This is a genomic window from Comamonas sp. wu1-DMT (assembly GCF_040187805.1).
Taxonomy (GTDB): Bacteria; Pseudomonadota; Gammaproteobacteria; order Burkholderiales; family Burkholderiaceae_C; genus Comamonas; species Comamonas thiooxydans.
In genome coordinates this window covers 1-106,193 of sequence record NZ_JBANEM010000017.1, presented here as the reverse complement: position 1 = coordinate 106,193, position 106,193 = coordinate 1, and the positions used below count along the sequence as shown (strand labels likewise).

Annotated in this window: 90 protein-coding genes and 6 pseudogenes; 53 read left to right on the top strand and 43 right to left on the bottom strand. The window is 59.7% G+C overall.

Annotated elements, in window-relative coordinates; genetic code table 11:
• Both ltrA and alaS read left to right on the top strand, forming a co-directional pair.
• Nucleotides 1–1,567, top strand: a 1,567-nt coding sequence (gene ltrA / locus V8Z78_RS21130) for a group II intron reverse transcriptase/maturase (RefSeq protein ID WP_349732069.1), incomplete at its 5' end; no start/stop codon positions are given.
• A 238-nt stretch (nt 1,568–1,805) separates the two neighbouring features.
• Complete coding sequence (gene alaS / locus V8Z78_RS21125; RefSeq protein WP_349732068.1) at nt 1,806–4,430, top strand: alanine--tRNA ligase; 2,625 nt, start codon at nt 1,806–1,808, stop codon at nt 4,428–4,430.
• 236 nt (nt 4,431–4,666) lie between these two features.
• Here alaS and trmB read toward each other — a convergent pair whose 3' ends face one another.
• The 4 genes from trmB to V8Z78_RS21105 form a co-directional block, all read right to left on the bottom strand.
• A complete protein-coding gene (gene trmB / locus V8Z78_RS21120) occupies nt 4,667–5,401 on the bottom strand; it encodes a tRNA (guanosine(46)-N7)-methyltransferase TrmB (RefSeq protein WP_280009086.1) in 735 nt (244 codons plus the stop codon).
• Between the two features lie 29 nt (nt 5,402–5,430).
• Nucleotides 5,431–6,489, bottom strand: a complete 1,059-nt coding sequence (gluQRS, locus tag V8Z78_RS21115; RefSeq protein ID WP_349732067.1) for a tRNA glutamyl-Q(34) synthetase GluQRS — start codon at nt 6,487–6,489, stop codon at nt 5,431–5,433.
• A gap of 41 nt (nt 6,490–6,530) precedes the next feature.
• Nucleotides 6,531–7,646, bottom strand: coding sequence for an NAD(P)/FAD-dependent oxidoreductase (locus V8Z78_RS21110; protein ID WP_349732066.1), 1,116 nt, complete (start codon nt 7,644–7,646; stop codon nt 6,531–6,533).
• A gap of 134 nt (nt 7,647–7,780) precedes the next feature.
• Nucleotides 7,781–8,719: a LysR family transcriptional regulator gene (locus V8Z78_RS21105; RefSeq protein WP_003064879.1), complete on the bottom strand. Its 939-nt coding sequence runs from the start codon at nt 8,717–8,719 to the stop codon at nt 7,781–7,783.
• 121 nt (nt 8,720–8,840) lie between these two features.
• On the opposite strand from V8Z78_RS21105, the gene V8Z78_RS21100 reads away from it, so the two are divergent.
• The 3 genes from V8Z78_RS21100 to V8Z78_RS21090 all read left to right on the top strand — a co-directional run bounded on the left by V8Z78_RS21100 (nt 8,841) and on the right by V8Z78_RS21090 (nt 10,744).
• On the top strand, nt 8,841–9,542 hold the full coding sequence (locus V8Z78_RS21100) for a pirin family protein (RefSeq protein ID WP_003064881.1): 702 nt from the start codon (nt 8,841–8,843) through the stop codon (nt 9,540–9,542).
• A gap of 69 nt (nt 9,543–9,611) precedes the next feature.
• Nucleotides 9,612–10,019 carry a DoxX family protein gene (locus V8Z78_RS21095; RefSeq protein WP_349732065.1) on the top strand — a complete coding sequence of 136 codons (408 nt, stop codon included), beginning with the start codon at nt 9,612–9,614 and terminating at the stop codon, nt 10,017–10,019.
• 170 nt (nt 10,020–10,189) lie between these two features.
• On the top strand, nt 10,190–10,744 hold the full coding sequence (locus tag V8Z78_RS21090) for a flavodoxin family protein (RefSeq protein WP_034410164.1): 555 nt from the start codon (nt 10,190–10,192) through the stop codon (nt 10,742–10,744).
• Between the two features lie 149 nt (nt 10,745–10,893).
• Here V8Z78_RS21090 and V8Z78_RS21085 read toward each other — a convergent pair whose 3' ends face one another.
• The 11 genes from V8Z78_RS21085 to V8Z78_RS21035 all read right to left on the bottom strand — a co-directional run bounded on the left by V8Z78_RS21085 (nt 10,894) and on the right by V8Z78_RS21035 (nt 24,219).
• Nucleotides 10,894–11,679, bottom strand: a complete 786-nt coding sequence (locus V8Z78_RS21085) for a sulfurtransferase (protein WP_012838440.1) — start codon at nt 11,677–11,679, stop codon at nt 10,894–10,896.
• A gap of 50 nt (nt 11,680–11,729) precedes the next feature.
• A complete protein-coding gene (locus tag V8Z78_RS21080; RefSeq protein WP_042438298.1) occupies nt 11,730–12,581 on the bottom strand; it encodes a MinD/ParA family protein in 852 nt (283 codons plus the stop codon).
• 4 nt (nt 12,582–12,585) lie between these two features.
• Nucleotides 12,586–13,380, bottom strand: coding sequence for a GGDEF domain-containing protein (locus V8Z78_RS21075; RefSeq protein WP_052057607.1), 795 nt, complete (start codon nt 13,378–13,380; stop codon nt 12,586–12,588).
• Nucleotides 13,381–13,420: 40 nt separating this feature from the next.
• Nucleotides 13,421–15,136: a SulP family inorganic anion transporter gene (locus tag V8Z78_RS21070; protein WP_034362034.1), complete on the bottom strand. Its 1,716-nt coding sequence runs from the start codon at nt 15,134–15,136 to the stop codon at nt 13,421–13,423.
• Between the two features lie 478 nt (nt 15,137–15,614).
• A complete protein-coding gene (locus V8Z78_RS21065) occupies nt 15,615–16,991 on the bottom strand; it encodes a DUF1329 domain-containing protein (protein WP_349732064.1) in 1,377 nt (458 codons plus the stop codon).
• A 185-nt stretch (nt 16,992–17,176) separates the two neighbouring features.
• Nucleotides 17,177–18,589 carry an amino acid permease gene (locus V8Z78_RS21060; protein WP_003064899.1) on the bottom strand — a complete coding sequence of 471 codons (1,413 nt, stop codon included), beginning with the start codon at nt 18,587–18,589 and terminating at the stop codon, nt 17,177–17,179.
• A gap of 599 nt (nt 18,590–19,188) precedes the next feature.
• Complete coding sequence (locus V8Z78_RS21055; protein ID WP_003064901.1) at nt 19,189–19,983, bottom strand: ABC transporter ATP-binding protein; 795 nt, start codon at nt 19,981–19,983, stop codon at nt 19,189–19,191.
• A gap of 23 nt (nt 19,984–20,006) precedes the next feature.
• A complete protein-coding gene (locus tag V8Z78_RS21050; protein WP_003054767.1) occupies nt 20,007–20,891 on the bottom strand; it encodes an ABC transporter permease in 885 nt (294 codons plus the stop codon).
• Between the two features lie 116 nt (nt 20,892–21,007).
• Nucleotides 21,008–21,976 (bottom strand): ABC transporter substrate-binding protein, encoded by a 969-nt coding sequence (locus V8Z78_RS21045; protein ID WP_003064908.1) that lies wholly within the window; start codon nt 21,974–21,976, stop codon nt 21,008–21,010.
• Nucleotides 21,977–22,149: 173 nt separating this feature from the next.
• Complete coding sequence (locus tag V8Z78_RS21040; RefSeq protein WP_280041963.1) at nt 22,150–22,479, bottom strand: hypothetical protein; 330 nt, start codon at nt 22,477–22,479, stop codon at nt 22,150–22,152.
• Between the two features lie 36 nt (nt 22,480–22,515).
• Nucleotides 22,516–24,219, bottom strand: coding sequence for an electron transfer flavoprotein-ubiquinone oxidoreductase (locus V8Z78_RS21035; protein ID WP_003064910.1), 1,704 nt, complete (start codon nt 24,217–24,219; stop codon nt 22,516–22,518).
• 257 nt (nt 24,220–24,476) lie between these two features.
• On the opposite strand from V8Z78_RS21035, the gene V8Z78_RS21030 reads away from it, so the two are divergent.
• The 7 genes from V8Z78_RS21030 to V8Z78_RS21000 all read left to right on the top strand — a co-directional run bounded on the left by V8Z78_RS21030 (nt 24,477) and on the right by V8Z78_RS21000 (nt 31,903).
• Complete coding sequence (locus V8Z78_RS21030) at nt 24,477–24,899, top strand: acyl-CoA thioesterase (protein ID WP_012838431.1); 423 nt, start codon at nt 24,477–24,479, stop codon at nt 24,897–24,899.
• 309 nt (nt 24,900–25,208) lie between these two features.
• Complete coding sequence (locus V8Z78_RS21025; RefSeq protein WP_039050781.1) at nt 25,209–26,504, top strand: dicarboxylate/amino acid:cation symporter; 1,296 nt, start codon at nt 25,209–25,211, stop codon at nt 26,502–26,504.
• A gap of 62 nt (nt 26,505–26,566) precedes the next feature.
• A complete protein-coding gene (locus tag V8Z78_RS21020) occupies nt 26,567–28,429 on the top strand; it encodes a sensor histidine kinase (RefSeq protein WP_349732063.1) in 1,863 nt (620 codons plus the stop codon).
• Nucleotides 28,430–28,442: 13 nt separating this feature from the next.
• Nucleotides 28,443–29,765, top strand: coding sequence for a sigma-54-dependent transcriptional regulator (locus tag V8Z78_RS21015; RefSeq protein ID WP_280009063.1), 1,323 nt, complete (start codon nt 28,443–28,445; stop codon nt 29,763–29,765).
• A 94-nt stretch (nt 29,766–29,859) separates the two neighbouring features.
• Complete coding sequence (locus tag V8Z78_RS21010; protein ID WP_349732062.1) at nt 29,860–30,972, top strand: saccharopine dehydrogenase family protein; 1,113 nt, start codon at nt 29,860–29,862, stop codon at nt 30,970–30,972.
• The gene (locus V8Z78_RS21005) at nt 30,972–31,517 is read left to right on the top strand and encodes a DUF4166 domain-containing protein (protein WP_179626195.1); all 546 of its coding nucleotides are present in this window, start codon (nt 30,972–30,974) and stop codon (nt 31,515–31,517) included. Before V8Z78_RS21010 ends, V8Z78_RS21005 begins: the two co-directional genes overlap by 1 nt.
• Nucleotides 31,514–31,903, top strand: coding sequence for a thiol-disulfide oxidoreductase DCC family protein (locus V8Z78_RS21000; RefSeq protein ID WP_046461506.1), 390 nt, complete (start codon nt 31,514–31,516; stop codon nt 31,901–31,903). Before V8Z78_RS21005 ends, V8Z78_RS21000 begins: the two co-directional genes overlap by 4 nt.
• A 64-nt stretch (nt 31,904–31,967) precedes the next feature.
• Here V8Z78_RS21000 and V8Z78_RS20995 read toward each other — a convergent pair whose 3' ends face one another.
• Nucleotides 31,968–32,540 carry a hypothetical protein gene (locus V8Z78_RS20995; protein WP_046461505.1) on the bottom strand — a complete coding sequence of 191 codons (573 nt, stop codon included), beginning with the start codon at nt 32,538–32,540 and terminating at the stop codon, nt 31,968–31,970.
• Nucleotides 32,541–32,615: 75 nt separating this feature from the next.
• On the opposite strand from V8Z78_RS20995, the gene V8Z78_RS20990 reads away from it, so the two are divergent.
• Together V8Z78_RS20990 and V8Z78_RS20985 are read left to right on the top strand one after the other, a co-directional pair.
• Complete coding sequence (locus V8Z78_RS20990; protein ID WP_349732061.1) at nt 32,616–34,094, top strand: RtcB family protein; 1,479 nt, start codon at nt 32,616–32,618, stop codon at nt 34,092–34,094.
• A 388-nt stretch (nt 34,095–34,482) separates the two neighbouring features.
• Nucleotides 34,483–35,013 carry a YcxB family protein gene (locus V8Z78_RS20985; RefSeq protein WP_349732060.1) on the top strand — a complete coding sequence of 177 codons (531 nt, stop codon included), beginning with the start codon at nt 34,483–34,485 and terminating at the stop codon, nt 35,011–35,013.
• A 104-nt stretch (nt 35,014–35,117) separates the two neighbouring features.
• On the opposite strand, the gene V8Z78_RS20980 is transcribed toward V8Z78_RS20985, so the two are convergent.
• The 5 genes from V8Z78_RS20980 to V8Z78_RS20960 all read right to left on the bottom strand — a co-directional run bounded on the left by V8Z78_RS20980 (nt 35,118) and on the right by V8Z78_RS20960 (nt 38,497).
• Complete coding sequence (locus V8Z78_RS20980) at nt 35,118–35,705, bottom strand: SRPBCC family protein (protein ID WP_003064936.1); 588 nt, start codon at nt 35,703–35,705, stop codon at nt 35,118–35,120.
• Nucleotides 35,702–36,424 (bottom strand): YceI family protein, encoded by a 723-nt coding sequence (locus V8Z78_RS20975; RefSeq protein ID WP_349732059.1) that lies wholly within the window; start codon nt 36,422–36,424, stop codon nt 35,702–35,704. Before V8Z78_RS20975 ends, V8Z78_RS20980 begins: the two co-directional genes overlap by 4 nt.
• A complete protein-coding gene (locus V8Z78_RS20970; protein WP_349732058.1) occupies nt 36,421–36,984 on the bottom strand; it encodes a YceI family protein in 564 nt (187 codons plus the stop codon). Before V8Z78_RS20970 ends, V8Z78_RS20975 begins: the two co-directional genes overlap by 4 nt.
• A gap of 116 nt (nt 36,985–37,100) precedes the next feature.
• Entirely contained in the window at nt 37,101–37,682 is a 582-nt protein-coding gene (locus V8Z78_RS20965; RefSeq protein WP_046461501.1) for a peroxidase-related enzyme, read from the bottom strand.
• Between the two features lie 131 nt (nt 37,683–37,813).
• Complete coding sequence (locus V8Z78_RS20960) at nt 37,814–38,497, bottom strand: LysE family translocator (RefSeq protein WP_057092327.1); 684 nt, start codon at nt 38,495–38,497, stop codon at nt 37,814–37,816.
• 176 nt (nt 38,498–38,673) lie between these two features.
• Here V8Z78_RS20960 and V8Z78_RS20955 point away from each other — a divergent pair, with 176 nt between their 5' ends.
• The 3 genes from V8Z78_RS20955 (at nt 38,674) to V8Z78_RS20945 (ending at nt 40,387) form a co-directional block, all read left to right on the top strand.
• The gene (locus tag V8Z78_RS20955) at nt 38,674–39,573 is read left to right on the top strand and encodes a LysR substrate-binding domain-containing protein (protein WP_349732057.1); all 900 of its coding nucleotides are present in this window, start codon (nt 38,674–38,676) and stop codon (nt 39,571–39,573) included.
• A gap of 90 nt (nt 39,574–39,663) precedes the next feature.
• Nucleotides 39,664–40,155 (top strand): DUF6882 domain-containing protein, encoded by a 492-nt coding sequence (locus V8Z78_RS20950; RefSeq protein WP_057092325.1) that lies wholly within the window; start codon nt 39,664–39,666, stop codon nt 40,153–40,155.
• Between the two features lie 82 nt (nt 40,156–40,237).
• Nucleotides 40,238–40,387, top strand: coding sequence for a hypothetical protein (locus V8Z78_RS20945; RefSeq protein ID WP_003064948.1), 150 nt, complete (start codon nt 40,238–40,240; stop codon nt 40,385–40,387).
• 46 nt (nt 40,388–40,433) lie between these two features.
• On the opposite strand, the gene V8Z78_RS20940 is transcribed toward V8Z78_RS20945, so the two are convergent.
• Nucleotides 40,434–41,030 (bottom strand): IMPACT family protein, encoded by a 597-nt coding sequence (locus V8Z78_RS20940; RefSeq protein ID WP_003064949.1) that lies wholly within the window; start codon nt 41,028–41,030, stop codon nt 40,434–40,436.
• Between the two features lie 187 nt (nt 41,031–41,217).
• Here V8Z78_RS20940 and V8Z78_RS20935 point away from each other — a divergent pair, with 187 nt between their 5' ends.
• The 6 genes from V8Z78_RS20935 (at nt 41,218) to V8Z78_RS20910 (ending at nt 47,936) form a co-directional block, all read left to right on the top strand.
• The gene (locus tag V8Z78_RS20935) at nt 41,218–41,385 is read left to right on the top strand and encodes a hypothetical protein (RefSeq protein WP_003064951.1); all 168 of its coding nucleotides are present in this window, start codon (nt 41,218–41,220) and stop codon (nt 41,383–41,385) included.
• A 102-nt stretch (nt 41,386–41,487) separates the two neighbouring features.
• Nucleotides 41,488–42,372 (top strand): helix-turn-helix transcriptional regulator, encoded by an 885-nt coding sequence (locus V8Z78_RS20930; RefSeq protein WP_057092324.1) that lies wholly within the window; start codon nt 41,488–41,490, stop codon nt 42,370–42,372.
• Nucleotides 42,373–42,559: 187 nt separating this feature from the next.
• Nucleotides 42,560–44,257: an FAD-dependent monooxygenase gene (locus V8Z78_RS20925; protein ID WP_349732056.1), complete on the top strand. Its 1,698-nt coding sequence runs from the start codon at nt 42,560–42,562 to the stop codon at nt 44,255–44,257.
• A gap of 12 nt (nt 44,258–44,269) precedes the next feature.
• Nucleotides 44,270–44,458 carry a DUF2783 domain-containing protein gene (locus V8Z78_RS20920; RefSeq protein WP_003064957.1) on the top strand — a complete coding sequence of 63 codons (189 nt, stop codon included), beginning with the start codon at nt 44,270–44,272 and terminating at the stop codon, nt 44,456–44,458.
• A gap of 215 nt (nt 44,459–44,673) precedes the next feature.
• On the top strand, nt 44,674–45,213 hold the full coding sequence (locus tag V8Z78_RS20915; RefSeq protein WP_012838411.1) for a PepSY domain-containing protein: 540 nt from the start codon (nt 44,674–44,676) through the stop codon (nt 45,211–45,213).
• A 236-nt stretch (nt 45,214–45,449) separates the two neighbouring features.
• Entirely contained in the window at nt 45,450–47,936 is a 2,487-nt protein-coding gene (locus tag V8Z78_RS20910; RefSeq protein WP_349732055.1) for a YgiQ family radical SAM protein, read from the top strand.
• 75 nt (nt 47,937–48,011) lie between these two features.
• Here the strand turns inward: V8Z78_RS20910 and V8Z78_RS20905 are convergent.
• The 3 genes and pseudogenes from V8Z78_RS20905 to V8Z78_RS20895 all read right to left on the bottom strand — a co-directional run bounded on the left by V8Z78_RS20905 (nt 48,012) and on the right by V8Z78_RS20895 (nt 52,176).
• Nucleotides 48,012–50,487: pseudogene (locus V8Z78_RS20905) on the bottom strand (putative bifunctional diguanylate cyclase/phosphodiesterase).
• A gap of 297 nt (nt 50,488–50,784) precedes the next feature.
• Nucleotides 50,785–51,345, bottom strand: a complete 561-nt coding sequence (locus V8Z78_RS20900) for an NUDIX hydrolase (protein ID WP_349732054.1) — start codon at nt 51,343–51,345, stop codon at nt 50,785–50,787.
• 135 nt (nt 51,346–51,480) lie between these two features.
• Nucleotides 51,481–52,176 (bottom strand): fumarylacetoacetate hydrolase family protein, encoded by a 696-nt coding sequence (locus tag V8Z78_RS20895; protein ID WP_046461521.1) that lies wholly within the window; start codon nt 52,174–52,176, stop codon nt 51,481–51,483.
• A gap of 162 nt (nt 52,177–52,338) precedes the next feature.
• Between V8Z78_RS20895 and maiA the strand changes: the two genes are divergently transcribed.
• Together maiA and V8Z78_RS20885 are read left to right on the top strand one after the other, a co-directional pair.
• Nucleotides 52,339–53,004 (top strand): maleylacetoacetate isomerase, encoded by a 666-nt coding sequence (maiA, locus tag V8Z78_RS20890; protein WP_349732071.1) that lies wholly within the window; start codon nt 52,339–52,341, stop codon nt 53,002–53,004.
• Between the two features lie 10 nt (nt 53,005–53,014).
• Nucleotides 53,015–53,932, top strand: coding sequence for a purine nucleoside phosphorylase YfiH/LACC1 family protein (locus V8Z78_RS20885; protein ID WP_349732053.1), 918 nt, complete (start codon nt 53,015–53,017; stop codon nt 53,930–53,932).
• On the opposite strand, the pseudogene V8Z78_RS20880 reads toward V8Z78_RS20885, so the two are convergent.
• A pseudogene (locus V8Z78_RS20880) lies at nt 53,849–54,162 on the bottom strand (hypothetical protein). The gene V8Z78_RS20885 and the pseudogene V8Z78_RS20880 sit on opposite strands and share 84 nt — an antisense overlap.
• A gap of 204 nt (nt 54,163–54,366) precedes the next feature.
• Here V8Z78_RS20880 and V8Z78_RS20875 point away from each other — a divergent pair.
• From V8Z78_RS20875 to V8Z78_RS20860, 4 genes and pseudogenes are all read left to right on the top strand, one after another.
• Nucleotides 54,367–56,259 (top strand): PHA/PHB synthase family protein, encoded by a 1,893-nt coding sequence (locus V8Z78_RS20875; protein WP_349732052.1) that lies wholly within the window; start codon nt 54,367–54,369, stop codon nt 56,257–56,259.
• 145 nt (nt 56,260–56,404) lie between these two features.
• Complete coding sequence (locus V8Z78_RS20870; RefSeq protein WP_003064978.1) at nt 56,405–57,586, top strand: acetyl-CoA C-acetyltransferase; 1,182 nt, start codon at nt 56,405–56,407, stop codon at nt 57,584–57,586.
• A gap of 260 nt (nt 57,587–57,846) precedes the next feature.
• A pseudogene (phbB, locus tag V8Z78_RS20865) lies at nt 57,847–58,585 on the top strand (acetoacetyl-CoA reductase).
• A gap of 386 nt (nt 58,586–58,971) precedes the next feature.
• The gene (locus V8Z78_RS20860) at nt 58,972–59,277 is read left to right on the top strand and encodes a hypothetical protein (protein ID WP_179626184.1); all 306 of its coding nucleotides are present in this window, start codon (nt 58,972–58,974) and stop codon (nt 59,275–59,277) included.
• A 58-nt stretch (nt 59,278–59,335) separates the two neighbouring features.
• Here the strand turns inward: V8Z78_RS20860 and V8Z78_RS20855 are convergent, their stop codons facing one another.
• A complete protein-coding gene (locus V8Z78_RS20855) occupies nt 59,336–61,381 on the bottom strand; it encodes an ABC-F family ATP-binding cassette domain-containing protein (RefSeq protein ID WP_280032485.1) in 2,046 nt (681 codons plus the stop codon).
• Between the two features lie 407 nt (nt 61,382–61,788).
• Between V8Z78_RS20855 and V8Z78_RS20850 the strand changes: the two genes are divergently transcribed.
• Both V8Z78_RS20850 and V8Z78_RS20845 read left to right on the top strand, forming a co-directional pair.
• Entirely contained in the window at nt 61,789–62,649 is an 861-nt protein-coding gene (locus tag V8Z78_RS20850; protein WP_279089352.1) for a ferritin-like domain-containing protein, read from the top strand.
• A 3-nt stretch (nt 62,650–62,652) separates the two neighbouring features.
• Nucleotides 62,653–62,829: a hypothetical protein gene (locus tag V8Z78_RS20845; RefSeq protein WP_280009045.1), complete on the top strand. Its 177-nt coding sequence runs from the start codon at nt 62,653–62,655 to the stop codon at nt 62,827–62,829.
• A gap of 78 nt (nt 62,830–62,907) precedes the next feature.
• Here the strand turns inward: V8Z78_RS20845 and prmB are convergent, their stop codons facing one another.
• The 5 genes from prmB to dapC form a co-directional block, all read right to left on the bottom strand.
• The gene (gene prmB / locus V8Z78_RS20840; RefSeq protein WP_179626181.1) at nt 62,908–63,855 is read right to left on the bottom strand and encodes a 50S ribosomal protein L3 N(5)-glutamine methyltransferase; all 948 of its coding nucleotides are present in this window, start codon (nt 63,853–63,855) and stop codon (nt 62,908–62,910) included.
• Complete coding sequence (gene dapE / locus V8Z78_RS20835) at nt 63,852–65,051, bottom strand: succinyl-diaminopimelate desuccinylase (protein WP_349732051.1); 1,200 nt, start codon at nt 65,049–65,051, stop codon at nt 63,852–63,854. The genes prmB and dapE overlap by 4 nt, the downstream gene beginning before the upstream one ends.
• Nucleotides 65,052–65,101: 50 nt before the next feature.
• Nucleotides 65,102–66,271 carry a PilT/PilU family type 4a pilus ATPase gene (locus tag V8Z78_RS20830; protein ID WP_349732050.1) on the bottom strand — a complete coding sequence of 390 codons (1,170 nt, stop codon included), beginning with the start codon at nt 66,269–66,271 and terminating at the stop codon, nt 65,102–65,104.
• Nucleotides 66,272–66,468: 197 nt separating this feature from the next.
• Nucleotides 66,469–67,302, bottom strand: coding sequence for a 2,3,4,5-tetrahydropyridine-2,6-dicarboxylate N-succinyltransferase (dapD, locus tag V8Z78_RS20825; protein ID WP_003065004.1), 834 nt, complete (start codon nt 67,300–67,302; stop codon nt 66,469–66,471).
• A gap of 81 nt (nt 67,303–67,383) precedes the next feature.
• Nucleotides 67,384–68,589 (bottom strand): succinyldiaminopimelate transaminase, encoded by a 1,206-nt coding sequence (gene dapC, locus V8Z78_RS20820; protein WP_046461490.1) that lies wholly within the window; start codon nt 68,587–68,589, stop codon nt 67,384–67,386.
• A 232-nt stretch (nt 68,590–68,821) separates the two neighbouring features.
• On the opposite strand from dapC, the pseudogene V8Z78_RS27195 reads away from it, so the two are divergent.
• Nucleotides 68,822–69,712, top strand: a pseudogene (locus tag V8Z78_RS27195) (methyl-accepting chemotaxis protein); the annotation flags it as partial.
• Nucleotides 69,686–70,273, top strand: a complete 588-nt coding sequence (locus tag V8Z78_RS27190) for a cache domain-containing protein (RefSeq protein ID WP_414835881.1) — start codon at nt 69,686–69,688, stop codon at nt 70,271–70,273. The pseudogene V8Z78_RS27195 and the gene V8Z78_RS27190, both read left to right, overlap by 27 nt.
• Before the next feature lie 93 nt (nt 70,274–70,366).
• On the opposite strand, the gene rsxB is transcribed toward V8Z78_RS27190, so the two are convergent.
• The 3 genes from rsxB to dusA form a co-directional block, all read right to left on the bottom strand.
• Nucleotides 70,367–71,029, bottom strand: coding sequence for an electron transport complex subunit RsxB (gene rsxB / locus V8Z78_RS20810; protein WP_171832511.1), 663 nt, complete (start codon nt 71,027–71,029; stop codon nt 70,367–70,369).
• A 29-nt stretch (nt 71,030–71,058) separates the two neighbouring features.
• Complete coding sequence (locus tag V8Z78_RS20805; RefSeq protein WP_057092314.1) at nt 71,059–72,492, bottom strand: polyhydroxyalkanoate depolymerase; 1,434 nt, start codon at nt 72,490–72,492, stop codon at nt 71,059–71,061.
• A 170-nt stretch (nt 72,493–72,662) separates the two neighbouring features.
• Nucleotides 72,663–73,697, bottom strand: a complete 1,035-nt coding sequence (gene dusA / locus V8Z78_RS20800) for a tRNA dihydrouridine(20/20a) synthase DusA (protein WP_349732048.1) — start codon at nt 73,695–73,697, stop codon at nt 72,663–72,665.
• A 347-nt stretch (nt 73,698–74,044) separates the two neighbouring features.
• Between dusA and V8Z78_RS20795 the strand changes: the two genes are divergently transcribed.
• Entirely contained in the window at nt 74,045–74,428 is a 384-nt protein-coding gene (locus V8Z78_RS20795) for a hypothetical protein (RefSeq protein ID WP_349732047.1), read from the top strand.
• A gap of 101 nt (nt 74,429–74,529) precedes the next feature.
• On the opposite strand, the gene V8Z78_RS20790 is transcribed toward V8Z78_RS20795, so the two are convergent.
• A complete protein-coding gene (locus tag V8Z78_RS20790; RefSeq protein WP_349732046.1) occupies nt 74,530–76,134 on the bottom strand; it encodes a sensor domain-containing diguanylate cyclase in 1,605 nt (534 codons plus the stop codon).
• A 574-nt stretch (nt 76,135–76,708) separates the two neighbouring features.
• On the opposite strand from V8Z78_RS20790, the pseudogene V8Z78_RS20785 reads away from it, so the two are divergent.
• Nucleotides 76,709–77,234: pseudogene (locus V8Z78_RS20785) on the top strand (integrase core domain-containing protein); the annotation flags it as partial.
• Nucleotides 77,235–77,577: 343 nt separating this feature from the next.
• Nucleotides 77,578–78,252 carry an alpha/beta fold hydrolase gene (locus V8Z78_RS20780; protein WP_349732045.1) on the top strand — a complete coding sequence of 225 codons (675 nt, stop codon included), beginning with the start codon at nt 77,578–77,580 and terminating at the stop codon, nt 78,250–78,252.
• A gap of 93 nt (nt 78,253–78,345) precedes the next feature.
• On the opposite strand, the gene V8Z78_RS20775 is transcribed toward V8Z78_RS20780, so the two are convergent.
• The 3 genes from V8Z78_RS20775 to V8Z78_RS20765 all read right to left on the bottom strand — a co-directional run bounded on the left by V8Z78_RS20775 (nt 78,346) and on the right by V8Z78_RS20765 (nt 82,672).
• Complete coding sequence (locus tag V8Z78_RS20775; RefSeq protein ID WP_280042472.1) at nt 78,346–80,295, bottom strand: AMP-dependent synthetase/ligase; 1,950 nt, start codon at nt 80,293–80,295, stop codon at nt 78,346–78,348.
• A gap of 76 nt (nt 80,296–80,371) precedes the next feature.
• Complete coding sequence (locus V8Z78_RS20770; RefSeq protein WP_179626175.1) at nt 80,372–81,916, bottom strand: MHYT domain-containing protein; 1,545 nt, start codon at nt 81,914–81,916, stop codon at nt 80,372–80,374.
• A gap of 120 nt (nt 81,917–82,036) precedes the next feature.
• On the bottom strand, nt 82,037–82,672 hold the full coding sequence (locus V8Z78_RS20765; protein WP_003065031.1) for a GntR family transcriptional regulator: 636 nt from the start codon (nt 82,670–82,672) through the stop codon (nt 82,037–82,039).
• Between the two features lie 122 nt (nt 82,673–82,794).
• Between V8Z78_RS20765 and scpA the strand changes: the two genes are divergently transcribed.
• The 6 genes from scpA (at nt 82,795) to V8Z78_RS20735 (ending at nt 91,195) form a co-directional block, all read left to right on the top strand.
• On the top strand, nt 82,795–84,969 hold the full coding sequence (gene scpA, locus V8Z78_RS20760; protein ID WP_054075895.1) for a methylmalonyl-CoA mutase: 2,175 nt from the start codon (nt 82,795–82,797) through the stop codon (nt 84,967–84,969).
• A 37-nt stretch (nt 84,970–85,006) separates the two neighbouring features.
• Nucleotides 85,007–86,011, top strand: a complete 1,005-nt coding sequence (gene meaB / locus V8Z78_RS20755; RefSeq protein WP_003065034.1) for a methylmalonyl Co-A mutase-associated GTPase MeaB — start codon at nt 85,007–85,009, stop codon at nt 86,009–86,011.
• A gap of 80 nt (nt 86,012–86,091) precedes the next feature.
• A complete protein-coding gene (locus tag V8Z78_RS20750) occupies nt 86,092–87,627 on the top strand; it encodes an acyl-CoA carboxylase subunit beta (protein ID WP_349732044.1) in 1,536 nt (511 codons plus the stop codon).
• Between the two features lie 27 nt (nt 87,628–87,654).
• Nucleotides 87,655–89,703: an acetyl-CoA carboxylase biotin carboxylase subunit gene (locus V8Z78_RS20745; protein ID WP_349732043.1), complete on the top strand. Its 2,049-nt coding sequence runs from the start codon at nt 87,655–87,657 to the stop codon at nt 89,701–89,703.
• A gap of 145 nt (nt 89,704–89,848) precedes the next feature.
• A complete protein-coding gene (locus V8Z78_RS20740; protein ID WP_280009630.1) occupies nt 89,849–90,661 on the top strand; it encodes a YdcF family protein in 813 nt (270 codons plus the stop codon).
• Between the two features lie 69 nt (nt 90,662–90,730).
• Nucleotides 90,731–91,195: a VOC family protein gene (locus tag V8Z78_RS20735; RefSeq protein WP_349732042.1), complete on the top strand. Its 465-nt coding sequence runs from the start codon at nt 90,731–90,733 to the stop codon at nt 91,193–91,195.
• Between the two features lie 53 nt (nt 91,196–91,248).
• On the opposite strand, the gene V8Z78_RS20730 is transcribed toward V8Z78_RS20735, so the two are convergent.
• Nucleotides 91,249–91,863, bottom strand: coding sequence for a hypothetical protein (locus tag V8Z78_RS20730; RefSeq protein ID WP_349732041.1), 615 nt, complete (start codon nt 91,861–91,863; stop codon nt 91,249–91,251).
• Nucleotides 91,811–92,185, bottom strand: coding sequence for a hypothetical protein (locus tag V8Z78_RS20725; RefSeq protein WP_349732040.1), 375 nt, complete (start codon nt 92,183–92,185; stop codon nt 91,811–91,813). Before V8Z78_RS20725 ends, V8Z78_RS20730 begins: the two co-directional genes overlap by 53 nt.
• A 351-nt stretch (nt 92,186–92,536) precedes the next feature.
• Between V8Z78_RS20725 and V8Z78_RS20720 the strand changes: the two genes are divergently transcribed.
• Nucleotides 92,537–93,457 carry an alpha/beta hydrolase gene (locus V8Z78_RS20720; RefSeq protein WP_057092305.1) on the top strand — a complete coding sequence of 307 codons (921 nt, stop codon included), beginning with the start codon at nt 92,537–92,539 and terminating at the stop codon, nt 93,455–93,457.
• Here V8Z78_RS20720 and V8Z78_RS20715 read toward each other — a convergent pair.
• Nucleotides 93,427–94,533, bottom strand: coding sequence for a site-specific integrase (locus V8Z78_RS20715; RefSeq protein WP_349732039.1), 1,107 nt, complete (start codon nt 94,531–94,533; stop codon nt 93,427–93,429). The two genes, V8Z78_RS20720 and V8Z78_RS20715, sit on opposite strands and share 31 nt — an antisense overlap.
• Before the next feature lie 392 nt (nt 94,534–94,925).
• On the opposite strand from V8Z78_RS20715, the gene V8Z78_RS20710 reads away from it, so the two are divergent.
• Both V8Z78_RS20710 and V8Z78_RS20705 read left to right on the top strand, forming a co-directional pair.
• The gene (locus V8Z78_RS20710) at nt 94,926–95,909 is read left to right on the top strand and encodes a DNA-binding protein (protein WP_349732038.1); all 984 of its coding nucleotides are present in this window, start codon (nt 94,926–94,928) and stop codon (nt 95,907–95,909) included.
• A gap of 383 nt (nt 95,910–96,292) precedes the next feature.
• Nucleotides 96,293–96,676: pseudogene (locus V8Z78_RS20705) on the top strand (aspartate-alanine antiporter-like transporter); the annotation flags it as partial.
• A gap of 79 nt (nt 96,677–96,755) precedes the next feature.
• Here V8Z78_RS20705 and V8Z78_RS20700 read toward each other — a convergent pair.
• Nucleotides 96,756–97,646: a LysR family transcriptional regulator gene (locus tag V8Z78_RS20700; RefSeq protein WP_057092301.1), complete on the bottom strand. Its 891-nt coding sequence runs from the start codon at nt 97,644–97,646 to the stop codon at nt 96,756–96,758.
• 80 nt (nt 97,647–97,726) lie between these two features.
• On the opposite strand from V8Z78_RS20700, the gene V8Z78_RS20695 reads away from it, so the two are divergent.
• The 8 genes from V8Z78_RS20695 to V8Z78_RS20660 form a co-directional block, all read left to right on the top strand.
• Nucleotides 97,727–99,106, top strand: a complete 1,380-nt coding sequence (locus V8Z78_RS20695) for an acyclic terpene utilization AtuA family protein (RefSeq protein ID WP_349732037.1) — start codon at nt 97,727–97,729, stop codon at nt 99,104–99,106.
• 3 nt (nt 99,107–99,109) lie between these two features.
• The gene (locus V8Z78_RS20690; RefSeq protein WP_003065056.1) at nt 99,110–99,472 is read left to right on the top strand and encodes an AtuA-related protein; all 363 of its coding nucleotides are present in this window, start codon (nt 99,110–99,112) and stop codon (nt 99,470–99,472) included.
• A 31-nt stretch (nt 99,473–99,503) separates the two neighbouring features.
• Complete coding sequence (locus V8Z78_RS20685) at nt 99,504–100,475, top strand: Bug family tripartite tricarboxylate transporter substrate binding protein (protein WP_349732070.1); 972 nt, start codon at nt 99,504–99,506, stop codon at nt 100,473–100,475.
• A 472-nt stretch (nt 100,476–100,947) separates the two neighbouring features.
• Nucleotides 100,948–101,841 carry a ParA family protein gene (locus V8Z78_RS20680; RefSeq protein ID WP_349732036.1) on the top strand — a complete coding sequence of 298 codons (894 nt, stop codon included), beginning with the start codon at nt 100,948–100,950 and terminating at the stop codon, nt 101,839–101,841.
• Nucleotides 101,842–101,856: 15 nt separating this feature from the next.
• Nucleotides 101,857–103,545 (top strand): hypothetical protein, encoded by a 1,689-nt coding sequence (locus tag V8Z78_RS20675; RefSeq protein ID WP_230630075.1) that lies wholly within the window; start codon nt 101,857–101,859, stop codon nt 103,543–103,545.
• Nucleotides 103,546–103,561: 16 nt separating this feature from the next.
• On the top strand, nt 103,562–104,185 hold the full coding sequence (locus tag V8Z78_RS20670) for an STY4526/YPO1902 family pathogenicity island replication protein (protein WP_003054944.1): 624 nt from the start codon (nt 103,562–103,564) through the stop codon (nt 104,183–104,185).
• 49 nt (nt 104,186–104,234) lie between these two features.
• Entirely contained in the window at nt 104,235–104,681 is a 447-nt protein-coding gene (locus tag V8Z78_RS20665) for a hypothetical protein (protein WP_043005125.1), read from the top strand.
• 12 nt (nt 104,682–104,693) lie between these two features.
• Nucleotides 104,694–106,193 (top strand): hypothetical protein (locus V8Z78_RS20660; RefSeq protein WP_349732035.1); only part of this gene is annotated, 1,500 nt, incomplete at its 3' end.

Below are 106,193 nucleotides of genomic sequence, written 5' to 3'. Positions count from 1 at the left end.
GGACAAGGACTGGCGCAGGGTGAAAGCTCTGCAACGGTCTTTAAACCACTCGTTTTCCGCCAGGGCTCTGGCGGTAAGACGTGTAACTGAAAACCAAGGTAAGCGAACGGCGGGAGTCGATCGCCAGCTTTGGGATTCTCCTGCCCTGAAACGGGCGGCGATTGGAAGGTTGAAGCAGCAGCGGGGATACAAACCCAAGCCATTGCGGCGGGTCTACATCCCCAAAGCCAACGGGAAAGAGCGTCCTCTGGGCATTCCAACCATGTTGGATCGGGCCATGCAGGCGCTACACCTGCTTGGACTGGAACCGGTGGCGGAAACCACGAGCGATCCGAATAGCTACGGCTTCAGGAGAAATCGTTCGACGGCAGACGCCATGGGCCAGATATTCGTCACGACTTCCCAGAAGACGGCGTCTTCTTGGGTGTTAGAAGCGGATATCCGAGGTTGCTTTGACCATATCAACCACGAATGGCTGGTGCGCCACGTTCCTATGAACAAGGCAATCTTGCTGAAATGGCTGAAAGCCGGGGTAGTCCATAGAGGGCACCTATCGCCGACTGTAGAAGGGACGCCGCAAGGCGGCATCATCTCGCCAACTTTGGCGAATATGTGTTTGAACGGGCTGGAAACCGACCTGAAAGCGCACTTGGTTGCGAAATACGGGAAGACAAAAGCCAAGGGACTCAAAGTCCATGTGATCCGGTACGCCGACGATTTTGTGGTGACTGGCATCTCGCGAGAGGTGCTGGAAACACAAATCAAGCCGTGGATAGAAGCCTTCCTCGCACAACGAGGTCTGCAACTGTCGCCGGAGAAGACCAAGGTCGTTCACATAGACGAGGGTTTCGATTTCCTGGGATGGAACTTCCGCAAATACAAAGGGAAGCTCTTGATCAAACCGAGCAAGAAGAACGCGCAAGCGTTCTATCGCAAGGTCAGTGAAATCGTGAAAACACACCTATCGACGAAGCAGGAGGATCTCATTGCCAAACTGAACCCAATCCTTCGAGGCTGGGCGAGGTATCACCAACCGGTGGTGGCGAAGGAAACCTTCAGTCGGATGGACAGCCTGATCTACTGGCGCCTGGTGCGCTGGACGAGACGGCGACATCCGAATAAGTCCCACCCCTGGTGCAAAAGCCGTTACTGGCAGCGCATCAAGGACAGGGATGAGTTTGCTGCAACCGTGAAAACGGCGGACGGCCCGCTTACGACCAAACTGTTGAAGCTTGCAGATACAGAGATCGTGAGGCACGAAAAGATCAAGGGGGAATACAACCCCTTTGACCCGGTATGGGAGGTGTACGGAGAGGAGTTGAGAACGAAACGCATGTTGAAAAACATGGCGTACCAGTACGAAACTTCGATGCTGTACATCAGCCAAAACGGGCGTTGCGCACTTTGTGCGGAGCCGCTGGAGGAAGGGGAACGCTGGCACGACCACCACATTGTTTACAAGGTGATGGGCGGGTCGGACAACCTCTCCAATCGGGTGCTGCTGCATCCGGTCTGTCATAGACGACTGCATGCCTTGGGTTTGCAGGTAGCGAAACCGGCCTCTTAAAGGCTTCGGGTTCATCTCGAAAAAGCCTCTCCGAAGTAGAATGGGGTGCTTTAGACGGGACTGAATCTTGTTGTGCTTGAGCCGGATGCGGTGAAAGTCGCAAGTCCGGTTCTTAGGGGGGAATGGTTCAGCAATGAACTGTTCCTACCCGCCTTTGCCTGTCTGCGCAGCTCCTGAAAAAGCAGCGCCGGGCCGTACTGATCGCAGGCGTCATGCAGGCGTCTTCATACCAAACACCATGAGTACACCCACTTTTTCCGTTGCGGACATCCGCAAGACGTTCCTGGATTTCTACGCTTCCAAGGGCCACACGGTTGTCGCGTCCAGCTCGCTGGTTCCCGGCAACGATCCGACGCTGATGTTCACCAACTCCGGCATGGTGCAGTTCAAGGACGTGTTCCTGGGCACGGACAAGCGCCCCTACAACCGCGCAACTTCGGTGCAGGCCTGCCTGCGCGCCGGCGGCAAGCACAACGACCTGGAAAACGTGGGCTACACCGCGCGCCACCACACGTTCTTCGAAATGCTGGGCAACTGGTCCTTCGGCGACTACTTCAAGAAGGAGTCCATCGAGTGGGGCTGGGAGCTGCTGACCAAGGTTTTCGGCCTGCCCGCCGAGAAGCTGCTGGCCACGGTCTATCACGAAGACGACGAAGCCTATGACATCTGGAAGAACGTCATCGGCCTGCCTGCTGAGCGCATCATCCGCATCGGCGACAACAAGGGCGGCAAGTACAAGAGCGACAACTTCTGGATGATGGCCGACACAGGCCCCTGCGGCCCCTGCTCGGAAATCTTCTACGACCACGGCGAGCACATTGCCGGCGGCCCTCCTGGCAGCCCGGAAGAAGACGGCGACCGCTTCATCGAGATCTGGAACCACGTGTTCATGCAGTTCGACATGAAGGAAGACGGCTCCGTGGTGAGGCTGCCCGCACCTTGCGTGGATACCGGCATGGGTCTGGAGCGCCTGGCGGCCATCCTGCAGCATGTGCACAGCAACTACGAGATCGACCTGTTCCAGGCATTGATCAAGGCTGCCGGCCGTGAAACCCACACCGAAGATCTGGGCACTCCTTCGCTGAAGGTGATTGCCGACCATATCCGTGCCACCTCCTTCCTGGTGTCCGACGGCGTGATCCCTTCCAACGAAGGTCGTGGCTATGTGCAGCGCCGCATCATCCGCCGCGCCATCCGTCACGGCTACAAGCTGGGCCAGAAGACTCCCTTCTTCCACAAGCTGGTGGCCGACCTGGTGGTGCAGATGGGCGATGCCTATCCCAAGCTCAAGGAGCAGGAAGCGCATATCACCAGCGTGCTCAAGGCCGAGGAAGAGCGTTTCTTCGAGACCCTGGCCAACGGTATGGAAATCCTGGACAGCGCACTGGCCGGTGACGTCAAGGTGCTGCCCGGCGATGTGGCCTTCAAGCTGCATGACACTTACGGCTTCCCGCTGGACCTGTCCAACGACGTGGCGCGCGAGCGTGGCGTGACGGTGGACGAGGCCGGCTTCAACGCCGCCATGCAGCACCAGAAGGAAACTGCGCGCGCAGCCGGCAAGTTCAAGATGGACCGTGCGCTGGAATACACGGGGGACGCCAATGTGTTCACCGGCTACGACAAGCTGGCCGAGGCTGCCAAGATCGTCGCGCTGTACGCCGATGGCGTGAGCGTGAACGAGCTCCAGGCCGGCCAAAACGGTGTCGTGGTGCTGGATACGACCCCCTTCTATGCCGAATCCGGCGGCCAGGTCGGTGACCAGGGCGTGATTGCCGCAGGCGGCAACCGCTTTGCCGTGGAAGACACGCTCAAGATCAAGGCCGATGTATTCGGTCACCACGGCGTGCTGGAAGCCGGCAGCCTGAAGGTGGGCGATGCCGTTGAAGCACAGGTGGATACCGCCGTGCGCGCTGCGACCATGCGCAACCACTCGGTCACACACATCATGCACAAGGCCTTGCGCGAAGTGCTGGGCGGCCATGTGCAGCAAAAGGGCTCGCTGGTCAATGCCGAGCGCACCCGCTTCGACTTTGCGCACAACGCCCCGGTGACTGCCGAGCAGATCCGCGAGATCGAAGCACGCGTCAATGCCGAGGTGCTGGCCAACACAGCCACCGACGCCCGCGTGATGGATATCGAGTCGGCTCAGAAGACCGGCGCGATGATGCTGTTCGGCGAGAAGTACGGCGAAACCGTGCGCGTGCTGGACATCGGCTCCAGCCGCGAGCTGTGCGGCGGCACTCACGTCAGCCGTACCGGCGACATCGGCCTGTTCAAGGTGGTGGGCGAATCCGGCGTGGCCGCTGGCGTGCGCCGTATCGAAGGTATTACCGGCGAGAACGCGCTGGCCTATCTGCAGTCGCTGGAGTCCACCGTGGACCAGGCCGCGGCCGCTTTCAAGGCCCCTGTGGCCGAGCTGACCAACCGCATCGGCGGTGCGCTGGATCAGATCAAGGCACTGGAAAAGGAAATCGCTGCGCTCAAGGGCAAGCTGGCTTCCAGCCAGGGCGACGAGCTGGCCACGCAGGCTGCCGACGTCAATGGCGTCAAGGTGCTGGCAGCCAAGCTCGAAGGCGCCGATGCCAAGACCTTGCGCGACACCATGGACAAGCTCAAGGACAAGCTGGGCGCAGCCGTGATCGTGCTGGCTGCCGTGGACGGCGACAAGGTGCAACTGGCTGCGGGCGTGACCAAGGCTGAAACCGCCAAGGTCAAGGCCGGCGAGCTGGTGAACTTTGTGGCCCAGCAAGTGGGCGGCAAGGGCGGTGGCAAGCCCGATATGGCCATGGCCGGTGGCACCGATGCCGCAGCCGTGCCCGCAGCGCTGGCCAGCGTCCAGGCCTGGGCGGCCGAGCGTCTGTAAGCGCATCGGAAAAGGCAGCTGGGGCTGCCTTGCCCAAAAACAAAACGCTCCTCAATGAGGAGCGTTTTTTATGGCTTGGAGCCAAGTCCTTGCAACTGGCGCTATCCAAATAGCTGGCGCTGACTCAAATCAGAGACAGCAAGCAAGGGCCGCCCCGCAGCGAGGCTGTCGTCCCCCTCCGCGAAGCAGAGAGGGGGAAGCGGCGGGGCCGCCTAGGCAAAGCCGCTCAGGGGGTGTTACTTTTTCCTGAACACCAGATCCCAGACGCCATGACCGAGGCGAATGCCGCGGTTCTCGAATTTGGTCAGCGGACGGTAGTCGGGCTTTTCGGCGTAGTTCTCGGCCGTGTTCTGCAGCATGGGTTCTGCGTTCAGTACTTCCAGAATCTGCACCGCATAGGGCTCCCAGTCGGTGGCGCAGTGGATGTAGCCGCCGGGCTTGATGCGAGCAGCCAGCTTGGCGATCAGCGGGCTCTGGATCAGGCGGCGCTTGTTGTGCTTTTTCTTGTGCCAGGGGTCGGGGAAGAAGATGTGCACGCCGTCGATCGAGGCTTCGGGCAGCATGTTGTCGATGACTTCCACGGCATCGTGCTGCAGGATGCGGATGTTCTCGATCTCCTGCTCGCCAATGCGCTTGAGCAGCGCGCCCACGCCGGGCTCGTGCACTTCGCAGCACAGAAAATTATCGTCGGGGCGCACGCGGGCGATATGGGCGGTGGCTTCACCCATGCCGAAGCCGATTTCCAGAATCAGCTTGCCGTCGCGGCCATAGGCGGCAGCGGCGTCCAGAGTAGCCTTCTGGTATTGCAGCAGGAAGCGCGGACCCAGTTCTTCAAAAGCCTTGGCCTGGCCCGTGGTGGTGCGGCCGGCGCGGCGTACATAGCTTTTGATGGTCTTGGGATAGGCCACGCCTTCGGGCGCCTGGCCTTGGGATGCTGCGGATGCGTCAGCGGCTGGCACGTTTTCGGCCATATCGGTGGTAGGTGTTGGATTTGAAGAAGTCACGGGGCGATATTGTAGGTTTGGCGCCAGCACCGGACCCAGAAGTCCAGCGCCAAAGGCAAGGCGCTTGCGGGGCTTTCGCTGCTGCAGGATGCGGCTGCGGGCGCTTGTGGCAGGCCGAGCTGCTGCGCGGCGCCAGAAAGCACGGTCAGCGGCTGGCTGACATCCACGGCGGGTGCGCCGTGCTGTTTGGAGAGCTTTTCTCCGTTTTCCATGCAGACCAGGGGCGTGTGCAGATAGCGCGGCTGGGTCAGGCCCAGGGCGTGTTGCAGCACGATCTGGCGAGGGGTGTTGTCGGCCAGGTCTTCGCCGCGCACCACGTCGGTGATGGCTTGCTCGGCATCGTCGACGACCACGGCCAGCTGGTAGGCCCAGAGTCCGTCCGCTCGGCGCAGCACAAAGTCGCCAACGCTGGCGAGCAGGTCTTGCTGCTGCGCGCCCAGACGCCGATCCTGCCAGTGCAGCACGGGGCGCTTGCTTTCGAGGCAAGAGTGCCCGATTGCTATGCTTTGCGTAGCTGTTTGCGCTTGTTGGTAGGGTGTTTCGGGTTGATGCTCTTGTAAGTCATGTACCTGCTGCTCCAGCGCAAAGCGCCAGGCTCTGGCAGGCTTGCCTCGCAGGCCATGACGGCAGGTTCCGGGGTAGGGTCGCTCCACATGGCGTTCGTGAGTCAGTCCCTGTGCCAGCCAGGCGGCTTCGATGTCCTTGCGCGTGCAGCCGCAGGGGTAGGCCATTTTTTGCGCCTGTAGTTGCTGCAGCGCCTTTTCATAGAGTGCATGACGCTGCGACTGCCAGACCACGGGGGCATCGGAGTGCAGGCCGCAGGCGGCCAGTTGGCGCAGGATTTCCTGGTCGGCGCCAGCCTGGCAGCGTGGCGGATCGATGTCTTCGATGCGAATCAGCCAGCGTCCGTGGTGGGCGCGTGCATCCAGCCAGCTGGCCAGCGCCGCGACCAGAGAGCCGGCATGCAGCGGCCCTGTGGGAGAGGGCGCAAAGCGCCCGATATATGGCCCCGTGCAGGGAGCGCTGGAGGAGGAACAGGAAAGGGCCGCAGTCATGAGGGACGCCATCTTACGCCCCTTGACTGCGCGCAGTTGGCTCAGACCAGGGCCAGCCCCATTTCCAGACCCGAGACAAAAGCGTCTTCCACCCGCATGCCTATGCACCAGTCTCCGCACAGGCCCAGGCCGACCGAGGGGTCGTGGCTGAACGGCCTGCCCAGGGGCGCCAGCGTCTGGGCATGCTGCCAGAGGTAGACGCTGGCATGGCGCGGCGCAACGCGGATGCCCGTGATCTCGCCAAAGGCCTTTTGCAGCTTGGCAAGCACGCGCGTGGCGTCGTCGTGGCGGTGCTCGTTGGACCACAGCGGGTTGGCATGGATCGTCCAGCGCTCGGTCTGGGCGCGGCCGGGTTTGGAGGACTCGCGGGCCACCCAGGCAACGCGCTCATGCGTGCTGCGTGCGGCATTCCACTGCGGGCCCAGTGTGGTCAGTCCGGCCTGCGCAGCCATGGGGTAGGACAGCGTCATGGCCCAGCAGGGGGCCATTTCCACAGGGGCCAGGGTCCTGGCCAGGGCCGCACCCTGAGGCGCGGTCTGCAGCAGTTGCGCGGCCACGGGCGCCGGCACGGCCAGCACCACGGCATCGAAGTCGGCAGCAATCTGCGGGCCGTGGTCTTCGGTATCCAGCATCAGGGACCATTGGTGGCGGCTGTGGCTGCTGCCGCTGGCAATGTGGTGGCTCATGGCGCGCAGGGACTGGCCCAGATGCAGGCGCCCGGCATCCCATAGCGGCGCTGCCCAGGCCAGTGGCAGGGATTGCATATCGGGCATGCCGACCCAGTGGGTCTCGCGCACCGGCGTGTGCTTGTCGACTCTGCGGCCCTGGGCGTTGCGGGTCTGCACGCTGTTCAGGCTCCAGGCGCGCAGATTGCCGGGCGTGGTGTCCAGCACTTGCTGAAAGCGCGGATCGCGTACGGTGAAGAACTGGGCGCCGATGTCAAAGCTGCCGTAGGGGCCGCTGACCGAGCGCATACGTCCGCCGGCCTGGGTCAGGCGCTCATAGACATGGACGTCGTGCCCGGCCTGCATCAGCGTGCGGGCACAGGCCAGACCGGCAATGCCTGCGCCGATGACGGCAATGCGCTTGCCACCGGTATGCGGGGAAGGGGAAGAAGCGGAGGCAGTTGCGGACGCGCGAGTGCGGGAAGCATTCATGAAAAAGCCTTTTCGACACCGTTTGAGTTCTAGCGTAGCCAGCTATCCAAAAGATAGCAAGTGCTGCTTGTGCTGAATTGTTGCAGCGCAACTCACTCTACACCTCCCGCGTGGCGGCTGCGACGCGCAGCAGCTTATTGACGGTGATGGTTTTCCATAAGCGCCTTGCGCGTGGCGGGGCTTTCCAGTTGCGTCAGCCACCACTGAAGGGCGCGTCCAGGCGTGCGGTGGGCGGGGCCGGGCCATGCATAGTGCAGGCGCAGATTGCGACTGGCGCGCTGCACCTGTTTTGTGACCAGCAGGCCGGCATCGAGATAGGCCTGCACCATGCCGCGTGGCAGAAAGCCGGCTCCAATTCCGCGTATCTGGGCCTCGAGCTTGGCCTGCATGCTGTCCACGGTGAGCACGTCCTGGCCGTTGACCAGGCCAAAGCTGGTGTTGCTGCGCACGCCCGAGTCGGCCACGGCCACCATGCGATGGCGCAGCAGCAACTCGTCGGAAAGCGGCTCATCGAGTCCGGCCAGTGGGTGGTGCGGCGCGACGGCGAAGACGAAATCCATCTCCCCAATTTCGCGCGTCTGCAGCTCGGAGACATTGCTGGTGTTGACCGCCACGCCAATGGCCAGATCGGCATGGCCGCTGGTCAGCACTTCCAGTGTGCCGTTGAGAATGCCGTCGCGCAGCTTGAGTGTGGTGGGCGGGGTCAGCGCATAAAAGGCTTCGACCAGCTCGAAGATGGGCGTGCGGGCCACGGCCCCGTCGATGACGATGGTCAGCTGCGGCTCCCAGCCCGTGGCCACACGCTTGACGCGGTGCGCGACGGCATCGATCTCCTGCAGCAGGCGGGCGCCTTCGTGCAGCAGGGCCTGACCTGCCTCAGTGGCCTGGGCGTGGCGCGAGCTGCGGTCAAACAGCAGCACATCGAGCGCATCTTCGATCTGGCGCACGCGGTAGGTCAGCGCACTGGGCACCAGGCCCAGGGAGCGCGCAGCGGCGGCAAAGCTGCCGGTTTCGGCAATGGCCTGCAGCATGGCCAGGCTGTCGGGGGTGAGCACATCGCGGGAGCTGGGCATGGTGAGATTGATGATTCAAACAGTTTGAATGATGCCATCAACGCCGTTCAGCCACAGCCTGGCAGGTGACTTCTACAGTAGAGCCCATAGAGACAGTCACTTGAACGAAAGGAAGCACACCATGATGACTCTGCGCAAATCCCAGGAACGCGGCTACGCCGACCACGGCTGGCTCAAGTCCTATCACAGCTTTTCGTTTGCCGGTTATTACGACCCGCGCCATATGGGGTTCGGTAATCTGCGCGTGATCAACGAAGACCGGATTGCCCCTGGCACAGGCTTTGGCTCGCACGGCCACCGCGATATGGAAATCATCAGCTATGTGCTCGAAGGTGCGCTCTCGCACAAGGACAGCATGGGCAATGAAACCCCCATCCTGCCTGGAGAGGTGCAGCGCATGAGTGCGGGCTCGGGGGTGGTGCACAGCGAGCAGAACTACGCCAAGGAGCAGACCACACACTTTCTGCAGATCTGGCTGCTGCCCGCACGGACAGGTATCGAGCCAGGCTATGCCCAGAAGACATTCAGCGAGGCGCAAAAGCGTGGACGTCTGTGTCTGGTGGCTTCACCTGACGGTGCCGAGGGCTCGGTTCCCATGAATGCCGATGCACGCCTGTATGCCGGTCTGTTCGATGCAGAAGAGGCTGCCGATGTGGCCCTGCCAGCCGGTCGCAAGACCTATGTGCACCTGGTGCGTGGCGAGCTGGACGTGAATGGACAAAAGCTGACAAGCGGCGACGCTGCACTTATTGAAAATGAGGAGCGCCTGCGCCTTGCCAATGGCCGGGCTGCGGAAGTTCTGGTGTTTGACCTGGAACCTTGAGTCTGACGATTTCAAGGCTTGTGCTGATATGAACCAACGCGGCCCTGGGTCGCAATGACTGGAGTTTAAATGTTGAATCAATTGCGAAATCCTCTGGACCTGGTGGGCCGTGTGCTGATTGCCCTGCTGTTTCTGCCAGCAGGCATTCAGAAAATCAATGGCTTTGCGGGTACCGTGGGTTATGCCGCATCGGCGGGCATGCCCATGCCCCAGGTGGCGGTGGCGGTGGGCCTGGTGATCGAGATCGTGGGCGGTCTGGCCATATTGCTGGGCTGGCATACGCGCTGCGCAGCCTTGATCCTGGGATTTTTCACGCTGATCGCCAGCTTCTTCTTCCATAACTTCTGGGGCGTGCCCGCAGAGGCAGCCATGATGCAGCAGTTGCTGTTCTGGAAGAACATCGCCGTGGTCGGGGGCCTGCTTGGCTACGCCGCCCATGGGGCAGGCGCCTGGAGCATGGACGGCCGCAAAGGCTGAAGCATGAGGCAGCGCAGGCTGAAAGTGCGCAAGCGGTCATAGCTTTGTTAAGCTAGCGCGCTCTCGAAAGACAAGGCCCGCCGGGTGTCAATCCGGCGGGCCTTTATTTGGCACAGATACAGGATGGTGCGGCGGATGGCCGCGCCGATGCAAGCAGGAAAGAAGAAATCATGAGCAATATCGTTGTGGTCTACCACTCAGGCTACGGCCATACCCAGCGCATGGCGCAATCCGTGGCCCAGGGCGCGGGCGCACAGTTGCTGGCCATCGACGCCGATGGCAATTTGCCCGAGGGCGGCTGGGAGCAACTGGCCGCGGCCGATGCCATCGTCTTCGGCGCGCCGACCTATATGGCTGCTCCGAGCTGGCAATTCAAGAAATTTGCCGACGCCTCGTCCAAGGCCTGGTTTGCCCAGGCCTGGAAGGACAAGCTGTTTGCCGGCTTCACCAACAGCGCGAGCGTGCAGGGCGACAAGCAGGTCACGCTCGATTATTTCTACCACCTGGCCATGCAGCATGGCGGCGTGTGGGTGGGACTGGGCCTGCTGCCTTCGAATACCAAGGCCGCCCAGCGCAACGATGTGAACTGGATGGGCAGTTTCTGCGGTGCCATGGCGCAGTCGCCCTCTGACTCATCGGCCGGCGAGATGGCCGGCGGTGATCTGGAAACCGCACGCCAGTTTGGCGAGCGTGTGGCCAAGGCCGCAGCACGCTGGGTCAGATAAGCGTTCAGCTAAATTGGGTGCTATCCAATTCAAAGCGGATAGCGCTGGCCCTGCATGTGTTTCAGAGATGAATGCTTCTGAAACTTAGCTTGAGTCAGCGCTAGCCGCTTAGTTTTTGATAGTGGCGTTGAGCGCCATCTTGGCGCTTCTTACTCCGCGTCCTGTTCCATCAGATGCTTTTTGATGGGGCGGGGGTGAACCAGCTCGGTGCGCGACAGATCGGTGCCCAGCGAGTCGCGGCCGTCAAAGACGAAGCAGCCGCCGTCGTAGAACTTGCCGTCGGTCTCCTCGAAATATTTGAGGATGCCGCCTTCGAGCTGGTAGACGTTTTCGATGCCTTCGTCCTGCATGAGGATGGCGGCCTTTTCGCAGCGGATGCCGCCAGTGCAATAGCTGACCACGGTCTTGCCGGCGAATTCGTCCTTGTGCTGGCGCAGTGCGGGCGGGAATTCGGTGAACTTGCTCAGGCGCCAGTCGATCGTGCCGGCAAACGCGCCTTCGTCCACTTCGTAGTCGTTGCGCGTGTCCAGCGTCACCACCTCGCGGCCCTCGTCGTCATGGCCTTGCTCCAGCCAGCGGCGCAGCGTGGCCGGGCTGACCGATGGCGCACGGCCATGGGCGGGTCGAATGGCGGGATGATCCATGCGGATGATCTCGTTCTTGACCTTGACCAGCATTTTGCGAAAGGGTACGGTCTCGGACCAACTTTCCTTGGGAGCCAGGTCGGCAAAACGCGGGTCTTGCTTCAGCTGGTCCACAAAGCTGCGCACGGCCTCGGCAGGGCCGGCCAGGAAAAAGTTGATGCCTTCTTCGGCCAGCAGCACCGTGCCCTTGAGGCTCAGGTCATGCGCACGCTCCAGCAGCGTCTGGCGCAGCTGGTCGGCGTCGGGCAGGGGCGTGAATTTGTAGCAGGAGATGTTGAGTATGTCGGCCACGTCGATATCCGGGGGCGGCCGCGCGGCTGCTGCATCGACGGTGATGCAGCTCAGACCGGGGCCGTCAGCTCTGCCTTGATTTTATTGGACAGCTGTGCCACTGCGAGGGATGCGGGTGCTCCGGGCATGGCCTGCAGCAGCAACTGGCGGCGCATCACGGCCTCGCGCACGGCGGAGTCGACCGGAATATCGCCCCAGTGGGTCAGCTGCAGCGGCTGGCCGGACTCGGTGGTCACGAAGCGGTTGAGCACCTGCTGCAACTGGCCCGTGATGGCGCGGCCATCGCCGGGGCGTTGCGCCTGGTTGATGACCAGACGGATCTGCTGGCGCTTTTGCTGCAGGGCCAGTACCTTGATGGCGGCGTAGGCATCGGTCAGCGAAGTGGGCTCGGGCGTGGCCACGACCAGCACTTCGGTTGCCAGAGAGACGGAGAACAGCACCACATCCGAGATGCCGGCGCCGGTGTCGAGCAGGATGATGTCGTAGCGCGGGCGCAGCAACTCCACCGTGCGCATGAACTGGGAACGAATCTCGGGGGTGAGGCGCGAGTACTCGATCATGCCCGAGCCTGCCAGCAGCACGGAATAGCCGCCCGGCGTGGTCAGAATGGCATCTTCCAGCGTGGAGCGACCCGTGAACACATCGTGTAGCGTGACCTTGGGGTAGAGGTTGAGCACCACATCCAGATTGGCCAGGCCCAGGTCCGCGTCCAATACCAGCACGTTGAAGCCATGGCGCGTCAGCGCAGCAGCCAGATTGGCAGAGACGAAAGTCTTGCCGACACCGCCTTTGCCGCTGGTGACGGCAATGATGTGGGCCTGCTTGTTGCGGCCAGGCGCACGCAGGGCATCTTCCATGGATATATGAGCGGGCAAAGTAGGGTGAGGGGCCAAGGTGTCCATCGTCTCAAGGCGTTATGACCTGGCTTGCGGCGTCGGTGTTTACGTCTGGTGCTGTATTGTCAGAGACATTTTCCTCTAACGAAGCGGCAGGCAAAGGGCTGAAAAGCAGGCTTTTTTCCTCGGCACTCACCGTACTGTCGGGCGGATCCTCCACGCAGACGCAGTTGCGGCCTGCCGATTTGGCCAGATAGAGTTGGCGATCGGCACGCTCGGTCCACAGTTGCGCCGTGCTGCGAATCCATTGCTGGGCGTAGACCCCGCCGATACTCACAGTGATCTTCAGCGACTGGCCCGAGGACAAAGCGATGGAGTTGCTTTCGATGGCCTGGCGCAGGCGCTCGGCGACCGCGCGGCCCTGATGCGCAGGGCACACCGGAAGCACTATGGCGAATTCTTCACCACCGAAGCGCGCCAGGGTGTCCATGGGGCGAATGATTTCGGACAGGGTCTGTGCCACGGATTGCAGCACCATATCGCCAGCAATATGACCGTGCTCGTCGTTGATCTGCTTGAAATGGTCAATGTCCAGCATCAGCAGCAGTGCGGTTTCTCCGGAGCGGGCCACGCGGTCGATTTCGCGCTCGATCACGGAGCGGAAATGGCGTCGGTTGGCCAGCCCCGTGAGGGGGTCGCGCAAAGACAGTGCGCACAAGCCATCAATCAGTGCTTGCAGGTAATGGGTGGGAGTGTCAGTGGGCAGACGGTTATCGCTACCGCCCGCGCGAGTCACCAGATTGTGTGCGGTGGCAAGGCGCAGATCGCGCAAAAACACGGATTGGTGGGGGGCGGATGAAGTCACGACAAACTATCAATGATGACCGTCAGTGTAGCAGCGACCCCTAGCTTTTTGTGGATGTAGGCTTTTCGTCAGCGTTGATCCGGGTCAGTTCTGTGGGGAAATTGCCAAGCGTTCGCAGAAAGTCGGCATCCGTTCGATAGAGCCTGATGGGGCTGCCTTCCTTGTGCAGCAGTCCGGCGCGTTCCAGCCTTTGCTCGGCCGGCAACTTCAATCCCACCACGTGCAGCAGACCGCCGCGCAATGCGACCAGGCGTTCCAGTCGGGCAAATGTTTCGACTCCGGTGATGTCTATGCTGTTGATGGACTGCATCAGCAGTGCCAGGTCTTTGGCCTGGGGCGTTTGCTGCAGGGCATCGGCCGCGTAGCGCTCAAGTGCCGTGGCCGTGGCAAAGTCAAGGTCTGCATCCATGCGCAGAGCCACGACTTCAGGTGCCAGGGGCGGCAATTGCCAAAGCAGGCGGCTGCGCAGGCTGCCGTCGGGATGCTCGCCGACCTCGATGATGCGCGGGTGCAGGTGGTGATAGAGGTAGTAAGCCTGGCTGAGCATGATGCCCGCGAACACACCCCAGTACATGCGCGGGGCGGTGACGATGGTCAGCACCAGCGTGGCGACGCTGATGCTGGCTTCGACCTTGGAGATCCTGAAAAGCTTGAGAATCGCGCTGGGCTTGACCAGGTTGAGCACGGCGGTGATCACGATGGCAGCCAGCGTTGCCTGCGGCACATGGTAGAGCCAGGGAATGAACCAGAGCACGACCACGACCACCAGCAAAATGGAAAACACGTTGGCATAGCCGGTCCTGGCACCTGCGAGCAGATTGACGGCAGAGCGTGAGAAAGATGCGCTGGTGGCAAAGCTGCCGAACAGGCCGGCGCTGATCTTGGACAGGCCCTGGGCGATCAAATCCTGGTTCTCGTTCCAGCGCGTGCCGGCCTGCTGATGCTCGACCTGGGCGCTCGAGGCAGTTTCCAGAAAGCTGACCAGGGATATGACCAGCACGGGCATGACCAGGGCGCCGAACTGCTCCCAGTCCAGCATGCCGGGCCATTGGAAGCTGGGCAGCCCCGCAGGCAGGTGGCCGATCACGGCGCCGCCCGCATCGGCGAAGCCCGTGAGCCAGCTGATGAAGCCGCTCAAGCCGATGATGAAAATGGCCGAGGGAAAAGCAGGACGCCATTTCTTGGCCAACATCAGCAAGCCCATGCTGACCAGGCCGTAGGCGATGGATTGGATGCTGAACAGATAGATGGACGGAGAATGCCAGACGGTGGACCAGTCAGCGCGCATGCCCAGCAGGGTGGGCAGCTGCGAAGCCAGAATCAGCAGCGCAGCAGCCTGGGTAAAACCTGCCAGTACAGGAGAGGTGACCAGATTGAGCAGCCAACCCGCGCGTACCACGCCCAGACTCCATTGAACCAGGCCCGACAGAATGGCCATCCATGCAGCGAGCACAACCCACTGGGCCGAGCCCGGTTCGGCCATGCCGGTCAGAGAGGCGCCGATCAGCAAGGCGCTCAGCGCCGTCGGCCCCACGCCCAGGCGGGGCGACGGACTGAAGAGGATGGCCACCGCAGCAGGAATGATGGAGGCATAGATGCCGGTAATCAGCGGCATGCCCGCCAGCGCGGCGTAAGCCACGCCCTGGGGCAGCAACATCAGGCCCACGGTCAAGCCGGCCCAGAACTCGCCGCGCAGCAGGCCGAAAGTCGGTTTGGGCCAATTAAGAAAGGGCAGCCATCGGGCCAGTGATTGCATGGAAGTCATGATTGCGGCGAACTAAATCGTCTGCAAGCTTAGTCGGGCTTTGTTGTGCAGGGATTAAAACAGGACGAGGCTGCGACCTTGGCCGAGTGGGACGCCTTGCTCCAAAGTGACTCGAGGCGTTGTCCGAACCGGGCCCGCATGGCAGCGATGGCGGCAAGGGTGTCGGCGGATGGCCGATGAGTCCGGAAGGGGGCGCCCGCCAGATCCGCGCCCTGCCATGCGACCGGGTGGGTCGTTGGCTGCTTGTGAATGATGTTCACGTTGAAATCGACTCGAAGACAGAAAAAAACGACGCCAGCTGCTATGGTTTTCAATGCTGGCACCGTGTTTCATCCTAGCACGCAGCCCGCGCATATGCTGGGGTGCGCACCAGTTTCGGAGCGGCAGCGGCCATAAAAAAGAGAGGCTCATGGCCTCTCTTTGCACCTTGCGGTGCGGTGCGCGCGGTGGCTGAGCCACCTGTTGTCTATCAGTTGCCCAGGTTGCGAATCGCCTCGGGAGTGTACTGGCTGGGCTTGAGGTTGTCCTTGCCCAGAATTGGTGCCTTGGGGCGCTCCTGGACCAGATTCATGCTCACATAGGAGCCGGCATTCAGGTCATAGTAGAACGATGTGCCCGCGTGCCATTTCTTGATGTCGTAGGCATAGTAGTAATTGATTTCACCGTGCTGCCACAACTGGCCGCGTGCGTCGTAGAAGTCGCCCGAGACGGCGTGACCGGTGTCTTCGTCGATGAACATCACACGCTTGGAGTACAGGTGACGGAAGCCGGGCTTGAGCTTGCCCTCCAGCACCCAGACGCGGCGCAGTTCATAGCGGGTGTAGGCCGGGTTGGGATGACCTGGCTTGAGCAGATCGGCGTATTTCATCTGCTGGTTGATACGAAAGGTGTTCGCAGGAATGAACATCTCGCGCTTGCCGTGCATGGTCCACTCGTAGCGCTCGGAGCCGCCGTTGAACAGGCGCTCGGAGTCGATGGTTGCCTTGCCGCTGGTGCCGGGGGAGGGCTGGTCATAGCCGAACTCGGGCAGTTGGCGCACGCGGCGAGTGCCGGGATCGTAATTCCAGGCCAGACGCTTGTCCGTGCCGAAGTTCATGGGCTCGATGGACAGAATCACGCCGCCTTTTTCTCGCTCGGGCAGGATGGAGAAATTGGTCACATAGGCGTATTTGCCTTCGTTGGGCTTGCCCAGATTTTCCTTGGAGTCATAACGACTGAGCTGAATATAGCTGGTGCGGCCCCAGGCGATATCGCCGCTTGCGCCCACCAGTGCCATGTCGCGTTCCACCTCTTCGGTGCTGGCGCGGCTGGGCATGAGGTTGTTCCATAGCAGTTCCAGGCCGGTCTTTGGAATGGGGAAGGGCAGAGCACCCATGAAGCCCTTGACTCCATTGCCGTCGTTGACTACCTCGGCTTCCAGTGCATTGCGCTTGATGACGGCGCAGATGTCGTCGTCATAACGGAAGTCGCGGTGGCCCGGATAGACGGGAATGCGCATGGTGGTGGGGAACTTGGCGAGTAGCGCCTTCTGGCCGGCGCTGAGCTTGTCGCCATATTGCGCCATGTTGGCGGCCGTGATTTCGAACAGCGGCTTTTCGTTGGCGTAGATATCGGGCTGGAACTGTCCCACTGACTTGGTGAACTTCACGCCGGGAGGAACGCCCAGGATCTTGCCCGTGAATGGCGGGATGCTGCCGTCGGCATTGCCGGCTTTGATGGCGCCGGTGCAAGTCAGCTCCTTGCCCAGCTTGTCGGCTTCCGTGGCGGGAACCTTGGCACAGGCGGCTCCTGCGCTCAGCAAACCTATGCACAGCATCAGTGCTGTGCTCATCGTCTTTTGTTGCATTGCTCTTGTTTTCCTAGTGAAAAAACCTTGCAGGCCGTTGCCTGTGAGCATTTATTCTTCAGATATTTGTCATGACATGAATCGTCTGTTGGGACTAATCGACGGCATTCGAGGCAGTCCCAGGACGCAAAAAAGGCAGCGCCGTTGCCGGCGCTGCCTTGGGCGGGATCAAAAATGACTAGGTATTAACGCGAGCCGTTCAGATCCATTTCCGAGTATTTGACGATCTTGGTGCCCTTGACCCATTTGTAGCCAAACCAGATGACCAGGAAGAGAGGCAGGCCGATATAGGTGGCGATGGCACCGACCCAGTCGATCTGGTCCTTGATCAGGTTCTCATAGTTCTGACCCAAGGTGATGATCAGGCACAGCACAAAGGCGAAGATGGGGCCGAAGGGGAAGGCCGCTGCCTTGTAAGGCAGCTGGTTCATATCGTAGTTCTGCACCTCGCAGCCCTTGCGGAAACGGTAGTGGCTGATGGCAATGCCCAGCCAGGCGACGAAGCCGCACATGCCGGACAGATTCAGCAGCCAGATGTAGACCACTTCGGGGCTGAAGATATTGGTCAGAAAGCACAGGGCGGCAATCACGGTGGTGGCGATCAATGCCAGCACGGGCACGCCGCGCGTGTTGACCTGGGCAAACAGCTTGGGCGCCATGCCCTGCTTGGCCAGCGCATACAGCATACGGGTGGAGGCATACATGCCGGAGTTGCCGGCCGACAGCACGGAGGTCAGCACCACGGCGTTCATCACGGCAGCGGCACCCAGCAGGCCGGCACGTTCGAACACCAGTGTGAAGGGGCTGACAGCGATATCGCCCAGATCGTTGCGCAGCAACTTGGGATCGGTATAGGGAATCAGCAGACCGATGATGAGGATGGCAAAGACGTAGAACAGCAAAATGCGCCAGAACACCTTGCGCACGGCCTTGGGCACATTCTTGGCGGGATCTTCGGATTCGCCGGCAGCGATGCCGATCAGCTCCGTGCCCTGGAAGGAAAAGCCCACCACCATTGCCACGCCGATCAAGGCTGCAAAACCACCCGCAAACGGCGCGTCGCCTGTGCTCAGGTTGGCAATATTGCCCCAGATACCGTCGGGCGCGCCACCTTGCAAAATACCGAAGATCATCAGCACGCCGATGGCGATGAAGACCAGCACCGTTGTGACCTTGATGGCAGCAAACCAGAACTCGGATTCGCCAAAGCCCTTGGCGGACAGTGCGTTCAGGCCGAACATCAGTGCCAGAAACAGAGCGCTCCACAGCACGCCGTTGGTGCCGGGGAACCAGTAGGCCATCACCAGCTGCGCCGCAACCAGGTCCACGGCAATGGTCACGGCCCAGTTGTACCAGTAGTTCCAGCCCAGGGCGAAGCCAAAGCCTTCATCCACGTACTTGGCGCCATAGGTGGCAAAAGAGCCGGAGACTGGCATGTGTGCAGCCATCTCGCCCAGACTGGTCATCAGGAAATAGACCATCAGGCCCACAATCATGTAGGCCAGCAATGCACCGCCGGGGCCTGCTTGCGAGATGGTTGCGCCAGAGGCGACAAAAAGGCCGGTGCCGATGGAGCCGCCGATGGCGATCATCGACATATGTCGGGCCTTGAGGGAACGGTGCAAGCCACCGTTGTCAGTTTTTGCTTGGCTATCGCTCATGAGAGATATTGGTTTTTTGCGGATCATGAAGCCTTGGCGGTCCTGGCTGGTAAAAGCCTGGGCCCCATGCCCGTTTGTTGCGCCCTGATATCAGGAGTCCCCGGGTATCAACGCGGTCAGCGTGAACGGCGATGACATGCATCGTGCTCAGTGGCTTCCGATAGGGTGCAGATTGTGAGCGATTTGCGCATGAGCCGTACAGCGTGAGCTGTGGATTAAGGCAGCCATGGCTTGAATCGATATCTAAGTGTTTGATATTTCAGAATTAATGACTGGATCAGAGATTCAAAAAAATATCCTTAAATCTTCGTCAAATCGTCGACGAGAGCGGCTTCATACTTGGCTTGCATTCGGCAGGGCTCTGTCTATTTGATTGTTTATTTGTCAATTTCGTCAAAAATAAATGCCGAAATGTCAATGTTGATTGTCGATAGTTTCTATCTTGAGATGAAAAAAGCCGCCAGCCAATGGTTATCAAGGACTGGCAGCTTCTTTTTTGATAGTGAACTGTGTGCGGTCAGGCCGTCCGGCCTCAATCAGCTCAGCAGCAAGGCGTCATCCGCGAGCTTCTCGCCACGCACCTTCTCGAACATATGCAGCAGGTCGGGGACGTCCATTTTGGAGCGCTCTTCGCCGCTGACGTCCAGCACCACATTGCCCTGGTGCAGCATGACGGTACGCGTGCCCACATCCAGCGCCTGGCGCATGCTGTGGGTCACCATCATGGTGGTCAGATTGGCTTCCTGCACGATGCGTGCCGTCAGCTGCAGCACAAAGTCCGCGGTGCGCGGGTCAAGAGCGGCAGTGTGTTCGTCTAGCAGCAGAATGCGCGAAGGCTGCAGCGCCGCCATCAGCAGGCTCACGGCCTGGCGCTGTCCGCCCGAGAGCAGACCGATGCGGTCGGTCAGGCGATTTTCCAGACCCAGGCCCAGCGTGGCCAGACGGTCGCGGTACAGCTCGCGATTGCTGGCCTTCACTGCCTTGGACAGGCCGCGGAGGTTGCCGCGCTCGTGCGCCAGCGCCATGTTCTCTTCGATGGAAAGGTCTTCACAGGTACCGGCCATGGGGTCCTGAAACACGCGGGCCACCTGCTTGGAGCGAGACCATACCGGCATGCGCGTCATGTCGATGCCGGCAATTTCGATCTTGCCCTTGTCCACACTCTGGTCGCCCGAGACGCAGTTCAGAAATGTGGACTTGCCTGCGCCGTTGGAGCCGATGACGGTCACGAACTGACCGTCGGGGATGGACAGCGACAGCCCGCGCAGGGCACGGGTTTCGATCGGCGTGCCGGGATTGAAGGTGAGTTCGAGGTTTTGTGCGTTCAGCATGGTGTTCTCCGCCGTCCTTCTTCTTACTTGCGCTTGCTCAGCTTTTTCTTGATTTGCGGAATCACCAGTGCGATGGTCACCAGCACTGCCGTCACCAGATTCAAGTCCTGTGCCTTCAGGCCAATGGCATCGATATTGAGGGCCGCTGCGATGAAGAAGCGGTAGACCACGGCGCCAAGCACCACGGCCAGCGTGGCCCAGATGATTTTGCGCGAGGGCAGGATGGTCTCGCCCACGATCACGGCGGCCAGACCGATGACGATGGTGCCGATACCCATGGAGATGTCGGAGCCGCCCTGCGTCTGCACGAACAGCGCTCCGGCCAGACCGACCAGGCCATTGGAAATTGCCATGCCCAGCAGAATCATGGCGCCGGTATTGACGCCCTGAGCGCGGGCCATGCGGGCGTTGGAGCCCGTGGAGCGGATGGCCAGACCGCGTTCGGTGGCAAAGAACCAGTCCAGAGCCAGCTTGGCCACGATGACGAAGCCCAGCATGATCAGCGGACGCATCACATAGTCGTCAATGTTCGCCGGCTGCAGCATGGTGAACAGCGTGGGTTCGTTGATCAGCGGCACATTGGGGCCGCCCATGATGCGCAGATTGACCGAGTACAGGCCGATCATCATCAGGATGGAGGCCAGCAGGTCCATGATCTTGAGCTTGACGTTGAGCCAGCCTGTGATGAAGCCCGCCACGGCACCGGCTGCCGTGCCGGCCAGCGTGGCCAGCCAGGGATTGGTGCCCGTAGAAATCAGAATGGCGCAGACCGCACCGCCAAGGGGGAAGCTGCCGTCGACCGTCAGATCGGGAAAACGCAGCAAGCGAAAGGAGATGAAGACGCCCAGCGCCACCAGGCTGAAGATCAGGCCAATTTCAATGGCACCGAGGATGGAAAATAGAGACATAGAGAGAGCGACAGGCGCGGCAAACGTCTAAAAAAATCGGCAGGGCCATGTTGCCACGGCACCTGCCGCTGTGCTGGCACCGCCTGAGAGCGGCAGTGCTGGCGACAGGGAGTGGATTACTTGACCACGGTAGCGGCGGACTTGATCAGCGCGTCGGACAGCTTCACGCCTTGCTTTTCAGCGGCGCCGGGGTTCACGAACAGCTCCATCTTGGTAGAGACTTCGGGCTTGATGTCGCCGGGCTTCTCGCCCTTGAGAATGCGCACAACCATGCGGCCGGTCTGCTCGCCCAGATCGCGGTAGTTGATGCCGTAGGCGGCCACGGCGCCGCGCTTGACGGAGTCGGTGTCAGACGCCACCAGAGGAATCTTGGCGTCCTGGCCAACCTTGACCAGCGATTCATAGGCCGACACCACGTTGTTGTCGGTGTTGGTGTAGATCACGTCCACCTTGCCTACCAGCGAGCGTGCGGCGCTGGAGACGTCCACCGAGCGGGGAGCCGCAGCCGTCACCAGAGTCCAGCCCATCTTGGGCAGCAGGGCCTGCAGTTCCTTCACGACCACGGCGGAGTTGGCTTCACCGGGGTTGTAGACCATGCCGATGCGCTTGGCATTGGGCACGACCTGCTTGACCAGATCCATCTGCTTGTCCAGGGCCAGCAGGTCGGAAACGCCGGTCACATTGTTCTTGGAGGGTTCCCAGCTGGCGACCAGCTTGGCGGCAACGGGGTCGGTCACGGCAGAGAACACGACAGGCACGCTCTTGGTCGACGCGATCACGGCCTGGGCGGAAGGCGTGGCGATGGCGACGATGGCATCGGGCTTGTCACCCACGAACTTGCGCGCGATCTGGGCAGCCGTACCGGTATTGCCCTGTGCACTCTGGTACTGCCACTTCAGGGACTTGCCTTCTTCGTAGCCGGCTGCCTTCAGGGCATCCTTGACGCCGTCGCGCACCGCATCCAGGGCGGGGTGTTCAACAATGGCGGTCACGGCCACGGACTTGGTATCGGCGGCATAGGCACCCGACATGGCGGAAATTGCCAGGGCCAGTGCGCCCATGCGGGCCAAGGACAGCTGCTTCATGTGTATCTCCAGCGTTTGTTGTGTGTTGCAGGTGAATTAAGACGGCAGTGCGTGATGCGCGTCGCCTCGCGGCAAAGTCTACTGCACCGATCTGGCTGTCTTCGCGATTGAGATAACCTTGTTTATCCCTATACGATGATCGCGAAAAAATGGCATGAAAGCTGCGCAAAGCGCTAATTGGCAGGAGTTAGTGTGTGTGGAAGCAGGTCTATGGCGCGCAATATTGCGTTGAGTGGTGTCTGATTTTGGTTTTGTGCCGCATTTTTCCTGCGCTTGATGCGATATGGGCAGGCATATTGATGCAATTGCCTGTTTTTTGAACATTGCTCTTTCTGCGCTGGCAAGCGATCTTCAATGAGTGATTTGCGGCGATTGCGGTGGCATGCGTTTTTTCTGTGATGCTGCAAATTTGTGGGCATTTGGCGGCCTGCGTTGCTAAAAACATTCAGCCCATGAAAAAAGCCTGCCCAGCAATGGCTGGCGCAGGCTTTGTGGCACAGCATCCGGAGCAACTGCTGCCGAATGCAATCGCGGACGGATTACATGCCTGAGTAGTTGGGGCCGCCGCCGCCTTCGGGTGTCACCCAGACGATGTTCTGTGTCGGGTCCTTGATGTCGCAGGTCTTGCAGTGCACGCAGTTCTGTGCATTGATCTGCAGGCGCTGCTTGCCGGCATTGGCTTCGTCCTCGACGAATTCATAGACGCCTGCGGGGCAGTAGCGCTGCTCGGGACCGGCGAACTTGGTCAGGTTCACGTCGACAGGAACGCTGGCGTCCTTGAGCGTCAGGTGAGCTGGTTGGTTCTCTGCATGATTGGTGCTGCTGATGAACACGCTGGAGAGACGGTCGAAGGTCAGCTTGCCATCGGGCTTGGGATACTCGATGGGCGTGCAATCGGCCGCAGGCTTCAGATAGGCATGGTCGGGCTTGTTGCGATGCAGCGTCCAGGGGATGTTGCCGCGCAGAACGAACTGCTCCAGGCCGTTCATGATCGAGGCGGTGGTCAGGCCCTTCTTGAACCAGGCCTTGAAGTTGCGTGCCTTCCACAGCTCCTCATACAGCCAGCTGTTCTCGAACGCATAGGTGTAGGCGGTCAGTTCGTCGCTCTGGCGACCCGCGACGATGGCGGCGTAGGCAGCTTCTGCGGCCAGCATGCCGGTCTTGATCGCGGCATGGCTGCCCTTGATGCGGCTGACGTTGAGGAAGCCGGCTTCGCAGCCCACCAGCGCGCCGCCGGGGAAGACAAAGCGGGGCAGGCTGGAGATGCCGCCGGCCGTGATGGCACGGGCACCGTAGGAGATACGCTTGCCGGGCTTGATGCCATTGGCTTCGTCGCCTTCCAGGTAGTAGCGGATATTGGGATGGGTCTTCCAGCGCTGCATCTCCTCGAATGGAGACAGATAGGGGTTGGAGTAATCCAGGCCGGTGATGAAGCCCAGCGTGACCAGATTGTCTTCCAGGTGATAGAGGAAGGCACCGCCGTAGGTGTCGCTCTTCATGGGCCAGCCTGCGGTGTGCAGCACCATGCCGGGCTTGTGACGCTGGGGGTCGATTTCCCAGAGTTCCTTGATGCCCAAACCGTAAGTCTGCGGGTCGCGGTTGGCGTCCAGGGAGTACTTGGCGATGATCTGCTTGCCGAGGTGGCCGCGCGCACCTTCGGCAAAGATGGTGTACTTGCCGTGCAGCTCCATGCCCAGCTGGAAGTCGCCCGTGGGCTCGCCTTCCTTGCTGATGCCCATATTGCCGGTGGCCACGCCCTTGACGGAGCCGTCTTCGTTGTAGAGCACTTCGGCCGCGGTGAAGCCGGGGAAGATTTCCACGCCCAGGGCTTCGGCCTGCTCTGCCAGCCACTTGGTGACAAAGCCCAGGCGAACGATGTAGTTGCCTTCGTTATGGAAGCACTTGGGCAGCAGCCAGTTGGGCGTGCGCAAGGAGCTCTTCTCGCCGAGGAAGACCATGGCGTCTTCGGTCACCGGCTGGTTCAGGGGGGCACCCTTTTCCTTCCAGTCGGGGATCAGCTCGGTCAGCGCGCGAGGATCCATGATGGCGCCAGACAGCGTGTGTGCGCCGGGCTCGGAGCCTTTTTCCAGCACGACTACGGAGACATCCTGACCTTTTTCGGCCGCCAGTTGCTTGAGGCGAATGGCAGTGGCCAGGCCACCGGGGCCACCGCCCACCACCACCACGTCATATTCCATGGCCTCTCGCGGGCCGTACTGGGCCAGGATCTCTTCGTTTGTCATCGGGAAAGTCTCGCTTGATATTGGATTGGGAAAACTGGCGTGCGCGGCCTTGGCAGGTGCGTCTGCAAAAACCGCGATGCGGGCGATTCTATGCTGACAGCCCGGCACGACCGTGCAGATTTGGCGACAGCGCATCAATCGGTGTTGCGGCAAAGTCCATAGGCTAGTGATCGCCCCAGGGCGTGCCATCCCTCAAAGAAACTAGAACAAGGTGGTGATGCAGTTGCAAATCTCGTTCAATCAGGAGACATACCGGCATGAAAATCGAGCTGCCAGAGCTGAAGAAGCAGGTCTATGAAACGCGCTTTCCCGTACGCTGGGGCGATATGGACGCCATGGGGCATGTGAACAACGCCCAGTACTTTCGCTATCTGGAAACTGCGCGTATCGACTGGATGCGCGGCATGGGCCTGAATCCGGACCCCGCAGGGCAGGGGCCGGTCATCGTCAACGCCTTTTGCAATTTCTATCAGCAGCTTGCCTATCCCGACGAGGTGCTGCTCAAGATGTTTGTCAGCGATCCCGCACGCACCACCTTTGAGACCTGGGCCACCATGGAGCGTGTGGCACAGCCGGGAGTCATCTGCGCCGCTGGCGGAGGCACGGTGATCTGGGTGGATTTCCCCCGGCAGAAAGCCGCTGCGCTGCCGGACTGGATACGTTCAGCAGTAACGGCCTGATTCCCGTTCGGAATTCCGTACATCAATCCTGGTGATGTCCGGAAATCCGATTGCAGTTATGCAAAAAAGTATTTTGAATATAAGCAAATCAAAGACTTGGACGTGATTTTTTGGTTGGCACGGTATGTGCTTAAAGGACGGCACGCCGCTTTACTGCGGCTGACCAAGTGAGACTGGGGCTGGACCTGGCTGACGAAACCTCGGTTCCGTCAGCGGTCCGTCTCGGTTTGTTGTCTCTGCCGAAACCCGGTGCCTGCATGGCCTGGATTCCGGCAGCGGCTCAAACAACGCATACCAAGATTCAAAAAAATGAAATCCAACCGCCTGACCATCATGGTTCTGCTGGCCATGGTTCTGGGTGTGGTTGTGGGCTATCTCGTCCACGCCAACGCCGCGACACCGGAGACAGCCAAAGACATCGCCGGCTATTTCGGCATTCTCACCGACGTATTTCTGCGCATGATCAAGATGATCATCGCGCCCCTGGTGTTTGCCACGCTGGTGGCGGGGCTGGCCAATATGGGCGATGCCGGCTCTGTGGGCCGAGTGGGTGGTCGTGCGCTGGGCTGGTTTATCGCGGCATCGTTCTGCTCGCTGTTTCTGGGTCTGGTTTTTGCCAATGTGTTGCAGCCCGGCCATGGCCTGACGGTGGAGCTTCCCACGAATGCCGAGAGCCTGGGTCTGAAGACCGGTGCGCTGAATTTCAAGGATTTCATCACCCACGTCTTCCCCAAGAACATCTTCGAGGCCATGGCCACCAATGAGGTGTTGCAGATCCTGGTGTTTGCGCTGTTCTTCGGTATCGCTCTGGGCTACCTGAACCACCAGAAAAAGCACATGCTGGTCGATCTGATGGAAGAGACCTCGCATGTCATGCTGCGCGTGACCGAGTACGTGATGCGCTTTGCGCCCGTGGGCGTGTTCGGCTCTGTCGCCGGCACCATTGCCACCCACGGACTGGGCATGCTGCTGGTGTTCGGCAAATTCCTGCTGGGCTTCTATATTGCGCTGGCCGCGCTGTGGGTGCTGCTCATCGGTGCCGGCTATCTGGTGCTGGGCAAGGATGTCTTCCGTCTGCTGTCGCTGATTCGCGGCCCGGTGCTGGTGGGCTTTTTCACGGCCAGCAGCGAATCCACGCTGCCCAAGCTCATGGAGCAGCTGGAAAAATTCGGCATCAAGCCGCGTATCACAGGCTTTGTGCTGCCTCTGGGTTACTCGTTCAACCTCGATGGCTCCATGATCTACACCACCTTCCTGGCCATCTTCATCTCTCAGGCCTATGGCATCGAGATGTCGCTGACCGCGCAGCTGACCATGCTGCTGGTGCTGATGATCTCCAGCAAGGGCATTGCCGGCGTGCCTCGTGCCTCGCTCGTGGTGGTTGCCGCCGTGCTGCCCATGTTCGGTTTGCCGGAAGCGGGCATCCTGCTGATTCTGGGTATCGACCATTTCCTGGACATGGGCCGTACATTGACCAATGTGCTGGGTAATGCCATTGCCACGGCCGTGGTTGCCAAATGGGAAGGCGACGAAGAGCAGGAGTCGTGCGCAGATCTGGCTGTCGAGCCACAGCTGATGCCCGAGCCCATTCGCGCCCGAGCCTGATCGTCCCCTTGCCCGGATTCCTGTCCCCTGCGATGCCGGGCGCTGCTACCATGGTTCGCACCATGTTAGCTTTTCTGCCCCCGCGCCTGCGTGCTGCTTTGCTGATCCTGCTCTGGCTGGCTGCAAGCAGCCTGGGGGGCTGGCTGGGCTATCAGGGCTTTGTCAAGATCGGTCTCGAGACCGTGGTGGCTGCCGGCAACAACCGCCTCGATCTCTATGCTGCCAGCCTGCGGCGCGAGATCGACAAATTTGCCTTTCTCCCCGATGTAGTGGCCCTGCAGCCCGAGATCCTGTCGCTGCTGCAATCGCCGGACGACGAAAGACTGCAGTCTCGCGCCAATCTCTATCTGGAGGAGTTGAGCCGTCGTGCGGGCACCCTCAGCGTCTACATGCTCGATCACGACGGTCATGTGCTGGCTGCCAGCAATTGGCGTCGTGCCGACAGTTTTGTGGGCGAGAACCTCGGTTTCAGGCCCTATGTCCAGCAGGCATTGCGAGAAGGGCGCGGGCGTTACTTCGGCGTGGGCACCACGCGCGGCGAGCCCGGCTATTACCTGACCACTACCCTGGGGCAGGGCGAGATGTATGGCGTGGTGGTGGTCAAGGTCGGGCTGGCGCAGCTCGAGCAATCCTGGGCCAGCGCAGAGTCTCCGGTACTGGTCAGCGATGAAAATACCGTGGTCATTCTCAGCAACATGCCGGCCTGGCGCTTTGCCACCTTGCTGCCGCTGGATGAGGCAAGGCGTGCCGAGCTGGAAGCTTCGCAGAAATACAACCGCCTGAACTTGCGGCCTCTGGGCTGGCGTGGCATGAGCAGTGTCACGGGCGTCAGGCAGGTGAGCATTCCCGATGTCAAGGACGCTGCGGCAGACCAGAGCGCTGGCCGCTTTCTGGCCCAGTCCAGACCCATGGCCGGCACGCCCTGGCAGATTACCGTGCTCTCCCCCTTGAGCGTTGCACTGCAGTTGGCGGCCAGTCGCGCCTGGGTGACGGGGGCGTTGATTGCGTTGATGCTTTTGCTGGGAGCTTTGCTGTACCTGCGGCGCAGACATGTGCGTGAGCAACTGGCGGCCCAGCAAGCTCTGAAGCAGGCCAACGAGGTGCTGGAAAACAAGGTGCAGCAGCGCACAGCCGATCTGCAGAGTGCCAATGTGGCGCTGCAGCAGGAGGTGATGGAGCGCATGCAGGCCGAGACCACGCTGCGCGCGGCGCAGGACGAGTTGGTACAGGCAGGCAAACTGGCCGTCATCGGTCAGCTCTCCACGGAAGTGGCCCATGAGCTGAATCAGCCCCTGGCGGCCTTGCGGGCGCTGGCCGGCAACAGTCAGCGCTTTCTGGAACGTGGTCAGAGCGAGATGGTGCAAAGCAATCTGCAGCGCATGGCCGAGCTGACCGAGCGCATGGGGCGTATTACCGGACAGTTGCGCAACTTTGCCCGCAAGTCCGCAGGCCAGCCCGAGCAGGTTGAACTGGCCAAGGTGGTCGATGGCGCCCTGTCCCTCATGGAGCCGCGCATTGCCCAAAGCGGCGTCATGATCGTGCGACAGCCCTCGGATCTTGAGCTGAGCGCCTGGTGCGATGCCAATCGCGTACAGCAGGTGTTGATCAATCTCTTGAGCAATGCGCTGGACGCCGTGCAGGGCGGCAATACGCGGTGCGTGGAAATTGCCTGCAACCGTTGCGGTGCCTGGGCGCAGATCACGGTGCGCGATCATGGCCCCGGACTCAGTGATCAGGCGCAAGCGCGACTGTTCGAGCCTTTCTTCACGACCAAGCCCGAGGGACTGGGCCTGGGTCTGGGCCTGCCTTTGTCGGCCGAGATCGCCCAGGCCGCAGGCGGCAGCCTGACGGGCGGCAACCATCCGGAAGGCGGGGCCATCTTCACGCTGAGCCTGCCCTTGGTGGATACTCGGCCGCTGTCCTGATTGCCTGCAGCCCATGAACCCTTCCCTCAAAGTCCTGATCGTTGAAGACGATGCCGATGTTGCCATGGCCTGCGAGCAGACCATGCGCCTCGAAGGTCTGGACTGCATCTGCGTGAGCAGTGCCGAGCAGGCGCAAAAGCACCTGTCCCCGGATTTTGCCGGCATCGTGGTCAGCGACATCCGCTTGCCGCAGATGAGCGGCCTTGGGCTGCTGGCCGCCGCGCGCGTGCTGGACGCCGAACTGCCTGTGATTCTCATTACCGGGCACGGCGATATCTCCATGGCCGTGCAAGCCATGAAGGATGGCGCCGCCGATTTTCTGGAAAAGCCGTTTGCGCCCGAGCGCCTTGTGGAAGCCGTGCGCCGAGCGCTGGAGCGCCGTCGCCTGGTGCTGGAGGTGCGCAGCCTGCGCCAGCAGCTACAAAGTCGGGATGTGTTGCAGCACCAGTTGCTGGGGCGCTCGCTTCCCATGCAGCAGCTGCGCAGCACATTGCAAAGCCTTGCGGCCAGCGAGGCCGATGTGCTGATCTGGGGGGAAACCGGCACCGGCAAGGAAAGAGTCGCGCGCAGCCTGCATGAATCCAGCCGGCGCAAGAGCGGCAATTTTGTCGCCGTCAACTGCGGCGGCCTGCCGGAGACGCTGTTTGACAGCGAAATGTTCGGCAGCGAGGCCGGGGCCTTTACCGGCGCGGGCAAAAAGCGCATCGGCAAGATCGAACATGCCAGCGGCGGCACCTTGTTTCTCGACGAGATCGAAAGCATGCCCTTGCCCATGCAGGCCAAGCTGCTGCGCGTGCTGCAGGAAAGAGTGCTGGAGCGCCTGGGCTCGAATACGCTCATTGCCGTCGACTGCCGTGTGATTGCCGCAACCAAGGTCGATTTGCTGGAACTCAGCCGTCAGGGCCTGTTTCGCTCCGATCTTTACTACCGTCTCAACGTGGTCACCGTGAATTTGCCCCCGCTGCGCGAGCGCCGCGAGGATGTTGCGCTGCTGTTCGAGCATTTCGCGTTGCAGGCCGCCGCCCGCCACCAGCGCCCCGTGGCAGAGCTGACGCCGCAGCGTCTGCAAGCGCTGCTTGCCCACGACTGGCCAGGCAATGTGCGCGAGCTGCGCAACACGGCCGAGCGCATCACGCTGGGGCTGGATGCCGGCCTGTCCCCGTCCGGTAAGGCGCCCGAGGCAGCGGCTTCGCTGGCGGCAACCATGGAGTCCATAGAGCGCTCCCTGATTTCCGAAGCCTTGCGCAACAACGAAGGCAGCCTGACGCGCACGGCCCAGGCGCTGCACACCCCCAAGACAACGCTGCACGACAAGATTCGCAAGTACGGGCTGTGACCGGGCTTTGACCGAGCCATGAGCGCGGCAGAGCAGGCTCGCCGTTGCCAGGCTTGCGCTCCGGAGCGAAACCCGCGTCCCGCTACACTGAGGCATGCGTGAATTCAAGGTCATGGTCGTCGGTGCTTATGGCTTCTTTGGCAGCCGGCTGGTTGCCAGGCTGGCCAGGCAAAGCGGTTTGCACATCGTGGTAGCAGGGCGCTCGGCCTCTGCGGCGCAGGCGCTGGTTGAAAGTCTGGCCCCGGGCGCTTGCTCAAGCCTGAGCCACGCAGTTCTGGACGTGATGGCGCAGGGTCTGGAGGACAGGCTCAAGATGCTGGAGGTGGATGCGCTCATTCACACTTCGGGTCCGTTTCAGGGGCAGGACTACCGCGTGGCGCTAGCCTGCGCCCGTGCCGGCGTCCACTATGTGGATCTGGCCGACGGGCGTGACTTTGTCTGCGGCATCGATGTGCTCGATCCGCGGGCCAAAGCTGCGGGCGTGCTGTTGCTCAGCGGTGCCAGCTCGGTGCCTGCGCTGTCCTCGGCGGTCGTGGATGAGCTGGCTTCGGCCATGGCTCGCGTCAGCCGTATCGACATAGGCATCAGCCCAGGCAATCGTACGGATAGAGGCCTGTCCACCGTCGCTGCCATCCTCAGCTATTGTGGCAAGCCGCTGCCTGGCTCCGGGCAGCAAGCCGTGATTGGCTGGCTGCGCAGCTATGGGCATGACTATCCGGCCCCTGTTGGGCGGCGGCTGCTGTCGGCCTGCGATGTGCCGGATCTCGCACTGCTACCGCTTCGCTATGAAGGCAGTCCGTCCATCAGCTTCGGTGCCGGGCTTGAGCTGTCGTTCTTGCAGCGCGGGATGAATGCCATGGCCTGGCTGGCTCACAGAGGGCTGGTGCAGGACTGGTCTGCACATGCGCGCAGGCTCAAGCGCATGGCGGACTGGTTCAGGAACTGGGGCAGCGATGCAGGGGCCATGCATGTCACGGTCGATGGCCTGAATGCAAAGATGCAAGCCTGCCAGCGCTGCTGGGTGCTTATGGCGGGCTCGGGCGACGGGCCCTATGTTCCCACGCTGGCCGCCAGTGCGCTGGTACGCAAGCTGGCTGCGGGCGTACCGCTGGAGCCCGGCGCCAGGTCTTGCATGGGGCTGCTGACGCTGCAGGACTTTGCAGCCGAAGCGCAAGGACTGGATATTCAGATGTGGGAGCTTGCCTGATGATGCAGAGTGCTTCTTTGTTTCAGCAGGCCATGGGCGATGAGTTCTGCAAGCTCGATGTCGCCCTGCAGCGCTTTCACGGCCTGCAGGGTGAGCATGAGCTTCAGGGCAGGGTGCAGACCGGCGCCCCCCGGACTCTGGCGGCCAAGCTGCTGGCGCTGGCGCTGGGCACGCCACGCGCGGCCAGCGAGGGGACGATTCATTTCGAACTGCAGGCCAGTCCCGAGGTGGAAACCTGGATTCGCATCTTCCCCTCTCAGCTCATGCGCTCAACCATGCAGTTGCACAATGGTCGCCTGATCGAGCGCCTTGGCCTGGCGCGATTGTGCTTTGCCTTGCAGGCGGTGGATGGACGGCTTCTCATGCGACTGCAGCGTCTGTATTTTCTGGGCTTCCCATGCCCGGGCTGGCTGGCTCCGCGCATCGTGGCCGAAGAAACCGGAGCCGGGGAACATATGCAATTTCATGTCGAAGCGGCCGTCCCCCTGATTGGCGTAGTGGCCAGTTATCGTGGCTATCTATTGCTGCCCGAGGAAAAAGCATGATTGTGGTCTTTGACGCGCAATGTCTGTTGTGCAACGGCTGGGTGCAGTTCTTGCTCAAGCACGACAAGCAGGGCATTTTTCAGTTCGCTGCCATACAGGGCGAGGTCGGCGGCAAGCTGTTGGCCGATGCAGGCTTGCGCATGGAAGGTCTGCAGACCCTGCTGCTGGTGGACGGCCAGCGCTCCTGGCAGCACACGGAGGCCATCCTGCGCGTGCTGCACGCACTGGGCTGGCCGTGGCGACTGACGGCAGTGATCAGGTTGATACCCGCTGCATTGCGCGATGCGCTCTACCGCATGATTGCCAGAAACCGCTATCACTGGTTTGGCAAAAGCGAGCAGTGCATGATGCCGGACCCTGCTGTGGCAGCCCGCTTTCTGGACTGAATTTCGGATGAAAACCGGTATCGCTCAGCGAATATGGAGATCAATGCGATTGATGGATACGCAATCAGGCATGCTCTGGCGGCATGGGCGGAATATTCAATAGGGCTTGGTACTTTTGCTGCAGCTCGCCAAAGCGTTTCAGCGTCGGCAGCACAGCTTGCATATTCAACGCCTTGTGCAGCAGCGGCAGCTGCTGCATGCCGAGATGGTTCAATGACTGGCTTGGCTCGTGAAAGCAGGCTTCGCCTTTTTCATCTTCGTAGTACAACTGCTCCAGTTCGCGCCAGCCCACGTAGTAGCCGTAGTCAAAGAACTCCTGAAAGTTCTCGGCAATCACCCAGCTCAATTCGTTCACGCAGGGCAGTGTCATGACGATGGGGCTGACGTTACCGGGCAGGCGCTCATCGACCAGATAGCTGTAATGAACGCTGTCGCAGCCCGTGGTCGCAAACGTCATCACATTGCGCGGCGTGCACCAACCGATGTAGCTGGGTACGGGGGGTATCTCCAGCCACAAGCCGCAGTCCCCAAAAACGGCGTCGGGCGACAGGCCGAACTGCGGGCCTATGGCCGCGGCTGCGTCATACAAAGTCTGCAGCGGTGCGGGAATCTGAAAGGACCGAATTGCATTGCGCATTGCAGCATATTAGCAACGCCGGTTAGGCGGCCCGGCGCTTACTCATTAGAATAGACCGCTTATCAGTCCTTCTTGATGCTGCTGCTCGAAGGTGCGTTGCATCTCCCAGATTCGGAGATGTGCTGTTGCGTACCTGTTTTTCTCAGCGTCATGTCGCACTTTTCCGGGAAGCTTTCCCGACTGCAAAAAGCTCTGTCACGTCAGGGCATCCAGGTCTCCTACCGAGACAATATCTATCAAATCCATAACGAGCAGGCAGCAGCCACCATTTTGCTGCCCGACAGCCTGCCCCTGGAGCACAAAGCCGTCAGTCAATTGCTGGACTTCGCCTCGGTTGCCGACCCGCAAGGCCATGGCGCGGTCTGCAAAGCCTGTGCCACGCCGGACTTTCACCCCGGCAGCATTGCTCCCGTGGGGGCGGTGGTGGCCACGTCGCCAGACTTCGTGATTCCTGCTGCCATCGGCACGGACATCAACTGCGGCATACGCCTGCTGAGCACGGGCCTGACGCAGGCGCAGGCCGAGCTGCACAAAAGCACCATCGTGCAGCGGCTGACCCGCGTCATCTTGCAGAACGGGCGCGATGTACCCGTGCGCAGCGCAGGCTTCAAGGCACTGTTTGATGAGGGCCCCCAGGCCTTTATTGAACAGTTGCCTGACGTGGGTCTATGGCAGGGCGTGAACCGCGACCGGCTGCAGGCCGAACTGGCCGAGTGCGTGGGCCTGCAAGGCTTTGCGGGACAGAGTCGCTACGCGCCTGAAGCCCTGTTGCAGGCGCGCGAGCTGCTGCGCCCGCCATCTGCTGCCGACCTGGGAAGCGGCAACCACTTTCTGGAGTTCTGCGTGGTCGAGGAAGTCTACGATCGTCATGCCGCCTATGCCGCGGGGCTCAAGAAGGGCGATGTCACGGTGATGATCCACACCGGCTCGCGCGATGTCGGCTTTTATGTCGGTCGCCGCTGGATGGACCTGGCCAGGCAGCAATGGCCGCAAGGTATCAAACACCCTCAGCATGGTCTGTATGGCCTGAGTGGCGCGCTGGCGCAGGACTATCTGCAAGCGATGGGCGTGGCTGCGCGCTATGCGTGGTTCAACCGCATGGCGCTGGCGGAGCTGGTGCGCAAAGAGCTGGCAGGCATTGCCGCGCCCGATGCATCGCGCCTGATTGTGGATGTGCCCCACAACGTGGTGATGACCGAGGGCGAGTTCAACGTGCACCGCAAGGGCTCCACTCCCGCGCATGACGGCCAGTGGGCGCTGATTCCGGGCTCGATGGGCGACTACTCCTTTCTCGTCAAAGGTCTGGGCCATGAAGACTGGCTGCGGTCCTGCAGCCACGGCGCGGGCCGCCAGGTGCGCAGACAGGACACGCGGCGCATGAAGCAGCCGCTGGTCGAGTCCGTCTGGCAATGCATCACCTTGCGTGAAGAGCGACTGATCGAAGAAGCTCCCAGCGCCTACAAACCCGTAGGGCCGGTGCTGCAGGCGCAGGAAGAGGCGGGGCTGATCCGTGCGAGTGTGCGGTTGAAGCCTTGGCTGACTTTCAAGGCTTGAGGTTGAAGTTGCTGCCAGCGCCTGAGGGCCAAGTGCTGGCAGCAAGACTGTTTGACTATTCGCGAGTTCGAGGAAGGTGGAGCGAAATTGATGGGTGGGAGACAATCAGATCAATGCATCGAGCCCGTCACGCCATTGCAACGGCTGTCTCGATTTGCTGCAATCTCACATCTTGCGGGCTGCATGGGTCGGGCTTGCATCGCATGCACAGGTCTGATCGCACCCTGTAATGCCCTGTGCGCCGGCTTATAGTGCAGGCTGCAGTGCCGGTAATGAAATCGTTCACGAACCAGAGCCAGCGACCGTGTGAGATGCCGCAGTCACCTTTCGATCAATACTCGCTGCTGCAGGTCGCTCATACCTGTTGCCACATGAGCCAACCATTAACATGACCGCCAGCTTTACTCTCATTCCCGCCGACTTCGTTCGCCTGCAGAAAATGGTTGCGCGGCGCTGGCATCAGAAGGCAGGGATGCTTTCCTGGCCGTTCCTCTTGCGGGTTGTGGTGTGGCTCTGCATTGGCCTCGCTGGCGCAGCCTACGCGCGACTGATGCGTGAGTTTCCCGAGATCTCCCGCCCGCTGGGAGTGGTTGCCTGCCTTCTGGTCGTCGCTTTGATCGCCGTCGTGACGATGCCATACCTGTCACAGACATCCATGCGCAAGCTCATGCTCCTGCCGGATGGAGCTTTTCTGTCGCCACAAACGGTCACGCTCTCGTCGGACGCCATCAGGGTAGCCTCGGTTCGAGGTGACACGATACTGCCGTGGTCAGGAGTGCTGGCGCTTGCCGAAGATGACGTGAACTACTATCTGTTCATCGACGCTATGCAGGCTCTGGTACTGCCCAGGGCAGCCATTGCCCCCATGGCTGCAGAGTTCGAGCAGTTCACGCGCCGTCTCAGGTCCTCTGCGATTTAAGTCTTTGTTCTTGCAGATGCTTGCGCAGTCATGACGGCAACCCGAGGCACAGGGGCCGGGCTTGCATGCGTCCAATGCCATCTTGCCCTTGTAATGGCCTGCTGCTAATTTCCTGGTGTCTGCTTCTGCTCTTGAAGCGTCAGGGCTTCGCGTCGCTGGATTTCATCCACCAGTGCCTTGAACTGGCGTTTCAACAACTGGCGCAGCACTGGCTTCCCGACCAGCGGCGGGATGGCGAAAGCCGGGACCAGGCGAGCGCTGTAAGCCAAGCGTACCCGGCCGTCGGCTTGGGTTTCCAGGGTATAGCTGCCGTCCATTTGCTTGAGATTGCCGCCTATTGCATGCGCGGCAATGCGCTGCTGTGGCCATTCGGTCACAGCCAGTCTGACCTCGATTGCCTGGCGAAAAAACAGAAACCCCAGACTGCCTTTTTGCTCCAGCAGCACCTGGTTGCCATCGCGTTGCAGCACGCGCGAACTTTGCATATCCGGCACAAAGTCGGCCAGATGCTCGTAGTCGGAAATCACGCTCCAGGCCGTAGCCAGCCTGACTTGCATGACGGCCGAGGCGTTCACCGTCATGGCCTCATTGTGCTCGGCAGTCTCTATGCGCAGCTCTTGTGCCGAAACCTGCAAACCGCCGCAGAACAGGGTCAGAACTGCGCCGCAGGCAGCGACAAGCCCTGTTCTCATGACAGGGATTCCTGCTTCAAAGGTGGAGCGGCGCGTACTTCGAAGTTCAACTCGAGCCTGTCGCGGACCTGGATTGCACCGCCCAGGATGGACAAAGGCGTGATGCCAAAACTCGATTGATCGATACTCAGCGAGCCGCTGATATGGAATTCGCTCGGCGTCCTCCTGATTCGGGCCGGTACGCTCAGGCTGCGTGTGACTCCGTGAAGAGTGAGTTCCAGGGCCAGCAATACATCGCCGTCCGCTTCGGGGGAGGCATGTGCCTGGATCAGTGCAAATGGATGGAGCGAGGTTTGCAGCAGCTTGTTCAGCATATTGGCACGGGTCGCTTCAATATCGGCAGCGCTGGGCTGGGTGTCCAGAGCCGCCTTGGCGCGCAGAGCGGGTTCGTCGACCGATAGCCTGTCCAGCGCCACATAGAGATCGGCCCGGCCAAGCCGAGGAGCCACATAGCCTTGCAGCTCATGGCTGGCAATCACATGGTCGTGCCCCAGTCTGGCCAGAGCGCCAGCGCGTCGAACGGTGATCGAGACCAGGGAGTGCGATGAATCGATCTGAAGCACCGACTGGCCCCGTGCAGCAGCATCGGCATAGAAGGCCGCAGGAAAGTCCGCAGGCCTTGCCGTCGGGCCGGGAGGCTGGGCTGGCTCGATGCCTGGTTGCGAGCAGCCTGTGATCAGAGCCAGCAGGACTGCAATCAGCTGTCTGCGCAATGTCATGGCAACTCGCGCAGCTGGATGCGAAATTTCACTGTCACGGCCTCTCCCACGGCATTGCTGCTCTTCCACTCTCCTGTGCCGATATCAAATATCGAGCGATGGGTAACGAATTCGCCTTCCATGCGGCGCTCCTCGGGCTTCCAGCTGAATGGCAGCACAAGCGGCTGCCTGCGGCCTTTCAGCAGCAGGGTGCCGCGTGCCCGATAACCGGCTGCGCCGGGGGCGTCAAGAATCTCCCTGGCATCAAAGACTGCCTCGGGATAACGCACAAAGTCAAACCAGTCCTTGCCGGCAATGGCCTGGTTGATGTCCGGGTTGGCCATGTCGGCGCTGCTGATGCGAATGCTGACATTGAGCCTGTTGCTGTCTGGCTTTTGCGGGTCGAAGTCAAAGCGAACCCGGAAGTCTTTGAACACGCCGGTGACCGGCGTTTGCTCGAAAGTGGCGGTGAATTCCAGTCGGTTATCACCACCGGGCTTGAGCTCCCACGAGGTGGCATGAGCTGCAGTGGCGCAGAGCGTGGCGAGCAGGGCGGCGAGGCAGCAAACGGTATTGCGCATCTGGATGACCTCCGGCAAACAGCGTTTTGCCGGGTTGGCCGCTGCTCTGTGAGGGATGATGCGTCATTCCCGTGGAAGCTGCATCGATTGCAGCCCACGAGTTACTGCTTGTTGCTTCAGGCTTTTTTCTCGCGCGGCACCCGGCCCATCAGATAGAACTCGGGATTGGGCTGCATGCCCGCGAAGCTGGCCATCCGGTTGGACAGTCCGAAGAAGGCAGTAATGGCCGCAATGTCCCAGATATCCTCGTCGTCAAAACCGTGAGGGTACAAGGCTTCGTAGTCGGCATCGTCGATTTCGGCGCTGTGCAGACAGACCTTCATGGCAAAGTCCAGCATGGCCCGCTCGCGCGGGCTGATGTCGGCCTTGCGGTAATTGACCGCCACCTGGTCGGCAATCAGCGGCTTTTTCTCATAGATGCGCAAGATGGCGCCATGAGCCACCACGCAATACAGGCACTGATTGGCAGCGCTGGTGGCTGTGACGATCATTTCGCGCTCGCCCTTGCTGAGACTGCCGTCCTCCTTGAGCATCAGCGCATCGTGGTAGGCAAAGAAGGCGCGCCACTCGGCTGGCCGGCGAGCAAAGGCCAGAAAAACATTGGGAATAAAGCCCGACTTTTGCTGTACCTCGGCGATGCGCAGCCTGATGTCTTCAGGCAGGCTGTTCAGATCGGGAAAGGGGTAGCGGCTTTTCATGGTGCCTGTCTCCTTTGGAGTTTTGCTGATATGTACCAACCATGACAAGCATGGCACGGGTGGGCGCTCCAAAGCTGTCGTTTGCGTTGCAGATGCTGCTATTGCGGCATTGGCCTGTCAGGCTTTTCCTGTCAGATGCTGGCATCCATCAGATTCGACGTGGCCGGTGTGCCGGTGGCGATCAGCAGCAGGCCCAGGACAAGCAGCACGCAGCCCAGACTGCGATCTACCCAGGGACGTATGGCTTGAACCTTGGGCTGGAGCACCGGGGCCGAGAAGAAACAGGCTACCAGCGCAAACCACAGCACGTGGGCCATGGCGACAAAAAGGCCGTAGGCCAACTGGGTGGGCATGGGCACGGCAGGGCCGACGATTTGCATGAACAGGCTGAGGATGAAGAGCGCTGTCTTGGGATTGAGTGCATTGGTCAGAAAGCCCAGGACAAAAAGCGAGCGGCCTGGCGCATGGCCTTTGCGTGCATTGCGCTGGCCGGGTTCGGCGCTGGACCGGGAATCTGGCAGATCGTCATTTGTACGGCTGGCGCCACGCCAGAGACAAATTCCGAGCCATACCAGATAGGCTGCGCCCGCATATTTGAGCAGATTGAAAAGCCAGGGCAGTCCTTGCAGGACCATACCCAGTCCCAGCAGGGTGTAGGCCACATGGATCAGAACGCCACAGCCGATGCCCAGCGCCACCCAGAGACCCGCACGGCGCGATTCCATCAGGCTGGTGCGGGTGACCATGGCGAAGTCGGCGCCGGGGCTGATGACGGCGAGAGAGGTAACGAGAATCACGGTGGGCCAGGCGTTCATACAGTGTATTGCTTGAGTTCAAATATCAGTTTGTGAAATGGCTCGTGTTGCACGAGAATGGCAATCAGTGCCCTGTAGCTGTGAACTCTAGGGCGGTCAAAGTTTTTTGAATAACGATGATTTCTCAAGAAAATAGTGATTCAGACTCACATATTTCTGCCGGCAGTCCACCACGAATGCCTTCGCTGGTCGCTTTGCGCTGTTTTGAAGCGGCAGCGCGGCTGGAGAGTTTCAGCCGCGCTGCCGATGAGCTGCACCTGACCCATGGAGCCATCAGCCGCGCGGTGCGCTCGGTGGAGGAAGATTTGGGGGCGCAGCTGTTTGAGCGCCGCAATCGCCGTGTCTTTCTCAATGCTGCGGGGAGGCTGTTGTTCGACGGGGTGCATGCCGGTCTGGGCCAGATGGCACGTGCGGCCGAGGCAGTGCGGCAGCAGGTGGCAGGCAGGCCGTTGCTGCTGTCCTGCGAGCCCACGCTGCTGATGCGCTGGCTGATTCCGCGCTGGGGCGACTTCCAGGCACGCTACCCGCAGCACACCGTGCATCTGGTTGCGGGCGGCGGTGCCGTGGAATGGGGGCGCGGCATCGATCTGGCCATTCGGCGCAACGACTTTGACTGGGGGCCCAATGTCCAAATGCAGCCCTTGTGCGCAGAGCGCATGGGGCCGGTCTGCCATCCGGACCGCCTGGCGCATTTCTTTGCGTTGCAGTCCGATGGCGGTCTGGCGCTTCGTGGCGATGCAACGCTCTTGCACAGCAAGACACGACCCAGGGCCTGGGAGGATTGGTGGAAAACCCAGCCAGATCAGCCTCCCACCCAGATCCGGCAGGCGCAAGCAGGCGGTGATCTGGTGCTTGAGCATTTCTACCTGAGCTTGCAGGCCGCAGCAGCGGGCCTGGGTGTAGCCATGGGCCCGCAACTGCTGGTGGAGGACGATATCGCTGCCGGCCGGCTGGTGGCGCCGCTGGGCTTTGTACCCGATGGCTCGCAATACTGTCTGCTGGCACTACAGAGTTGGGGGGCTGGCTCGGTGCAGCAGCTTCTGGTTGACTGGATTCAGCAGCAGATGAAGAGCTGAACGCAGGCTGACGGGGGCATAGGATTTCGGGCCCGGGCATGCCCGCTTCTTGCCTGACAATGCGGTCTGTTGAAAAGCAATGGATACGCGATGAGCAACGACGCACAAACCACCGACTGGGCCGCCTGGAGCCGTGAGGCCGTTGAAATGATGCAGGCCCGCAATGCAGAGTGGCCCAAGGAATTTGGCTTGCAGGGCAGCCCCAGCTACCGCTGGGATCTGGACCGCGCCCTGCTGGCGCTGGAAGCTCCGCTGCATGAGGTGATCGCTACGGTCTGCCTTGTGGGCACCAGCAGCGAGCAGGACGGCAGCTTTGTCTGGAGCTGGGCCAACGAAGCCATTCCCAAGCAGCATGGCCAAGCGCTGGAAGTCGTGCATGAGTTCGGCCGACAGAACCAGCTGGCATTGCTGACCACGGCCCGGATTCCCGGCGGCCGTCCAGAGGCCATGGAGTGCATGTGCATTGCTGCCCGCCTGCAGCGCGCCGTAGGCACCTTCATCGACCAGCAGGGCGATGTAACCCTGTATTTCACCTTGCTGCACCTGCAGGTGGCGGTCGAGCAGCAGCAGCCGGCCAATTGAAAGCCGCGTACAGGATTGTTGACAGAATGCGGGCGGGGTCGCCTATAGACTGACGCCCTCAAAAATCTGAAAAGGTCACCCCATGAAAACGATGTTTGCTTTGGCCGCAGCCATGTTTGTGCTGAGCGGCTGCGCTGTCTATGACAGCCGTGGCGGATACTACGACGATGGCTACAAAAAGCCTCACCCCCACGGCTGCCCACCGGGCCAGGCCAAGAAAGGCAATTGCTGAAATTGCCCGCTCGGAAACCCGCCAAAGGCGGGTTTTTCTTTGCGATCTACAGCTCGTCCGGCTTGAGCCAGCCAATGCGGCCCTGACCGTTTTCATTGAGTGCGCTGACAAATTCGGCGGCGTCGGGCTCAGGCATCTGCAGCTTGAAGCTCACCAGACTGCCGTGATCGACCTCCAGCAGTTCGGCGCCCGCCGCATCGGCCATGCGCCGCACCAGGCCCTCCAGCGGATAGGGAGCCGTGCATTGCAGGATCTGCATGCGCTGAATGGCGACTTTTTCGGCCTGCAGCAAGGCCTGTGCCACGGCGTCGGTATAGGCGCGCACCAGTCCGCCTGCACCAAGCTTGACGCCACCAAAATAGCGCACCACGGTGGCCAGCACGCCCTCCAGGTCCTGATGGCGCAGCACGTCCAGCATGGGACGACCGGCCGTGCCACTGGGCTCGCCATCATCCACGGCCGCCGATTGACCGCCCGCCAGCAAGGCCCAGCAGACATGGGCGGCGCCCGGGTGCTCGCGCCAGAGTGCATCCACCACGGCCTGCGCGCTGGAGCGGTCCGTCATCGGCTGAACGCAGCCGATAAAGCGGCTTTTCTTGATGATCAGTTCACTGGAGACGGGAGCACGAAGAGTCTGAGGCATAGCGGCGGCAGCATAACCGCAAAGTCGGGGCCGAGCAGCGTTGCGGTACATGGGCCGGGTAGCGGCAGCTGTGACCTATCCATGACATGACGACGCGGCTTGTGGGGATTGCTCGACAGTGTCCTTAAGCCAATTCCTACAATTTCGGCAAGCCTCGAGCCTTAAGCTTTACGCAAAGGAGGCCGTCATGAACAATCCGCATCCACAGTCCCTGAGCGAACATACTTTTGGCCGCGAGCATTTCACGCCGCCTCCGCTGGCGCAGGAGCTGGCAGAGCCCCAGGCCCTGCAGGCTGCGGCACCCGAAGATGAATGGGAGTTGCTGCAGCGCATACGCAATGTGGGCGAGTGGTAGGCCCGGCCGCACTTTCTGTCTCAAGCCAGACCGGCTGCTCCTGAAAGGGAGGGCCGGTTTTTCCTGTCCGCGGACACGATACAGCGGCGAGAATCGCAGCCCATGACTGCTAGCTCTGCGCCGTTTCCCGATTCTTCGCACTGGATGCTGCTGCCGGCTGCCGCACAGGCAGCACAGCTGCCCGTGGCCCTGGCCGATGTGACGGCCATGATGGAAAGAGTGGGGCGCAGCAGCAGCGACGCCGTGGCCGAGCAGATCCTGCAACTGCTGGGGCGCCATGTGCCGCTGGCCCAATGCACGATCTTCTCCTTCCAGGGCATGGCCAGGCCTCGTGTGGTGGGCATGGGCGACAGGGCGCGCACGGGGGCGCTGCCCATGATTTCCCAGGATTACAGCGAGCGCTTCTATCCGCTCGATGGTTCGCAGCGCGTGATGCAGGCCGAGCTGGCGCGCCTTGCCAGGGACCCGCATGCCAGGCCGCGCGTCTGGCTGCATCGCCAGGGACCGCACGATGTGCAGCACCCCGAGTACCGCCATGTCTGCTATGAGCTGCCGCGCATTGCCGAGCGGCTGTCGCTGCTGATGCTTCAGGAAAACGCGCGCTGGCTTTCCGTGAACCTGTATCGAGGCGAGGAGCATGGCTGTTTCGACGCCGCAGCCATTGCCCGGATCGAGGCCTTTGCGCCCCTGGTCATGCAGGCCATGCGTCTGCATTACGCGGGGCAGACGCTGCAGGACGACTTGGTCGGGCTGGTGCTGGCGCGACTGGCAAGGCGCTTCGAGCAGCTGACGCCGCGCGACCTCGACGTGGTGCGGGCACTGGCCCAGGGCCTGGATGCCGATGCGCTGGCGCAGCGCCTGGGAATTACCGTCAGCAGCGCGCGCACCTATGTCAAACGCGTCTGCGCCAAGCTGGGCGTGCAGGGGCAGCGCGAGCTGTTTGCGCTGCTGATGGAGCCCGCTGAAGCTGTCGATGGTGAACTTTGATAGCTGCTTGGGGTTGAGCTGTAAAGGCTGGGGGCTGATTCGACTTGAATATCGGTTGTCGGTCGGCATTGTCTCCATCTGGTGACATCGGCCTCGAGCTGCTTTTCTACACTGCATCTCAAGCCAGACCGAAAGGGGATGAAAGCGCATCGGTTTGACCACGACAGCGCCCCCAGGAGACAAGAACATGCACCAGCCATTTGCCGAGCCACGCCGCTCCATCTACTACCAGTACCAGGTTCATCAGCCCTGGCTTGCCTCCCGGAATCCGGGCGAGCAAAGCCACCCCATCGTCATCGTCGGCACCGGCCCCGTGGGCCTGACCACGGCGCTGGAGATTGCTCGCCACGGCCAGCGCTGCGTGGTGCTCGAATCCGAATTGCAGGTGTCCGAAGGCAGCCGTGCCATTGTGTTCACGCGGCGCTCCATGGAAATCCTGCAGCAGGTGGGCGTGGCCCAGCGCGTGACGGAGACCGGACTGCCCTGGTGCTACGGCAACAGCATTTACCGCGGCCAGCGCGTGTTTCGCATGGAGAACGCGCGGGCCGACGACGATCGCTTCTTTCCCATGATCAATCTGCAGCAGCAGTACCTGGAGGAATACCTGGTCGATGCAGTGCAGGCCAACCCGCTGATCGAGCTGCGCTGGGGCAACCGCGTGAACAAGGTCGAGCAAAAGGGCGAGCAGGTTTTGGTGGAGGTGGATACCCCGGAAGGCAGCTACGAGCTGCGGGCCGACTGGCTGGTGGCCTGCGACGGCGCGCGTTCGGGGATTCGCACGGCCATGAATCTGTTGATGGAAGGCGCTTCCTACGAAGGCCGCTTCGTGATTGCCGATATCCGCATCGACCTGCCTCTGCCCACCGAACGTCTCGCATTCTTCGATCCCACATGGAACCCGGGCAACACCATCCTCATGCACCGCGAGCCGCACGGCATCTGGCGTGTGGACTACCAGCTGCCTGCCGGCGAAGATCCCGAGGATGCGCTCAGGCCCGAGTCGCTGAAGGCGCGCATCGATGCGCAGCTGGAGATGATAGGCTTTGGCGGCACGCCCTGGGAGATGGACTGGAGCTCCGTCTACTCGGCCCGCGCGCTGACCCTGCCCGACTATGTGCATGGCCATGTGATCTTTGCGGGCGATGCAGCCCATATGCTGCCCATCTTCGGCGTGCGCGGCGCCAACACCGGTTTTCAGGATGCTCAGGGCCTGGGCTGGCGTCTGGCACTCGTCGCCAAGGGCGCGGCCAGCGCAGCGCTGCTGCAAAGCTATAGCAGCGAGCGAGTGGGCGCGGCCCGCGAGATTGTGGAAGAGGCCGGCAAGAGCACACGTTTCATGGCGCCACCAAGCAGAGGTTTCAGGCTGCTGCGCGATGCCGTGCTGTCTCTGTCGCTGAGCCAGCCCTTTGTCGGCCCACTCTATCACTGGCGCACCTCGCGCCCGCATGAGTACGGCAGCTCGCCACTCAACAGCATGGGTGACGACAACCTGCTGTTCAAGGCCGGCCCCGGCCATGGCGCGCCGCCTCTGAACGTGCGCTTTGCGCCGGACAGCTATTTGCTCGACCATCTGGGCGGCGGCTTCGATCTGCTGTATTTCACGAGCGGCCAGGCGATTCCCGCCGAACTGCAAGCGGTCGCGGCCGGGGTCAGAGCTCGCGGTGTTGCCGTGCGCCTGATCGCCGTCAGCAGCCACGCTTCAGGCATTGTCGAAGGTTCCGATCTGGTACTTGATGACACCGAAGGCCGCTGCCGCACCCGCTACGGAGTGATGGCCGACGGCGCCGCCTATCTGCTGCGCCCCGATCAGCATGTCTGTGCGCGCTGGATGGCGCTGGACGCCAATCGTTTGCAAGCCGCATTCAAAGCTGCCTTGCCAGCCTGAGGAGAGATTCAAATGATCCAAACCACTCTTGATATCGCCGGTCTGGAGACCGTGTACGACCAGCTGGCTGTCGCCATCGATGCCGTGGGCGCCGAAAAGTCCGAGCTGCTGCTGGTCAAGCTGGCGCTGCTGGCCGCCAATCAGCTCGGTGATGCCCGCCAGTTTGGCGAAATGATTGCGGCGGCCCAGCAAGATCTGTAAGCAAAAGGCTTGTCCGTGGCGGTCAGCCCGACCCGCCCAGGCTCGTTCTTGGCGGGTTCTCGGCGTGCTGACTCTCGGATTTCATAGCGGATAATCATTGTCTATCAATAGTTTGAGATGGATTTTCCACAAGTCGATATGGCTTGATATCCGACAAGGCCGTGCCACGAAATCCAGGCAGACTGGAGCCATTGCCACTGTAGGAGGATTGGTCCATGAGATTGCGTCCCAGCACCTTGCTGCTATCTGCAGCCCTGAGCCTGAGTGGATTGAGTGCGGCTCCGGCCCTGGCCAAGTCGGCTGCCGAATGGCTGGCCTTGACAGGTGCCGTGCAGATCGGCTTGAGCCAGGCCGTCGAAAAAGCCCAGGCCGTTGCTCCCGGAAAAGCGATCGATGTCGAGCTGGAAGAGGGTAAGAAAGGCGCTGCGCCTTATTACTCGGTCACCCTGATCTCGCCCGTGAATGAGGAAATCAAGCTGCGCGTGAATGCCAACACGGGCGATGCCGCAGTGGAGGAGAACAAGGGGCGAGCCGAGGGCAAGCATGCCAAGCGCCTGGCCGATGCCCGGATCACGCTGGTACAGGCCGTCGATGCAGCTATTGCCGCCTTGCCCGGCAAGCCGCTGGAGGCCCAGCTGGATTCGGACTGGGGCAAGACCAGCTACAAGGTCAAGATGCTGCGCGCCGATCAGACGGTCATGAAGCTCAGGCTTGATCCTGCCACCGGCGCTGTGACGAGGCAGGAAAAGGACTGAGTCGACGCGTTATCTGGATTCTGGTGCTATTAAGAAGTGAGTGCCTAGCGCTTGTATTTCAATGATTTAAGGTGTGTTATGCATCGAATTTCAATGAAGGAAAGCGCTGGATGCTATGAAGTTCAGAGTTCAAACCTGTTTCTGCAAGACCTTGCTCGTGCAAGGCTGAGGGCGGAAAAGTACACTGACGGGTTGTTTCTCCGAATAGGCCATGAGGCCATATAAAGCTCATCCACATGAACGCCCCGGTTGATGTTTCCTTTTTCCACCGCGATGCCAAGCCGCTGACCAGCTACAAGCCGTACTGGGCCAAGCGCTTCGGTCCGGCGCCGTTCCTGCCCATGAGCCGTGCGGAGATGGATCAGCTCGGCTGGGACAGCTGCGACATCATTCTGGTCACGGGCGATGCCTATGTGGATCACCCCAGCTTCGGCATGGCTGTCATCGGCCGTGTGCTGGAGGCGCAAGGCTTTCGCGTGGGCATCATCGCCCAGCCCGACTGGACCAGCGCCGAGGCCTTCAAGGCCCTGGGCAAGCCCAATCTGTTCTGGGGCGTGACGGCCGGCAACATGGACTCGATGATCAACCGTTACACGGCTGATCGCAAGATCCGCAGCGACGATGCCTATACCCCGGGCGATGTGGCCGGCAAGCGCCCCGACCGCGCGGCCATCGTTTACAGCCAGCGCTGCCGCGAGGCCTACAAGGATGTGCCCATCGTGCTGGGCGGCATCGAGGGCTCGCTGCGTCGCATTGCCCACTACGACTACTGGAGCGACAAGGTGCGTCGCTCCATCGTGGTGGACAGCAAGTGCGACATCCTGCTCTACGGCAATGCAGAACGTGCCCTGGTCGAAGTGGCGCACCGCATCGCGGCGCGCGAGCCGGTGGAGCAGATCACCGATGTGCGCGGCACTTCGTTTTTTCGCCGCGCTTCGGAGGAGGGCTGGTTCGAGGTCGATTCCACCACGGTGGACGAGCCCGGCGAGGTCGAGCCCCATATCAACCCCTATATGACGACCAGCGAGCAGGCCGAGGCCCAGGGCCAGAGCTGCTCCAAGGAAGATGCTGCGAAAGCTGAAGCGGACGGCCCTAATGACGGCGCATCGGTAGCCAAGGTCCAGCCCATCCAGTTCGTGCCCAATCTCTCGCTGCGCAGCAAGTCCAAGCTGCCTGCGCGCGAGCGCACCGTGCTGCGTCTGCCCAGCTACGAAGAGGTCAAGAGCGATCCGATTCTCTATGCCCACGCCAATCGCGTGCTGCACCTGGAAACCAACCCCGGCAATGCCCGTGCGCTGGTACAGGCTCACGGCGAGGGGACCACGGCCCGCGATGTGTGGATGAACCCGCCGCCCATTCCTCTCACAACGGCCGAGATGGACTGGGTCTTCGGCCTGCCGTACGCGCGCAGCCCGCATCCTGTCTATGCCGACGAAAGCGGCAGCCACGAGGGCGCCACCAAGATTCCGGCCTGGGAGATGATTCGCACCTCGGTGAACATCATGCGCGGCTGTTTCGGCGGCTGCACCTTCTGCTCCATCACCGAGCACGAGGGTCGCATCATCCAGAGCCGTTCCGAAGACTCCATCATCCAGGAGCTCGAAGAGATCCGCGACAAGGTCAAGGGCTTTACCGGCACGATCTCCGACCTGGGTGGGCCCACGGCCAATATGTACCGCCTGGGCTGCAAGAGCCCGCAGATCGAAGCGGCCTGCCGCAAGCCCAGCTGTGTCTTCCCCGGCATCTGCCAGAACCTGCACACCGACCACGGTCCGCTGATCAAGATCTACCGCCGCGCGCGCAAGCTGCCCGGCATCAAGAAGATTCTGATCGGCTCCGGCCTGCGCTACGACCTGGCGGTGAAGTTGCCAGAGTACGTCAAGGAGCTGGTTCAGCACCATGTGGGCGGCTATCTCAAGATCGCGCCCGAGCACACCGAGCAAGGTCCGCTGACCAAGATGATGAAGCCGGGCATCGGCAGCTATGACAAGTTCAAGCAGCTGTTCGAGAAGTTCAGCGAAGAGGCCGGCAAGAAGCAGTTTCTGATTCCCTATTTCATTGCCGCCCACCCGGGCACCAGCGATGAGGACATGATGAATCTGGCCATCTGGCTCAAGAAGAACGGCTTCCGTGCCGATCAGGTACAGACCTTCTACCCGAGCCCCATGGCCACGGCCACGGCCATGTACCACAGCGGCCGCAACACGCTGACCAAGGTGCGCCGCCAGATGCGCGACGAGGCCGAGGAGCGCGTGGACATCGTGCGCGGTGAAAAGCGCCGCCGTCTGCACAAGGCTTTCCTGCGCTATCACGACCCGAACAACTGGCCGCTGCTGCGCGAGGCGCTCAAGACCATGGGGCGCGCCGATCTGATCGGCAACGGCAAGCAGCACCTGATCCCGACCTTCCAGCCCCTGGTCGACGGCAGCTATCAGAGTGCACGAAAGAAGAACAGCACCTCGTCCAAGGCGGGTGGCGGAATTGGTTACACCACCAACAAGGACGGCAAGGCCGTGGCCGTGCGACGCCGCAGCGAAGAGGCGAGCCTGGAGCCCAAGGGCGATGTGCGCTTCCGCAGCAGCCAGCCTCAACCGGGCAAGCTGCTGACCCAGCATACCGGCCTGCCGCCGCGCGCGGGTGTGACTGGCAAGGTCAAGCCCGGTTTCAAAACTGCGGCAAAGCCCGCCAAGCCAGCGGGCCAGGGTTCGCGCAAGCCGCGCTGATGGCTGAAGCCTGACTGCCGCCGACAAAAAAAACGACGCTTGATGCGTCGTTTTTTGTATTGGCGTGCGCTGCTGTCAGCCCATGGCCAGAGCCCCGCACCACTGCGGCAGCTGGTTTTCCTGCGTGGGGGCAAAGTATTCGCTGGTCATGGGTTTGGGGCGGGCGATGGCGTAGCCCTGCACATAATCCACGCCCATGGTCATGAGTTCCTCGGCAATCTCGCGGCTCTCGACAAACTCGGCAATGGTCTTTTTGCCCAGGGTCTGGCCGATGCGATTGATCATCTCCACCATGGCGTGGTCTCCCTTGTCCTTGAGCATGTCACGCACAAAGCCGCCGTCGATCTTGAGATAGTCGACGGGCAACTGCTTCAGATAGGTCAGCGACGACATGCCGACGCCGAAGTCGTCCAGGGCAAAACGGCAACCCAGGGCGCGCAGCGACTGAATCAGCCGTGTGGCATTGCTGAGGTTGCCAATGGCGCTGGTTTCGGTGATTTCGAAACATAGCTTTTGCGGCGCAATTGCGTGCTGCTGCAACTGCTCCTTCACAAATTCCAGCAGGCCGTCATCATCCAGGCTGGGACCGGAGAGGTTGATGGCGCAGGTTTCCACCAGCTTGGCGTGTCCGGGCTGCTGCGCCAGTGTCTGCAGGGCCCTGGTGATCACCCAGCGGTCAAGCGATGGCATCAGGCCGTAGCGCTCGGCTGCGGGTATGAAATGTCCGGGGGCCAGGATCTGGCCGCTTTCATCGCGCAGGCGCAGCAGGACTTCGAAGTGCATGCCGCTGTGGCGGCTGTGCTTGCGGGCCTGTAGCGGTGCGATGCTCTGGGCATAGAGGCAGAAGCGGTCTTCGTCCAGTGCGGTACGAATGCGTGTGGCCCATTCCATCTCGCTGACATAGCGGCTGTAGATTCCGTCCTCGGCCTTGTAGAAAAAGACCTTGTTGCGCCCGCGCTCCTTGGCCTGATAGCAGGCCATATCGACCATGCGCAGCAGATCGGAGGCATTGACCGCATCACCGGGAACATGCACGGCACCGATGGAAAAACCGGTGCGCAATATCTTCTCTCCCCAGGTGGTTTGCAGTTGCTGGGCTGCCAGGCGCAGCTTCTCGGCAATGCTCGCGACATTGGAAGGAGGGCAGTTCTCCAGCAGCACGGCAAACTCGTCACCGCCCATGCGTGCCAGGCAATCGGTTTCGCGCAGATTGGCCTGTAACATGCGAGAGACTTCACACAGCACCTCATCACCGGCGGCATGGCCGCTGGTTTCGTTGATGAGCTTGAACTGGTCCAGGTCGATGTAGAGAAGAGCGTAGGGCTTGACCTGGTGCAGACCCTGGGTCAGCATTTTTTGCAGCCGTCGCTCGAATTCCCCCCCGATTTTCCAGCCCCGTCAGCGTGTCGTGGCGTGCATTCCAGGAGATCTGGTCCATGTACTGCTGCTCGCGCGACACATCGCGCAGCACGAAGACCGCCCCTGATGCCTGGCCATCGCGCTGCATGGCGGAGCCCAGCACCTTGACTGGCACGATGCTGTGGTCGGTGCGGCGAACCCAGTGCGTTTGCTCGTCACGCACGACGGTGGTCTCCCTGGTGTCATTGACAAGCTGAGCGAGCAGGCCTTCGCTGGTGATGGAGGCGTCCATGGTGTAGAACTGCAACACCTGCTTGATGGGCTTGTCCAGATAGCTTGGCTTTTGCAGACCCAGCAGGCCTATGGCGGCGGGGTTGACATAGTTGACCATGCCCTTGGCATTGGTGGTGATGACCGCATCGCTGAGTGCTGCCAGCGTGGTCTCCGCGCGCTCTTTTTCGCTGTTGAGGCCCTCTTGAACCTGCTCTCGCAGCAGGATCAGGCGCCAGGTATTCCAGACCCACAGGCTCACCAGGCCAATGGCCAGGGCGCCGTTGAGGGCGAGCAGCAGCCAGACGATGTTGCGCGAGCTTTGGCCCAGAGAGTCGCTGAAGGCTCTGGTCAGGGCCGTCACGCCCTGGTTGATCAGGTCGATCTCGCGCTTCCAGGTGGCAATGTTTTCGCGGCTGATGTTGCCGACCTCGTATCCTTGCCGGATTTCCTGGGCCAGTGTGTCGAGCTGATTCAGGTATTCGTCACCCATCTTCCAGTACGCGACGGGTTCCTGCACCCAGCTGAAATAGCGGAATGTACGCAGCAGCCAGATGAGGGAGCTGACATCATCGGGGTGGTTCTGGCCTTGCTCTATGCCTTTGCGCGCCAGGTCCAGGCGCAGGGGCTTGTCGTAGAGGGCAATACGTGCCTCGGCATCGCCACGCGGCACCTGCAAGGCCCGCTGATAATGGGCGAAGTCGATCGGGTTGCCTTCATCCGCGTAGCGGGAAAGCGAGTAGATCGCATCTTTCTGGGCCTTGGACCAGAGACTTTCTCCGTTGACAAAAGCTCGCACGGCGGAGAGCAGATAGAGGCTGCAGCTGGCGCTGAGCATCAGGATCAGTGCCAGGAGCGCAAAAGCCCAGACGCGCTGCAGCAATTGTTGAGACTTCAGTGTGGGGCTCAAAGATGCCTTCATGACGCCTCATCCAGTAAATTGACTGTAAATGCATGAGTCAGGGCATCGACAAGGCAGACTGGTATGAAACAGCCAGAAGGCAATGTGCCTGCTGACGATCAGAACGCCGTCACGATGCCCGCTCTCATGGCTTGACCTTTCACGGTATTGCGTAGGAGGTATGTCAGATCACACGCAATTTGTATTCATTGGTAATTTTTGGCCTGTAGAAGTGAGCCTGGCGTCGGACAACTTCCTCTGTACCCCCAAGACAGAGCGGTGTTTTCTGTGAGAAAGTGGGTAACCAATCTGGCCGATTCAGGGCAGGTCTATGCAGTGCACCTGCGGCTGCTCCAGCACGCCGGCCCTGCGATCGGCAAAGAAGCGTTCCAGGGTGAGCTTGACGGTGCGAAACGCGATTTCTTCCCAGGGGATGTCTGCCTCGGCGAACAACTGGGCCTCCATGGTCTCGGGCCCGGGGTAGAACTGCGTACTTCTGAGGCGGGCCAGATAGAAGAGATGGACCTGTCCTACCTGGGGCACGTTGATGAGACTGAACAGCCTGCCCAGCTCGATGTCGGCTCCGGCTTCCTCGTCGGTTTCGCGCTGGGCTCCGCGGCTGGTGGTTTCGGCCAGCTCCATGAAGCCTGCAGGCAGCGTCCATTTGCCGCGGCGCGGCTCGATATTGCGCTTGCACAGCAGCACGCGCCCGTCGTCCATCACGGGCAGGGTGCCGACCACATTGAGCGGGTTTTCATAGTGAATGGTGTGGCAGGCCGGGCAAACGGCACGCTCGCGCGTATCCCCATCGTCAGGAACGCGGTAGGTGACTGCGGTGCCGCAATTGCGGCAGAACTTGATGGGGCTGCGAAAAATCATCCCGCAACTATAAGCAAATCAGGCCGCTAGCGCAGGTACAACATGCGCAAACAGCTATGAAAAAGGGAGTCACACCTTGCGGTGCGACTCCCCCGAGTACCTGGCCGGCGCAAACTGCCTGTGCGCCAGGGATTCTTAAGCGATCTGGATCTTGATGGACTCAAGTCCGGTGACTGCGCCTTCCAGCACATCACCCTTGACCACGGCGGCCACGCCCTCGGGAGTGCCGGTCATGATCAGGTCGCCGGGCTGCAGCTCCCAGGCGCTGGAGAGATGCTCAATGGTTTCGGCGATATTCCAGATCAGCTTGTGGATGTGGCTGCGCTGGCGATAGTCACCATTGACCTGCAGCGAAATCTCGGCGTTGACGATGTCTCCCGCCTGATCGGCTGGTGTGATGGGGCCTATGGGGGCGGATTGCTCGAAAGCCTTGCCGATACACCAGGGGCGGCCTTGCTTCTTCATGTCGTTTTGCAGGTCGCGACGTGTCATGTCCAGACCCACGGCATAGCCGTAGATGTACTGTAGTGCATCGGCTGCCTTGATGTTCTTGCCGGCCTTGCCGATGGCAACGACCAGCTCGATTTCATGGTGCAGATTCTGGGTCAGCGTGGGATAGGCCACGGTGGTGGTGCTGCCGGCTTCCACTGCCACGGTCGCGTCCGCAGGCTTCATGAAGAAGAACGGCGGCTCGCGGCCGGTAAAGCCCATTTCCTTGGCGTGATCCTCATAGTTGCGGCCCACGCAGTAGATGCGGTGAATGGGAAAGCGCTCGCCGCGGCCCACAACAGGCAGGCTGGCAACGGCAGGGGGATTGAACACGTAACTCATGAAGTCCTCGGCAGGAACACGCGCTGAAATCAGCAATGGTTGATGTGGCAAGCAGTGTGCCACGATGCAGGCCCGGAGACGGCGTGGCTGATGACGGCTTTTACGTATTCCGGCCCTAGGGAAAATGCCAGTCCGCGCGGCTCGCGCTATGCTGCTCACATCATGAAGCTGCATACCTATTTCCGTTCTTCCGCCTCTTATCGTGTGCGCATTGCGCTGCAACTCAAGGGGCTGTCCTATGACTCCGTGCCCGTGCATCTGGTGCGCGGCGAACAAAAGGCTGTGGCCTATGCCTCCCATGTGGGTGACGCGCTGGTGCCCGCACTGGTGACGGACGAGGGGCACTGGCTCACGCAGTCCATGGCCATCATCGAATATCTCGATGAGACCCATGCTGAAACACCATTGCTGCCCAGGGATGCACTGGGCCGTGCCCATGTGCGCGCATTGGCGCAGATGGTGGCTTGCGAGATCCATCCGCTCAACAACCTGCGCGTGCTCAAGTACCTGGTGCACCAAATGGGGGCCAGCGACGAGGCCAAGAATGGCTGGTATGCGCACTGGGTGCGCTCCGGCCTGGAAGCCTTCGAGCGTCAGCTGGCGCTGCTGGATGCCGAACGCAAGGCCATGGGCCTGGCGCCGTCGGCGTTTTGCTGGGGTGACGCGCCCACGCTGGCCGAATGCTGCCTGGTCCCGCAGATCTACAACGCCCAGCGCTTCAATGTGAATCTCGAGGCTCTACCGCGCCTGATGGGCGTGGTCGAGCGATGCAACGCCTTGCCGGCTTTCCAGCAGGCCCATCCTTCGGCCTGTCCGGATGCTGAGTGAAGAGGGCGTCATGAGCGAGACCTATAGGCCGGGTCCACCGGACCTCTGGCCTGACTCCTGGCTGGTCCCCGACTGGCCGGCTCTGCCCGGGGTGCATGCCATCTGCACCTCGCGCGAGGGGGGCGTCAGCCAGGCACCCTGGGGCAGCATGAACCTGGGCGACCACGTGAGTGACAACCCCGCTCACGTGCGCCAAAACCGTGAACTGTTCAATGCGGCGCTGCAGGCCCGCACCCCTGGTGCCTGCACGGCGTTCTTGCAGCAGGTACATGGTGTGGAGGTGCTGACGCTGGACGCAGGCAATGTGGCCGAGTCCAATGGTGCAGCCTTCGATGCCTGCGTGACCGACGATGCAGGCGTGGTCTGTACCGTCATGGTGGCAGACTGTCTGCCCGTGTTGCTGGCCCATGATTCGGGGCTGGTCGTGGGCGCGGCCCATGCGGGCTGGCGCGGTCTGGCCGGCATGCCGCCCGGCAGACAGCAGTCCGAGGGACCGTTGCCCGGCGGTGTGCTGGAGATGCTTTTCGAGTCCTTTTCACGGAAAGTGCAGGCGCAGCAATCGCTTTCAGAGGCTGACATGAAGCCGTCCAGCATTGCCGCTCGCACCCAGGCCTGGCTGGGCCCGTGCATAGGTTCCAAGTCCTTCGAAGTAGGGGCCGAGGTGCGGGATATCTTCGTGGCGCATGACGCCGAGGCGGCACGACACTTTGTGCCTGTGGAGGGCAGTTGCACCAAATATCTGGCCGATCTGGCGCAGCTGGCACGCCAGAGGCTTGCTGCATTGGGCATTGCTGCAATCTTCGGCAACGATGGCAGCCTGCCCTGGTGCACGGTCAGCAATGCATCACGATTCTTCTCGCACCGGCGCGACGCCGTCCGTCTGGGCGGCAGCGGGCGGCTGGCTGCCAGCATCTGGCGCGACGCCTGATTCGGGACTGGGGCGCGCGTGTCCTGCAGCTAGTGCTTCCTGTTCCTGCCGGGCTTTGAGGCGGCGCTTTCTGGCCGGCGTGCCCAGTATGTAGAGCACGATGGAAAGCGGCAGCAGACCATAGAGCACAAAGGTGAAAAATGCACCCAGCAGGGTGCGCCGGGGCTGGCAGCCTCGGCGATCGTCATCATCACGACAACGTACATCCAGGCGATGGCAATGAGGTACATGGTGCTTCTGTAATGAGCCAGAAAGCATGCTGGCTCCGGGTTGTTTTGTGTCAAAACAGCTTCATAACGGCTAAATGAAGCTACTTCTTGTCGGAACTGCCTGGCACATAGGTGACAATGCCGCCGTGTGAGCCGTATTGCAGATTCCGCAAGCGTCCCCAGACCCTGAGATCGCCGGTCGCTTGCCTTGACTAGGATGTAAGCATGAATTTTGACCCGAGCTGGGGCCAGGCTGGCCAATCCATTCAACAATTCTGGCAGGAGCAGTGGAGCAAGAGCCTCCAGACGCTTCAGCAGATGCAGTCCGGTGCTCCCATGGGGCTCAGCGCCATGCCGGGTCTGGGTGCAGCACCCAACCCTTGGGCCGGAGTCATGGATGCCATGCAATCGGCCATGCCCCAGATGGCAACGGGTCCGGCTCAAGCGGTTCAGTTCGATGCGGCCAAACTGCAGGGGTTGCAGCAGGAATACCTGCAGTCAGTGCAATCGCTCGCGGATGGCAAGCAGATTCAGGCCCTGCTGTCCAGGGACAAGCGCTTTGCCAAGCCCGAGTGGAGCGCCAATCCCGTTGCATCGATGGCCGCGGCCAACTACCTGCTGGGCAGTCGCATGCTGACCGGCATGGCCGAAGCGGTTCAGGGCGATGAGAAAACACGCAACCGGGTGCGTTTTGCGGTCGAGCAATGGGTGGCAGCCATGGCGCCCAGCAATTTTCTGGCACTGAACGCCGATGCGCTCAACAAGGTTGTTGAAACCAAGGGCGAGAGCCTGGCTCAGGGCATTGCCAATCTGCTGGCCGACATGCGCCAGGGTCATGTCTCCATGACCGACGAAAGCCTGTTCACCGTGGGCAAGAACGTGGCGACCACCGAAGGCGCTGTGGTTTTCGAGAACGAACTGTTCCAGCTCATCGAATACAAGCCGCTGACTGCCAAGGTATTCGAAAAGCCTTTTCTGATGGTGCCGCCCTGCATCAACAAGTTCTACATTCTGGACTTGCAGCCGGACAACTCCGTCATTCGCTATGCCGTCAGCCAGGGCCATCGAACCTTTGTGGTCAGCTGGCGCAATCCCGACGAAAGCCAGGCTCACAAGAGCTGGGATGACTACATCGAAGATGGCGTACTCAAGGCAGTGAGCACGGTTCAGGATATCTGCGAGGCGCCACAGATCAATGTGCTCGGTTTCTGTGTGGGCGGCACCATGCTCTCTACCGCCATGGCAGTGCTGGCAGCACGCCATGCCCGCGAGCATGGACAGCCGCAAGGGGCCAAGCCCCGCAGCCGCGCTGCGGCTGCAAAGACAAGCAGCAAAACTGCTGCGGCCAAGGTGGAGGCCCAAGTTTTTCCCGTCGCCAGCATGACGCTGCTGACTACATTGATCGACTTTCGCGACACAGGCATTCTGGACATCTTCATCGATGAAAACATGGTGCGCCTGCGCGAGATGCAAATGGGCAAGGGCGGGCTGATGAAGGGCCAGGACATGGCATCCACCTTCAGCTTTCTGCGCCCGAACGATCTGGTCTGGAACTATGTGGTGGGCAACTACCTCAAGGGCGAGACGCCGCCGCCGTTCGATCTGCTTTACTGGAACAGCGACTCCACCAATCTGCCCGGCCCGTTCTACGCCTGGTATCTGCGCAATCTCTACCTCGAGAACAATCTGATCAAGCCCGGCGTGCTGACCGTGTGCGGCGAGAAGATCGACATGAGCCAGCTCAAGATGCCGGTCTATATCTACGGCTCGCGCGAGGACCACATCGTTCCTGTCGCTGCGGCCTATGCCTCGTCGCAGGTACTGGGCGGCGAGCGTCGTTTCGTGATGGGTGCCTCCGGCCATATCGCCGGCGTCATCAACCCGCCGGCCAAGAACAAGCGCAGCCACTGGCTGCGTGAGGATGGCGAGTTTCCCGAGGCGTTCAACGATTGGCTGGCCGAGGCCACGGAGTATCCGGGCAGTTGGTGGACGGACTGGAGTGCCTGGCTGGGCAGCCATGCAGGCAAGCAGTTCGCGGCTCCCAAGAGCTATGGCCGTGCACGTGCCTATGAAGCCATCGAAGATGCTCCGGGTCGCTACGTTCTGTCAAAAGCCTGAGCGAGGCCTGAGGCACAATCAGTTCCATATTGCGGTGCAGCAAACAAGGCTCGCACCGTGATAGGAAGCGGCGGGTGGCACGATGAACAGGATGCAACCCGCACGCATGCATCACTTGTAAGAAACCTAGAAAGGTTCGTCAGCAATGGAAGACATCGTTATCGTTTCCGCCGTGCGTACGGCGGTCGGCAAGTTCGGCGGCTCTCTGGCCAAGATTCCTGCAACCCAGCTGGGGGCGACCGTGATTTCCGAGGCTCTGGCTCGTGCCAAGGTGGGCAAGGACCAGGTCGGTGAAGTCATCATGGGTCAGGTGTTGACGGCGGCGGCCGGGCAGAATCCTGCGCGTCAGGCCATGATGGCGGCCGGCATTGCCAAGGAGACCCCTGCGCTGACGATCAATGCCGTCTGCGGCTCCGGCCTTAAGGCCGTTATGCTGGCAGCTCAGGCCGTGGCAACCGGAGACAGCGAAATCGTGGTTGCCGGAGGCCAGGAAAACATGAGCCTGTCGCCCCATGCCGTGCCCAATTCGCGTGACGGCCAGCGCATGGGTGACTGGAAGATGGTGGACACCATGATCGTGGACGGTCTGTGGGATGTCTACAACCAATACCACATGGGCATCACTGCCGAGAACGTGGCCAAGGAAAAGAACGTCAGCCGCGCGCAGCAGGATGCGCTGGCGCTGGCCAGCCAGCAAAAGGCTGCGGCCGCGCAGGATGCTGGCAAGTTCAAGGACGAAATCGTTCCCGTGAGCATTCCCCAGCGCAAGGGTGACCCCATCGTGTTCGACAGTGACGAATACGTCAACCGCAAGACCAATGCCGATGTGCTGGCCACCCTCAAGCCCGCTTTCGACAAGGCCGGTTCTGTGACGGCCGGCAATGCCTCGGGTCTGAACGACGGCGCCGCCGCCGTGGTAGTGATGACGGCGGCCAAGGCCAAGGCACTGGGCCTCAAGCCTCTGGCCAAGATCGTGTCTTACGCCACCAGCGGCCTGGCCCCAGAGGTCATGGGTTTGGGTCCTGTCTATGCCACGCGCAAGGCGCTGGATCGCGCCGGCTGGAAGGCTGCCGATGTGGATCTGTTCGAACTCAACGAAGCCTTTGCCGCACAGGCCTGCGCGGTGAATCAGGATCTGGGTATTGACACCGCCAAGGTCAACGTCAACGGTGGTGCCATTGCCATCGGTCACCCCATTGGTGCATCGGGCTGCCGCATTCTGGTGACGCTGCTGCATGAAATGCAGCGCAGCGGTGCCAAGAAGGGCCTGGCCGGCCTGTGCATCGGCGGTGGCATGGGTGTTGCTATGGCTGTGGAAGCCTGCTGAGGCTTCAGGATTGCAGACTGCTCCGGTGCTCCTGAAGACCGGCGCAGTCTGGGAAGCCCGCTGATGCCAGCCTCCCATCGACCCTAGGGAAGATCACGAGGTAAACCACGGCGAAAGCGGGTTCATTCGGACCTACTCGATTGCATACTGGCATGGCCAGCGTGCAGGGTGTGTGGCGTTCAAAACGATAAGCAATTCCTAAGAATTCTTATCGTTGATAGTGTGATCGTGAAATAACCATTGATTGACAGGAGAGATGAATGGGTCAGAAAGTAGCGTACGTCACGGGGGGGCATGGGCGGTATCGGTACCGCAATCTGCCAGCGTTTGCATAAGGATGGCTTCAAGGTGATCGCGGGTTGCGGACCATCGCGCGACTACCGCAAGTGGCTGGACGAGCAGGCGCAATTGGGTTACACGTTTTATGCCTCGGTTGGCAATGTGGGGGATTGGGAATCCACCGTCGAAGCCTTCAACCAGACCAAGGCAGAGCACGGCAACATCGATGTGCTGGTGAACAACGCGGGTATCACCCGCGACCGCATGTTCGTCAAGATGACGCCGGACGACTGGAAGTCGGTCATCGAAACCAACCTCAACTCCATGTTCAACGTTACCAAGCAGGTGGTGGCAGACATGGTGGAAAAAGGCTGGGGCCGAATCATCAACATCAGCTCGGTCAACGGCGCCAAGGGCCAGGCCGGCCAGACCAACTACTCGGCCGCCAAGGCGGGCATGCATGGTTTCACCATGGCGCTGGCTCAAGAGCTGGCTGCCAAGGGTGTGACCGTGAATACAGTCAGCCCTGGTTACATCGGCACCGATATGGTCAAGGCCATTCGTCCCGATGTGCTCGAAAAGATCGTGGCGGGCGTGCCCGTCAAGCGTCTGGGCGAGCCTGCGGAGATCGCCTCCATCATCTCCTGGCTGGCTTCGGAAGAGGGCAGCTATTCCACAGGTGCGGACTTTGCGGTCAACGGCGGTCTGCATATGCATTAAGCCTTTTCAGGCATTCAGCAAAAAAGGAGCTCAGGCTCCTTTTTTCATCCCCTTCGTTTTGCACTGTGCGCTGCGACCGGAAAACTCGGTTAAGCAAATGACAAAACCCGCAGAGATCATTCATGCGGGTTTTGAGGAATGGGGGGCCACTTCAGAGAGTGGCAGGTCGAGCGCGGGGCAGTAAGGCTTGTGGGTTCTTTGGCCTATCAGTGCCGACTGCCCGGGCACCTGGCTGCAACACACTGCGCTTTGGTCTGCACAGTGTTGCGCGGCGAGCGCTTAGCGCTTGCGATCGCGTTCGTCTTCGGGCCAGATGGACATGATGTTCGTGGTTTGCATGGGAATCTCTCCTGTATGTCTGTTTAACGTCTGACGGATTCAGCTCGTTGACAGCTTTTTGGAAATTTTTACCTGTTCTTTTATCCAGTGATAATCAGGCTGCAAATGCGGGGGCACGCTTGCGATCACGTTCGTCCCAGGGCCAAGCCATCAGAGACATAGCTGCTGCCGCCTGTGCGGGCTGGGCTTTGGCGGTGTCGGTAACAGTGGTGGTCATTGCAGTTCACTCCTTTGAGTGGTTCAACGCCTGGCCTGAACTGCAGGTTGACAAGAAGCTGAATCAACAGCGCAAGAAAATGCAACTCGCGTTTGCTGATGTTTTAGCAGCCGGTATGCATGTGCAAAATGAATAGCGCCCTGCCAAAGCTGGTCAGTGGCAGGGCTTTTCCTGGGGCAGGGCTTTTCCTGGGCTTAGCAGGTTTCGGTGGCCAGGGCTTCGATCTGCTCCGATAGCTCCAGCCAGCGCTCTTCCAGTTGATCGATTTCAGCGTTGACGGCACTCAGCTGTTTGCCCGCTTCCACGATATCGCCACCGGATAGTCCGGGCGTGGCCAGCTTTTCTTCCAGCGCGCCGCGCTGGGCATTGAGCTTGGGCAGCGTCTTGTCGATCTGTTCCAGCTCTTTCTTGAAAGGCTTGGTCTTTTCGGCCAGTTGCTGGCGAGCTGCAGCAGCCAGGCGACGGGCTTCCTTGGGGTCACCCACGTCAGTGAATGATTCTGCTTTCAGAGCGTCCAGCGCTTTTGTAGAAGGGGCTTCGGGCGTATTTGGCTTGAGCTCTACCGGAGTTTGCACCGCTGGCGCGCTGTTGGCCTGCTGTTCGGCATTGCGTGCTTCTTCGCGCAAGCGCTTGGACTCTTCGAGCAGATAACGCTGGTAGTCGTCCAGGTCGCCGTCGAACGGGCCGACAACGCCGCGGCCCACCATCCAGAAGTCTTCACATACGGCGCGAAGCAGGTGACGGTCGTGGGAGACCAGCATCACGGTGCCGTCGAAGTCGTTGAGCGCCATGGCCAGCGCTTCGCGCGTGGCCAGGTCCAGGTGGTTGGTAGGCTCGTCCAGCAGCAGCAGATTGGGGCGTTGCCAGACGATCATGGCCAGTACCAGACGGGCTTTTTCGCCACCGCTCATGCTGCCCACAGACTGCTTGACCATGTCGCCGCTGAAGTTGAAGGTGCCCAGCCAGTTGCGCAAGTCCTGTTCGCGGCTGGCGGCGGGTGCGGCAGCGCCGAGTTCCCTGGCCAGACGGGTCATATGCTCCAGCGGGTTCTCGCCGGGACGCAGCACGTCGAGTTCCTGTTGGGCAAAGTAGCCGATATTGAGACCCTTGCCTTCGGTGACGGTGCCGGCCAGCGCCTTCATCTCGCGGGCGATGGTCTTGACCAGGGTCGACTTGCCTTGGCCGTTGGCCCCGAGAATACCGATGCGCTGGCCTGCCAGCACGGAGCGGTTGACGCCCCGCAGGATGGTGGTCTGCCTGCCGTCTTCGTCCTCATAGCCGAAGCTGGCATCGGTAATCGCCAGCATGGGGTTGGGCAGATTGGCGGGTTCCTTGAATTCAAAGGTGAACTCGGCTTCGGCCAGTACCGGCCCGACCTTTTCCATGCGCTCGAGCTGCTTGACCCGGCTTTGTGCCTGCTTGGCCTTGCTGGCCTTGGCCTTGAAGCGGTCAATGAACTTCTGCAGATGGGCCATTTTTTCCTGCTGCTTGGCAAAGCTGGCCGCCTGCAGCTCCAGCTGCTGGGCACGCAGTTCTTCAAAGCGCGAGTAATTGCCGCCGTAGCGGTTGATCTGCCCGCCCTGAATCTGCAGTGTGACGTTGGTGATGGCGTCCAGGAATTCGCGGTCGTGGCTGATGACGATCATCGTGCCGCTATAGCGCTTGAGCCAGGCTTCCAGCCAGACCAGGGCATCCAGGTCCAGGTGGTTGGTGGGTTCGTCCAGCAGCAGCAGGTCGCTGGGGGCCATCAGTGCACGGGCCAGCTGCAGACGCATGCGCCAGCCGCCCGAGAAGCTGTTGACCGGGTGATCCAGCTCGGAGACCTTGAAGCCAAGACCCAGAATCAGGGCTTGCGCGCGTGATTCAGCATCATGTGCACCGGCATCGGCCAGATCCACATAGGCCTGGGCGATCTCCATACCATCGCCGGAGGCTTCGGCGGCAGCCAACTGGGCGTTCAGCTCGGCCAGGCGCGTGTCGCCATCCAGAACAAACCGGGTGGCTGATTCGTCGGTTTCCGGCATGTGCTGGGCTACCTGTGCCATGCGCCACTGAGGAGGGATGAAAAAATCACCGCCGTCTTCGCTGATGCTGCCATTGAGCAGGGCGAACAGGCTGGACTTGCCTGCACCGTTACGGCCGACAAGGCCGACGGACTCTCCCGGGTTGATGGTGGTGCTGACTTGGTCGAGCAGGACTTTGGTGCCGCGGCGCAGCGTGATGTTCTTGAGACTGATCATGACTGGGGTCGATTATCCGCGAATGCCCTCAGGCTCAGGAGCTTGAGGGAATGAGCAGGGCGGTAGCGATGCCCCGGTTGTGGCAGGTCTGTCCGAGCTTTCATATGGCCTGAAGACCTATGTTCTCCATCATCGTTTCGGTGAATTTCAGCTCATGCTCACACGCTTGGGGCCTGGGTGCAGACTCCAGCACGGTGCTGAAGTAGCGAAGCGCACGCAGATCCATGATCGCAACTCGAAAAATCAGCTTGAAAGCCGGTATGAAAGCCTGTAGAAGGCTATTTGAAGAATTGTTAGTCTCCTGTAATGTCGGTGTAATCTGACATGGCGTAGTGGCCAAATGTCGACAAGATGGCATATCTCTAAGTCTGAAGTCCGACAGATTAAGTATGTCGGTCCTACAACTGATGCAGCAAAACCTGTCCCTCTCTTCACATTCAACCACCCCGAGCAGAAACGGCTCTGCCCACTGGTGCATTGAAGACATTGACTTCTCTGCCATCGATCGCAGTGCCATAGAGCACAATCAGGATTTGTTCTTCCTGCTGATGAGCGCCTCGTTCATCGAAACTGGCTCGGATACCTATGCGGCCAACCTGGCCGAGCATTACGCTGCCTGGCCCGAGATCGCGGTCTGGCTCAAGGATCAATGGGAGTCCGAAGAACTGCAGCACGGACGCGCGCTACGGGCGTATGTGGAAGCCGTGTGGCCGGAGTTTCCCTGGCAGCAAGCCTACGACAGCTTTTTCGCCGAATATTCGCAGCTGTGCACCATGGAGGAGCTCTACCCCGACCCTCGCCTGGAAATGGTGGCGCGCTGCGTGGTGGAGACCGGCACCACGGCCTACTATCACACCTTGCGCGAACTCAGCGACGAGCCGGTTCTGAGCGAGTTGCTGGGCAATATCCGTAACGACGAGGTCAACCACTTCAAGCATTTCCTCAAGTACTTCAAGGAGCTACAGCGGCAGTCGCCTGTGGGCCGCACGCGCATTGCCAAGGCACTGTATGGCCGCCTCAAGGAGTTGCGAGAGAGCGATTCGGATATCGCGCTGCGTCATGTCTGGGCGCACAAGGGTCCTTATTTCTCCGATAGCGGCACTCGCTTCGAAGACATGGCCCAGCGCATTTACGAACTGGTCAGCCGTCGCCTGCCTGCCGATCTGGCCGTGCGCATGCTGCTCAAGCCCATGCTGCTGCCAGCACGCGTGGAGGGCATGGTGCGCACACCCATCTCCAAGCTGGCAACACGCATGATGTCGTACTGAGTCTTGCATGCATCCAGCACGCCGCAGCGCATGGCGGAACTGCTGGGCACGGCGGGCTTCGAGATGGAAGAGGATCCGGGGCCTGCGCAGCTCAATGCCCGCTTCTTTGCAGGCAGGCGCGATGGCCTGCAGATTGAGGGTGGCGGTTCTCGCTATCCGAGTGCGGTAAAGCGTGCTTGAGCGCTTTTTCAAAGACCTGCATAGAGAAAAAGGCACAAGGCTTTGAGCCGCCTGTGCCTTGGATGCGGGACGAAGAACTTACAGCTGCAAGGCGGCGGTATTGCCCTCGGACCAGTGGCGCAGCGCCTCTTCGGTAATCAGCAGCACCTGCTCGTCACCCGAGCTGGTGTCGAGCCAGAACACGGGCAGGTCGGGGAAGGCTGCCTCGAAGTACGGCTTTTCATTGCCTATCTCCAGCACCACCACGGCGTCCTTGTTCAGGCGCGTGGGCAGGTCCTCGAGCAGTCGGCGGATGAAGTCCATGCCGTCGGCGCCGCCGGCCAGGGCCAGTTCGGGCTCGGCCTGGTACTCGGCAGGCAGCTTGCCCATGCTGTCGGAGTTCACGTAGGGCGGGTTGCACAGCACCAGATCCCAGGGGCCGGGCACCTGGCTCATGCCGTTGCTTTCCAGCAGCGTCACGCGATCCTGCAGCCCGTGCTTGTCCACATTGATACGGGCGACGGCCAGGGCATCGGTCGATATATCGGCACCGGTCACCCGGACTTCAGGATAGGCCATGGCGGCAAGGCAGGCCAGGGAGCCGTTGCCGGTGCATAGGTCGAGCACCTGCACGGTCTTGTCGGACAGCCAGCCGTCGATGCTGCCATCGGCCAGCAGCTCGGCGATGAAGCTGCGCGGCACGATGGAGCGCTCGTCGATGTAGAAGGGCACGCCCACAAGCCAGGCCTCGTTCGTCAGATAGGCTGCGGGCTTGCGGCTGCGTATGCGCTCTTCAAAAAGAGTAGCTATCTGCGCTTGTGCGTCAAGAGATACAGGCTGATTTGCTACAGATTCCGGAGCGCCGGGTGTGAGTTCGCTGTCCAGTGGCAGGCCCAGCTTCCAGAGCACCAGCCAGGCCGCTTCGTCCTCGGCCGTGGCCGTGCCATGGCCAAAAGCCACGCCGGCAGCTGTGAGAGCCCGAGCGCCGCTGGCAATCAGTTCGGCAACGGTGTTGCCCGAGATCAGGAGGATGCTGGTGTTGCTCATGCGGTCTGGGGTGTGGTCTGCTGGCGCTGGAGTTGTTCCAGAGTCTTGCGGTAGATGTTCTTCAGCGGCTCGATATCGGCCACGGCGATGTGTTCGTCGATCTTGTGGATGCTGGCATTGGGCGGGCCCATTTCTATGACCTGAGGGCAGATCTGGGCAATGAAGCGGCCATCGCTGGTGCCGCCTGTGGTGGACAGCTCGGTATCCAGTCCGGTTTCATCCTTGATGGCGGCCTGCACGGCCTGCACCAGGGTGCCCGGTGTGGTCAGAAAAGGCTGTCCGCCCACGGTCCAGACCAGCGAGTATTCGACGCCATGGCGGTCCAGGATTTCATGCACGCGCTTTTGCAGGGAGTCGGAACTGGACTCGGTGCAGAAGCGGAAATTGAAGTCGATCACCACATGGCCGGGAATGACGTTGCTGGCGCCCGTTCCGCCATGAATATTGCTGATCTGCCAGCTTGTGGGCGGGAAGAACGCATTGCCGCGGTCCCAGACCGTGGCCGCGAGCTCTGCGAGTGCGGGCAAGGCCTCGTGAATGGGGTTGCGTGCCAGTTGCGGGTAGGCGATATGGCCTTGCACACCGTTGACGGCGAGCTTGCCGCTCATGGTGCCGCGGCGGCCGTTCTTGATCATGTCGCCGGTCTGCTTGACCGAGGTGGGCTCGCCCACGATGCACCAGTCCAGGCGCTCGCCGCGCTGGCGCAGCTCTTCAACCACGACCTTGGTGCCGTCGACCGAGGGGCCTTCCTCGTCGCTGGTCAGCAGCAGGGCGATGTCGAAGGCAGGCTCGGGTGTGGTCTGCAAAAACTCTTCCAGCGCCACGACAAAGGCGGCGATGGAGGTCTTCATATCGCTGGCACCACGGCCGTAGAGCTTGCCGTCGCGGTGCATGGGTACGAAAGGCGGGCTGGTCCATTCCTTGAGCGGTCCTGGTGGCACCACATCGGTATGGCCGGCAAAGACCAGCACAGGCCTATCTGAATTGATAGCGCCTTGCGTAGACTGAGCAATCGCAGGAGCGCGCTTTGCCCACAGGTTTTGTACGCGGAAGTCTGCGGGGCCGCTATCCAGGCGTTCGCAGGTAAAACCCATGGGTGTCAGGGCATCGGCGAGCAGCTCAAGGCAGCCAGCATCTTCGGGGGTGACGGAGGGCAGGCTGATGAGCTGCTCGGTCAATTGCAGTGTCCGGGACATGGAGGGGGCTTCAAACTAAAACAATGCCTATGCCGCCTTGGCTGGCGGCTTCAGGCGGTTCTGACATCCAGGGTGATTTCCGTGAAAGACGGCATATCGTCATCGCCGGGCAGAATCACATCGGTGACGGCCGGGGCGTTGGCAGCAGTGGCCGCGTGGCTGACGTCATTATCCATGCGCCACATCAGATTGGTGGGCGAGTCGGCATAGGCCAGCGCTTCACTGCGCTCAATTGTGCCACTGCGCACCAGGGCCGCCAGTGCGTCCTCGAAGGTCTCCGAGCCTTCGGCCATGGATTTTTCCATGGCCTCCTTCACGCCACCGAAGTCGCCCTTGACGATCATGTCGCTGATGAGCTTGGTGTTGAGCATGACTTCCACGGCCGGCACGCGCGTGCCGGTAACGGTACGGACCAGGCGCTGAGAGATCACGGCCTTGAGCGAGGCGGCCAGCTCGCCCAACATGCTGGGGCGTACCTCCTCGGGGAAGAAGGACAGGATGCGGTTGAGCGTGTGATAGCTGTTGTTGGCATGCAGGGTTGCCAGGCACAGATGGCCGGACTGGGCATAGGCCAGTGCGGCCGACATGGTCTCGCGGTCGCGGATTTCGCCGATCAGAATCACATCGGGTGCCTGACGTAGCGCATTCTTGAGTGCGGTTGCAAGGGTACTGGTATCGGTGCCGACCTCACGCTGGTTGACGATGGATTTCTTGTTGCGAAACTGGTATTCGACGGGGTCTTCCACCGTGAGGATATGGCCGGTGAGCGTTTCGTTGCGCTCGTCGATCATGGTCGCCAGTGTCGTGCTCTTGCCCGAGCCCGTGGCGCCAACGACAAGCACCAGGCCGCGCTTTTCCATGACTAGTTCGCTGACAATGGACGGCAGGTTAAGGCTGTCGCGCGAGGGCACCTGCTGCGAGATGAAGCGCACGACAACTGCGTAGGAGCCACGCTGGCGCATGGCGCTGATACGAAAACGCCCTATGCCGCTCATGGGAATGGCCATGTTCAGCTCGCCCGTCTGCTTGAGCTCCTCTATGGCTTCCGGCTTGACGACTTCGGAGAGCAAGGCCAGCGGAGCTTCGACCGGCAACTCCTGATTGTTGATGGGGATGCAGATACCGTTGATCTTGATCAGCGCCGGCGCACGGGCGGAGAGATAGACGTCCGAGGCCTTTTTCTCGGACATCAGACGCAGAATTTTTTCCATGGTGCTCATTTTTTCTTCATCCTTTTCGCTCAGCCTCTCTATGCACGCATGTTAGCGTGTGTCAACTCGGTGCAGGTCGCGCGTGATGCGCAAAGCTGATTTCCAGCATGAAAAAAGCCTGCACGCTTGGGAGCGGGCAGGCTTGTGAGCGGGGGCGGCCATGGCGGTGTCTGCATCGAGGCAGAGCAGGCGTGGCCAGGCTCCCATCAGTCGCGCAGCAGGTCGTTGATGCTGGTCTTGGAGCGGGTCTGTGCATCCACGCGCTTGACGATGATGGCGGCATACATGGAGTAGTCCTTGCCATCCTTGGTCTGCTTGGGGATGTTGCCGCTGACCACCACCGATCCGCTGGGCACGCGGCCGTAGGTGATTTCGCCGGTTTCTCGGTTGAACAGAGGGGTGGACTGGCCGATGTACACGCCCATGCCGAGAACGGAGTTTTCTTCGACGATCACGCCTTCGACGACTTCGGAGCGGGCGCCGATGAAGCAGTTGTCTTCGATGATGGTGGGGTTGGCTTGCAGGGGCTCGAGCACGCCGCCCAGGCCCACGCCGCCGGACAGGTGCACGTTCTTGCCGACTTGAGCGCAGGAGCCCACGGTGGCCCAGGTGTCGACCATGGTGCCTTCGTCCACATAGGCGCCGATGTTCACATAGGAAGGCATCAGGATGGCGCCCTTGGCGATGAAGGAGCCGCGACGAGCCACGGCAGGAGGCACCACGCGCACGCCGGTGGCGGCGATCTCAGCCTCGCTCATGCCTTCGAACTTGGTGGGTACCTTGTCGAAGAAGTTCAGGGCGCCGCCGTTGATCAGCGCATTGTCCTTGAGACGGAAGGACAGCAGCACGGCCTTCTTGATCCACTGGTGCACGGTCCACTGGCCCACGCCTTCGCGGCTGGCCACGCGCAGCTTGCCGTCATTGAGTTCGGCAATCACGTGCTCCACGGCATCCACCACTTCCTTGGGGGCGGCGGAAGGCGAAATAGTGGCACGGTTGTCCCAGGCGTTGTCGATGATGGATTGCAGTTGTTGCGTCATGATGTTTTCGGTCAAAGATCGAAAGTTGAGGTGAATCGTTGAGTCATAAAGGCCTGCACCGGGCAGGCCCTGGGGTGGAAATCAGCGTATGCGCGACTCGATGAACCGGGCAATGCGCTGAGCGGCTTCAAGGCATTCTGCCGTCTCGGCCACCAGAGCCATGCGAATGCGGTTGGCTCCGGGGTTGAAGCCATGGGCCTCACGTGCCAGATAGCTTCCCGGTAAAACCGTCACACCTGTATGAATATACAGCTCCTTGGCGAATTGTGCATCATCCATGCCCAGTTGCGGCGGAATGCCGGCCCAGAGGTAGAAGCTGGCATCGGGCAGCTTCACATCCATGACCCTGGATAGCACGGGCGTGACCTGGGCAAACTTCTCGCGGTAGAGACGGCGATTTTCCTGCACATGGGCCTCGTCACCCCAGGCGGCAATCGATGCCGTCTGGACCACGGGGCTCATGGCGCCGCCGTGATAGGTGCGGTAGAGCAGGAAGGATTTGAGCAGGGCCGCGTCGCCTGCCACAAAGCCGCTGCGCAGTCCGGGCACATTGCTGCGTTTGGACAGGCTGGTGAACATCACCAGATTCTTGAAATCATGGCGACCGAGCTTTTGTGCCGCTTCCAGGCCGCCCAGCGGAGCTTCCTCCTGGAAGTAGATCTCGCTGTAGCACTCGTCGCTGGCAATCACAAAGCCATGCTTGTCGGACAGGGCGAACAGCTTCTCCCATTCGCCCAGTGGCATCACGGCGCCCGTGGGGTTGCCGGGAGAGCAGACAAAAATCATCTGCGTGTTCTGCCATACCTCCTCGGGCACGGCATCCCAGTTCACGGCGAAGTTGCGCGCGGCATCGCTGGCGGCGTAATAGGGTGTGGCCCCGGCTAGCAGCGTTGCACCTTCGTAGATTTGATAGAAGGGGTTGGGGCAGATGACGCGCGCACCGGCTCGGGTGCTGTCCACCACCACCTGGGTAAAGGCAAACAGGGCTTCACGCGAGCCATTGACGGGCAGAACCTGGGTCGCTGCATCGAGTTCTACGCCATAGCGCCGGTTGGCCCATTGCGCACAGGCCTGGCGCAGCGCTGGCAGACCGGCGGTGGCGGGGTAAACGGACAGGCCCTGGAGTTCGCTGCTCAGTGCTTTTTCAATGAACGCCGGCGTGGCGTGGCGCGGCTCTCCGATGCCCAGGCTGATGGGGCGCAGGCCCTCGGGCGGCTGGGCAGAGGCAAACAGTTGGCGAAGGCGTTCAAACGGATAAGGCTGTAAGCGCGAGAGCAGGGGATTCATAGTGAGACATTATGGGCTGATGCCATTTTCGCATGAGAAAACAGTGCTCATGGTTTCGATTTTGCGGGTTTGCAGGCACCGTAAATTGCAATTTGTTACGTAAGCTGGATGACAGAGCAAAGGGCTACCGTGAGCAGGCTGCAAGCTCAGCAAACGAAGTCGACCACAAAAAACGAATGGAGACAGGCAATGCAAAAGCGCATCTTGCCCGACAAAAAAAAACCGCGTACGAATGAGGAATTCCGGATGGCTGTGCTTGGGGTTGCCATGGCTGCTGGCCGGGCCTGTTTTGCCCGTGCTGGGCCTGAGCGGAACATGGCAGCTGGGCTGGTTGCTGCTGTGGATCATGGGAGTGCTGTTGTGGGTCGGTGCTCTTCACAAGAGCTGGCAGCAGCAGTGGCAGGACATGCAGCTGGCGCTGGAAAAAGTCGCCCATGGTGACCTGAGTATGAGCGCTGCCAAAGGGGCGCAAGCGGCTGCGGCGACATCAGGCTTGACCGAGTCCATGGTGCATGCGTTGTCGGCCATGGTGGCCGATGTGCGCAGCAACGCGGCCCTGGTTGCCCAGGCTGGACAGGGCATGGTCAAGGACCACCAGGCCCTGTCTGAACGAACCGAGATGCAGGCGAGCAATCTGGCGCAGACGGTGGTCAGTGTCGAGCAGCTCAGCGCAGCGGTTCAGCACAGCGCCGAGGTGAGCAAGGCGGCCCATGGTCGTGCCGACGGCGTGCGCTCGGCCGCCGATCAGGGCGCCCAAGCCATGCAGCATGCCGTGCAGTCGGTGGAGCTGATCGAGCGCAATGCCGGGCGCATGCGGGAAATCATTGGGGTGATAGACGGCATTGCCTTTCAGACCAATATTCTGGCCCTCAATGCGGCCGTGGAGGCCGCCAGGGCCGGTGAGCAGGGGCGCGGCTTTGCCGTCGTGGCCAGCGAGGTGCGTACGCTGGCGCAGCGCAGCGCCGAAGCTGCCAAGGAGATACGCCTGCTGATCGGAGAGACAGTGCAGCAGGTGAGCCAGAGCACGCAGCTGCTGCGCAACGCCGTCGAGCAGACTCAAGGGGTGACGAGGGCCATCCATGATGTGGTCAGTCATATGGGGACGCTCTCGGACTCGGCCAGCAGCCAGAGCACGGGGCTTCAGGAAATCAGCAATGCCGTGCACCAGATCGATGAAATCACCCAGCACAATGCCCAGATGGTCGGTCAGGCGCTGCAGCAGGCCCGCGAGCTGCAGCTGCGTGCCCAGCACCTGTCGGACGCCGTGTCGCGCTTCAGATTGCAGCAGGGCACGGCCGAGGAGGCCGTGGCCCTGGTGCAGGCAACCATGCGGCAAGCCAAAAGCTCGTCCAGTGTCGCCAGCCTGCTGCAGACCGTGACCGATCCTGAGCAGCCATTCCACGACCGCGACATGTATGTGTTCGCTCTGTCCTCGGAAGGGGAGTACCGTGCCTTCGGCGGCAATCCCGCCAAGGTGGGGCTGCGCGTGCAGGATGTGCCCGGCATCGACGGCGACAGCCTGATGGCCGACATCATGGCTCAGGCCGAGTTGCGCCCGGGTTGGGTCGAGTATGACTACATCAACCCCAGCAACCAGCAGGTGCAGACCAAGATGTCCTATGTCTGCAAGCATGCAGGCCTGTACTGGGGCTGCGGCGTCTACAAAAGCCTGGTCAGCGCCTAGTGAGACCCGGGGAGAGCTTTGCAGCCCCAGGATATGCTATTGAATCAAGAGCAGCTGGCGCTTTTTGCATAAGCGATAGCGGCTTATTCGGTATCAATTCTGGGCGCGCTGAGCCTTGGCCTTGGCCAGAATGGCGGCAATCGCAGCCTTTTTGTCGGGTGCTGGCGCTGCCGTCGTGACGGCCTGAGCACCGGCGTCTGCCGCGGGAGGCTGTGCCGTGGTGCGCACCGGCGCATTGGCCTTGCGACCCGTGCGCTGCAGATGCACGCCATAGCGGTGGCGGGCATGCTCGGCCTGGGCAGCGCTCCAGGCTGACCAGCCCGTGGCCTCGGCACTGGCATTGACCAGTTCTATGCAATCGACCGGACAGACGGGAATGCACAGCTCGCAGCCCGTGCAATGCTCGGCAATCACGGTGTGCATGCGCTTGTTGGCACCCAGAATCGCGTCGGTGGGACAGGCCTTGATGCACAACGTGCAGCCTATGCACCAGGCTTCGTCGATCAGGGCCAGGGTGCGCGGGGTTTCGATGCCGTTTGCGGCGTTGAGCGGCAACTCCGGCCTGCCGGTGATGGACGCCAGGCGGCGCACGCCTTCCTGGCCACCGGGCGGGCATTGATTGATGGCGGCTTCTCCGCTAGCAATGGCCTCGGCATAGGACGCGCAATCGGGATAACCGCAGCGCGTGCACTGTGTCTGGGGCAGGGCTGCATCGATGTTCGCAGCCAGTGCTTGAAGCGAAGAGGCTGCGGACATGGATGAGTTCATTCTGGTCTGGCGAGCCTTTATGCCCTGGCGCGGTAGGGGTCGCGTCCTTTCTGGGCAGGGGCGCTATTTTGACCTGTTTTCAGGGCCTTGGCAGACTTGTCGGCATGGGCCTCGTTGCTTTCCAGCTCGGCTCCGTCGTCACTGACGCTGCTCAGATGGCCTGCGGCGCTGGCGGCTGTCGCGCTCGCGGGCTGGTGGGACAGGATGAAGTCGCGCACCTGCGGGTAGACGGTCTTGCGCCAGCGGCTGCCGCTGAAGATGCCGTAATGGCCTGCACCTTGGACTTCGATATGCTGGCGCGCCTCGGCAGCGATGCCGGCACACAGATCATGGGCGGCGCGGGTCTGGCCAGCACCCGAGATATCGTCGAGCTCGCCTTCCACGGTCAGCAAGGCTGTGTGGCGGATATCCTGAGGACGCACCAGCTCGGGCTGGCCCTGCTCGTTTTTGACTTCCCAGGTGCCCTTGACCAGCTTGTACTCCTGAAACACGGTGGCGATGGTCTCCAGATAGTAGTCGGCATCCATGTCCAGCACGGCGTTGTACTCGTCATAGAACTTGCGGTGGTGCTCGGCGCTGGCCTCGTCACCCTTGATCAGATCCTTGAAATAGTCGTAATGGCTGTTGGCATGGCGGTCGGGATTCATGGCCACAAAGCCCGAGTACTGCAAAAAACCAGGGTAGACGCGGCGGCCGGCACCGGGGTAATTGTTCGGTACCTCGTAGATGACGTTGTTCTCGAACCATTCGTAGCTGCGGGTTTCGGCCAGGTTGTTGACGGCCGTCGGTGAGCGGCGCGCATCAATAGGGCCGCCCATCATGGTCATGGACAGCGGCGTCACCTCGCCACGGCTGGCCATCAGCGAGACGGCCGCCAGCACGGGCACTGTGGGCTGGCAGACGCTGACCACATGACACTGACCATAGCGCCCTTGCAGATAGCGAATGAATTCCTGCACATAGTTCACATAGTCGTCCAGATGGAACTCGCCTTCGGACAGCGGCACGGTGCGGGCATTCTTCCAGTCGGTGATATAGACCTTGTGGCCTCCGAGCATGCTTTGCACGGTATCGCGCAGCAAGGTGGCATAGTGGCCCGAGAGGGGGGCAACGATCAGCACCACGGGCTGGCTGAGCATGAGATCCAGTGTTTCTGGATCGTCGGAAAAGCGCTTGAAGCGGCGCAGCTCACAAAACGGCTTGTCGACCTCCACCCGCTCGCGGATGGTGACATCCACGCCGTTGACTTCGACGTTATGCAGATCGAATTCGGGCTTTTCGTAGTCCTTGCCCAAGCGGTACATGAGGTTGAAGCCCGCTGCCATGCGCTGGGCCAGTGGCACCTGGCTGAAGACCGAGTGGGGGTTGTTGTAGAACTTGGAGGCGGCCTGGGCAAAGTCTGCAAAGGGCTCAACCATTGCGCGCTGCATTTCGTAGATCTGATAGAGCATGGGACGCACTTCTGCGGGTTATGTTGCAGTGCAATATAACAGCAGAGTTTGACATGCGAAGTAGTGAATTCCCTTCAAACCGCGCAACTGCGGGGATTGCGCAACGCATGCCGGACTTGACCGCGCTTGAAAGTAAAAAAGCTGACCGAAGCCAGCTTTTTCATGCAGCGTCAAAGCATCTGCTCTGCGGGTTCCGGCAGGATCTCGTTCGGCTTGGTGCGGGCCAGCTTCATGACCTCGTGCGCAGGCAGGGTCTTGAGACGGTGATCGCTCCAGACCTGGCGCCAGCGGCGCGCACCGGCGAGGCCGTTGCGCAGCCCCAGCATATGCCGGGCAATCGAATACCAGTGCGTGCCATGCTCGCGTGCTTCGCGTTCCATATACAGCACCATCTGCTCTTCGATCCGTTCGCGCGTACGCTCCCTGCTCTCATCCTGATAGTAAAGAGCATCCCAGGACGCCATCCACCAGGGGTTGTGGTAGGCCTCGCGGCCCACCATGACGCCATCGACCTGCTGCAATTGCTGCTGTACCACGTCATCTGTCTTGATGCCGCCGTTGACAGCGATGGTCAGGCCCGGAAAGTCACGCTTGAGTTGTGCGACGACTTCGTAGCGCAGCGGCGGGATTTCACGGTTTTCCTTGGGGGAGAGGCCTTTGAGCCAGGCGTTGCGGGCATGAACCACAAACACCTGGCAGCCTGCATCGGCAACGGTGCCGACGAAGTCGCGCACAAAATCGTAGCTTTCGATCTTGTCGATGCCGATTCGGTGCTTGACAGTGACGGGCACGGACACCACATCGGCCATGGCCTTGACGCAATCGGCTACCAGTGCGGCCTCGTTCATCAGGCAGGCGCCGAAAGCCCCACGCTGAACGCGCTCGCTGGGGCAGCCGCAGTTGAGATTGATCTCGTCATAGCCCCATTGCTCGCCCAGGCGTGCACTGTGCGCCAGATCTGCTGGCTCCGAGCCACCCAATTGCAATGCCACGGGGTGCTCTTCGGCCTCAAACCGCAGATGACGAGCCACGTCGCCATGCACCAGAGCTCCGGTCGTCACCATTTCGGTGTAGAGCAGGGTGTGCTGGCTGAGCAGGCGGTGGAAGTAGCGGCAATGCTTGTCTGTCCAGTCCATCATTGGCGCCACCGACATGCGCCACATGCTGCTATCTAGTTGTTTTTTAATGGTTTGTTCGGTGCTCATACTATGAAAAGTGCCTTGTGGTGCACTGAAAATTGACCCTGTCTTACCCCGTTTTTCCGGGTTTTTTGATGCTGAATGCTACATTGGTGCACCACGAATTTCATGGAGCACTGATGGGAACCATCACCCAACGAAAGAGTGCCAAGGGTGTCATATCGTTCCAGCTCAGATCCGTCTGAAGGAAGGCGGATAGCTGACTCTTGCCGAGTCCAAGGCGTTCACCCGGCGTGCTCTTGCCCAGAAATGGTTGCGGAGACGTGAAGCAGAAATCGAGGAGGTCCAAGCGACAGGCCTGCCTGTTCAAGGTCTCGTCACCCTCAAGCAGATACTGCAGGATTATGTCAGCGATGCAAAAGGCATCCTGGCATGGGGGCGGTCCAAGACAGCCGACATCACCCGGCTGCAGAGCCAGGCTGGCGCACCGGGATGCCTGGCACCTGCGTGCCATTGACTTCATCGAGTACGCTAGGTGGCGGCGCACCGAAGAGGAGGCGGGCCCGGCCACAGTGCTCAACGATATCGTCTGGTTGCGCCAGGCCTGCCTGGGCGCCGTGGCGCGCTACGGCATGCACAAGCTGGTGCAGGAGCTGGACGCTGTCAAGCAGGAGCTGCAGCGGTTAAAGGTCATCTCCAAGCACGGCACGCGAGCTATTTTTGCTGGACTTGGAAGAAAAGAAGGAAGCTGCAGGCAGTTGGCTGACCACTGCGCCAGCAGGGTGCAGTGCCTATAAGTCTGCTTGATGGGTAACAAGATCTAGTTGTTGTTTAAGGGAGCTGGACCGCGCCGGCTATCTCATAGCGGAGTGCAGTTCAAGAAAGACCTGCACTCCCACTAAGCCGGCTGCATTTCTCCAGTCTCTGATTGACTATAGACAGCCACACGGTTTCTTCCTTCACGCTTGGCCTTGTAGAGCATCTCGTCGGCGTATTTGATAACCGTTGGGATGTCGGAAGAGCTGTTCGGCCAGCTTGCCACACCTAGGGAAATGGTGATGTGGCCAACGCCTTCAAACACTGCTGCTTCCACTTGCTTGCGCAAGCGCTCTGCGACTTGAACTGCGGTCGTTTCGCTGGTTCGAGGCAAGACGATTAAGAATTCTTCACCGCCAACACGGCAAGGTAAGTCATCTGTGCGTGAGACAGATTTCATCTGCTTGGCCAGGTCACGCAAGACGATGTCACCTGCATCATGCCCAAAGGTGTCGTTGACCTTCTTGAAGTGGTCGATGTCGATAGATACCACTGAGAAAATCTGGCTGGAAGCTTCGAGCTTTTGCAATGCAGCTTCCAGGCTTCGACGATTGCCAAGCTTGGTCAAAGGATCAGTCTTAACATCATCCTGAAGTTTTTGTATGTTTCTATTGAGCAAGGAAATGCCAATTAACATGGCTTTTTTCAACTCATAGGACTCTATATACCACGATTTTATTTTCTGTATGTTCTTCTCTGTTTTCGGGTGGTCTATGTTTTTTGCACCTTCAGACAGTAATTGCAGCGGTTTTGCAATTCTGTTAGCGCACCAACAGATCAGAAATACAGAAATTACCGCTATAGGTAGCGTCTTAAGAATTACTTGCTTCATCAGCGAGTCCAATGGAGCAAGGGTTGCCGACAGGGGTCTTTGTGCAACGACTCCCCAGTTCGTAGTGGGAATGATTGCATAGCCTGAAATCATCTCAACCCCACGAGTATTCTTAACGATCTGGCTGCCAGACTCACCATTATGAATTTTCTCGGTGACTTCATTGCCGCTCACGAGTGTTCCTACTCGATTTTGGTCAGGATGATAGACAAGCTTTTTGTTCTGATCGACAACATACAGGTATGAGCCATCTTTGTGATAGTGCGTGCCAAGCAGATGGTTGAGGATGCTCTGTTGGTTGAGGTAGATCGTTCCTCCAACCATGCCTAAATAGTTGCCAGATGGGTCGTGGATAGGATGAGAGATGAATACCAGCAAATTTCCGATGGTGGAGATATATGAGTCACTAATTAGCGGTTTCTGCGTTTTTATCGATTCAACGATGCCTGGTGTTGCGAGAGTTCTTCCCGTGAGTTTCAGCGTTTCAGGTGAAGAAGCTAGCACACTAGAGCGAGCATCAACTATAAGAATAGAGTTGAAGCTTTCTGTCTGAGTTTTCAGTCTTTCTGACTCTGATTTTAATACTTCGATGTCATTGAAGTTTTTTGATAAATAGACCGAGCTTGCCGCTAGCTGTTGTTGAGCTGCCCTAAGAAAGTCATCGGTGCTCTTTGCCAGTTTTGTTGCGTAGACGAAATTCCCGTTCAGATTTTCATCTATGAGTTGCTGGCGTTGAACTGTATAGGCTGCGTAGAATGTATTAACTAAAGAGATAAATGCGCTGGCAACCGTGAGCAATAGGATCAAACGCCTAATATCCATTTTGCAAAAAATCTTGCTTATATTGAATTTCACAGAGTTCCTAGAAAATAAATTCTAATAAAAACTATCGATCTTCATCAATTAATTTGTTTATTTTACTTTCGCATGAGAATTTCCTAGGGTTAGTACCTGTGTAAAAAATGCAGGCACTATTGACAGGCCCATTTCCTGGCAGCTGCAGGCAACGTTGGCAAGTTGCTATACGGCTTCGCTGCCGCCATGCGTGATTGCTTAGATCAATCTGCGGTGTCTGTAGCTGCTCAAGAATGCGAGGCTTCGAAGTCAACACCGAACAGCTCGCCACTGCTGTTCTGCCTGAACCTTCTTTTGATCGAGGTAGGTAGCCAGCTTGCTCGCATCCATAGATCATTGGCTCTTGTTGGACCCCAGCCGATAAGCAGACACAGGCAATGCCTGCTTGGCCGGTGCCTGACCGGTGTGCTGGGCGGCCTCAGCTTTCATTTCGACCTGCACCTGGTTCTATATGCCTGCCAAGTGCAGGTCGGCCAGGTTCTGCAGCTCTTGCAGGTAGCAGAACTCTTCGGGTGAGCCTGTCGCCAGATCTTGGGTGCAGACCATCTGCATCATGGCAATAAGGAAGGCGGGCATCGACACCAAGAAGCTCGGGCGCATCGTCAGACCCAGTCGTCGAGTGACTGGCAACCGGCGCGACTCGGTCGAGGGTCCAGGCTGGGAGACGTTGTTTGTGGCCATCGACGACCACGCGCGCATCGACTTCATCGCCATGCATAGCGAGGAGAAGAAGCACGAAGCCGTCCACAACGCGATGGCGTACTACGCGGGGCTGGGCGTACGCATCACGCCTGCTGACTGACAACGGTGTACCCTTCCGGTCCAGGGAGTTTGCTGCTGCCTGCAAAGCCTTGGGCGTGCAGCACAAATTCACCAGACCGTACCGGCCGCAGACCAACGGCGAGGCCGAGCGGTTCATCCAGTCAGCACTACGCGAGTGGACCTATGACTGGACGTACCAGAACTCAGCTGAGCGGCCCCATGCTCTGGCGAGCTGGCAGCACTACGACAACTGGCACAGGCCGCACAGCGGCATCGGTCACATCGCTCCGATGTCCAGGCTCAAATCTACAAATAACCTCTTGACGGATCACAGCTAGCGGACCGAAGAGGGGACAGGCTTGTCCAAGGTACTCAATGACATTGTCTGGTTGCACCAGGCCTGCCTGGGGGCGTGGCACGCTATGACATGCACAAGCTGGTGCAGGAGCTGCAGAGGCTGTAGATCATTTGCCGTTTGAGAGGTGATCTTGCAAGGTGAGACGACGAATTAGAGCTGCTTAGACTCCTAGCGGTCATGTAAGCTGGCTTTTGGAGGACAGTAGTGAACCTCTATTGATGACTTCCAAGAGTATGCGTAGCGGGTTCAATTCTCTCAAGTTAGCGCTATTGAAGCGCAAGTCCGTCACTCCAGAGCTAGCTCTTACCAAAGGAGTACCTGTGATGTCAGTGCTCAAATCACTCATATGGGTTTTCAGCTGCGTCTTGGCGACGCCGGTTGCGGCGCAGATGCCTCAAGGTGAGTATCTTGACGGAAAGGACTCCAAGGTGGGAGTTGTCCTGGCTCACGGTAGAGGGAACTCTCCAGACGGTAACGTAGTCGGGCCATTGAGGCGTGCTATTCACAAAGACTTGGGCTTTCATACCTTCTCTTTGCGGATGCCGGATCCTGGCGCAGACTCGCCTGATTCGCCCGAGCTTGCCGCCTCGTTTCCGGAGGCCTATCAGCGAATTCAATCTGCAATTGAATATCTGAAAATGCAGAAAGGAGTGGAGCGCGTCTACTTGATGGGGCACAGCATGGGAGGGCGCATGACAACTGGCTTTCTGGCAAACAATCCCACTGCGCCGGTTGTAGGTTTCATCGGGGTCGGATTGACTGCGGGAGGCAAGGAACCTGTTCACACCAATCTAAATCTGCGAAAAGTGAAGCTTCCAGTTGTCGATGTGTATGGTGACAACGAAATGGATGCTAGAGCAGCATCTTTTCGCAAGTCCCTCGTTTCCGAGAACTTTGTGCAAGTGGAGGTTCCTGGAGCAAAGCATGATTACCGTGGCTATGAGAAGCCAGTGTCAGACATCGTTATCGAATGGCTGAAGAGGAGAGAAGGCCGGTGAATATGAAGTTAGCAACCGAATTTGAATTGATTAGCCGTGTTTAATGTAACTTACATGAGTTTTTCAAGGGCTCCTTAAACCCTTCTCGATCGATTAATGAGTCTTTGTCTTCCAGCTGTCAATGGGCTTGACGTACATCTGCTCGATAGCGTCTTGGTAGTGGGCCATCAGGTTCTTTCGCTTGAGCTTGAGGGTAGGGGTCATCAGGCCGTTGTCAATGTTCCAACTATCCCTGACCAGGTGGATGGCTCTGGGCACCGCATAACGGGCGAAGCTGCGTGTCTGCCTCTCTATTCGGGCCAGCGCTTCTCTCTCTGCCGCTGCATGCTGCAGACTGGATCCGTCATTCGGGTTCAGTCCAACACTCCTGGCAAGCATTTCCCATTCCACTTGACCAACAACCGCAATGCAGGCGATAAACGGACGATCCTCGCCAACCACAAACACTTGCTCAAACAGGGGATCGACGAGGATGGCCTGCTCCACATCATTAGGAGGCACTTTCTCACCCGTCGATGTAACAATGATTTCCTTGATGCGACCTTTGATTCGGATACGGCCATTTTCGATTGAAGCCTGGTCACCGGTTCTCAGCCAGCCATCGGCGGTAAAGGCTTTGGCGGTGTCTTCCGGACGATTCCAGTAACCGCGCATCACTACCGGGCCAGACACCTGCAACTCCTGATCATCACCAATTCGGACCTCAATTCCCGGTAGTACACGGCCAACGGTATCCGGCCAGTTATCGTCGAGTCCGTTGGCGCTGACCACAGGAGCGGTTTCGGTCATGCCATAGCCTTGCACCATGGGCAGGCCCAGGCCCAGAAAAGTGCGCGCAATTGTCGGAGACAGCGGGGCTCCGCCACTCACAGCGACGCGAAGTCGGCCTCCAAACTGTGCAAGTAGAGGCTGGGCGACAAGTTTGCGCAAAAGCCAGCCGGGCAAGGCAGAAGCCCAGCTCGCCTTGGCTTCCGGTTGCTCGCCCAAGGGCATGCCTTGATGAGCGCAGAAGCTCTTCCAGCCTTTGTTGACTGCCGCGTCGAACAGCTTGTGCTTGAAAGGGCTGGAAGCAAGCGACTCTTGGACCTTGGCATAAACACGTTCATAGATGCGAGGCACTGAGATCAGTACGGTCGGCTTGACCTGCTTCATATCCTGTGCGAGTTGTGCAACAGAGCGTGCGTACGCGACGCAGGAACCGGTAGCAACGGCCAGGTAGTAGCCCGCAGTTCGCTCGAAAGTGTGTGAGAGCGGCAGAAACGAGAGAAAGACGTCCTCAGGGAAGGCCTTCACACGCTGCATCACCGCGTGTAAATCACTGACCACGTTGTCGTGAGTGAGCATGACGCCCTTGGGCTTTCCCGTCGTTCCGGAGGTGTAGACAATGCCTGCCAGCTCCGTTTTATTTGGTGGCAGAGGGAGGGCAGAGGTATGTCGCTGACCAGCCTGAAGCCAGGCAGACAAAACAATGACCGGCTTACGCTGCAAGGCCTTGACTGAGTCCTGCTCTGCTTGTTCGACAGGCGCGACGTAAGCGTTCGATGAGTCGTTCGGACGGCCTTGCTGTGCGTGAATAACGGCCTGGAGTTCGGGCAGGTCCTGACCTGTTGCACAAATTTTCTGCCAGGCCTTGGCTTCGGCCACGACCAGCAAGGAAGCCTCCGAGTCGGCCAGGATGTATGCAATGCTTCCGGCATTGTCGATGGCATGCAGAGGAACTGGCACATAGCCACAGCGCAGACAGGCCTGGTCGATGGTCATTGCATCAAAGCCATTGGGCAGCAAGATTGCAACCCTTGCACCGACAGGAAGATTCGAGGCGCACAGGGCGCGGCTCCACAGAGCGACACGTTTGGCAGTTTCGGCCCAGCTCAGGCTTTTCCAGGCATTTGTGCTCTCATCAAACTCTCTGTAAGCCTCGGCCGATGGCGTGCAGCGAACCCGCATGGCCAGAAGCTCTGGCAAGGTTTGCACTTGCTCGATAGTCAAATGCTGTTTCTCTGCTTGGAGACCCAGTACATCGGTTTCACTTGCTTGGTTCATGCGCTTGCCTTCAGGAAGCGGGAAATTTCCCGCTACGTGAATGATAGCGCTAGAGAGATTCAGGCCGGTATAGGACTCAGATTGTGGCTCCGAGCGGGATATCGATGCTTTGATAGCAGACGGCGATGTAATGGTGCAGGCGCTGCTGCTCGTCGCGTACTGCCGTCAGGGAAATCTGATGGCGGTTCCCGTCATGGTGCATGACGCGAAGGCCTTGCCAGTGCCCTTTTTTACCGATTTCCGTCCAGATCTGCGACCACTGGACCACCGTGTTGTCATCGTCGTGAATGAAAAGACTGGAGAACTCCTTGTTCTTCGCTGCCTGGCGGTTCAAGCCGCTGATACGTGCAAAGGCCGGGTTGATGTCTACAATTTTCCGGTTCGCATCAAGGACCACCATGCCTTCGAAGGAATGATTGAATACCGTGGCAGCTATATGTAGTTGCCGTTCGGTTCGCTTGCGGTCTGAGAGATCGGTCAGAAGGCCTACATACATGCGCTGACCCCGGGCCTCGGCTTGGCTCAAGGCCAGGCGCATGGGAATCAGCGTACCGTCCTTGTGCTGGCCAAGCACCTCTGAAATCTTGTTCTTCAGAGGTGGCGCGTTGTTTCGCTGGCCGGCTTCATGCTGCTCCAGATAATGATCATGCTGGTTGAACAGCGCTGCGGGCATGAGCATTTTCACGTTCTGGCCCAATACTTCATCTGGACTCCAGCCGAATATGACCTCAGCTGCTGGGTTGTAATCCGTTACGCATCCCCGATTATCGATGCAGATAATTCCATCTGCTGCCATATTCACCAAAGCTTGCAGTCGGGCTTCATTCATATCCACTTTCTGCCAGCGACTGCGGTACTGAATCAAGGCATTGGCCTGTGCAATCAGTCCGCCAAATAGCAGAGTAATCACGGCAATGGTCAGCGCCAGAATCAAACGATCGTTCGATGATGCCGCGTCATGCGTTTCATGCTCGGCCGTGACTCGCAGCGCCAGCATGGCTGTGTAATGCATGCCTGAGATCGCGGCGCCCATGATGATGGCCGCCAGTGTTTTGCGCCAGTGGTCTTGTTTGAGGTTGAAGCGTGCCAGCCCGAAACGAATCCAGAGCGCCAAAGTGGCTAGCGCTACGCCAACAATGAGAGAAATGGCAAACCAGAGTGGTGAATACTGGTGCGTGGCAGGCATGCGCATTGCTGCCATGCCGCTGTAATGCATTGCAGCAATGCCGATACCAACCGTCAAGCCACCTAATGCCAATTGCCTGAGATTGAGTTCATTGTGAGCCAGCAAGGCAAGGGCCACTGCTGATGCCGCGATACCTGGAATGATGGAGAAGACGGTGACCGGCAAATCATACTGAACTGCAGCATGCATCGAATAAGCGAGCATGCCGATGAAATGCATGGCCCAGATGCCTATGCCCAGTGCCAGCGACCCGCTCACAATGGACCAGTTGCGCAACTGCCTTGATGTGGCCAGTCTGGCAAAAGCAGCATGGCGCAAAGCTTGACCAGAGGCAATCCAGCAAACTGCCAGCGATAAGGTCACAAGGAAGGGGTCATATTCACCCTTTAGCACGTGAGCGTCGGCAGACGGGCTCCAGAAAAATTGCGCCAGCATGAATCATGGTCCTGTAACACTGAAAGCACATTCAGTTACCTGGCAAGCATCGCATGAAATGGGTAATCCAATATTTCAAATTTGTAGGATAAATACTAGAACGGATCGAACATGGATCTTTTAGATCGCAGCGTCGAGTCCATTTGAGAAATGCTGCTGCACTGCGCTCATGGCAATTTTCGGATCGCGCTTCAGCAGTGCTTGCATGATGGCTTCGTGCTCTGCCAGGGAGTCTTCAATACGGCCTTGTTTGAACAGCGATTTGTGACGGTTCAGCTTCATGACCTTGCGCAAATCGGCCACAAGCTGGTTACGCCAGCGGTTATCGGCAATATCGAGAATCTGCATGTGAAAGCTCTCGTTGAGCGCAAAAAACCGCTCGGCGTCGGCTGTGTTCCGCTTCAACTCCTCGTGGGTCTGCTGCAGACGCTGCAATTGCTCGTCCGTGGCCTTGCCGGCAACCTCGGCCGCAGCATCTGCCTCCAGCAGACTCAGCAATCGATAGACGTCGGAGATGTCCTTGCGCGATACCTCGGTCACGTAAGCGCCTCGACGCAGCTTCATCGTCACCAGGCCTTCAGCGGCCAGTACTTTCAGTGCCTCGCGCAGGGGGGTGCGGCTGATGCCGTATTCCTCGGCAATCTTGAGTTCGTCGATCCAGGCTCCTGGCTCAAGCTCTCGCCGGAAGATGCGTTGACGCAACTGCTCGGCGACCTGCTCATATAGCGCAAGAGGAGTAAGTGTTTTGCTTGTCATTACGCGAGATTATATGCTGCAAGTATTTTGAATTCATAATTATGAATCATGTACACTAGACGCATCTAGGTAGTTCACCGCAATTCCAAACTTCACTGCGCGCACCGCATACGAGAGACAACATGAGCCAAGAGAATCCGGCACAGGACCCACAAGAATTTGCACCCGCTGATCTGCAAGCCTGGAACAAGGCCGCCAACAAGGCGGCCCCCGGTGGCGACATCAACAACCTGAACTGGGTCACGCCGGACGGCATTACCGTCAAGCCGCTTTATACGGCCGAAGACACTGCCGATCTGCCTTTTACCAACACGCTGCCGGGATTTGCACCTTATATCCGCGGCCCCCAGGCCACCATGTATGCAGGCCGGCCCTGGACCATTCGCCAGTACGCCGGATTCTCCACCGCCGAAGAATCCAATGCCTTCTATCGCAAGGCCCTGGCTGCCGGCGGTCAAGGCGTCTCCGTCGCTTTTGACCTGGCTACGCACCGTGGCTACGACTCTGACCATCCACGCGTGACGGGGGATGTGGGCAAGGCCGGTGTGGCGATTGACTCCGTCGAGGACATGAAGATCCTCTTCAACGAGATCCCCCTGGACAAGGTGTCCGTTTCCATGACCATGAACGGCGCCGTGCTGCCCGTGCTGGCCGGCTATGTGGTAGCCGCCGAAGAGCAGGGTGTTTCGCAGGACCAACTCGCCGGAACGATTCAGAACGATATTCTGAAAGAGTTCATGGTGCGCAACACCTATATCTATCCGCCCAAGCCGTCGATGAAGATCATTGGCGACATCATCGAGTACACGAGCCAGAACATGCCAAAGTTCAACTCGATCTCGATCTCGGGCTACCACATGCAGGAAGCCGGCGCCAACCAGGCGCTGGAGATGGCTTTCACGCTGGCCGACGGCAAGGAATATGTGAAGACAGCCATTGCCAAGGGCATGGACGTGGACGCTTTTGCGGGCCGTCTGTCCTTCTTCTGGGCCGTGGGCATGAATTTCTACCTGGAAGTGGCCAAAATGCGTGCCGCGCGCCTGCTGTGGTGCCGCATCATGAAGGGCTTTGACGCCAAGAACCCCAAGAGCCTGATGCTGCGCACCCATAGCCAGACTTCGGGCTGGTCGCTGACCGAGCAGGACCCTTACAACAACGTGGTTCGCACCACCATCGAAGCCATGGCGGCCGTGTTTGGCGGCACCCAGTCCCTGCACACCAATGCGCTGGACGAGGCCATTGCTCTGCCCACGGAGTTCTCTGCCCGTATTGCCCGCAACACGCAGCTGATCATTCAGGAAGAGACCCATATCACCAATGTGATCGACCCCTGGGCCGGCTCCTACATGATGGAAAAACTGACCCAGGAAATGGCCGACAAGGCCTGGGCCATCATCGAGGAGGTCGATGCCATGGGCGGCATGACTGCAGCGGTGGATAGCGGCTGGGCCAAGCTCAAGATCGAGGCTGCCGCCGCCGAGAAGCAGGCGCGTATCGACTCGGGCAAGGAAGTCATCGTCGGCGTCAACAAGTACAAGCTGGCCAAGGAAGACCCGGTCGACATTCTGGAAGTGGACAATGTCAAGGTGCGTGACAGCCAGATTGCGCGGCTCAAGAATATCAAGGCTAAGCGCGATGCTGCCCAAGTGGAAGCTGCGCTGGCCGCCATCACGGCAGCGGCAGAGTCCGGCGAGGGCAATCTGCTGGATCTGTCCATCAAGGCCGTGCGCCTGCGTGCCACTGTAGGTGAAGTTTCCGACGCGATGGAAAAGGCGTTTGGCCGCCACCGCGCCGATACCCAGAAGGTGACCGGTGTGTATGCTGCCGCTTATGACTCGGCCGAAGGCTGGGACAAGCTCAAGGAAGAAATCAACACCGCTTCGCAGGCCATGGGGCGCCGTCCCCGCGTGATGATTGCCAAGCTGGGTCAGGACGGTCACGACCGCGGGGCCAAGGTGGTCGCAACCGCTTTTGCCGACCTGGGTTTCGACGTGGACATGGGGCCGCTGTTCCAGACACCCGAAGAATGCGCTCGCCAGGCCATCGAGAACGATGTGCACGCCGTGGGTGTCTCCACTCTGGCCGCCGGGCACAAGACCTTGGTGCCGGCCATCATTGCCGAGCTCAAGAAGCAGGGTGCGGACGACATCATCGTCTTCGTGGGCGGCGTTATTCCCGCTCAGGACTATGATTTCCTCTACAACGCGGGCGTCAAGGGCGTATACGGCCCCGGCACCCCCATTCCTGCCAGCGCCAAGGATGTGCTGGAGCAGATCAAGAAGGCCAACGGTCTCTGATCGGCCGGCAAGCATCGATAGCAAAGGCGATCGCAACGTGACCCCTGAGCAAATGCAAGACGGCATCCTGCACGGCAATCCCGCCGTGCAGCGCCGGGCCATGGCCAAGGCCATTACCTTGCTTGAATCCTCCCGGGCCGACCACCGTGAACAGGCTGACGGTCTGCTCACCGCTCTGTTGCCGCACACGGGCAAGGCATTTCGCCTTGGCATCAGTGGCGTGCCGGGCGTCGGCAAATCCACCTTCATCGAAGCCCTGGGCCTGTTCCTGATAGAGAAGGGGCTGCGTGTGGCCGTGCTGGCGATCGATCCGTCCAGCACCGTCTCGGGCGGCTCCATCCTCGGCGACAAGACCCGCATGGAGCAACTGTCCATGCGGCTGGAGGCCTATATCCGTCCCAGCCCCAGCAGCGGCACGCTGGGCGGTGTGGCCGAAAAGACGCGCGAGGCCATGCTGGTCTGCGAAGCCGCCGGTTACGACGTGGTCATCGTCGAGACCGTGGGCGTGGGCCAGAGCGAGATCGCCGTGCACGGCATGACGGACATGTTCTGCGTGCTGCAACTGCCCAATGCGGGCGACGACCTGCAGGCCATCAAAAAGGGCGTGATGGAGCTGGCCGACCTGGTGGTCATCAACAAGGCCGACATCGACCCCCATGCCGCCACACGTGCTCAGGCCCAGATCACATCGAGCCTGCGCCTGCTGGGCATGCACGGCAACCCCGATCACGCCAACACCGGCGCGCTGTGGCAGCCGCGGGTGCTGCAGATCAGTGCCTTGCTGGGGCAGGGGGTGGAGGGCTTCTGGGCTGCAGTCAGCAGCTTCAGGGAGCTGCAAACCGCCAACGGCCGCCTGGCCCTGCGCCGCGAGAAGCAGGCCCTGGCATGGATGTGGGAGCGCATCGATTTCGGCCTCAAGCAGGCGTTTCGCCAGCATCCGCAGGTCAAGGCCATGCTCCCTGTCCTTCAGGACGATGTGGCCTCGGGTCGCATCGCCGCCAGTACCGCAGCAAGAAATCTGCTTCTAGCCCAAACGCAGTAGGCGCTAGCAGCTCTTATTACCATAGCATCGCAGCATCATCATTGCGAGACAAGCAACCCAAATCACGTTAGAGGACAAGCATGCAAGACGATATCCTGAAGCAGCTGGAAGCCAAGCGAGAACTCGCTCGGTTGGGTGGGGGACAAAAGCGCATCGATGCGCAGCACAAGAAAGGCAAGCTGACGGCGCGCGAGCGTATCGAGCTGCTGCTGGACGACGGCACTTTTGAAGAATGGGACATGTTCGTGGAGCACCGCTGCACGGACTTCGGCATGGAAAACACCAAGATCCCCGGCGACGGCGTGGTCACCGGCTACGGCATGATCAACGGTCGTCTGGTCTTTGTGTTCAGCCAGGACTTCACGGTGTTCGGCGGCGCGCTGTCCGAAACCCATGCCGAGAAGATCTGCAAGGTGATGGACCAGGCCATGAAGGTCGGCGCTCCCGTCATCGGCCTCAACGACTCGGGTGGTGCGCGTATCCAGGAAGGCGTTGCCTCTCTGGGCGGCTATGCCGATGTGTTCCAGAAGAATGTGCTGGCCTCGGGCGTGGTGCCCCAGATCTCCATGATCATGGGCCCCAGCGCCGGCGGCGCCGTGTACTCGCCGGCCATGACCGACTTCATCTTCATGGTCAAGGACAGCTCCTATATGTTCGTGACCGGGCCCGAAGTCGTGAAGACCGTGACCCACGAGGAAGTCACGGCCGAAGAGCTGGGCGGAGCCATCACCCACACCACCAAGAGCGGCGTAGCCGACATGGCTTTCGACAACGACGTGGAAGCACTGATGATGCTGCGTCGCCTCTATAACTACCTGCCCTTGAACAACAAGGAAAAGGCTCCCGTGCGCGAAACCACAGACCCCGTGGGCCGCGCCGACATGTCGCTGGATACGCTGGTGCCTGAAAACGCCAACAAGCCCTACGACATGAAGGAGCTGATTCTCAAGACCGTGGACGATGGCGATTTCTTCGAGCTGCAGCCCGAGTACGCCAAGAACATCATCATCGGTTTTGCCCGCATGGCCGGGCAGACCGTGGGCGTCGTGGCCAATCAGCCCCTGGTGCTGGCTGGCTGCCTGGACATCAAATCCTCCATCAAGGCCGCGCGCTTCGTGCGCTTTTGCGATGCCTTCAGCATCCCCGTGGTCACCTTTGTGGACGTGCCCGGTTTCATGCCCGGCACCTCTCAGGAATACGGCGGCATCATCAAGCACGGCGCCAAGCTGCTGTATGCGTATGCCGAAGCCACGGTGCCGAAGATCACCGTCATCACGCGCAAGGCCTATGGCGGCGCCTACGACGTGATGGCCTCCAAGCATTTGCGCGGCGACGTGAACCTGGCCTGGCCCCATGCCGAAATCGCCGTGATGGGCGCCAAGGGCGCTGTGGAGATCATCTTCCGAGAAGACAAGAACGATCCCGTCAAGCTGGCTGCACGCGAAGCGGAGTACAAGGAGCGTTTCGCCAACCCCTTTGTGGCCGGCGCCCGTGGCTTTATCGACGATGTGATCCAGCCGCATGAAACGCGCAAGCGCATCTGCCGCTCGCTGGAGATGCTCAAGAACAAGCAGCTGGACAACCCCTGGCGCAAGCACGGGAACATCCCTCTGTAAGAACAAGAAGAACCAGGAGATATATCCATGTTTACCAAGATTCTGATCGCCAACCGTGGCGAGATCGCGTGCCGAGTCATCGCCACCGCGCGCAAGATGGGCATCCAGACCGTGGCGGTCTATTCCGACGCCGACAAGGACGCGCGCCATGTCAAGCTGGCCGACGAGGCCGTTCGCCTGGGCCCCGCACCCAGCCGCGAGTCCTATCTTCTGGGCGAGAAAATCATTGAAGCCTGCAAGCAGACCGGCGCACAGGCAGTGCACCCCGGCTACGGTTTCCTGTCGGAAAACGAGGGCTTTGCCAAGCGCTGCGAAGAAGAGGGCATTGCCTTCATCGGCCCCAATTCGCATTCCATTGCTGCCATGGGCGACAAGATCGCTTCCAAGAAGCTGGCCGGCGAAGCCCAGGTCAACACCATCCCCGGCTACAACGACGCCATCGCGGGCCCCGAGCAGGCCGTGGAAATCGCCAAGGGCATTGGCTACCCGGTGATGATCAAGGCCTCGGCCGGTGGTGGCGGCAAGGGTTTGCGCGTGGCCTTCAACGACAAGGAAGCTTTTGAAGGCTTTGCCTCTTGCCAGAACGAAGCGCGCAACAGCTTTGGCGACGACCGCATCTTCATCGAGAAGTTCGTGCAGGAGCCCCGCCATATCGAAATCCAGATTCTGGGCGACAGCCACGGCAATGTGGTTTACCTGAACGAGCGCGAATGCTCGATCCAGCGTCGTCACCAGAAGGTGATCGAGGAAGCGCCTTCGCCCTTCATCAGTGACGAAACCCGCAAGGCCATGGGCGAGCAAGCCGTGGCCCTGGCCAAGGCTGTCAAGTACCAGAGCGCCGGCACCGTGGAGTTCGTGGTCGGCAAGGACCAGGACTTCTACTTCCTGGAGATGAATACCCGTCTGCAGGTGGAGCACCCGGTGACCGAATGCATCACCGGCCTCGATCTCGTCGAGCAGATGATTCGTGTGGCCGCCGGTGAAAAACTGTCCTTTGCCCAGGCCGATGTGAAGCGCGACGGCTGGGCCATCGAGTGCCGTATCAACGCCGAAGACCCGTTCCGCAATTTCCTGCCTTCGACCGGTCGTCTGGTGCGCTTTGCACCGCCCGAGCAGACCATGTGGCAGTCCGATACCGAGCATCTGAACGGCGTGCGTGTGGACACCGGCGTCTATGACGGCGGCGAGATCCCCATGTACTACGACTCGATGATCGCCAAGCTCATCGTGCACGGCAAGGATCGCAACGACGCCATCGCCAAAGCCCGCGAAGCGCTCAACGGCTTTGCCATCCGCGGCATCAGCTCCAACATCCCGTTCCAGGCAGCTCTGCTGGCACACTCGGACTTTGTCTCGGGCAAGTTCAACACCGGCTTCATCGCCCAGCACTATGCCGACGGCTTCCATGCCGAGGACGTGCCCCACGATGACCCCGACTTCCTGGTGGCTTTGGCCCTGTTCCGCAATCGCCGCTACCGTGCGCGTGCATCGACCATCTCCGGCCAGATGCAGGGCCACCAGGTTCAGGTGGGCGAGAAGTACACCGCCGTGGTTCTGGGCGCTGAAGGCAAGAACCTGTATGTGACTGGCGAGGTGACCGACTTCGATGCCCAGGCTCGCGTCTGCAAGGTCGTGATCGACGACAAGACCTACGAATTCCGCAGCAATGCCGATATTCGCGATCTGGTGGTGCGCGGCGTCTGCAACGGCAAGGAGTTCACCTGCCAGATCGAGCGCGGCAACGGCAAGAACCCGCTGGCTCTGCGTGTCATCCACAACGGCACGCAAGCCGATGTGCTGGTGCTCTCGCCAAAGGGCGCCGAGATGCACAAGCTCATGCCTTACAAGGCCCCGCCCGACCTGTCCAAATTCCTGCTCTCGCCCATGCCCGGCCTGCTGGTCGACGTGGCAGTGCAGCCCGGCCAGAAGGTGCAAGCCGGCGAGAAGCTGGCCGTCATCGAAGCCATGAAGATGGAGAACATCCTGTTCGCAGCCCAGGATGGTGTGGTCAGCAAGATCAGCGCCGCCAAGGGCGACTCGCTGGCGGTGGATGACATCATTCTGGAATTCGAGTGATGAGAGCTTTTCGGGGCCTCTGTTCGGAACCGATATGGTCTGAGCGTAGGGCCCCGAAGCAAAAGCCCGCACGGCTTTGGCTCTGCGGGCTTTCCAATTTTCAATAAGATCGGCTCTATCCTTTATCCAGACTCAGCTAGCAGCTATGACATTGAAAGCAGATGCAACGATTTCCCGCCCTGCCAGATTGGCGCGTGCGCTGCTGGCTCTGTTGGGGATGCTGCTGCTTGTCGATGCTCTGGTACTGATGGGCATGGGGCACTTCAATGTCGGCGTGGTGTTGCCCGCCATGCTGGGTGCCGCGGCCTTGTGGCTGAGCTGGAAATGGCGCTCAGTGCAGCATTGGCGTGCGTCCAGGCCCTTGAATCAAAGGTTGTGGTCACTGGGCTGGGTCGTTCTGGCGCTGTGGCTGATCAGTCTTTTCTGGTTCTGGAGCCGCCTGTCCGGCCTTGGCCTTGCGCCGCAGCAGGTGCCGCCCGTGCAATCCATCGTGGTGCTGGGCAGCGGCACGCTCGACGGCCACCCAAGGCCGGTGCTGGCCGCGCGACTGGATCAGGCGGCGCAACTGGCCAAGCTGCAGCCCCAGGCCTTCGTCGCCGTTTGCGGCGGTGTCGATTGGGGTGAAAAAGAGTCGGAGGCCGAGGTCATGGCCCGCTATCTGCAGCAGCATCACGGTATTGCTGCGCAGCGGCTGGTGCTGGAAAAGCTCAGCACCAGCACCGAGCTGAACCTCAAGCTCAGCCGGCCCTTGCTGGCCGAGCGCGGCGTGGCTGCGGATGCACCCATGGCCATGGTAAGCAGCGACTTTCATCTGATGCGCGCCATGGACATTGCAAAGCGCCAGGATCTGCCTCAGGTGTATCCCGTGGCTGCTCCAACCCCTCTGGCCACGCGTTTCAATGCCTGGCTGCGCGAATACTTTGCCATGGCCAGCAGCTGGTTGCTGGGCGAGGTCTGATATTTCAATAAAAACCGGCTCTAGCGCTTACCAGTATTGCGCTTTAAGCTATCAATCAAGGAGTCATTCATGAGCATTCGTCCTTTCAAGGTTCTGGGCATTCAGCAAGTCGCCATCGGCGGCACCGACAAGCAGCGCATGAAAAAGCTGTGGGTGGACATGCTGGGTCTGGAGCAGACCGGCACCTTCCAGAGCGAGCGCGAAAACGTGGACGAGGACATCCTGGCCATGGGGCGGGGCGCGATGAAGGTGGAAGTGGACATCATGCAGCCCATGGATATCGAGAAAAAGCCCGCCGTGCACGCCACGCCGCTGAACCATATCGGCCTGTGGATCGACGATCTGCCCAAGGCCGTGGAATGGCTGACGGCCAATGGCGTGCGATTTGCTCCCGGCGGTATCCGCAAGGGCGCGGCAGGCTATGACATCACTTTTCTGCATCCCAAGAGCAATGACGAATTTCCGATTGCAGGTGAGGGCGTGCTGATCGAGCTGGTGCAGGCTCCGGCCGACGTGATCGCAGCGCTGGGCTGAGTGTTCCGGGCGCCGGCTGCCAGATTGCAGCAGCGTGATAGCTGCGATTGTTCTTAGAACTGATAGCCGAGCCTGATCCCGAACGCCGTGGCGGACTCGGCATCAAAATTTGCCAGAGTGGTGCCGCCGCTGGAGATGTCTACCGAGCCCAGGCGCTGGTAGCTCAGCCAGGGCGTGAGCTTGAACTGCCCTTGCTGATAGCTCACCCCCACCGTGTAGCCAAGACGGCCATTGGTGGGGCGCAATGGCGACAGCGCGGCCTTGTCGCTGCGCTTGTCATAAGCTATGGCGACAAAGCCTGACCAGTTCGCAGCCAGCCTCTGCCCAAGACCCAGCGTGTAGGTGGTGGTGTCCTCCATGTCTGCCAGGCTGTGGCCTGGGAGTACCGCCGCCAGGGTCTGCGGATACAGCCTGAATTGCGACCAGTTGGTCCAGCGAATCTGTCCAAAGAGCAGGGTACCTGGCGCGATGCCTGTCTGGATATCCAGGTTGAAACTTTGCGGTGCAGTCGATGCCGTCCTTGTTTCGCCCGGCCATAGGTTTTCACGGGTAGCGATCTTGTGCTTGATGGCTGAGTAATAGGTCGCAGCAACGCGCAAGGCCATATCCGGGCGCTCATAGCTCATGCCCAGCAAGTAGCCAGGCTCGGTGCTGGGGCTGAAATCCACTCGGTATCCATTGAGCGCTCCAAACACCATCCCCCCCCAGAGCGACATGTCCTTCGGTGCGCTGCAGGCGCAGCCCACCATGAACAGCCCAGTGCTGATCCAAGCGGTAGCGCATGGCCCCCATGAGCTCATGGCTGCTCACGCGGGCCTGAGTGCCGCCAAAAAGAGGCGATTGCAGAGGGCTGTAAGCAATGTCAAGGCCAAAAGGCTTGCTCAACATGAGCAGCACCGAGATGCGTGGATTCACATCCTGCTTGTATGCAAAGCCCCATTGGGTGTAATCGTCGGCGACCTGACCGGTGGACTTTCCCAGGGCATCCATGCCCTGAATTCGAGGCTGGACCCTATAAGTTTCGACAGAAAGATAGCGACCGTTTTCAAACAAAGGTCCAAGGTCCTGGCCCGTTCTATCAAGGCCGCCGGCCTGGGCGCAGAGGCCCCACATCATGGCTGCGCAGCCAGCCCCCATTTTTGCTTTTCTCAACACCTGCTCCAACGCTCTGATTCCAGTTGCATGAATGTAATTTAATGTGTCTCAGTGACTGGCGCATAGGTCTAATTGGAGGATGCAGACTCGCAGAACTGGCGCTTTCGAGGCTCCAGATAGCTACCGGCGTGGCTTATGCTGTGCGCTGCGAGTGATCGCCGCCCGAAGCCCAAAGCCGCGCAGAAAATGACTTCCATCTCGACCGTCCTCACGACTGCTTACTACGACCGCCAATACAACGCCCGCGCCAGCGTGCAGGATCCGCTTGCGTATCTGGCGCGCTACACGCAGGAAAGCCAGGCTGCGTTTGCATTGCCTGGCGCAGTTCGCAATCAGCGCTACAGCCCCAGGGCTGCGGATGTTCTGGATATCTATCTACCCGCAACTCAGGCAGCGAAAGTACAGGCTGCGCCTGTTTTCATCTTCATCCACGGCGGCTACTGGAAGGCCTTGAGCAAGGATGATTCGGCATTCATGGCACCTGCGCTGACGCGGGAGGGCGCCATCGTCGTTGTGCCTGACTACGATTTGGCCCCCTCCGTCACACTGGACCATATCGTCGATCAGATGCGCCAGGCCTATGCCTGGGTGGTGCGCAATATCGCCATCTACGGCGGTGATGCCCGCAATATCTGTGTCTGCGGAAGCTCGGCTGGAGGGCATCTGGCAGGCATGTTGCTGGCCAAGGGGTGGCTGCAAGACTATGACCTGCCAGCGCAGGCCGTGCCTCGATCGGTATTGACCTTGAGCGGTCTGTTCGACCTGCAGCCGCTGCTGACAACCCATATCAACGCCTGGATGCAGCTGGACGATGCTGCAGCCATACGCAACAGCCCGCGCTTTCTGCTTCCCGATGCGAGTACGTATGCTCAGTGCCAGCTGCGCGTGAGTTGTGGCGAGTTTGAAAGCCATGAATTCAAGCGTCAGTCGCGCGAATATCTGGCTGCCTGGCAGGCGCGTTGTCTGCCGGGGCATTGGGTTGAGGCGCCGGCAACCAACCACTTTGATTTGCCGCTGCAACTGGCCGATCCGCAATCCGCCATTCATCAGACAGCGCTGCAGCTGATGGGGCTTGATCAGTCCTCGTCCAGCATGCGCGCGGCCTGATTGTTGAGTGCCGAGTCGGCACGGAAGTAACCGAGTACGGTGTTCACGCTATGGTGCCCGGTCAATGCCATGGTGTCAGCCAGCGGCAGATTGCGTCTGCCGGCCTCGGTCACAAATCCCGAACGCAGCGAGTGTGCCGAAAAGTCTCCTTCCACACCGGCCAGCGCACAGCGTTCTTTGACGATGTTGCGCACGGCAGCGGGAGTCAGTGGCTCTGCCACATGGCCTCCCTTGCGGATGCGTCTGAAGATAGGACCTTCGATTATGCCGGCCGCATCCAGCCATGCTCTCAAGGCAATGGCTGCACGGCCGGTAACGGGCTTGTGATTCTCGGGGGTATCGGTGCCGCTCTGGTTGGTCTTGCTATGGCTCAGGGTGTAGATGAACTCGCCATTAGCTACGGTGCGCAGGAAACGTATATCGGCGCCAGCCACTTCGGAGCGGCGACGCCCGCCACTGGCCCAGGCAAACAGCAGCAGCGCCCGGTCGCGCAGCCCGCGCAAGCTGTCGTCGCAGCTTGCCAGCAACTCCTCCAGCACATCGCGCGTCAGCGCCTCTTTTTTCTGCGGCAACTCGCCGCGCCTTGCATAGGCCTTGCGCGTGCGTGACATCAGCTCCTTCACCGCTCCGTCCTGACAGGGATTGGGCATGGCATGCACCTGATGGGCCTTGGACATCACGGCCATGCGATGCACCAGCGTGCTGTGTGAAGGCGCCCCTTTTTTGCCCTTGTAACCGGCTGCAACCAGGGCCTCATCGATTTCGGGCGGCATTTCATGGATCAAGCCCGCACCGGTCTGCCTCTGGGCATGGTCGATGATGAATTGCAGCACCGTGGAAACCTGCAGCGGCAGTTGCATGGGCTGGCCCAGACGCAGCAGATGCCAGGCCGCCCAGTAACGCATGGCGCTTTGATAGCTGCTGCGCGTATTGCGGGATTCGCCTTCATGCATCAGTTCCTTGATGGCTTCATGCGCTTTGGGGGCAAGAGCGGACTCAGGGACATCCTGTATCTGCAGGCGGTTGGCATCAAAAGTCACGGGAGCAGGGAAGGGCGAGGGCTTGCGTGAATCCATGACGCTATTTTCGCCCTGACTTCATCTGCCAACCACTGTCGATTGGCTCCATTCAAGAAGTCTGTAGAAGCCGGGCGGCTTTGAGCGGCAAGTTCCGAGAGCGGCTTACAAGACCTGGCACGGCATGCCGAAGGTGAGACGCGGGATCGTTGCAAGCAGCTGCACCAGTGACACGGCGGCGAGTGTGTAGACGAATCAAAGAAATTTCTCTCCCTCAATGGAAAACGCCCTCCTATCCACAAATTCAGATGCTGAAAACGCGGTAATGTATGTTGTCATCTGTATGAAAATTTCATACGTAATATTTAATACATAAGATGTATTGTGTATTACGCATATAAAATGTAGATCGCGATAACAATCACTTATCGTTAGTTATTTGAAGAATAGATATGAATACAAGCAAAACTACGTCAAGAGGTGTTCAGGAGTCCGATGTCTGGGCTGCAGCGGATGCTTTGATAGCCCAGGGGCTGCGTCCGACCATAGAGCGGGTGCGTCAGCAGATAGGGCGAGGCTCTCCCAATACGGTCAGCCCCATGCTGGAGACCTGGTTTGCAACGCTGGGCCGTCGTCTGGGCGTGACGGGAGAGCAGGATCCTTCCGTGTTGCAATCGGTGCCGGACCCTGTGCAGCGTCTAGCGGAGGAGCTCTGGAATGCGGCACAGGAAGAGGCGAAAGCCGCAGCCAGCAAGGCTTTGGATCTTCGCGAACAGGCTTTGAAAGCTGCAGAGCAGGCATTTGTGGCGCAACAGGAGCAACTCGCGCAGCGCCAGGCCACCATGGAAGCGCAAAAAGATGCGCTGAATCAAGCCCTGCAGGCAGCTCAAAATCACGCTCAAGACTTGGCCCGGCGTCTTGACGAAATGCAGCAGACGCTACAGGAGCGCGATCAGCGCCTGGAAGAACTACGTGATGAGCTGAGCAATGCCGTACGCCAGCGTGAGTTGCAGCAGCAAAAGCACAGCGAGGAAATACAGTCGGCTGCCGCCGAGCGCCAGCGCATGGCCGAGCAGTACGCGGGCAACGAGCGCCATATGCTCAACGAGGTCGATCGTGCGCGGCAGGAACTCACCGCAGCGCGAAAAAGCCTGCAGGATCAGGAACGCAAGGCAGAGTCCCGCTATCAGGAGTTGCAGACTCGCTTTGAACAATCCGAGCAGGAGATCCTGAATCTGCATGCCCAGTTGCAGACCACCCAGAACACGGCAGCATTGGCACAGGAGCGTGCAGCCGATCTCAAGAGCCTGCTGGAGGCACAACAAAGACTGGCGGCAGCAGCCAATGCAGCGGATCCCAATGTGGCCCAACCCTTGACGCGTCGAAGCAATCTGGCGGCAACCCGGCGCTCCATAAACCGACGAACCTTGCGCTAACCGGTAGCCGGCGCCCAGGCTGCGATCCAGCTCAATCCGGTCTCGGCGCCAAAGGCTTGACCGCCGGTTGATGCCGGTGGCTTGTCAATATTGGCGCTCAATGCCAAGCCGTAACTGAAGAGCCATGAGTATTTTGAAAAGAATAATCGGTAACGTCCTACATTTCGGCACGCTTTTGTCTTTAATAGTGGGTGGAAATAGAAGAAGACAAGAACCTACCCAGCCAATGGACGTGGCATCAGTTTTGAGATAGGCGATCTCGATCCACGCTTCCTAGTAGCAAACCGCTTTCTCCTGAGTTCAAGCATTTCCAAGCCCCTGCATTTAGGGGCCTGGACGGGCTTTCCGTTGCTTGATCCTTTTATCCGGAAGTAGAGGTGGCCGTGGACTTACTCAAAAGCATCTTTCACCAATCACCAGAGGCCGCACTTTTCGCGTCTCTGGCTCTGGGGTACTGAGTCGGCAAGTTCCGCTTCGGGTCATTCCAATTAGGTGGTGTGGCTGGTTCGTTATTGGCAGCGGTCTTGATCAGCCAGATCGGCATTCAGATCGATTCAGGCATCAAGGCTGTGCTTTTCGCCTTGTTCATATATGCCGTGGGCTTTGAAAGCGGCCCGCAGTTTTTCAATTCTTTGGGGCGTCATTCGGTCAAGGAAATCATGATGGCCGTCGTGGTGGCCTTGTCAGGCTTGATTACGGTGGTGGTGATTGCCCGAGTATTTGGCCTCGACAAAGGACTGGCTGCAAGGTTGGCTACTGGCTCGATAAAACCCTGTCACGGTAGATGGGGAGGGGGCATGTACAGGCACAGAGCTGCTGGGTGACTGATTCACGGAGAGCACCAAGTCAAGTGTTTGAAGGAGGCATGTCCTGCATCAATTGATAGAGCGCTTCAGCAACCAATGAAAGGCTGCGCTCTCGCTTCCGGACCATATAGATCTGCCGGTCCATACCCGGCAGCGGCAGGTGCCGCGCCACCAGCCCAGGCTTGTCGAAGTGAAACAGGCTCAGCGCGGGAGCTACGGTGATGCCTAGTCCGGCTTGCACCAGCCCCATCACGGTGGCCAATTGCTCAACTTCAACGAAAGTCTGCATTTTTCGCGGGAAAAAAGCGGCATCCAGATACTGACGAACGCTGCTGTGGCGTGCCAGGTGGATGAACGGCCAGGGCGTCAGATCCTCCAGCGACAGCGCGTCCCTGTCCGCCAATGGATGGTCGCTAGGGCACACCATATAGAAGCCGTCACTGCAAAACGGCTCTGCCTTCAGGTCGGGGGTATCCACGCGTATGGCGGCCAGCGCAAAATCCGCCTCTCCATTGGCCACGGCAGCAATGCATGGCTCGGACAGCACGTCCAACACACCCAGCTGAACTCCTGGATGCCGGGCCGTGTACACCTTCAGCACTTCAGGAAGCCAGCCTGCGGCAAGGGATGGCAGCAATGCAACTGAGACATGTCCCTGGGCCAGTTGTGCTGTATCACGCATCGCTCTTTCGCACGCAGCAAACTCTGCGGCGAGGCGCTCCGCAGACTGCAGAAATCGTTCCCCTTCACGGGTAAGCACCACGTGTCTTGTGCTGCGGTCGAAAAGCTTGAGCCCTACCGTTTGCTCCAAGGAGCGGATGAGCGCACTGAAAGCCGGTTGTGACAGGTGGCACATGCTGGCGGCCTGGGTGAAGTTCTTTTGTTTGGCCAGTACAAGGAATGCCTGCACATCGCGCGACGATAGATTCATTTGAAATACGGATTAATTAATCTCAATAATCGATTTCACAGCTTATAGCGGTTTTTCTATAGTGGGCAACAGGAGGTTTCATGACAAGAGTGCAAAACGAAACGACGTCATTGCTCATCGGATGTGCAGCAGGCTTTTCCGGCGATCGAATTGATGCGGCTCAACCCGTCGTGCAGGAGCTGGTTCGGCAAAACAAGCCTGCCTTTCTGATCTTTGAAACGCTTGCCGAGCGCACTCTGGCACTGGCACAGCTTGCTCGTCGTCAGAATCCCGATGCAGGCTATGAGCCTCTTATGGTGGAGTTTCTCCGGCCCGTGCTCGCCGACTGCCTCGTGCATGGCATTCGAATCGTTAGCAACTTTGGTGCGGCCAACCCACAAGGTGCAGCCCGAGCCATCGCTGCATTGGCCAAGGAGCTCGGAACGCGCCCACCCCAAATAGCAGTGGTTCATGGGGATGACCTCAGCGGCCCCGCGCATTACCAGTTGCTCGAAAAAGCTCTGGGCTCGGACATGCCAGACCAGCAACTGGTGAGCGCCAATGCCTATATAGGTGCACGACCCATTGCCGAGGCATTGCTGGCAGGTGCAGACATTGTGGTGTGCGGCCGCGTCTCCGACCCCTCGCTTGTAGTGGGGCCTGCCATGGCCCACTTCGGCTGGGCCTGGGATGACTGGAATCGCCTGGCCCGAGCCACGATGACCGGGCATCTGCTGGAATGTGGAACCCAGGTCTCTGGCGGCTATTTCGCAGACCCGGGGTACAAAGATGTACCCGGCATGGAACGCCTGGGGTATCCCATTGCCGAAATCGACAGCGCGGGCAACAGCACGATCTTCAAGCCATCTCTGACCGGGGGCTGCATCACTCCAGCCACGGTCAAGGAGCAACTGCTCTACGAAATCCATGACCCTGCCTGCTACCTCACGCCAGACGTTGTTGCCGACATCACCCAGGCAGAAGTGATTTCGGTCGGACCTGACCGGGTGCGCCTGGAAGGTGTCATTGGTCATCCGAGGCCGGAGATGCTCAAAGTCAATGTCTGCTTTGAGTCAGGGTGGTTTGCCGAGGGAGAGATCTCCTACGCGGGCCCAAGAGCGCAAGAGCGCGCGCGTTTGGCGGCTCAAACCATATCCAGGCGCCTGGCGAACATTGCGCCACTTAGAACAGACCTGATCGGCGTAACCAGCGTCTGGGGAAACGACAGCAGCGACTGGCTGACTGAAACAAGCATTGCCGGCGAATCCCGGGATGTTCGGCTTCGCATGGCCTGGCAGCATGCCGACCATGCAGTCGCTGCGCGTCTGCCACGTGAAATAAACGCCTTGTATTGCTGCGGCCCGGCGGGAGGAGGGGGCGTTCGCACCCATATGCGCCAGCGCCTGGGAATGGTGTCGTGCCTGGTGCCCCAGCAACAGATTACGACTGGCTTCCACTGGACCAAGCCTCATCAGGAGTAAGCCATGAACTCAACCCTTACCGTTCCCCTTTACCGAGTTGCGCATGGACGCACGGGTGACAAAGGGAACCGCTCCAACATCAGCGTCATTGCATGGCATCCGGATTTGTGGGAAGTGGTCTGCGAACAAGTCACCGAACAAGCCGTGATTCGTCTGTTTGCAGACCGCAAGCCAAGCCATATCCGGCGATACCTGCTACCCAAGCTCCACGCCATGAATCTGGTGCTCGACAACGTGCTGGATGGGGGAGTCAATGACTCGCTGAACCTGGACAGCCATGGAAAAACGCTGTGCTTCAGGGTGCTTGAAATGCCTGTCGTGGTTCCATGCCATCTCGAGTCATTGCTCGTCGGCCCGAGCGCCTGAATTCTCTACAACAACCACTAGGAGACAAACCATGAAATTTCCGACACGACGCACTGTTCTTGCATGCGGTGCAAGCCTGGCGCTCAGCCCCTTGGCCTTTGCACAGGGCGAATTTCCAAACAAGCCTATTACCTTTGTTGTTCCGTTTGCCGCTGGCAGTGCCACAGACCAGCTTGCACGCGCCTTGGGACAAGCCGTTTCCGAGCAAACCAAGCAGCCGGTCGTGGTGGAAAACAAAGGCGGCGCCAGTGGCATGATTGCGGCTCAAGCGGTGGCCAAGGCCGCACCTGATGGCTACACCGTGCTCATCACGACCAATACGACGCATGCTGCCAACGAGCATTTGTACAAGAAACTCTCCTATGACCCTGTCAAGGATTTCACCCCCATCACAGGTCTGGGCAAAGGTGGGCAGGTTCTGGTCGTTCCCGCGACTTCGCCTTATCAGTCCGTAGGCGATCTGCTGGGCTACGCCAAAGCCAATCCCGGCAAGCTGAGTTTCGGCAGCGGCAGCTCTTCAAGCAGAGTCGCTGGCGAAATGCTGAAGCAGCTCGCTGGCGTCGACATCCTTCACGTTCCCTACAAGAGCAATCCGCTTGCTCTCACGGACCTTCTCGGAGGGCAAATAAACCTGATGATTACAGACGTCTCGACGGGCGTTCCTCAGATCAAGGCGGGTAAGTTGCGCCCATTGGGATATTCCACCCAGAAGCGCAGCGCACAGTTGCCTGATGTTCCGACCATCGCGGAAGCCGGTGTCAAAGGTTATGACATGGGCTACTGGTTCGCAGCCTACACGCCTGCCAATACACCAGCACCTGTCGCGACCAGGCTCAATCAACTGCTGACCAAGGCGGTGAACAGCGCTGCGGCCAAGTCCTTCTTCAATATGTCCGGCTCCGAATCCTGGACCACCTCAGCCTCGGAGTTGGCACAATTCCAAGCCGCCGAAACCACCAAGTGGGGGCAGGTCATCAAGGCAGCAGGCATTACCCCTGAATAAAGCACAGGCAGTGCGACAGCCCAACATCCTGGCCGCTATAACGCGCAAACCGCTTCATACGACTGAGCAGGCGCAGCAGTCTGTACGTTGGGATGTCGTGCTTGCCGGATTCCCTGTTATGTACAGTTCTGGCCGACACATGAAGAAACTGCGCGCAGCCATGCAGATCCATGCCGAGGCTTCGGTACATGGCACGGAAGTTCTGAGCAAGCTGGGTGCGGGTATCACGGTCGTGACGCCGTAGTCCGAACTTCTTATTTGGTAGATACGATGTATATTTTCCTACACTTTTTGAATCTCGAAATCAAGGATTTTTTCCTGATTTTGAACAAAAAGTTACGAAATAAGCATCACCCAAGGATGGCTTCTTAAGGCCACTGCGACCGGGGTTTTGGTCGCAACTGCCTACCAATGCGCGAGTGAACTTCAGCTCCCGTTGAATGGATCAACAACCATTCAACGAGGAATTTCAATGTTCATCATCACTGTTCTGGCTTCTAAGGGCGGAGTCGGCAAGACAACTACAGCTGCGAATCTGGGCGGGCTGCTGCACGACATCGGCTTTAGGACGCTGCTGATCGACGGCGACATTCAACCGTCGCTCTCTCGCTATTACCAGCTCTCCTATGCTGCACCTTTTGGGCTCACGCAGTTGGTGCAGTCTGGTGCACTGACCCCGGACTGCATCTCGCATTGCCAACTGCCACCGACTTCCTATCAAGGCAAGCTTGAGAAGGCACCTAAGAGCGAGGGCGGTTGCCTGCATATCGTTCGCTCTGACGCCAAGGACTCGTCTTTGCAGGTCTGGATGGCCAATCGCAATCCAGTGAGCATGCAGTTCAGTTTCAAGAGCCCTTTGAAGCACCCTGCTATCGCTAGCGCATATGACGTGGTGATTATTGATACCCAAGGCGCTGTGGGTCATCTGCAAGATGCTGCTGTGGTTGCTGCTGATCTGCTGCTTGTACCTGCTACGCCAGACATGATCTCTGCTCGCGAGTTCATCGCAAACGTGAAGGCACTCATTGAACGTCACGATAGCGTGTCTAGCATGGGCTTGAAGATGCCTCAGATGAAGGCATTTCTCAATAAAAGTCAGAAGACCAGCGATAGCAAGGAAATGTCCGCAATGATTCGCGAAAGCTTTATTGAGCTGAGCGGAAAAATCACGATGCTGGATACCGATGTTCCCGATGCAACGGCTTGGAAAAAAGCGGCCAGTGCCGGAGTTCCAGTGCATTGGGTTGATCCAGTGAAAGCGTCCAACACGCTTCATTCCCTTCTTTGGGAAATTGTGCCCAGCGTGTCGGAGATGTACGCATCTAACCACCCCCAATATCTCGATCTGAACGCACCCTCCAATTAATTTTAGGAGGAAAGCATGCGTACACCTGAAACCATGACTGCTCGCGAACGGGCAGCCTCGCTAAACCTAACTACGTCCCCTGGAAATAAGCAAGGGACGTCAGCTATGACTGCACCAGATAAACCAAAGCTCACTCCAAATCAAGCACGTCTTGAGGCGGCTAAAGCAGCTCTTCATCGAGACTCTGAAAGATCAACTACCAGTTTTGATCCGATGGATGAGATTGATGGCTCCATCATCGTCTTGGATGTTTTTGATATTGATGAATATTCGCTGAATCCTCGCAAGAAAGCTAATTCCCAGCGGGCGGAAATCAAAGCGAGTATGAAGGTCGATGGCATCACCAACATGTTCTCGGTTACGCGTCGAAACCCCACGGAGAAGTATTTTCCATATGGTGGCGGAAATACTCGTGTGGAGATCGCAAAAGAGCTGGTGAATGAAGGCGTCGAGAAACTGCGGCGCATCCATGTCGTTACTCGAAAGTGGCCTGGCGAGGCTGCTGTCATTGCCGCGCACTTGAGCGAAAACGACAATCGAAGTGATATTTCGTTCTGGGAGCGAGCTCAGGGCGTAATGAATTACAAGCGTGAAATTGAGAAGGAGACTGCTAAATCATTCTCCGCCACCGAACTTAATAAAGCACTTAAAGAGGTTGGATTGAGCTATGGCGTGAGGATGGTTCAAAACTTCATCTTCGCTGTCGAAAATCTCGCGTTGATTGGTAATTGGCTTCAAACGTCTGACGTGAATATAAATATTCGTCCTACCGTTTCAGCACTTCACGAAATGGCATCTAAGTTTGATAAGCGTGATGAGGTCAAAAACTCCATCGAGGAAATCTTCTTGATGCACGCGACCGATCTTGAGGCCATGGAGCAAGCGAACTCCGAGGCCGATCCTGCAAGCCGGACAGAGGTCAAGTTGGATGTTCAATCGCTGCTCACCCAGATCCAGTCTGTATCCTCGAAGCACTTTGGTATTGCCGCCGACCATATCGAGTCAGTCGTCCAGTCCTATCTCCAGGACCCGAAGCTTTCTGTTGAGGACATGCGCTCGATAGAGAGCGAGAACAAGAAGGTGCAACAGCAAGCCAAGCAGGCGCCACTGTCGGGAATGCTTGGCGGCGTGTCGGCGGCTGCATCGCCTAGCAGTAAAAGAGCCACCACAAAGGCCGATCGGCAAGGGGCGGGTGCTGGCCCAGCAGACAAGCTGGCAGCGTTTTCCGCACGGCTATCGCAGAATCTTGTGGATCTGAATGCTGTCGTACCGTTGTCGGACTTCGTGAAGCCAATGCCGGCATTGCCATACGGGTTCTTGGTGGATATTCCAGAACGTATGTCGTATTTGGGCGATCAAAAGCTCTCCGAAGAACTCGAAACTCTGCGTGTGTATCTCTGGCCATTTCTTGCAACGCAAACCGGGCAGTGCAACGCAAACCTACTCTCGAAATGCGACCCAGAAAGCCGCTGGGTAAAGGCTATTCAGGCTGGCGTTGATACGTTCCGTCAGGAGTGCACAGATAGAGCAATTCTGTGCGGGAAGAATGGGCAGCTTTATGTCACTTCTGACCATTATGGGTATCTCTTCGGCAATGCGGCGGTTGCTAGATGCTTGTCTGCACTGATGCAAACACTCGCTGAATTTAATATCGCCGTGCAAGAGGATAGCCGCGAAGCCTATAAACCGTTATTTACGGAATAAACACGTTAGTTAAGCAATGACAGATCATATTGTTCCCGTCGATATTCACACGAATCCGCAGTTAAATTTTCTGCTGCTGACGGAGGTAATTCGTGCTATCGAAACCGAGGTTGGAATAGATCAGTTATTGCAGATGGGTTGCGATGCCGAACTGATTGACCAACTTCGGCATCGCAAGACTCGCGATATTCTGGATATTTCTACTAAGTTAACGAGGGTTAAACTCGTATTTTCTCCTGGCGAACTCCGGCAGCAACTGGAAGGCCTGGACCGACAACGGCAAGACGATGCACTTTGCGAATATTTTGTGCGTAATGGCGCATCGCGTGCACTGATTACCCGGCTTTTTAAGCGCTCCGCAGACGATATTCGTAGGATGCGTGAATTGGTTGGTGGAAGCGTCACCGGCGGTAGGGCCAAATTACCCAAGAAGTTTGATGTTCGGGATCAGATTCATCAAGCTTGGGCCGAAATTACCAGCCAATCGGCGCCTGGGAAATCTCTACGTGATTGGATTTTCGAGCTCCATTCTCGTTTTGCGGAGTACACCATCGACTCGCTTTATTCAACGCTCAAAGAGTTTGAAGACGAGGATAGCCTGGCTCTTCCCAGGAGAAATGCCTTCCCGGTGGGCAAATAAATCAGCCGTAGGACGTTCTATTTACAACCATTATCGATAAAGCTTGAACATGAAGAACACCAAGAACTTACCCGCCCAGCTGTCGAATAGTGATAGTGAATTTCTGAAGTCCGCACTGTTTCTGGAACTCATCGGCCAAGAGCCCATCACCATCAACCGCGCTTTCGTGGATCTCACCGGTAACGTCTTGAGCGCACTCTGGCTTACCTATGCGATGGAGCGGGAACGTCGCAGTGAGTCGGAGGACTTTTTCGAAATCCTTATGTCATCGTCATGCTGCACGAAGGACACCGGCATAACGAGGGCACAGCAGCAAACCTGCCGCAAGACACTCGTGGACTTGGGCATCCTGCATGAGCATGCTGGTCAGGGCCGCATCATTACCTATCGGATCTCGAAGCGACGCTTGCTTGAGCTTTTGCAGCAACAAGCCATGCCCTTGGCCAGCGCAATGCGAAGTGCAGCGACAACCTCCGTAGCCGCAGCTGCGCACTGATGGAGCTTGTCAGTGCGCGGCTCTCTTTCACTCGCAGCTATTCCAACAGTTCGTTATGAACTGCCGGAGGATGCGCCGATCCACCAGGGTGCCGAGCAAATTTTTCTGCACCTGGACGATCGAGGTTTCGTTCCATTTCATCCGGTGCTGGCTGAAAAATTCGGCCACAAAGCCGCCATCTTCGTGGGCATGGCGCTCTACTGGACGCGCCACAGTCTCCGCAACCATCCCGAGCGCGGTGGCTGGTTCTTTATGTCCTTGCAGCAGTGGAAGTCGGCCATTGGGCTGACCCGCACCGAGCAAGCCAGTGTGCGCGAGCTGCTGATGGGCGAGGGCGTTCTCGAAGAGATGCTCGTTGGGCGTCCTGCGGTGCTGAACTACCGCCTGAACGTACCTGCACTCGCCAAGGCACTGGCCATGCGCGGCAAGGGGCAGAAACTTACGTGGGACTTGGCAAGTAGCTGGTTCAAGGGCTGCAAGGTCTACTACAAGCCCCTGGCTGATGTGGCTGGAAGCATCGCAGGCGGGCTGTACTTGGCCTATCTGCTGCAGCGGCACCGGGAGTGTCTGAAGCTAGGCCAGCTCACCGATGGCGCTATCCCGGTCAGCCAGGATGAAATCTCAACAGCGCTTGTGCTCGGTCCGAAGGTCCAGCGCAATGCTCGGGAGCGGCTGAAGAAGGCTGGATTCATTAACGAGGTCGGCATCGGCGGAGCGTTGGTCCGCATTAACTTCGACGCCATTCTGCTGTGCCTGCGTGGGCAAAGCATCAAGCCTTTGCCTCGCAAGGCTGACGCGGACAAGGCTACTCCTGCGGCGTCAACGAAGGCTGCACCGTCAAATAGCGCTCCAGCCACGAACCAGACGCTGGACCTGTCCGGCCTTTCATTCGCGTTCTCGCAAGCGACGCTTGGACTGTCCGCGACCCCTCCTGCTCCCCGCCCGCGCGATCTCTTGCTGTCTTTTTTGAACGACGATCTGGTGCCTCACAAACCTGTCGAAATCCGACAAGCTGGAGCTACTTCTTCGATCAGTGAGCAGCCCGCCAAGTCGGAGCAAATCTCCAATGCCAGCAAGGAGTTAGCGAAGAGCTTTAGCGATAAGGGTAGCGAGGGTGGAGCGAAGGAATCGTTTGCCGTTTCCTGCAAACAAGAGCCTGACTCTTTGGACGAAACCTGCAGGCTTGATCTGCCGTTTCCCGCAATCAATATTCAAAGGACTTCTATTCAATCCACTACTACTTCGCCGGTGAACACCAGCAGCACGGCTGACGTTCAGGCAGGTGAGGGTGGTAAGTCTTCGAGTTCGGACAAGCTGAACGCCGGACTTGCCTCTGGCCTCATCTTCCCCACCTGGATTGAGAAGTCACTGCACGCGTCCCTCTCCAAGGTGCTGGCCAAGTTTCCCCTTGAGGGGGTCGTTTGCGGGAGAGGGCGAAATCCTACGCTAAGGCTTTGGCCAACGATATTCTCCGGTAAGATTGATGTGTTCCCAGGGGATAGGAGAAGTCGC

Bases quoted from the DNA above. Each gene is read 5' to 3' on its own strand.
- alaS (WP_349732068.1), top strand. From the start codon at position 1,806: ATGAGTACACCCACTTTTTCCGTTGCGGACATCCGCAAGACGTTCCTG.
- trmB (WP_280009086.1), bottom strand. From the start codon at position 5,401: ATGGCCGAAAACGTGCCAGCCGCTGACGCATCCGCAGCATCCCAAGGC.
- gluQRS (WP_349732067.1), bottom strand. From the start codon at position 6,489: ATGACTGCGGCCCTTTCCTGTTCCTCCTCCAGCGCTCCCTGCACGGGG.
- V8Z78_RS21110 (WP_349732066.1), bottom strand. From the start codon at position 7,646: ATGAATGCTTCCCGCACTCGCGCGTCCGCAACTGCCTCCGCTTCTTCC.
- V8Z78_RS21105 (WP_003064879.1), bottom strand. From the start codon at position 8,719: ATGCCCAGCTCCCGCGATGTGCTCACCCCCGACAGCCTGGCCATGCTG.
- V8Z78_RS21100 (WP_003064881.1), top strand. From the start codon at position 8,841: ATGATGACTCTGCGCAAATCCCAGGAACGCGGCTACGCCGACCACGGC.
- V8Z78_RS21095 (WP_349732065.1), top strand. From the start codon at position 9,612: ATGTTGAATCAATTGCGAAATCCTCTGGACCTGGTGGGCCGTGTGCTG.
- V8Z78_RS21090 (WP_034410164.1), top strand. From the start codon at position 10,190: ATGAGCAATATCGTTGTGGTCTACCACTCAGGCTACGGCCATACCCAG.
- V8Z78_RS21080 (WP_042438298.1), bottom strand. From the start codon at position 12,581: ATGGACACCTTGGCCCCTCACCCTACTTTGCCCGCTCATATATCCATG.
- V8Z78_RS21070 (WP_034362034.1), bottom strand. From the start codon at position 15,136: ATGCAATCACTGGCCCGATGGCTGCCCTTTCTTAATTGGCCCAAACCG.
- V8Z78_RS21065 (WP_349732064.1), bottom strand. From the start codon at position 16,991: ATGCAACAAAAGACGATGAGCACAGCACTGATGCTGTGCATAGGTTTG.
- V8Z78_RS21060 (WP_003064899.1), bottom strand. From the start codon at position 18,589: ATGTCGATGATCGCCATCGGCGGCTCCATCGGCACCGGCCTTTTTGTC.
- V8Z78_RS21055 (WP_003064901.1), bottom strand. From the start codon at position 19,983: ATGCTGAACGCACAAAACCTCGAACTCACCTTCAATCCCGGCACGCCG.
- V8Z78_RS21050 (WP_003054767.1), bottom strand. From the start codon at position 20,891: ATGTCTCTATTTTCCATCCTCGGTGCCATTGAAATTGGCCTGATCTTC.
- V8Z78_RS21045 (WP_003064908.1), bottom strand. From the start codon at position 21,976: ATGAAGCAGCTGTCCTTGGCCCGCATGGGCGCACTGGCCCTGGCAATT.
- V8Z78_RS21040 (WP_280041963.1), bottom strand. From the start codon at position 22,479: ATGCTGTGCCACAAAGCCTGCGCCAGCCATTGCTGGGCAGGCTTTTTT.
- V8Z78_RS21035 (WP_003064910.1), bottom strand. From the start codon at position 24,219: ATGACAAACGAAGAGATCCTGGCCCAGTACGGCCCGCGAGAGGCCATG.
- V8Z78_RS21030 (WP_012838431.1), top strand. From the start codon at position 24,477: ATGAAAATCGAGCTGCCAGAGCTGAAGAAGCAGGTCTATGAAACGCGC.
- V8Z78_RS21025 (WP_039050781.1), top strand. From the start codon at position 25,209: ATGAAATCCAACCGCCTGACCATCATGGTTCTGCTGGCCATGGTTCTG.
- V8Z78_RS21020 (WP_349732063.1), top strand. From the start codon at position 26,567: ATGTTAGCTTTTCTGCCCCCGCGCCTGCGTGCTGCTTTGCTGATCCTG.
- V8Z78_RS21015 (WP_280009063.1), top strand. From the start codon at position 28,443: ATGAACCCTTCCCTCAAAGTCCTGATCGTTGAAGACGATGCCGATGTT.
- V8Z78_RS21010 (WP_349732062.1), top strand. From the start codon at position 29,860: ATGCGTGAATTCAAGGTCATGGTCGTCGGTGCTTATGGCTTCTTTGGC.
- V8Z78_RS21005 (WP_179626195.1), top strand. From the start codon at position 30,972: ATGATGCAGAGTGCTTCTTTGTTTCAGCAGGCCATGGGCGATGAGTTC.
- V8Z78_RS21000 (WP_046461506.1), top strand. From the start codon at position 31,514: ATGATTGTGGTCTTTGACGCGCAATGTCTGTTGTGCAACGGCTGGGTG.
- V8Z78_RS20995 (WP_046461505.1), bottom strand. From the start codon at position 32,540: ATGCGCAATGCAATTCGGTCCTTTCAGATTCCCGCACCGCTGCAGACT.
- V8Z78_RS20990 (WP_349732061.1), top strand. From the start codon at position 32,616: ATGCTGCTGCTCGAAGGTGCGTTGCATCTCCCAGATTCGGAGATGTGC.
- V8Z78_RS20985 (WP_349732060.1), top strand. From the start codon at position 34,483: ATGACCGCCAGCTTTACTCTCATTCCCGCCGACTTCGTTCGCCTGCAG.
- V8Z78_RS20980 (WP_003064936.1), bottom strand. From the start codon at position 35,705: ATGAGAACAGGGCTTGTCGCTGCCTGCGGCGCAGTTCTGACCCTGTTC.
- V8Z78_RS20975 (WP_349732059.1), bottom strand. From the start codon at position 36,424: ATGACATTGCGCAGACAGCTGATTGCAGTCCTGCTGGCTCTGATCACA.
- V8Z78_RS20970 (WP_349732058.1), bottom strand. From the start codon at position 36,984: ATGCGCAATACCGTTTGCTGCCTCGCCGCCCTGCTCGCCACGCTCTGC.
- V8Z78_RS20965 (WP_046461501.1), bottom strand. From the start codon at position 37,682: ATGAAAAGCCGCTACCCCTTTCCCGATCTGAACAGCCTGCCTGAAGAC.
- V8Z78_RS20960 (WP_057092327.1), bottom strand. From the start codon at position 38,497: ATGAACGCCTGGCCCACCGTGATTCTCGTTACCTCTCTCGCCGTCATC.
- V8Z78_RS20955 (WP_349732057.1), top strand. From the start codon at position 38,674: ATGCCTTCGCTGGTCGCTTTGCGCTGTTTTGAAGCGGCAGCGCGGCTG.
- V8Z78_RS20950 (WP_057092325.1), top strand. From the start codon at position 39,664: ATGAGCAACGACGCACAAACCACCGACTGGGCCGCCTGGAGCCGTGAG.
- V8Z78_RS20945 (WP_003064948.1), top strand. From the start codon at position 40,238: ATGAAAACGATGTTTGCTTTGGCCGCAGCCATGTTTGTGCTGAGCGGC.
- V8Z78_RS20940 (WP_003064949.1), bottom strand. From the start codon at position 41,030: ATGCCTCAGACTCTTCGTGCTCCCGTCTCCAGTGAACTGATCATCAAG.
- V8Z78_RS20935 (WP_003064951.1), top strand. From the start codon at position 41,218: ATGAACAATCCGCATCCACAGTCCCTGAGCGAACATACTTTTGGCCGC.
- V8Z78_RS20930 (WP_057092324.1), top strand. From the start codon at position 41,488: ATGACTGCTAGCTCTGCGCCGTTTCCCGATTCTTCGCACTGGATGCTG.
- V8Z78_RS20925 (WP_349732056.1), top strand. From the start codon at position 42,560: ATGCACCAGCCATTTGCCGAGCCACGCCGCTCCATCTACTACCAGTAC.
- V8Z78_RS20920 (WP_003064957.1), top strand. From the start codon at position 44,270: ATGATCCAAACCACTCTTGATATCGCCGGTCTGGAGACCGTGTACGAC.
- V8Z78_RS20915 (WP_012838411.1), top strand. From the start codon at position 44,674: ATGAGATTGCGTCCCAGCACCTTGCTGCTATCTGCAGCCCTGAGCCTG.
- V8Z78_RS20910 (WP_349732055.1), top strand. From the start codon at position 45,450: ATGAACGCCCCGGTTGATGTTTCCTTTTTCCACCGCGATGCCAAGCCG.
- V8Z78_RS20900 (WP_349732054.1), bottom strand. From the start codon at position 51,345: ATGATTTTTCGCAGCCCCATCAAGTTCTGCCGCAATTGCGGCACCGCA.
- V8Z78_RS20895 (WP_046461521.1), bottom strand. From the start codon at position 52,176: ATGAGTTACGTGTTCAATCCCCCTGCCGTTGCCAGCCTGCCTGTTGTG.
- maiA (WP_349732071.1), top strand. From the start codon at position 52,339: ATGAAGCTGCATACCTATTTCCGTTCTTCCGCCTCTTATCGTGTGCGC.
- V8Z78_RS20885 (WP_349732053.1), top strand. From the start codon at position 53,015: ATGAGCGAGACCTATAGGCCGGGTCCACCGGACCTCTGGCCTGACTCC.
- V8Z78_RS20875 (WP_349732052.1), top strand. From the start codon at position 54,367: ATGAATTTTGACCCGAGCTGGGGCCAGGCTGGCCAATCCATTCAACAA.
- V8Z78_RS20870 (WP_003064978.1), top strand. From the start codon at position 56,405: ATGGAAGACATCGTTATCGTTTCCGCCGTGCGTACGGCGGTCGGCAAG.
- V8Z78_RS20855 (WP_280032485.1), bottom strand. From the start codon at position 61,381: ATGATCAGTCTCAAGAACATCACGCTGCGCCGCGGCACCAAAGTCCTG.
- V8Z78_RS20850 (WP_279089352.1), top strand. From the start codon at position 61,789: ATGCAGCAAAACCTGTCCCTCTCTTCACATTCAACCACCCCGAGCAGA.
- prmB (WP_179626181.1), bottom strand. From the start codon at position 63,855: ATGAGCAACACCAGCATCCTCCTGATCTCGGGCAACACCGTTGCCGAA.
- dapE (WP_349732051.1), bottom strand. From the start codon at position 65,051: ATGTCCCGGACACTGCAATTGACCGAGCAGCTCATCAGCCTGCCCTCC.
- V8Z78_RS20830 (WP_349732050.1), bottom strand. From the start codon at position 66,271: ATGAGCACCATGGAAAAAATTCTGCGTCTGATGTCCGAGAAAAAGGCC.
- dapD (WP_003065004.1), bottom strand. From the start codon at position 67,302: ATGACGCAACAACTGCAATCCATCATCGACAACGCCTGGGACAACCGT.
- dapC (WP_046461490.1), bottom strand. From the start codon at position 68,589: ATGAATCCCCTGCTCTCGCGCTTACAGCCTTATCCGTTTGAACGCCTT.
- V8Z78_RS27190 (WP_414835881.1), top strand. From the start codon at position 69,686: ATGGGGACGCTCTCGGACTCGGCCAGCAGCCAGAGCACGGGGCTTCAG.
- rsxB (WP_171832511.1), bottom strand. From the start codon at position 71,029: ATGTCCGCAGCCTCTTCGCTTCAAGCACTGGCTGCGAACATCGATGCA.
- V8Z78_RS20805 (WP_057092314.1), bottom strand. From the start codon at position 72,492: ATGCTCTATCAGATCTACGAAATGCAGCGCGCAATGGTTGAGCCCTTT.
- dusA (WP_349732048.1), bottom strand. From the start codon at position 73,697: ATGAGCACCGAACAAACCATTAAAAAACAACTAGATAGCAGCATGTGG.
- V8Z78_RS20795 (WP_349732047.1), top strand. From the start codon at position 74,045: ATGCAAAAGGCATCCTGGCATGGGGGCGGTCCAAGACAGCCGACATCA.
- V8Z78_RS20780 (WP_349732045.1), top strand. From the start codon at position 77,578: ATGTCAGTGCTCAAATCACTCATATGGGTTTTCAGCTGCGTCTTGGCG.
- V8Z78_RS20775 (WP_280042472.1), bottom strand. From the start codon at position 80,295: ATGAACCAAGCAAGTGAAACCGATGTACTGGGTCTCCAAGCAGAGAAA.
- V8Z78_RS20770 (WP_179626175.1), bottom strand. From the start codon at position 81,916: ATGCTGGCGCAATTTTTCTGGAGCCCGTCTGCCGACGCTCACGTGCTA.
- V8Z78_RS20765 (WP_003065031.1), bottom strand. From the start codon at position 82,672: ATGACAAGCAAAACACTTACTCCTCTTGCGCTATATGAGCAGGTCGCC.
- scpA (WP_054075895.1), top strand. From the start codon at position 82,795: ATGAGCCAAGAGAATCCGGCACAGGACCCACAAGAATTTGCACCCGCT.
- V8Z78_RS20750 (WP_349732044.1), top strand. From the start codon at position 86,092: ATGCAAGACGATATCCTGAAGCAGCTGGAAGCCAAGCGAGAACTCGCT.
- V8Z78_RS20745 (WP_349732043.1), top strand. From the start codon at position 87,655: ATGTTTACCAAGATTCTGATCGCCAACCGTGGCGAGATCGCGTGCCGA.
- V8Z78_RS20740 (WP_280009630.1), top strand. From the start codon at position 89,849: ATGACATTGAAAGCAGATGCAACGATTTCCCGCCCTGCCAGATTGGCG.
- V8Z78_RS20735 (WP_349732042.1), top strand. From the start codon at position 90,731: ATGAGCATTCGTCCTTTCAAGGTTCTGGGCATTCAGCAAGTCGCCATC.
- V8Z78_RS20725 (WP_349732040.1), bottom strand. From the start codon at position 92,185: ATGGATGCCCTGGGAAAGTCCACCGGTCAGGTCGCCGACGATTACACC.
- V8Z78_RS20720 (WP_057092305.1), top strand. From the start codon at position 92,537: ATGACTTCCATCTCGACCGTCCTCACGACTGCTTACTACGACCGCCAA.
- V8Z78_RS20715 (WP_349732039.1), bottom strand. From the start codon at position 94,533: ATGGATTCACGCAAGCCCTCGCCCTTCCCTGCTCCCGTGACTTTTGAT.
- V8Z78_RS20710 (WP_349732038.1), top strand. From the start codon at position 94,926: ATGAATACAAGCAAAACTACGTCAAGAGGTGTTCAGGAGTCCGATGTC.
- V8Z78_RS20700 (WP_057092301.1), bottom strand. From the start codon at position 97,646: ATGAATCTATCGTCGCGCGATGTGCAGGCATTCCTTGTACTGGCCAAA.
- V8Z78_RS20695 (WP_349732037.1), top strand. From the start codon at position 97,727: ATGACAAGAGTGCAAAACGAAACGACGTCATTGCTCATCGGATGTGCA.
- V8Z78_RS20690 (WP_003065056.1), top strand. From the start codon at position 99,110: ATGAACTCAACCCTTACCGTTCCCCTTTACCGAGTTGCGCATGGACGC.
- V8Z78_RS20685 (WP_349732070.1), top strand. From the start codon at position 99,504: ATGAAATTTCCGACACGACGCACTGTTCTTGCATGCGGTGCAAGCCTG.
- V8Z78_RS20680 (WP_349732036.1), top strand. From the start codon at position 100,948: ATGTTCATCATCACTGTTCTGGCTTCTAAGGGCGGAGTCGGCAAGACA.
- V8Z78_RS20675 (WP_230630075.1), top strand. From the start codon at position 101,857: ATGCGTACACCTGAAACCATGACTGCTCGCGAACGGGCAGCCTCGCTA.
- V8Z78_RS20670 (WP_003054944.1), top strand. From the start codon at position 103,562: ATGACAGATCATATTGTTCCCGTCGATATTCACACGAATCCGCAGTTA.
- V8Z78_RS20665 (WP_043005125.1), top strand. From the start codon at position 104,235: ATGAAGAACACCAAGAACTTACCCGCCCAGCTGTCGAATAGTGATAGT.